This window comes from Bradyrhizobium sp. SZCCHNRI3052 (genome assembly GCF_032484895.1).
Taxonomy (GTDB): domain Bacteria; phylum Pseudomonadota; class Alphaproteobacteria; order Rhizobiales; family Xanthobacteraceae; genus Bradyrhizobium.
On sequence record NZ_JAUETW010000021.1, the window covers coordinates 1 to 90,201 of the forward strand.

The 90,201-nt window shown below is 65.5% G+C and carries 87 protein-coding genes, 2 tRNA genes and 3 pseudogenes; 35 read left to right on the forward strand and 57 right to left on the reverse strand.

Features of this window, described 5'->3' with window-relative positions:
- Positions 1-786 precede the first annotated feature (786 nt).
- On the reverse strand, positions 787-1,803 hold the full coding sequence (locus QW887_RS33510; protein WP_315751438.1) for a hypothetical protein: 1,017 nt from the start codon (positions 1,801-1,803) through the stop codon (positions 787-789).
- A 547-nt stretch (positions 1,804-2,350) separates the two neighbouring features.
- Positions 2,351-2,764: a DUF1801 domain-containing protein gene (locus QW887_RS33515; protein ID WP_315826565.1), complete on the reverse strand. Its 414-nt coding sequence runs from the start codon at positions 2,762-2,764 to the stop codon at positions 2,351-2,353.
- A 112-nt stretch (positions 2,765-2,876) separates the two neighbouring features.
- Between QW887_RS33515 and QW887_RS33520 the strand changes: the two are divergent.
- Positions 2,877-3,049: pseudogene (locus tag QW887_RS33520) on the forward strand (methyl-accepting chemotaxis protein); the annotation flags it as partial.
- A 334-nt stretch (positions 3,050-3,383) separates the two neighbouring features.
- On the opposite strand, the gene QW887_RS33525 reads toward QW887_RS33520, so the two are convergent.
- Genes QW887_RS33525 through minC form a run of 4 tightly spaced genes read right to left on the reverse strand, consistent with a single transcriptional unit; the run spans position 3,384 to position 5,982 of the window.
- The gene (locus QW887_RS33525) at positions 3,384-4,157 is read right to left on the reverse strand and encodes a thioesterase family protein (protein ID WP_315716281.1); all 774 of its coding nucleotides are present in this window, start codon (positions 4,155-4,157) and stop codon (positions 3,384-3,386) included.
- Between the two features lie 21 nt (positions 4,158-4,178).
- Positions 4,179-4,454, reverse strand: a complete 276-nt coding sequence (gene minE / locus QW887_RS33530; protein ID WP_316196098.1) for a cell division topological specificity factor MinE — start codon at positions 4,452-4,454, stop codon at positions 4,179-4,181.
- Positions 4,451-5,266, reverse strand: a complete 816-nt coding sequence (gene minD, locus QW887_RS33535) for a septum site-determining protein MinD (protein WP_315716283.1) — start codon at positions 5,264-5,266, stop codon at positions 4,451-4,453. Before minD ends, minE begins: the two co-directional genes overlap by 4 nt.
- A 20-nt stretch (positions 5,267-5,286) precedes the next feature.
- Positions 5,287-5,982 (reverse strand): septum site-determining protein MinC, encoded by a 696-nt coding sequence (gene minC / locus QW887_RS33540; RefSeq protein ID WP_315826563.1) that lies wholly within the window; start codon positions 5,980-5,982, stop codon positions 5,287-5,289.
- 519 nt (positions 5,983-6,501) lie between these two features.
- On the opposite strand from minC, the gene QW887_RS33545 reads away from it, so the two are divergent.
- The 4 genes from QW887_RS33545 to QW887_RS33560 all read left to right on the forward strand — a co-directional run bounded on the left by QW887_RS33545 (position 6,502) and on the right by QW887_RS33560 (position 12,240).
- A complete protein-coding gene (locus tag QW887_RS33545; protein ID WP_315716285.1) occupies positions 6,502-7,137 on the forward strand; it encodes a hypothetical protein in 636 nt (211 codons plus the stop codon).
- A 44-nt stretch (positions 7,138-7,181) separates the two neighbouring features.
- Positions 7,182-8,792: an ABC transporter substrate-binding protein gene (locus QW887_RS33550; RefSeq protein ID WP_316170787.1), complete on the forward strand. Its 1,611-nt coding sequence runs from the start codon at positions 7,182-7,184 to the stop codon at positions 8,790-8,792.
- 131 nt (positions 8,793-8,923) lie between these two features.
- Positions 8,924-10,456, forward strand: coding sequence for an ABC transporter substrate-binding protein (locus QW887_RS33555; protein WP_316196099.1), 1,533 nt, complete (start codon positions 8,924-8,926; stop codon positions 10,454-10,456).
- A 212-nt stretch (positions 10,457-10,668) separates the two neighbouring features.
- Positions 10,669-12,240, forward strand: coding sequence for an ABC transporter substrate-binding protein (locus tag QW887_RS33560; protein WP_316196101.1), 1,572 nt, complete (start codon positions 10,669-10,671; stop codon positions 12,238-12,240).
- Between the two features lie 81 nt (positions 12,241-12,321).
- Here QW887_RS33560 and QW887_RS33565 read toward each other — a convergent pair whose 3' ends face one another.
- The 5 genes from QW887_RS33565 to QW887_RS33585 form a co-directional block, all read right to left on the reverse strand.
- The gene (locus QW887_RS33565; protein WP_315716289.1) at positions 12,322-13,290 is read right to left on the reverse strand and encodes a nitronate monooxygenase family protein; all 969 of its coding nucleotides are present in this window, start codon (positions 13,288-13,290) and stop codon (positions 12,322-12,324) included.
- A gap of 143 nt (positions 13,291-13,433) precedes the next feature.
- Complete coding sequence (locus QW887_RS33570) at positions 13,434-14,063, reverse strand: hypothetical protein (RefSeq protein ID WP_316196102.1); 630 nt, start codon at positions 14,061-14,063, stop codon at positions 13,434-13,436.
- A complete protein-coding gene (locus tag QW887_RS33575) occupies positions 14,063-14,644 on the reverse strand; it encodes a YqaA family protein (RefSeq protein ID WP_315716459.1) in 582 nt (193 codons plus the stop codon). The genes QW887_RS33570 and QW887_RS33575 overlap by 1 nt, the downstream gene beginning before the upstream one ends.
- A gap of 69 nt (positions 14,645-14,713) precedes the next feature.
- Complete coding sequence (gene hisE / locus QW887_RS33580) at positions 14,714-15,115, reverse strand: phosphoribosyl-ATP diphosphatase (protein ID WP_315716291.1); 402 nt, start codon at positions 15,113-15,115, stop codon at positions 14,714-14,716.
- Positions 15,116-15,220: 105 nt separating this feature from the next.
- A complete protein-coding gene (locus QW887_RS33585; protein ID WP_316196103.1) occupies positions 15,221-15,622 on the reverse strand; it encodes a hypothetical protein in 402 nt (133 codons plus the stop codon).
- Positions 15,623-15,898: 276 nt separating this feature from the next.
- Between QW887_RS33585 and QW887_RS33590 the strand changes: the two genes are divergently transcribed.
- The 6 genes from QW887_RS33590 (at position 15,899) to QW887_RS33615 (ending at position 23,359) form a co-directional block, all read left to right on the forward strand.
- Complete coding sequence (locus QW887_RS33590; RefSeq protein ID WP_315751428.1) at positions 15,899-16,954, forward strand: ABC transporter substrate-binding protein; 1,056 nt, start codon at positions 15,899-15,901, stop codon at positions 16,952-16,954.
- An 85-nt stretch (positions 16,955-17,039) separates the two neighbouring features.
- On the forward strand, positions 17,040-18,830 hold the full coding sequence (locus QW887_RS33595; RefSeq protein ID WP_316196104.1) for a glucan ABC transporter ATP-binding protein/ permease: 1,791 nt from the start codon (positions 17,040-17,042) through the stop codon (positions 18,828-18,830).
- 173 nt (positions 18,831-19,003) lie between these two features.
- Positions 19,004-20,419, forward strand: coding sequence for a D-alanyl-D-alanine carboxypeptidase family protein (locus QW887_RS33600; RefSeq protein WP_316196105.1), 1,416 nt, complete (start codon positions 19,004-19,006; stop codon positions 20,417-20,419).
- A 191-nt stretch (positions 20,420-20,610) separates the two neighbouring features.
- Entirely contained in the window at positions 20,611-22,302 is a 1,692-nt protein-coding gene (locus tag QW887_RS33605; protein WP_316170782.1) for a long-chain fatty acid--CoA ligase, read from the forward strand.
- Positions 22,303-22,446: 144 nt separating this feature from the next.
- On the forward strand, positions 22,447-22,932 hold the full coding sequence (locus QW887_RS33610) for a peroxiredoxin (RefSeq protein ID WP_315716297.1): 486 nt from the start codon (positions 22,447-22,449) through the stop codon (positions 22,930-22,932).
- Between the two features lie 145 nt (positions 22,933-23,077).
- On the forward strand, positions 23,078-23,359 hold the full coding sequence (locus tag QW887_RS33615; RefSeq protein ID WP_316187837.1) for a hypothetical protein: 282 nt from the start codon (positions 23,078-23,080) through the stop codon (positions 23,357-23,359).
- Here QW887_RS33615 and rnhA read toward each other — a convergent pair.
- The 3 genes from rnhA to ispH form a co-directional block, all read right to left on the reverse strand.
- A complete protein-coding gene (gene rnhA / locus QW887_RS33620) occupies positions 23,356-23,820 on the reverse strand; it encodes a ribonuclease HI (protein WP_315716299.1) in 465 nt (154 codons plus the stop codon). The two genes, QW887_RS33615 and rnhA, sit on opposite strands and share 4 nt — an antisense overlap.
- The gene (locus QW887_RS33625; RefSeq protein WP_316187838.1) at positions 23,817-24,791 is read right to left on the reverse strand and encodes a homoserine kinase; all 975 of its coding nucleotides are present in this window, start codon (positions 24,789-24,791) and stop codon (positions 23,817-23,819) included. The genes rnhA and QW887_RS33625 overlap by 4 nt, the downstream gene beginning before the upstream one ends.
- Before the next feature lie 147 nt (positions 24,792-24,938).
- Positions 24,939-25,907, reverse strand: coding sequence for a 4-hydroxy-3-methylbut-2-enyl diphosphate reductase (gene ispH, locus QW887_RS33630; RefSeq protein ID WP_315716301.1), 969 nt, complete (start codon positions 25,905-25,907; stop codon positions 24,939-24,941).
- Positions 25,908-26,174: 267 nt separating this feature from the next.
- Here ispH and QW887_RS33635 point away from each other — a divergent pair, with 267 nt between their 5' ends.
- Positions 26,175-26,870, forward strand: coding sequence for a DUF1013 domain-containing protein (locus QW887_RS33635; protein WP_315716303.1), 696 nt, complete (start codon positions 26,175-26,177; stop codon positions 26,868-26,870).
- Positions 26,871-27,157: 287 nt separating this feature from the next.
- Here the strand turns inward: QW887_RS33635 and QW887_RS33640 are convergent, their stop codons facing one another.
- The 5 genes from QW887_RS33640 to QW887_RS33660 form a co-directional block, all read right to left on the reverse strand.
- Positions 27,158-27,889 carry an OmpW family protein gene (locus tag QW887_RS33640; protein WP_315751420.1) on the reverse strand — a complete coding sequence of 244 codons (732 nt, stop codon included), beginning with the start codon at positions 27,887-27,889 and terminating at the stop codon, positions 27,158-27,160.
- A gap of 183 nt (positions 27,890-28,072) precedes the next feature.
- Positions 28,073-28,345 (reverse strand): hypothetical protein, encoded by a 273-nt coding sequence (locus QW887_RS33645; RefSeq protein WP_315716305.1) that lies wholly within the window; start codon positions 28,343-28,345, stop codon positions 28,073-28,075.
- A gap of 98 nt (positions 28,346-28,443) precedes the next feature.
- Positions 28,444-30,348, reverse strand: a complete 1,905-nt coding sequence (locus QW887_RS33650) for a propionyl-CoA synthetase (protein ID WP_315716306.1) — start codon at positions 30,346-30,348, stop codon at positions 28,444-28,446.
- Between the two features lie 123 nt (positions 30,349-30,471).
- Complete coding sequence (locus QW887_RS33655) at positions 30,472-31,854, reverse strand: tetratricopeptide repeat protein (RefSeq protein WP_410052221.1); 1,383 nt, start codon at positions 31,852-31,854, stop codon at positions 30,472-30,474.
- Between the two features lie 101 nt (positions 31,855-31,955).
- Positions 31,956-32,705, reverse strand: coding sequence for a tetratricopeptide repeat protein (locus QW887_RS33660; RefSeq protein ID WP_315716460.1), 750 nt, complete (start codon positions 32,703-32,705; stop codon positions 31,956-31,958).
- Between the two features lie 324 nt (positions 32,706-33,029).
- Here QW887_RS33660 and QW887_RS33665 point away from each other — a divergent pair, with 324 nt between their 5' ends.
- Complete coding sequence (locus QW887_RS33665) at positions 33,030-33,800, forward strand: hypothetical protein (RefSeq protein ID WP_316175709.1); 771 nt, start codon at positions 33,030-33,032, stop codon at positions 33,798-33,800.
- A gap of 147 nt (positions 33,801-33,947) precedes the next feature.
- Here the strand turns inward: QW887_RS33665 and QW887_RS33670 are convergent, their stop codons facing one another.
- The 5 genes from QW887_RS33670 to QW887_RS33690 all read right to left on the reverse strand — a co-directional run bounded on the left by QW887_RS33670 (position 33,948) and on the right by QW887_RS33690 (position 39,040).
- Positions 33,948-34,748 carry an SDR family oxidoreductase gene (locus QW887_RS33670; protein WP_315716309.1) on the reverse strand — a complete coding sequence of 267 codons (801 nt, stop codon included), beginning with the start codon at positions 34,746-34,748 and terminating at the stop codon, positions 33,948-33,950.
- Between the two features lie 23 nt (positions 34,749-34,771).
- Positions 34,772-35,146 (reverse strand): DUF1850 domain-containing protein, encoded by a 375-nt coding sequence (locus tag QW887_RS33675; RefSeq protein WP_315716310.1) that lies wholly within the window; start codon positions 35,144-35,146, stop codon positions 34,772-34,774.
- A complete protein-coding gene (locus QW887_RS33680) occupies positions 35,143-37,236 on the reverse strand; it encodes a TRAP transporter permease (protein ID WP_316175754.1) in 2,094 nt (697 codons plus the stop codon). Before QW887_RS33680 ends, QW887_RS33675 begins: the two co-directional genes overlap by 4 nt.
- A gap of 156 nt (positions 37,237-37,392) precedes the next feature.
- Entirely contained in the window at positions 37,393-38,355 is a 963-nt protein-coding gene (locus tag QW887_RS33685; protein WP_316196106.1) for a TAXI family TRAP transporter solute-binding subunit, read from the reverse strand.
- A 208-nt stretch (positions 38,356-38,563) separates the two neighbouring features.
- Positions 38,564-39,040 carry a hypothetical protein gene (locus tag QW887_RS33690; protein WP_315716312.1) on the reverse strand — a complete coding sequence of 159 codons (477 nt, stop codon included), beginning with the start codon at positions 39,038-39,040 and terminating at the stop codon, positions 38,564-38,566.
- 173 nt (positions 39,041-39,213) lie between these two features.
- On the opposite strand from QW887_RS33690, the gene QW887_RS33695 reads away from it, so the two are divergent.
- Complete coding sequence (locus tag QW887_RS33695) at positions 39,214-39,516, forward strand: hypothetical protein (RefSeq protein WP_315716313.1); 303 nt, start codon at positions 39,214-39,216, stop codon at positions 39,514-39,516.
- An 18-nt stretch (positions 39,517-39,534) separates the two neighbouring features.
- On the opposite strand, the gene QW887_RS33700 is transcribed toward QW887_RS33695, so the two are convergent.
- Both QW887_RS33700 and QW887_RS33705 read right to left on the reverse strand, forming a co-directional pair.
- Positions 39,535-40,716, reverse strand: a complete 1,182-nt coding sequence (locus QW887_RS33700) for a hypothetical protein (protein WP_316175753.1) — start codon at positions 40,714-40,716, stop codon at positions 39,535-39,537.
- Positions 40,717-40,741: 25 nt separating this feature from the next.
- Positions 40,742-41,371, reverse strand: coding sequence for a CoA pyrophosphatase (locus QW887_RS33705; protein WP_315751410.1), 630 nt, complete (start codon positions 41,369-41,371; stop codon positions 40,742-40,744).
- A gap of 80 nt (positions 41,372-41,451) precedes the next feature.
- On the opposite strand from QW887_RS33705, the gene QW887_RS33710 reads away from it, so the two are divergent.
- The 4 genes from QW887_RS33710 to QW887_RS33725 all read left to right on the forward strand — a co-directional run bounded on the left by QW887_RS33710 (position 41,452) and on the right by QW887_RS33725 (position 45,873).
- Positions 41,452-41,874, forward strand: a complete 423-nt coding sequence (locus QW887_RS33710) for a PaaI family thioesterase (protein ID WP_315716316.1) — start codon at positions 41,452-41,454, stop codon at positions 41,872-41,874.
- Between the two features lie 158 nt (positions 41,875-42,032).
- Positions 42,033-43,043, forward strand: a complete 1,011-nt coding sequence (locus QW887_RS33715; RefSeq protein ID WP_315751408.1) for an aldo/keto reductase — start codon at positions 42,033-42,035, stop codon at positions 43,041-43,043.
- Between the two features lie 122 nt (positions 43,044-43,165).
- Positions 43,166-44,404: a restriction endonuclease gene (locus QW887_RS33720; RefSeq protein WP_315716318.1), complete on the forward strand. Its 1,239-nt coding sequence runs from the start codon at positions 43,166-43,168 to the stop codon at positions 44,402-44,404.
- Positions 44,405-44,559: 155 nt separating this feature from the next.
- On the forward strand, positions 44,560-45,873 hold the full coding sequence (locus QW887_RS33725) for a tetratricopeptide repeat protein (RefSeq protein ID WP_316185470.1): 1,314 nt from the start codon (positions 44,560-44,562) through the stop codon (positions 45,871-45,873).
- Positions 45,874-45,879: 6 nt separating this feature from the next.
- Here the strand turns inward: QW887_RS33725 and QW887_RS33730 are convergent, their stop codons facing one another.
- The gene (locus tag QW887_RS33730) at positions 45,880-46,845 is read right to left on the reverse strand and encodes an NAD(P)-dependent oxidoreductase (protein ID WP_316185472.1); all 966 of its coding nucleotides are present in this window, start codon (positions 46,843-46,845) and stop codon (positions 45,880-45,882) included.
- Between the two features lie 155 nt (positions 46,846-47,000).
- Positions 47,001-48,302: a Xaa-Pro peptidase family protein gene (locus QW887_RS33735; RefSeq protein ID WP_316170769.1), complete on the reverse strand. Its 1,302-nt coding sequence runs from the start codon at positions 48,300-48,302 to the stop codon at positions 47,001-47,003.
- Positions 48,303-48,424: 122 nt separating this feature from the next.
- On the opposite strand from QW887_RS33735, the gene QW887_RS33740 reads away from it, so the two are divergent.
- The 3 genes from QW887_RS33740 to QW887_RS33750 are packed head-to-tail and all read left to right on the forward strand — an operon-like array spanning position 48,425 to position 51,108.
- Complete coding sequence (locus QW887_RS33740; protein WP_316170768.1) at positions 48,425-49,486, forward strand: LacI family DNA-binding transcriptional regulator; 1,062 nt, start codon at positions 48,425-48,427, stop codon at positions 49,484-49,486.
- A 57-nt stretch (positions 49,487-49,543) separates the two neighbouring features.
- On the forward strand, positions 49,544-50,362 hold the full coding sequence (locus tag QW887_RS33745) for a CoA transferase subunit A (protein WP_316170767.1): 819 nt from the start codon (positions 49,544-49,546) through the stop codon (positions 50,360-50,362).
- Positions 50,359-51,108 (forward strand): CoA-transferase, encoded by a 750-nt coding sequence (locus tag QW887_RS33750; RefSeq protein WP_316175704.1) that lies wholly within the window; start codon positions 50,359-50,361, stop codon positions 51,106-51,108. Before QW887_RS33745 ends, QW887_RS33750 begins: the two co-directional genes overlap by 4 nt.
- A 358-nt stretch (positions 51,109-51,466) precedes the next feature.
- On the opposite strand, the gene QW887_RS33755 is transcribed toward QW887_RS33750, so the two are convergent.
- Together QW887_RS33755 and QW887_RS33760 are read right to left on the reverse strand one after the other, a co-directional pair.
- Positions 51,467-51,925: a hypothetical protein gene (locus QW887_RS33755; protein ID WP_315716325.1), complete on the reverse strand. Its 459-nt coding sequence runs from the start codon at positions 51,923-51,925 to the stop codon at positions 51,467-51,469.
- Between the two features lie 112 nt (positions 51,926-52,037).
- Complete coding sequence (locus QW887_RS33760; protein WP_316170765.1) at positions 52,038-53,510, reverse strand: radical SAM/SPASM domain-containing protein; 1,473 nt, start codon at positions 53,508-53,510, stop codon at positions 52,038-52,040.
- A gap of 79 nt (positions 53,511-53,589) precedes the next feature.
- On the opposite strand from QW887_RS33760, the gene QW887_RS33765 reads away from it, so the two are divergent.
- From QW887_RS33765 to QW887_RS33780, 4 genes are all read left to right on the forward strand, one after another.
- Complete coding sequence (locus QW887_RS33765) at positions 53,590-54,051, forward strand: DUF1843 domain-containing protein (RefSeq protein ID WP_315716327.1); 462 nt, start codon at positions 53,590-53,592, stop codon at positions 54,049-54,051.
- A 19-nt stretch (positions 54,052-54,070) separates the two neighbouring features.
- Positions 54,071-54,541 carry a hypothetical protein gene (locus QW887_RS33770; protein WP_316196107.1) on the forward strand — a complete coding sequence of 157 codons (471 nt, stop codon included), beginning with the start codon at positions 54,071-54,073 and terminating at the stop codon, positions 54,539-54,541.
- Positions 54,542-54,635: 94 nt separating this feature from the next.
- Positions 54,636-55,064: a hypothetical protein gene (locus QW887_RS33775; protein ID WP_315826541.1), complete on the forward strand. Its 429-nt coding sequence runs from the start codon at positions 54,636-54,638 to the stop codon at positions 55,062-55,064.
- Positions 54,953-55,975 (forward strand): caspase family protein, encoded by a 1,023-nt coding sequence (locus QW887_RS33780; protein WP_316185476.1) that lies wholly within the window; start codon positions 54,953-54,955, stop codon positions 55,973-55,975. Before QW887_RS33775 ends, QW887_RS33780 begins: the two co-directional genes overlap by 112 nt.
- 5 nt (positions 55,976-55,980) lie before the next feature.
- Here QW887_RS33780 and QW887_RS33785 read toward each other — a convergent pair whose 3' ends face one another.
- Complete coding sequence (locus QW887_RS33785) at positions 55,981-57,453, reverse strand: D-aminoacylase (protein WP_316187840.1); 1,473 nt, start codon at positions 57,451-57,453, stop codon at positions 55,981-55,983.
- Positions 57,454-57,708: 255 nt separating this feature from the next.
- On the opposite strand from QW887_RS33785, the gene QW887_RS33790 reads away from it, so the two are divergent.
- Positions 57,709-58,746, forward strand: coding sequence for a zinc-dependent alcohol dehydrogenase family protein (locus QW887_RS33790; protein ID WP_315826538.1), 1,038 nt, complete (start codon positions 57,709-57,711; stop codon positions 58,744-58,746).
- A 26-nt stretch (positions 58,747-58,772) separates the two neighbouring features.
- Here the strand turns inward: QW887_RS33790 and glgA are convergent, their stop codons facing one another.
- The 10 genes from glgA to QW887_RS33840 all read right to left on the reverse strand — a co-directional run bounded on the left by glgA (position 58,773) and on the right by QW887_RS33840 (position 70,673).
- Positions 58,773-60,239 (reverse strand): glycogen synthase GlgA, encoded by a 1,467-nt coding sequence (gene glgA, locus QW887_RS33795; RefSeq protein WP_316187841.1) that lies wholly within the window; start codon positions 60,237-60,239, stop codon positions 58,773-58,775.
- A complete protein-coding gene (gene glgC, locus QW887_RS33800) occupies positions 60,236-61,501 on the reverse strand; it encodes a glucose-1-phosphate adenylyltransferase (protein ID WP_316175700.1) in 1,266 nt (421 codons plus the stop codon). Before glgC ends, glgA begins: the two co-directional genes overlap by 4 nt.
- A 144-nt stretch (positions 61,502-61,645) precedes the next feature.
- A complete protein-coding gene (locus tag QW887_RS33805; protein WP_316175699.1) occupies positions 61,646-62,593 on the reverse strand; it encodes a carbohydrate kinase in 948 nt (315 codons plus the stop codon).
- Positions 62,593-64,242 (reverse strand): FGGY-family carbohydrate kinase, encoded by a 1,650-nt coding sequence (locus QW887_RS33810; RefSeq protein ID WP_316175698.1) that lies wholly within the window; start codon positions 64,240-64,242, stop codon positions 62,593-62,595. Before QW887_RS33810 ends, QW887_RS33805 begins: the two co-directional genes overlap by 1 nt.
- A gap of 29 nt (positions 64,243-64,271) precedes the next feature.
- Positions 64,272-65,045, reverse strand: coding sequence for an SDR family NAD(P)-dependent oxidoreductase (locus QW887_RS33815; protein WP_315716337.1), 774 nt, complete (start codon positions 65,043-65,045; stop codon positions 64,272-64,274).
- Between the two features lie 47 nt (positions 65,046-65,092).
- On the reverse strand, positions 65,093-66,100 hold the full coding sequence (locus QW887_RS33820) for an ABC transporter ATP-binding protein (RefSeq protein WP_316175697.1): 1,008 nt from the start codon (positions 66,098-66,100) through the stop codon (positions 65,093-65,095).
- A 14-nt stretch (positions 66,101-66,114) separates the two neighbouring features.
- Positions 66,115-66,945: a carbohydrate ABC transporter permease gene (locus QW887_RS33825; RefSeq protein WP_316170757.1), complete on the reverse strand. Its 831-nt coding sequence runs from the start codon at positions 66,943-66,945 to the stop codon at positions 66,115-66,117.
- Between the two features lie 2 nt (positions 66,946-66,947).
- Complete coding sequence (locus QW887_RS33830; protein WP_315826533.1) at positions 66,948-67,820, reverse strand: sugar ABC transporter permease; 873 nt, start codon at positions 67,818-67,820, stop codon at positions 66,948-66,950.
- Between the two features lie 410 nt (positions 67,821-68,230).
- Positions 68,231-69,562, reverse strand: coding sequence for a sugar ABC transporter substrate-binding protein (locus tag QW887_RS33835; protein WP_316196108.1), 1,332 nt, complete (start codon positions 69,560-69,562; stop codon positions 68,231-68,233).
- 163 nt (positions 69,563-69,725) lie between these two features.
- A complete protein-coding gene (locus QW887_RS33840; RefSeq protein ID WP_316196109.1) occupies positions 69,726-70,673 on the reverse strand; it encodes a sugar-binding transcriptional regulator in 948 nt (315 codons plus the stop codon).
- Between the two features lie 286 nt (positions 70,674-70,959).
- On the opposite strand from QW887_RS33840, the gene QW887_RS33845 reads away from it, so the two are divergent.
- Together QW887_RS33845 and QW887_RS33850 are read left to right on the forward strand one after the other, a co-directional pair.
- The gene (locus QW887_RS33845; RefSeq protein WP_316196110.1) at positions 70,960-71,295 is read left to right on the forward strand and encodes a hypothetical protein; all 336 of its coding nucleotides are present in this window, start codon (positions 70,960-70,962) and stop codon (positions 71,293-71,295) included.
- 116 nt (positions 71,296-71,411) lie between these two features.
- A complete protein-coding gene (locus QW887_RS33850) occupies positions 71,412-71,822 on the forward strand; it encodes a flagellar basal body rod protein FlgC (RefSeq protein ID WP_315716344.1) in 411 nt (136 codons plus the stop codon).
- Between the two features lie 30 nt (positions 71,823-71,852).
- Here QW887_RS33850 and QW887_RS33855 read toward each other — a convergent pair whose 3' ends face one another.
- The 16 genes from QW887_RS33855 to QW887_RS33930 form a co-directional block, all read right to left on the reverse strand.
- Positions 71,853-72,038 carry a hypothetical protein gene (locus QW887_RS33855; protein ID WP_315751364.1) on the reverse strand — a complete coding sequence of 62 codons (186 nt, stop codon included), beginning with the start codon at positions 72,036-72,038 and terminating at the stop codon, positions 71,853-71,855.
- 120 nt (positions 72,039-72,158) lie between these two features.
- Entirely contained in the window at positions 72,159-72,863 is a 705-nt protein-coding gene (locus QW887_RS33860; RefSeq protein WP_316196111.1) for a hypothetical protein, read from the reverse strand.
- A 134-nt stretch (positions 72,864-72,997) separates the two neighbouring features.
- Positions 72,998-73,750, reverse strand: a complete 753-nt coding sequence (gene aqpZ / locus QW887_RS33865; RefSeq protein ID WP_316196112.1) for an aquaporin Z — start codon at positions 73,748-73,750, stop codon at positions 72,998-73,000.
- A 384-nt stretch (positions 73,751-74,134) separates the two neighbouring features.
- Positions 74,135-74,821, reverse strand: coding sequence for a transposase (locus QW887_RS33870; protein ID WP_316196113.1), 687 nt, complete (start codon positions 74,819-74,821; stop codon positions 74,135-74,137).
- A 378-nt stretch (positions 74,822-75,199) separates the two neighbouring features.
- A complete protein-coding gene (locus QW887_RS33875; RefSeq protein WP_316196114.1) occupies positions 75,200-76,246 on the reverse strand; it encodes a hypothetical protein in 1,047 nt (348 codons plus the stop codon).
- A 527-nt stretch (positions 76,247-76,773) separates the two neighbouring features.
- Positions 76,774-76,968, reverse strand: a complete 195-nt coding sequence (locus tag QW887_RS33880) for a hypothetical protein (protein WP_316196115.1) — start codon at positions 76,966-76,968, stop codon at positions 76,774-76,776.
- Positions 76,969-77,870: 902 nt separating this feature from the next.
- Positions 77,871-77,946 (reverse strand) — tRNA-Phe (locus QW887_RS33885).
- Between the two features lie 174 nt (positions 77,947-78,120).
- Positions 78,121-78,327: a DNA gyrase inhibitor YacG gene (yacG, locus tag QW887_RS33890; RefSeq protein WP_316196116.1), complete on the reverse strand. Its 207-nt coding sequence runs from the start codon at positions 78,325-78,327 to the stop codon at positions 78,121-78,123.
- Positions 78,328-78,378: 51 nt separating this feature from the next.
- Positions 78,379-79,008 carry a Maf-like protein gene (locus QW887_RS33895; protein ID WP_006613056.1) on the reverse strand — a complete coding sequence of 210 codons (630 nt, stop codon included), beginning with the start codon at positions 79,006-79,008 and terminating at the stop codon, positions 78,379-78,381.
- Between the two features lie 181 nt (positions 79,009-79,189).
- Positions 79,190-79,660: an arsenate reductase ArsC gene (locus QW887_RS33900; RefSeq protein ID WP_316196117.1), complete on the reverse strand. Its 471-nt coding sequence runs from the start codon at positions 79,658-79,660 to the stop codon at positions 79,190-79,192.
- A gap of 54 nt (positions 79,661-79,714) precedes the next feature.
- The gene (locus QW887_RS33905) at positions 79,715-80,221 is read right to left on the reverse strand and encodes a UPF0262 family protein (protein ID WP_315717869.1); all 507 of its coding nucleotides are present in this window, start codon (positions 80,219-80,221) and stop codon (positions 79,715-79,717) included.
- On the reverse strand, positions 80,218-81,513 hold the full coding sequence (gene hisD / locus QW887_RS33910; RefSeq protein ID WP_315828011.1) for a histidinol dehydrogenase: 1,296 nt from the start codon (positions 81,511-81,513) through the stop codon (positions 80,218-80,220). Before hisD ends, QW887_RS33905 begins: the two co-directional genes overlap by 4 nt.
- Positions 81,514-81,600: 87 nt before the next feature.
- Entirely contained in the window at positions 81,601-82,050 is a 450-nt protein-coding gene (locus QW887_RS33915) for a DUF2948 family protein (RefSeq protein WP_316196118.1), read from the reverse strand.
- Positions 82,051-82,074: 24 nt separating this feature from the next.
- Positions 82,075-83,364: a UDP-N-acetylglucosamine 1-carboxyvinyltransferase gene (gene murA, locus QW887_RS33920; protein ID WP_315828010.1), complete on the reverse strand. Its 1,290-nt coding sequence runs from the start codon at positions 83,362-83,364 to the stop codon at positions 82,075-82,077.
- A gap of 149 nt (positions 83,365-83,513) precedes the next feature.
- Positions 83,514-85,214 carry an FAD-dependent oxidoreductase gene (locus QW887_RS33925; protein WP_410052261.1) on the reverse strand — a complete coding sequence of 567 codons (1,701 nt, stop codon included), beginning with the start codon at positions 85,212-85,214 and terminating at the stop codon, positions 83,514-83,516.
- 43 nt (positions 85,215-85,257) lie between these two features.
- Positions 85,258-85,440 (reverse strand): hypothetical protein, encoded by a 183-nt coding sequence (locus QW887_RS33930; RefSeq protein WP_316165560.1) that lies wholly within the window; start codon positions 85,438-85,440, stop codon positions 85,258-85,260.
- Between the two features lie 353 nt (positions 85,441-85,793).
- On the opposite strand from QW887_RS33930, the gene QW887_RS33935 reads away from it, so the two are divergent.
- The 7 genes and pseudogenes from QW887_RS33935 to QW887_RS33960 all read left to right on the forward strand — a co-directional run.
- Positions 85,794-85,868: transfer RNA gene (locus QW887_RS33935), tRNA-Thr, on the forward strand.
- 186 nt (positions 85,869-86,054) lie between these two features.
- On the forward strand, positions 86,055-86,321 hold the full coding sequence (locus QW887_RS33940; RefSeq protein ID WP_316187848.1) for a hypothetical protein: 267 nt from the start codon (positions 86,055-86,057) through the stop codon (positions 86,319-86,321).
- Positions 86,322-86,522: 201 nt separating this feature from the next.
- Positions 86,523-86,696, forward strand: a pseudogene (locus tag QW887_RS34990) (nuclear transport factor 2 family protein); the annotation flags it as partial.
- Positions 86,697-87,185: 489 nt separating this feature from the next.
- Positions 87,186-87,920, forward strand: a complete 735-nt coding sequence (locus QW887_RS33945) for a sensor histidine kinase (RefSeq protein WP_315751346.1) — start codon at positions 87,186-87,188, stop codon at positions 87,918-87,920.
- Complete coding sequence (locus QW887_RS33950) at positions 87,901-88,587, forward strand: response regulator transcription factor (RefSeq protein ID WP_315717876.1); 687 nt, start codon at positions 87,901-87,903, stop codon at positions 88,585-88,587. Before QW887_RS33945 ends, QW887_RS33950 begins: the two co-directional genes overlap by 20 nt.
- 196 nt (positions 88,588-88,783) lie before the next feature.
- Positions 88,784-89,137: a response regulator transcription factor gene (locus tag QW887_RS33955; protein WP_315717877.1), complete on the forward strand. Its 354-nt coding sequence runs from the start codon at positions 88,784-88,786 to the stop codon at positions 89,135-89,137.
- Positions 89,138-89,587: 450 nt separating this feature from the next.
- Positions 89,588-90,077: pseudogene (locus QW887_RS33960) on the forward strand (DDE-type integrase/transposase/recombinase); the annotation flags it as partial.
- Between the last annotated feature and the right edge of the window lie 124 nt (positions 90,078-90,201).

Genomic DNA, 90,201 nt, shown 5'->3' on the forward strand with positions numbered 1-90,201 from the left:
CCCGCGTTGACCGTTTCTTTCGAATGCCCATCGCAACCTCCTCATCGAGTGTTGCGACGACCAATTGAATCCGCCCCCGGCCTTCCCTGCGCGATGGCTTTACGATTTATACGCAGTCTCCTCGGTGACCGGCTTGTTTGCCACCGTGGCGACAACGCGTTTCACGCGTTGCGCGGACCTCAGCTTCGGGAGGCCAGGACCCTGCGACTTCACCGTCCGCGACGTGGCGTACGTCGGCATGCCCAAAGCATGCTGCGCCCCATCGCGGCCACCGCATCCCACCCCAACGCATCGTGACGTTCGCGAAGCGCCCCTCGTCAGTGAAGCGGGATGCGGAGAAGAGACCATGGATTTCTGAAAATGCAAATTCGAATATTTTTCGCTCCGCATCTGGACAGCCCAAATCAGCTTGATCGCGCGAGCGAATTTCGTCTTTGCGCGCGCCGCTGCGGACGCCCGACCTGCGCCGGAAAGTATCGATGGGGAAGCAAGCCTGCTCGTCGGCCAAATCAACCTCGCTGCGGCACAACGAATCCCAGGCGACGCGCGACAGAGGGCCCAACGAAAAGCCGGTCTGCACTCCGACCCGCTGTCGTGCCGAACAAGCGAAGCCGGACGATGTGCAGGCATCGTCGCGTTCGCGCGACCCAGGACCGAGACCACAGGACGTGGCGAGCCCGGATGCATCAATGCGCGTGCCTCGAATATGGCCCTGGGTTATGGGTCCCGGCGTTCGCCGGGACGACATTGATTTTGTCGGACGAGCGTCCAGACACGACAACCATCTCACAACGCCGCGAACGCAGCGCGCGACGGTGCGAGCGGCAACCAGTCCGGGATGCGGCGCTTGGCGAGCCAATACGGCCGCCACAGCATTCGCCATGTGGTGAGATCCACAGGGGCCTGGCGCCATTTCATTCGACCGGTCTCGATCTGCGACAGATCGTGCAGGTGCAGCCAGCGCCGCGCGATCCACCAGAGCTCGCGGGCGACGTCAGCATTCCCCCGTCCCTTGAGCTGGACGATGCCCAACAACGGATCAGGAAAACGGACGGCGACCTCCAGCGTCGCGACGCGTTCGCCCAGGTGCCGGACGCTCCACAGCCGAGAGCGATTGTGGGCGATGTCGGAGCCATAGGTGCGGACACAATTGCGCATAGTCATCGCTTCGTCGACCAGATCCGGGATGTCATCCAGCGGCCGAAACTCATAGTCCCCGACGCGACCGGGATGGAGCCACATGTCGCGGATTGGCCGTTGACCGAGATTGAGATGCAGCGAGACTTTCCCTCGCCAAGCGAGGGCAGCCGTCATTGCGGCATCGAGCTTCATGGCTGGCGTCCACGGCCTTTCGACGAGCTCGCGGCCGAAGCCGGCGGGCTGCCCCGAGAACCAGATCCACAGACCGAGCAGATGCATGCGGTCGCGCTTCAGCACCAGCGGCGCCCGCAGATACTCACGGGCGATCCACACCGCGGCCGGCTCATGCGCCAGCGCCGCCATCTCCGCCACGAGCTGCAGCCAGGTCGGCATCAGCTTCGGCGAGCGCGGCAAATGGTTGCCGATCTGCCGCCGGAACAGCTCGCCGTCTGGCAATGGTGGGATCGGACGGACGAACGCCTCCGGTGGCAGCTTGCGCAGCCAGAGCGGCAGACCGGCCGCGGCCGCCGCCTCGGCCAGCGGACGCCCCGCGATCACGCACGCGATCGCCCGCTCCGGATCGACATCCGGGCGCGGCACTGCCAGCGCGAACAGCAGCGCCGGAAAGCTCAACGCGAGGTCGGCGAGATGAGGATGTCGCATCGCGCATGCGCGCACGCGGGATTGCAGACGAGACGAATAGCGCCGCAGCCGGCGCTCGCGCAGGTCGGAACGCTCCGGCTCCCGGCTGGGAGTCAGCAAGAGATTTGATGTCATGACACGACGGTTCAAGCGCAGGCCACGAGGGCCGCGGGCTTTTCGATGAGATGCGAAAGGGTCAAATCATGGCCGGGACAATCATCCCGGTCGGCCGCGTCAATGATCGCGCAGCGAGCCCGGGAAGCGCGTGAGTCTGAACATCGTCGCCTCCTGCGTTGAAGTTGGGATGCGCTGAACTAGCGTGTTTCTCGGCAGAGCGCAACCTTGGCCGCCACCTCCTCCCACCTCGATGCACACGGGTCATCCTTGCGAAAGGTTGTCGGCGACCGGCACACCGCCGTCGCGAGCCCCCGAAACGACGAGGCGATCCAGGCCTTCCAGACAGATGATTCGACTTGGCCCTGGATTGCTTCGCTGCGCTCGCGACGACGTGGTGAGTGAGCAGCGACCTGGATCGTTGATACTGACTGCGCGGAGCGATGCACCAGCCCTACCGCTTCCCCTTCGTCATGTTCAGCGCCACCGCGGCTCGGATCAGCGCCATGAACGCAGTCTCATCGATCACGTCGCCTTCATGAAGGTCGATGGCGCGGCGGGTGTTGCCGTCGAGGCTGACGTTGAACAGGCCGGAAGGGTCCGGCAGCGAGGCTCCTTTGGCGAAGGTCAGCTTCACCGCGGCCTTGTAGGTCTCGCCGGTGCAGACGATGCCGGCATGCGACCATACGGGAACGCCGCGCCACTTCCACTCTTCGACGATATCGGGATCGGCCCGTTTGATGAGATCGCGGACGTAGCTGAGCGTGACGCCGCGCCAATCCCCGAGCTCCTTGATCCGGGCGTCGATCAGCTCCGACGGAGACTGGTTCCCCTCGCCGACGCTCGTAGCCTTCGTTGGTTTCGCCATGACGCTTGTTCCCATCCACCTGCTTGTCGTTCCACCTGCGTGTAGTCCGCGTCGTAGTTATACGACCATCTTGGCCTGCTCAAGTTTATAGCAATATTGATAACTCCACGGCCAAGCGGCACAGTGCACCAACGAGGTGTCGTCCAACATCACCGAGGTGCAGCACGACGCCAGCGAAACCGGCTCGGCCTCGTCCCAGGTGCTGTCGGCGGCGCAGTCGCTGTCACAGGACAGCAACGGCTGAAGCTGGACGTGGGACGATTCTTGAACACGGTGCGGGCGGCGCAAGAGCGAAATCGTTCGTCGTTGAACTCGTTCACTCGCGACAACGGCAGTTTGTTCCCTCTCCCGCTTGCGGGGGAGGGCTAGGGAGGGGGCCGCTCCAGCGGCGGTGTGCGTGGCGCCCCCTCTCCAACTCTCCCCCGCAAGCGGGGGAGAGGGCACAGCGGAGCTTGGCGCGGGGTTGATCGGTTCACCGGAAACGAAGCAGGCAACTGCCGATCACCGGCCCAACTTAATAACACCTCGCCGCAGCACGCCGTTGGAAACGAGGCAGCGCCGGTGCGGTGATCAGTTCGCCAACTCGCCGTGAACGCAATCCGGACGGCTGACCGCCCCCTCACCGCTTTTCGATCACCAGGCTCTGCACCACCCGGCCGAAATAGCCCCTGACATCGCCCAGCCGCGCCATCGCCAGACCCGCGCCGTCCGGGCCGATCCAGCTTTCGGCGTCGAGCAGGATCCAGTCGCCGACCGGCTCGCGGGCCATGTTCACGGTGAGGTCGGCATTGAGGAACGTATAGCTGTGGAAGTCGAGCGCGGCGGAGGTGCCGTTGCAGAAGTCGCTCGCGACCACGGCGCGCATCGCCTGCGACACGGCGTGGCCTTCGACCAGCGGCCAGTCGACGCGATACCAGATCGCGCCGGGACCCTTGACGCCGAACCGGCCGCGCGCAGCGCGCAGCGTCATGCCACGCACGAAGGGGCTGGTCGAGAAATCCGCAGGCTCCGGCAGGGCCTCGTCAGGGCCGACCAGATCGACCGGCAGCTCGCGGACATCGTCCGGCAGCGGCACCGCGTCCTGCCTGATCTTGAGCACCGTCGCCGTGACGACCACCGTGTCGCCGGCGCGCAAGCGCACGGCGCAGAGCTGGATCTTGCGCCCCTCGCGCAGCACCTCGGTCTCGATGAGGAGCTCTGCGAGCGGCACCGGGCGCATCAGGTCGATGGTGACGCGGGCGATGCGCATCGGCGACTTCGTCGGAATGCGCTCGGCCGCCCACACGGCCAGCGCCGATGGCGCAGACCCATGTTGCATGGTCGGATCCCAGGGTCCCGCAGCATCGGAGCCGACGGCGACCCGATTGTCCGCGATGCGGAAGATCGGCCGCATCAGCGCGCGCCTCGCCACGTCTCAGCCGACGCTGGCAAAGGCGCGGTCGGCGCCATTGGGCAGTTCGATGTCGACCTCGAGCGTCGAGACATGCTTTCCCCGGTCCATGCGAACGATGACCTTGTCCGGATCAAGTACCACATGGCGCGAAACCACGGCGAGGATTTCCTCGCGCAGCTGCATCAGGAGATCGGGCTGTCCACGCAGACTGCGCTCGTGCGCGAGCAGGATCTGCAGCCGTTCCCGCGCGACGGGCGCGGAGGCTGCACGCCCCGTAAAGAGCCGCAGCACACTCATGCAGCCCTCCGTCCCAAGAGCAGGTTCATCAGGCCCTTGCGCTCGGTCGGGATCTGCATCTCGACCTCCTCGCCGAGCAGCCGGCGCATCGCATCGTGATAGGCGCGTGCGGGGGCGCTCGCCGGGCTGTTGAGCGTCACCGGGCAGCCGACATTGGAGGCGCGCAACACGTCCTGGCTCTCTGGCACGATGCCGAGCAACGGCGTCGCCAGGATTTCCAGCACGTCATCGATCGACAGCATCTCGCCGCGCGCGGCGCGGCCGGCATCGTACCGGGTGATGAGAATGTGCTTCTCGACGCGCTCGCCGTTTTCGGCGCGCACGGTCTTGGAGTCGAGCATGCCGATGATGCGGTCGGAATCGCGCACCGACGACACTTCCGGATTGGTGACGATGAGAGCCTCGTCGGCATAGCGCATCGCCAGCATGGCGCCGCGCTCGATGCCGGCCGGGCTGTCGCAGATCACCCAGTCGAAGGTCTTGCGCAGCTCAGCGATGACGCGGCCGACGCCGTCCTCGGTCAGCGCGTCCTTGTCCTTGGTCTGCGACGCCGGCAGCAGCCAGAGATTCTCCAGCCGCTTGTCGCGGATCAGAGCCTGCGGCAGCTTGGCGACGCCATGGACCACGTTGATGAGATCGAACACCACGCGGCGTTCCGCGCCCATCACCAGATCGAGGTTGCGCAGGCCGACGTCGAAATCGACGACGACGACCTTCTCGCCGGCCTGCGCCAGCGCCGCGCCCATCGCCGCCGTCGTGGTGGTCTTGCCGACGCCACCCTTGCCCGACGTCACTACGAGTACTTTCGACATGTCACGGATCCTCCTGCTACTCAGTTCAATGCAACGATCTTCATGGAATGACCTTCGAGCCGCGCCTGCACGGCCCGGCCGCGCAACGCGGCGTCGATCTGCTCGGCGGTCTGGTAGTAGCCGTCGATCGCGACCAGCTCGGCCTCGATCTTCTGGCAATAGATGCGCGCCGCCGCGTTGCCGTTGATGCCGGCCATCGCGCGGCCGCGCAGCGTGCCGTAGACGTGGATCGAGCCGCCGGCGACGATCTCGGCGCCCGACGACACCGCGCCGAGCACGGTGACGTCGCCATCGGGAAACACGATCGACTGGCCCGAGCGTACGGGCTGGTCGAGCAGCAGCGAGGTCGGCTGCTGCAGCGACGGCTTCTCCGGCTCGATCTCCTGCACGGCGCAGTGACGGCCGCCCGACAACAAGGGAGGCATGCCGAGCGACAGCCGCCCCTGCTCGACGCCTTCGAGACCGAGCACGCGGATGTTGCGCGACTCGATGCTCTTGATGAGATGGGTGATGGCGAGCGGGCTCAGATCCAGCGCTGAGAGATCGAGCACGATCGGCTTGCCGACGAAGAAGCCGGGCGAGCCCGCGAGCGTTGCATCGAGCTCAGCCAGCCAATCGGCAATCGGCACAACCGGCGAAAACACGAAGGCGACGTAGGAGCGCCCGCGCAGACGAATAACAGGACGCACCGTTTCAGCGCTGGCACTCATGACCATCCGACCCAACCCTTCTTAGTGATTGGTTAACTGTCGGCGCCAGATGGTTAACGGATAGTTAAATCGACGCTAAGCCGCTCAAAAATCGACAGCGGCCCGCCCGACATAGTTCGATGATGATCGAATCAAGGCGCAATCTTGGCATCAATGAGACGCAATTCATGAGCATCTGCGTCAAGACCCGTCACGCCTCATTTTAATCACATCATGATGATAACTTTAACGTACATATAATTCGGAACCGACGACTTTAAGAGGTTCCGATCGATTGACACTCGTCAGGGGGCGGGGCATGGGATCGATAGAGGCGCCCAAGGCACGGCAAACGTGCCACGGCGCCTTGCAGGAAGGGACCGCTGGCGTGCGATCGTTGATCGACGCGAAACGTCTGATTCTGCGAGTGATTCCGTGTGGACTGAAGTGGCAGACCGGCTCCCGCTCTTCGTTTGAAACTAGCTCTCATACGAACCGTGGCAGAAGCGTATCAGTTTCCGGAATCGAGCGTCAGAGGAGTAGCGTATGAGTTCGTTGAGTGAACAGAATCCGATGAACCCGCAGGACCCGCTGCATTACGCACCGCGGTGGCTGCGCGAACGTCCGGAAGCCGCGCGTCTATCTCTCGTCGGTGACAATGCCAAGGCAGCGGAGGCGGCCGAGCGTCCCGCTTCGGGACAGCAAGGACCGCTCGATGCTCGCCTGGAGACCGCCGTGTTCGAATCCCTTCGCCAGTCGCTGAATCCGCAAGTCATGCGCGAGCCGCCGGATCTGGAGCGCGAGCGCGACCGCCGGTCGGTCGTGTTCAAGGTGGCCGGCCGCTTCGCCGCCGCAACCGGCGTCGCCGCCGTCGTCGCGCTGTTCTTCGTCAACATCGTGCCGGTGTGGCGCCAGCCCGACGCGAGCTCGTCCTTCGTCGCCGCCGTGCAGTCGATGAAGACGCTACCGCCGGTCGCCGCCGACGTCCAGGACGCCAAGGCGGACCAGACCAGCGCGCTGCCCGAGCGGGTGGAGCCGCAGGCTCCGGCGCTGTCGCAGTTCAAATCGCTGCTCGCGGACGCTCCGGCGCCGACGGCAGAGACCGACACTCCAGAAAAGCCCATGCTGCAGCAGTTCATGCAGTGGAACCAGAAGACGGGTCAGATGGAGCGGGTTCGCTAACCCTCTGCACGACTGATCCGACTTCCAACACATCACAGGCGACGATGATCGACGTCCTACCGCAGAAAGCGGCAGCACGCCGTCCGCTGGCTCACGCCCGTATGGCAGCCATCCTGCTCGCGTCCCTCGTGGCCGGCGAGGCCGCTGCTGCGCCCGGCGAGAGTGTGAGCGTGGCGCGCCAGCTCGGCAGCCGCGTCGGCCCGATCATTGGCGCCGCGCTCGCGTGCCGCGACATCGCCCGGCCGCGCATCCAGGCCATCATCGAGAAATTCCAGCTCGTCATCCGCGAGGCCGCCTCCAGCGAGGCCGACCGTGACGAACTGACGCGCCTGCTGGACCGCTATGTCGCCGAAGGTCGCAGCCTCGTCACGTCAGGCCGGCTGGATTGCGGCGGCGCCAATCGGCAGCTTGCCGATCTCGAACAATCCATCGCAGCGCCGCCTCCGGCGCGCGCGAACCTGTCTGCCGTGAGCATCGGACCTGCGACGGCGCAGGCCGCGACTGTACCGGCGCAACTGCTGCCGCCGGCCGGCAACGTGCGCGGGGTGACGCAGAGCGAGATCAAGCTCGGCATGGTCATTCCCTACAGCGGACCGGTGAAGGAGAGCGGGCGACTGCTCAAGATCGGCGTCGAGACGGCGTTCAATCGCGCCAACGAGGCCGGCGGCGTCAACGGCCGCATGCTGAAGCTCGTCACCGCCGATGACGGCTACGATCCCGCGCGCACGCTGGATGCGATGAAGCTGCTCTACGAGAAGGAGCAGGTGTTCGGCTATATCAGCAATTTCGGCTCGGCCACCGCCGCGGTCGCCATCCCCTACGCGCTCGAGCGCCGCACGCTGTTCTTCGCGCCCTATACCGGCGCCAACGTCGTGCGCCACGATCCGCCCGACCGCTACGTCTTCAACTACCGGCCGAGCTATGCCGAGGAGACCGACGCGCTGGTCCATTATCTCGTGAAGATGCGAAGGCTGCATCCGCGCCAGATCGTCGTGTTCGCGCAGAACGATGCCTTCGGCGACGCCGGCTTCGCCGGGGTGGCCAGGGCGTTCCGCACGCTCGGCGTCAGCGACAATTCGATCGTGCGGGTCAACTATCCGCGCAACACGGTCGAGGTCGACGACGCCATCAATCAGCTGAAGCTGCTGAAGACCCCGGTCAAGGCGGTGGTGATGCTGGCGACGACGCGCGCCGCAGCCAAGTTCATCGAGAAGGCCCAGGGCGTATTTCCGGGCGTCATCTTCGCCAACATCTCCGCGGTTGCTGGCTCGGCGCTCGCCAGCGAGCTGATGCTGCTCGGACCGCGCTACGCCGAGGGCGTGATCGTCAGCCAGACCGTGCCCGGCGTTTCCGGCTATTCGAGCCTGGTGCTCGAATACAAGACCGCACTTGCGAAATATGCCCCGGGCGAGCCGGCCGACTACACCTCGCTCGAGGGCTACATCGCCGCGAGCATCCTGATCGAGGGACTGAAGCGCGCCGGTCCGAACTTCGATACCGAGCAACTGGTCGAAACGCTCGAGAACATGCGCAACATCGATCTCGGCCTCGGCACGCAGCTCGGCTTCGGCCGCGCCGAACACCAGGCTTCGCACAAGATCTGGGGCACGGCACTGGACGACAGCGGCACCTACCAACCCGTCGAACTTGAATAGGATACCGCTAGAGGCGCGACGGCCTCAACTACCAGGACAAAAGAGCGACAGAGAAACCCGACATTAATTCGAAATGCCACGAATAGTAGAACGAAGAGGGTTTGAAACAAGCTGAGCAGGTGGAAGGTTCGATGGCCGTGCGTTGGTCCGCGTTGATCATCGGGAGTGTTTTCGTAGCTCCCTTCAGCCCCGCTTTGGCGGCGGCTCCCGACGTCGTCAGGGAGCTTGGCGGCCGGGTTGGACCGATCGTGGGACAGGCCTCCGCGTGCCCCGACATCGCGCAGGGCCGCGTCCAGAGCATGGTCGACAAATTCCGCGAAGCCATCCGCCAGGCGACGAGGAATGACGGCGAGCGCGATCAGCTGACCCGCAGCTTCAATGGCTACATCGCCGAGGGCCGTAGTCGTACGGGCGCCTCGCAGGCGACCTGCGCCGCCGCGGAGCGGCAACTGACGGAGCTCGAACGCTCGCTCGACCAGCCGGCTGCGGCGACGGCCCCGATCACACCGGTCAAGGCCGAAACGACGACTGGCGCCGTCACCGCGAGCCCCGTGCGCGGCATCACCGACCGCGAGATCCGCTTCGGCATGGTCCTGCCGTTCTCCGGCATCCGCAAGGAGACCGGGCGTCAGATGCGCCAGGGCATCGAGGCCGCGTTCGCCCGCACCAACGACGCCGGCGGCGTCAACGGGCGCATGCTCCGTCTCGTGGCGGCGGACGACGGCTACGATCCGGGCCGCACGCTGGCGGCGATGACGCAGCTCTACGACAGGGAGCAGGTGTTCGGCTTCATCGGCAACGTCGGCACCGCCAACTCGCAGGTGGCGATCCCCTATGCGCTGGAGCGGCGCACGCTGTTCTTTGCACCGAACACCGGCGCAGCAGTGGTGCGACGCGATCCGCCGGATCGCTACGTCTTCAACTATCGGGCGAGTTACGCCGAGGAGACGGCCGCGCTGGTGCGCTACCTGATCAACATGAAGCGCGTCTCGCCCAGGCAGATCGCCGTGTTCACCCAGCAGGACCCATTCGGCGACGACGGTTTCGCCGGTGTCGCGAAGGCCTACCGGCAGTTGAACATCGGCGATGCCGTAACGCGCATCAACTATCCGCGCGCGACGATGGACGTGGAAGAGGCGGTCAATCAGGTCAAGGCGCACAAGCCGGGACTCAAGGCGGTCATCATGGTAGCGACCGATCGCGCCGCCGCGAAGTTCATCGAGAAGACGCGCGACGCGGTGCCGGGCCTGATCTACGCCAACGTGTCCGCCGTCGGCTCGACCTCGCTCGCGGCCGAGCTCAAGCTACTCGGCCCGCGCTTCACCAACGGCGTCATCGTGACGCAGGGCGTGCCGGCGGTTTCTGGCTATTCGAGCCTCGTGCTCGACTACAAGAACGCCCTGGCCAAATACGCGCCCGGCGAGGCGCCGGACTATACGTCTCTCGAAGGCTATATCGCGGCGACGATTTTGATCCAGGCGCTGAAGCAGACCAATCCGCTCGACACCGAGCGACTGGTCGACACGCTCGAATCGATGCGCAGCCTCGATCTCGGCCTCGGCACGACGCTCGCATTTGGACGCGCGGAGCACCAGGCCTCACACAAGATCTGGGGCACCGCACTCGACGAAACCGGCACGTATCAGGCAATCGAACTTGAGTAGAATTAGCTTCTAAGGGGAAGAACTGGTGAAGACGTTTCGTTAGCAGGTCCTAAAGTATGATCGGAAAAAGGCGTGTCGGGTTACCGAAATGGTCATGCTCTTAGGAAAGGCTGGTCTGTGCATGGTGACGGTCTTATGTCTTCTCCGTCGCAGACACGGCGTCAATTCACCAGGCGGAAGACCTGGATGGGGTCCAAAGTGGGATAGTGGCAATGAACTTTCGTTGTAGCGTGTTCTTGGTTGCGGCATTGCTCGCAACGCCCGCCAGCGCGGCGGGCACCAATGCGGATGTGGTGCGTAATCTTGCGAGCCGGGTCGGGCCGATCGTGGGAGCAGCATCCGCCTGTCAGGCGATCGACCAGGGCCGCGTTCAGGCCATTGTCGACAAGTTTCGCGAGGTGATCCGGGAGGCCTCCACCGGCGGCTCGGATCGTGACGAGCTCACCCGCGTCTTCAACGGCTACGTCGCCGATGGACGCAACCGCGTCGGGGCGGCTCAGACCGACTGTAACTCCGCGGGCCGCCAGCTCGCCGAGCTCGAGCGCTCGCTCGGGCAAAGCGCGCCGAGCCAGACCGCCACCAGCCTCGCCGGGGTGATCGCCCCGTCCGCGGCCGTGGCTGCGACGGCACCGACCGCGACGCTGCCGCCAGCGTCCACCACCAACGTGCAGGGCGTCACCGCCAACGAGATCCGCTTCGGCATCGCCGCTCCGTTCTCGGGCGCTGCCAAGGAGCTCGGCCGGCAGATGAAGATGGGCATCGAGGCCGCCTTCAACCGCGCCAACGACGCCGGCGGCATCGCCGGGCGCTCGCTGCGGCTCTATTCGGCCGACGACGGCTACGAGCCGTCGCGGACGCTGGACGCGATGAAGCAGCTCTACGAGAAGGACAAGGTGTTCGGCTTCGTCGGCAATGTCGGTACCCCGACGTCTGCCGTGGCGATGCCCTACGCCCTGCAGCGCCGCGTGCTGTTCTACGGCGCGTTCACCGGCGCCAACCTCCTGCGCAACGATCCGCCGGATCGGTACGTGTTCAACTATCGCGCCAGCTACGCCGAAGAGACCGACACCGTCGTTCGCTATCTGGTCAAGCTGCGCCGCCTGCCGGCCAAGGACATCGCCGTGTTCGCGCAGCAGGACGCCTATGGTGATGCCGGCTTCTCCGGTGTGGCCAAGGCCTTCCGCTCGCTCGGCCTTGCCGACACGGCCATCTTGCGCCTCAACTACAAGCGCAACACGGTCGACGTGGACGACGCGGTCAACCAGCTGCGGGCGTTGAAGAACCCGCCCAAGGCGATCGTCATGGTCGCAACCTATCGCGCCGCCGCGAAGTTCATCGAGAAGACGCGCGATCTGTTCCCGCACATGATCTACACCAACGTCTCCTTCGTGGGCTCGACCGAGCTCTCGGACGAGCTGATGCTGCTCGGCCCGCGCTATGCCAGCGGCGTCATCGTCACCCAGGTGGTGCCGGCCGTCGGCGGCTATTCGAGCGCCGTGCTCGAATACAAGAGCGCGCTCGAGAAGTACTTCCCGGGCGAGGCACCGTCCTACGTGTCGTTCGAAGGCTACGTCTCGGCCAACGTGCTGGTCCAGGCGCTGCGCCGGGTCGGCCCGCAGCTCGACACCGAGGCGCTGATCGACACGCTGGAAAACATGCGTGACATCGATCTCGGTCTCGGCGCCAAGCTCGGCTTCGGCCGCGCCGAACACCAGGCCTCGCACAAGATCTGGGGCACCGCGCTGGACGAGCGCGGCAAGTTCCAGGCGATCGAGCTGGAATAGCCCGCCCGCTTGTTGCGACCTCAACAAAAAAGCGCGACAGCCCTGGCTGCCGCGCTTTTCTTTTGTCCGTCGCGGAGCCGCTTAGAGCGGCGGATCGATTGCTTCGTCATATTCCTTCTTGAAGCGCGCGATCAGCTCGGCGGCGGGCAGCACGTCCTTGATGGCGCCGATGCCCTGCCCCGAGCCCCAGATCTCCTTCCATGCCTTCGGCTTGGCGCGCTCGCCCGAGGCGTCGGTGCCGAAGCTCATCTTCGACGGATCGGAGGTCGGGAGATTGTCCGGATCGAGGCCGGCTGCGACGATCGACGGCTTCAAATAGTTGCCGTGCACGCCGGTGAACAGGTTCGAATAGACGATGTCGTCGGCGCCCGAGCTGGTGATCATCTGCTTGTAGCCTTCGACCGCATTCGCCTCCTTGGTGGCGATGAAGGCCGAGCCGATATAGGCGAAGTCGGCGCCGAGCACGCGCGCGGCACGGATGGCGCGGCCGTTCCCGATCGCGCCGGACAGCGCGATCGGGCCGTCGAACCAGCTCCGCGTCTCCGCCACGAAGGCGAACGGCGAGATCGTGCCGGCATGTCCACCGGCGCCCGCCGCGACCAGGATCAAGCCGTCGGCGCCCTTCTCGATAGCCTTGTGCGCGAAGGTCTGGTTGATGACGTCGTGGAAGACGATGCCGCCCCAGCCATGCGCCGCCCGGTTCAGCTCCTCGCGCGCGCCGAGCGAGGTGATCATCATCGGCACCTTGTACTTCTCGCACAGCGCGAGATCCTGCTCGAGCCGGTTGTTGGAACGGTGCACGATCTGGTTGACGGCGAACGGCGCCGACGGGCGTTCCGGATGCGCCCGGTCATAGGCGGCGAGCTCCTCCGTGATGCGCGCCAGCCATTCGTCGAGCAGCGCGGCCGGCCGCGCGTTGAGCGCCGGAAACGAACCGACCACGCCGGCCTTGCACTGCGCGATCACCAGGTCGGGCACGGAGATGATGAACAGCGGCGAGCCGATCACCGGGATCGTCAGGCGGCCCTTGAACAAGGCGGGCATGGACATGGATGGGAATTCCTCTTGCGTTGAAATGCGGAAACACTCGTGATCGCGAGCATGCCCGACATCATGCCGTGATGGCAATTCGCTCGCAGAGGGACCGGAAAAGCCGGACCAGGGTCTTGCGTTGAGACGCTGGCGTGCCGGCGTCATTGGCAGAGCGCCGAGGTCACGTAGGTGTCCGTCCGGCAATCGCCCGGCTTGCGCTCGCGACCGGGGATCAGCACCCGCGCCGAGCAGGTCTCCGCAGAATCGGTGTTGAGGCTCTTGCCTTCCTTGTAACCCTTGCCCTGGCACAACCGGTCGGCGCCGAGCTTGCAATCCGGCGTGCCGTTGGCGGCGATCGGGCAGACCGAGCGGCCGGAGATCATGCTCGAGGGCTGGGCGAGGCGCGACAAGGTCTCGCCGGTCTCCTTCAGCACGTCGGCGCCGCCCTTCGGCGCGACCGGGCCACCGGGCTGCACCGGTGTCGCAGCGGGCTGATCCGCGGCAGCGCCGGTGGGATCGCTGCCGGCCGCCGGCGGCTCGGCGCGGGCATCGCCCGAAGGCTTCAGCGGAATGATCGACATCTTCTCGAACAGCTTGCCGAGCTCCTCCACCAGACCCGGACTGGTGGGCGGCGCAGGCTGGACGGCAGGCGCCTGCTGCGGTGGCTGTTGCGTCGCTTCTCGCAGCCCCAAGGAAGGCGTCGTTTGCGCCCATGCCGCGGCGGCGGAGAGAACCGAGACGACGGCGAGCAGCGCCGCGCCTGCCCCCAGCCCCGGGCGCAGCGGCCGCATCAGATCAGCTTCACGGCGATGACGAATCCGGCCACCAGCACGGCCGCGCCGATCGCCACCCACAGGCCGAGATGCTTCTCGATGCGCACCCTGATCCATTCGCCATAGCGGTTGAGCAATATCGCGGCGATGAAGAAGCGGCCGCCGCGCGCGATGATCGAGCAGACGACGAACAGAAAGAGATTATAGCCGGCGAAGCCCGACGTGATCGTGACCAGCTTGTAGGGGATCGGCGTCAATCCCTTCACCAGGATGATGACGGCGCCCCACTCGGCGTAGGAGGCACGGAACGCCTCGACCTTGTCGCCGAGGCCGTAGAGCTGGATCAGCCAATGGCCGAGGGAGTCGTAGAGCAGCGCGCCGATGGCATAACCGACCAGGCCGCCCGCCACCGAGGCCGCGGTGCAGACGCCGGCGAACAGCCACGCCCGCTGCGGCTTCGCCAGCGACATCGGGATCAGCATCACATCCGGTGGCACCGGAAAGAACGAGCTTTCGGCGAAGGCAACCGCGGCCATGATCCACATGGCATGCGGCTTGTGGGCGGCGTCGATACACCAGTCGTAGATCCGTCTGAGCATGCTGGCGATGAAGCAAACCGGGCACGATTTGTCCATGGCCCATATGTCGGCCCGAATCGGACCGCCACACTAGTGCCGCTTGCGGATGGTCCGGCTTTCGGCCGCGACGATCGGTCGCCCCGCCACCCGTCCGGGCGCGGCCTTGGCGACCTTCACCGGCGATTTCGGCAGCTTCTCGGCGATGCCGAGCATCAGCTCGCGCCGTTCCATCTCGCGCCAGACGTCCTCGGGCTGGACATCGAGCTCGGCCCACAGCACGGCCAGATTGTAGATCAGGTCGGCGCTTTCGCGCACCACGGCCTGGGCGTCGCCGCCGACGGCATCGATCGCAACCTCGATCGCCTCCTCGGCGAGCTTCTTGGCCATCTTGGCCGTGCCCTGCTGCATCAGCTTGGCCGTGCGCGATCGCGCGGGGTCGAGATCCCTGGCCGCCAGGACAGCGCGATAGAGCCGATCGATCGAATCAGTCATCTCGCCACAATAGTTAAATTCGATGGTACGCATATTAACGTTCGCGGCAGGCAAGAAAAAATCCGCCGGCACGGCGGCCGGCGGATCGTTTCGTCCGATCTCACATCACCAATGCGGGTGATGGTAATAGCCGCCACCGTAATAGGGGCCGCCGCCGTAATACTGATAGCGCGGTCCGTAACCATAATAGGCCGGCCGGCCATAGTAATAGTTGTCCTCGTAGTAGGAGCGGCGGTTCTGCGTCGCCGCGATGGCAAGTCCGGTGCCGACGATCCCGGCGAACGCCGCCGCAGCCGCCGCGCCACCGTTGCCGCGATAGTGGCGCCGGCGCGCGCTGACATCGGTCAGGCCGCCATCATTGGCCGTCTTGGCGACGGCGCCCTTCTCGGCCGGCGCGGAGCCGGCAAAGGCGAGTGTCGGCTGCACGGCCGTCAAAGTCACCGCGGCCACCGTCGCCAGGACGGTAGCACGGCCAAAGCGTGAAAAACTTCCGCGCTGTGCGATCATGTGGATCCTCCGTACGATCTAATCTCGGGTACCAACTCGCGAACTGCGCCCACAGTTCCCCCCGCGAAACCCGGAGTCGAAGCCGCAAATCGCCGCAGGCCTTGCTCATGGACCGTTCACATTCGATCCGACATGATCAGGCACCGCCGGCCCCGAGCGGCAGCGACACCGCGACGTTGTCACGAAATTGACATCTCGATCCCGCGATGGCCGGCGAACTGATTAGAATACCGGCGTGACAAGACCGGTACGGCCTGCGAATACCGGCGTGACATGATGCGCATGCGACGACCCGTCACCCTGCTTGCCTTGGCGCTCCTCGCCGCCTTCGTCGTGCCCTCATGCCTGTCGAGAGAGGAAGCCGCAGCGGAGGAGCCGAAACGTCCGGTCGCCGTCATGTTCGCGCTGGATCGGCCGCTCGATGGCAGCATGGCGCCACTGGTCCTCGCCGCCAGCCGCGGGCTGTTCGCCACCGAGGGCGTGACCGTCACCATCACCACGGCCAAGGGCTCTCCCGATGCGATCGCGCGGGTGGCCTCCGGCGAGACCGACATGGCGCTCGCCGACATCAACGAGCTGATCCGCTATCGCGACGCGTCGAACAGCCAGCCGGTCAAGGCCGTGTTCGTGCTGTTCAACAGGGCGCCTTATGCGATCATCGCGCGCAGGAGTCGCGGCATCAACGGGCTCGGCGACATCGAAGGCAAGACGCTCGGCGTCGCCGAGGGCGATCTCTCGATCCGGCTGTGGCCGGCGGTCGTGAGGCACAACCATCTCAGGCCCGAGACCATCAAGCTGTCGCGCGTTGGCGCGGCCGTGCGCGAGCCGATCCTGTCCGCCGGCCAGGTCGATGCCGTCAGCGGCTTCTCGTATCTCTCGGCGATCAATCTGCGCGACCGCGGCGTGCCCGCCGCCGATCTCGCGGTGCTGCGCTTCGCTGATTATGGCTGCGAGGCCTATGGCCATGCGGTGATCGTCAATCCCGGCTTTGCGGCCAAGCAGCCGGCGGCGGTGAAGGGCTTCCTGCGCGCGCTGACATCGGGGCTCCAGCTTGCCATCAAGGACCCTGCCGGCGCGATCGCCGACGTGGTGAGCCGGATGGATGACGGCTCCCGCGAGCTCGAGCTGCAGCGACTGCAGAGCGTGCTCGTCGACAACGTGCTGACGCCGGACGTCCGCCGCGATGGCATCGGCAGCATCGAGCCCGCCCGGTTCGAGCGGGCCCTCGACCAGCTCGCGGAGGACGGCAAATTCCACCACAAGCGTCCGCAACCCGCCGACATCTTCGACGACAGCTTCCTGCCGCCCGCCGACAGCCGGCTCGTCAACTGAGCGCTCGCCGCGGCGGCCGTTCCCTTGCTAACATGGTGCCGCGCGCCCAGCGCTGATTCCAACTGCCGACACGAAGCGCCCCGCCATGTCCCTGCTCCGCATCTATGCCCGCGTGCTCCATCTGCTCGGAAAGGAGGCGCGGCTCGGCTGGTTTCTCGCGATCGCCAACCTGGCGCTGGCGGTGGCGCAGTTCGCCGACCCGGTGCTGTTCGGACGCATTGTCGACTCGCTCTCCGGCAAGGCCTCGGCCAGCACCGCCTGGCCGCTGCTCGCGGCCTGGGCCGGATTCGGCCTGTTCACGATTCTGGCCAGCGCCTGGGTCGCGCTGCAGGCCGACCGGCTGGCGCACCGGCAGCGCCATGCGGTGCTGACGAGCTATTTCGAGCACATTTTGCAGCTGCCGCTGACGTTCCATTCCGGCACCCATTCCGGCCGGCTGATGAAGGTGATGATCAACGGCACCGACGCGCTGTGGAAGCTGTGGCTGTCGTTCTTCCGCGAGCACTTCGCCGCGATCATGTCGGTGCTGGTGCTGCTGCCGCTGTCGCTCTATCTGAACTGGCGGCTCGCGATCCTCTTGTTCGTGCTGTGCGTCGTGTTCACCGTGCTGACGACCCTGGTCGTGCGCAAGACCTACGGCATGCAGAGCGAGGTCGAGGAGCATTACAGCGACCTGTCGGCGCGTGCCTCCGACGCGCTCGGCAACGTCGCGCTGGTACAGAGCTTCGTGCGCATCGATGCCGAGGTGCAGGGCCTGCGCACCGTCGCCGGACAATTGCTGTCGGTGCAGATGCCGGTGCTCGGCTGGTGGGCGCTGGTGACGGTCATCACGCGTGCCTCGACCACCATCACCGTGCTCGCGATCTTCACACTCGGCATCGCCCTGCATCAGGCCGGGCTGACGTCGGTGGGCGAGATCGTGATGTTCGTGTCGTTCGCGACCATGCTGATCCAGAAGCTGGAGCAGGTCGTGTCCTTCATCAACAACGTGTTCATGGAGGCGCCGCGGCTGGCCGAGTTCTTCACCGTGCTCGATGCCGTGCCGGCCGTGCGCGACCGCCCCGACGCGATCGAGGTCGGCCGACTCTCGGGCCTGGTCGAATTCAACGATGTGTCGTTCTCCTATGACGGCAAGCGGCCGGCGGTGGAGGACCTCACTTTCACCGCGCTGCCGGGCCAGACCATCGCGCTGGTCGGCCCGACCGGCGCCGGCAAGTCGACGGCGATCGCGCTCCTGCATCGCGCCTTCGATCCGCAGTCGGGCTTCATCAAGATCGACGGCATGGATGTGCGCGGATTGAAGCTCGCGGCGCTGCGCCGGAACATCGGCGTCGTGTTCCAGGAGGCGCTCCTGTTCAACCGCTCGATCCGCGAGAACCTTTTGGTCGGCAAGCCTGACGCGACCGACGAGGAGCTGCGCACCGCCGCCGCGCGCGCCCAGGCGCTCGACTTCATCGATCGTGCCGACCAGGGTTTCGATACCAACGCGGGCGAGCGCGGCCGCATGCTGTCCGGTGGCGAGCGCCAGCGGCTCTCGATCGCGCGTGCCCTCTTGAAGGATCCACCGATCCTGATTCTCGACGAGGCGACCTCCGCGCTCGATGCCGTCACCGAGGCCAAGCTCAACGCGGCGCTCGACGAGGTGATGAGGGGACGCACGACCTTCGTGATCGCACACCGGCTCTCGACCATCCGCAACGCGACGCGAATCCTGGTGTTCGAGAACGGACGCGTGATCGAAAGCGGAACGTTCGATGAACTCGTCGCCAAGGGCGGCCACTTCGCGGAACTCGCGAAGGCCCAGTTCATGGTGCAGGAGAGCGCGCGCGCGACTCTCGCAGAGCCCGACAGCGACGGCACCATCGTCAAGACCTGATCGCGGGACGCTTTCATCGTGGAATTGAATGGCTGGCCTCTGTTCGCCAGCGTCGAGCCGGTATAGGTTCGCGGCCTGCCGCAACCAAAGCGGCGCCGGACACGCTTGAAACCCGAAAGCCCGCTTGCCCACCTCGCCGCGCGAGGCGGGTCTCAAAGGACCGGACCAGACCAGTGCAGACGCTTCGCCTGTTGTTCCGCTACGCCCCGATCAAGATCATCGCTCTCGCTGCCGCTCTCGTGCTCGCGCCGCGCTGGGCCCATGCCGAGGCGCTGCTGCTCGTCGAAGCCGACACCGGCAAGGTGCTGGAGGCGCAGAACGCGACCTATCCGTGGTATCCTGCATCGGTCACCAAGCTGATGACGGCCTATGTCACCTTGAAGGCGGTCAAGGACGGCAGGATCACGCTCGACACGCTGTTCACGGTCTCACCGACCGCGGCATCACAGTCGCCGTCGAAGATGGGCTATCGGCCCGGCACGCAGGTCACCGTCGACAACGCACTGAAGATGATGCTGGTGAAGTCCGCCAATGACATGGCGGTGGTCTTGGCCGAGGGCGTCGGCGGCTCCATCGACGGCTTCTCGGCGATGATGAACGACACCGCCCGCAAGCTCGGCATGACGCAGACCAGCTACGTGAATCCGAACGGACTGCCTGCCGACGGCCAGATCACCTCGGCGCGTGATCTCGCGATCCTGGCGCGCGCCATCATCCGCGATCTTCCGGAGTACGAATATTTCGTCCACATCCCGTCGATCCGCTACGGCCGCCGCGTCGTGCAGAACTTCAACAAGCTGATCGGGCGCTATCCCGGCGCCGACGGTTTCAAGACCGGCTTCATCTGCGCCTCCGGCTACAATCTCGTGGCGTCGGCGACCCGCAACGGCAAGCGCCTGATCGCGGTGGTGCTCGGCGCCTCCTCGGGACAGATGCGCGCCGTGCGCGCGATCCAGATGCTGGACCGCGGCTTCAACGGCAACCAGCTGAGCTGGCTGAAGTCGCCGCTGGGCACGGTCGATCAGCTGGCCCCCGTCGACGCGACGCCGCCCAACCTGCGCGACGACATGTGCAACGGCCGCCGCCACCGACCAGCCAGCGACGACGACGAGGACACCGTTGCCGGTGCGGACGGCGAAGCGACCGGCGGCACCCTGCTCGCCGGCCTGCAGACGCCGACCATGAAGCCGTCCGAGCTGCTGGCGGCGGCGCCCGCCCCGTCCGAGCCGGTGCTGGTCTACACCGGCCCGACGCGCACCGGCGCGGCGCTGATCGCCGCCGTCGCCGCCGATGCCGACGCGCAGACCGCGACCAAGCACCGCGGCAAGAAGGCGCATGCCGCCGCCCGGAAGGACGCCAAGGCGGCGACCCGGACCGCCGCCCAGACCGATGCGGATGCGAAGGCCGCTGCGAAGCCGCAGGCCAAGCCGGCTGAGGCCAAGCCGGGCGCGGCCCGCCACGTCGCCGCCAAGCACGAAGCCGGCGGAAAAACGGCGGAAAAAACCGGCTCCGACGCGCCCAAGCCCGCCAAACCCAAGGCTGCCGCAAAGCCGAAGACGGACGGCAAGCCCGCGCCGAAGGACGGCTGATCCCGCGCGGCGCATACGGCGGCAGCCAGCAATTGGCACGGGCCCTCGGCCCGGACCGCCCGTCCCTCCCCTTTCGTCGCCGCGCCGACCGCTTGCCTTGAACGGCCGGAAATTCGATATTGGCGCCGCCGGCCCGAGCGAGGCCGGCGGCTGCCGATAGACGAACAAGAGACGATCAGAGAGGAAGGGTCATGGAGCGCATCTGGCTCAAGCACTATCCGGCCGGCGTTCCCGCCGATATCGATCCGGGCAAATACCCGTCGCTCGTCGACCTGCTGGAAGAGAGCTTCAGGAAATTCGCCGATCGCCGCGCCTTCATCTGCATGGACAAGGCGATCAGCTATCGCGAGCTCGACGATATGTCGGTCGCGATGGGCGCCTATCTGCAGGGCCTGGGGCTGGCAAAGGGCGCGCGCGTCGCGCTGATGATGCCGAACGTGCTGCAATATCCGATCGCGATCTCCGCGGTGCTGCGCGCGGGCTACGCGGTCGTCAACGTCAACCCGCTCTACACGCCGCGCGAGCTCGAGCACCAGCTCAAGGATTCCGGCGCCGAGGCGATCATCGTGCTGGAGAACTTTGCCCACACGGTGCAGCAGGTGGTCGGCCACACCCAGGTCAAGCACATCGTCGTCGCCAGCATGGGCGACCTGCTCGGCTTCAAGGGCGTGATCGTCAACCTCGTCGTCCGCCGCCTGAAGAAGATGGTGCCGGCGTTCTCGCTGCCGGGCGCGGTCCCCTTCAACGATGCGCTCGCCGCCGGACGCGGCAAGCGCTTCCAGAAGCCCACCATCGGTCCGGACGACGTCGCCTTCCTGCAATATACCGGCGGCACCACCGGCGTCTCCAAGGGCGCCACGCTGCTCCACCGCAACGTCGTCGCCAACGTGCTGCAGAACGATGCATGGCTGCAGCCGGTGATGGACAAGCCGCCGCATGTCGATCAGCTGCTGATCGTCTGCGCGCTGCCGCTCTACCACATCTTCGCGCTGACCTGCTGCTTCCTGCTCGCGGTGCGCGCGGGCGGCGCCAATCTCTTGATCCCCAATCCGCGCGACATCCCCGGCTTCATCAAGGAGCTCATGAAGTATCAGGTCACCACCTTCCCGGCCGTCAACACGCTCTACAACGGCCTGCTGCATCATCCTGACTTCCGCAAGATCGATTTCTCCAAGCTGAAGGTCTCCAACGGTGGCGGCATGGCCGTGCAGCGCCCGGTGGCCGAGCAGTGGAAGCAGGTGACGGGCTGCAGCATCGCCGAAGGCTACGGCCTGTCGGAGACCGCACCGGTGCTGACATGCAACGTGCCGACCTCGACGGAATTCACCGGCACCATCGGCCTGCCGCTGCCATCGACCTGGCTCTCGATCCGCGACGACGACGGCAACGAAGTGCCGCTGGGACAACCCGGCGAGATCTGCGCCAAGGGCCCGCAGGTGATGGCAGGCTACTGGAATCGTCCCGACGAGACCGCCAAGGTGATGACGGCGGACGGCTTCTTCCGCACCGGAGACGTCGGCGTCATGGCCGCGGACGGATCGGTCAAGATCGTGGACCGCAAGAAGGACATGATCCTGGTTTCCGGCTTCAACGTCTATCCGAACGAGGTCGAAGAGGTCATCGCGACCCATCCGGGCGTGCTGGAGACCGCCGTGATCGGGCTGCCGGACGAGAAGACCGGCGAGGTCGTCAAGGCGTTCGTGGTGAAGAAGGACCCCAACCTCACGTCCGAGGACATCATCAAGCACTGCCACGAGCAGCTCACGAACTACAAGGTGCCGAAGCAGATCGAGTTCAGGACCGAGCTGCCGAAGACCAATGTCGGCAAGATCCTGCGCCGCGAGCTGCGCGACGAGAAGAAGAAGCCGGCAGCAGCGGCCTGAGTCCATTGGCGCCGCAAGCCCCGGCGCGCGATGAGGGACGTGCGATGACGGATACGTGATCACGGCGGGCCGTTGCCGTTTCCGGCCCGCCGAATAGTGTAGCGCGCACCGCGCAAGACACATCCAGGGGAAGGAGTAACTCGAATGACCATCCAGGTTGGCGACAAGCTGCCGCAGGCCCAATTCCGCGTCATGACCGGCGAAGGCCCGCAGGTCAAAACCACCGACGACATCTTCAAGGGCAAGAAGGTCGCGCTGTTCGCGGTGCCCGGCGCCTACACCGGCACGTGCCACAAGATGCATCTGCCCAGCATCTTCCTCAATGCCTATGCGTTGAAGGACAAGGGCGTCGACACCATCGCGATCGTCTCGGTCAACGACGCCTTCGTCATGAACGCCTGGAAGCGCGACACCGACCAGCGCGACGAGGCCGTGTTCCTGGCCGACGGCAATGCCGAGTTCACCAAGGCGATCGGCATGGAGCTCGACGCGTCCGGCGCCGGCCTCGGCATCCGCTCCAAGCGCTATTCGATGCTGGTCGAGGACGGCGTGGTCAAGAAGCTGAACCTCGAAGCCGCGCCGGGCAAGGTCGAGGTCTCCGGCGGCGACACGCTGCTCGGGCAGCTTTAGGCCAGCATGGCTTGATCTGAATATGAAGGCCCGCGCTCACGTGCGGGCCTTTTGCTTATTTGGTCCTGCGTGCTGTTGCCGAACCGAGAAGAGTATCTGAAACGTTCTGTCGCTAGGGAGAGACAGGAGCAGGCTCGGAGGTCGTATGACAACAATCCTGATCACCTGCGCCTTGGCCGTATTTTGCCTATGGCGCATGCGCCGCGCTCACGAGGATGCGGCAGAGCATTGGGCGAGCGGCTTGGCCCGCGACCCGCTCTACTGGATCGGCAGCGTCATGGCGCTGATCGTACTCGGATTGGCGATGTACATGGCCCGTGAGCACATGGGCTTCACGGGCGCAGGACGCTGGTTCTGGGGCGCAGAACTCATACTGATCGTTGCGACTCTCTTGGTCCGCCGGACGCTCAAATGGCGGTATGGCTAACTCCGCACGTTCTTCTGCATCCTGGCCATCGCCACGCCGTCGCGGGCGAGCTGATCGGCGCGCTCGTTCTCGGCGTGCCCGGCATGGCCCTTGACCCAGTGCCAGTTGACCTTGTGCGGCTTCAGCGCCGCGTCGAGCCGCTGCCACAGCTCGGCGTTCTTGACCGGCTTCTTGTCGGCGGTCTTCCAGCCGTTGCGCTTCCAGCCGTGGATCCATCCGGTGATGCCCTGCCGGACATATTGGCTGTCAGTGTAGAGCTCGACCTGACACGACTTCTTCAGCGCCTCCAGCGCCGAGATCGCGGCCATCAGCTCCATGCGGTTGTTGGTCGTGTGCGGCTCGCCGCCCTTGAGCTCTTTTTCCTTGTCGCCGAAGCGCAGGATCGCGCCCCAGCCGCCCGGCCCCGGATTCCCCGAGCAGGCGCCATCGGTGTAGATGCTGACGACCGGATGCTCGCTCACGCCAATGCTCCGCCGATGCCGTAGTCGCGCACGCTGGTCACCGCCTGGTGGAAGCGCAGCTTGCGGACATATTCGAGCGGGTCCTTGGGCCTGACCAGCGCCCCCGCCGGCACGTTGAGCCAGTCCACCAGCCGCGTCAGCAGGAAGCGGATCGCGGCGCCGCGCGCCAGCAGCGGCAGCGCCTCCAGCTCGGCGTCCGACAGCGGCCGGACGCGGCCATAGGCGTTGAAGAAGGCGCGCGCCTTGGTGACGTTCAGCGAATGATCGGCCTCGAAGCACCAGGCGTTGAGGCAGATCGCGACGTCATACGCCAGAATGTCGTTGCAGGAGAACGGGAAGTCGATCAGCCCCGAGAGCTTGTCGCCGAGGAAGAACACGTTGTCCGGAAACAGGTCGGCATGGATGACGCCTTCCGGCAGATGCGTCGGCCAGGAGCGCCCGAGATGATCGAGCTCGGCGGAGAGCAGCGCGGAGAGGCCGGCCTGCACCGTGTCGGCGCGGTCGGCGGCCTGCGCGAACAACGACCGCCAGCCGGCGACCGAGAGCGGATTCTTGCGCACCAGCGGGAAGTCGCGTCCGGCCAGATGCATCTGCGCCAGCGCCGCGCCGACGCCGGCGCAGTGGGTGACGTTCGGCTTGCGCGGCCACATGCCTTCCAGGAAGTTGATGATCGCCGCGGGCCGGCCGGACAGGCTCGAATACACCGCCCCGTCGCGGTTGCGGGCGGGCTGCGGACAGCTCACGCCGCGCTCGGCGAGGTGGGCCATCAGCCCCAGAAAATACGGCAGGTCATCCACCGCCACGCGCTTCTCGTACAGCGTGAGGATGAAGGAGCCCTTGGTGGTGTGGAGCAGGAAGTTGGAGTTTTCGACCCCTTCGGCGATGCCCTTGTAAGAGAGCAGCTCGCCGATGTCGTAGGTCTTGAGGAAATCCGCAAGCTCGTCGGCGGCGACGTCGGTATAGACCGCCATGCGCTATCCCAGTTATCGAAGTTCGCCTGCCCCCGCCTCTCCGATGCGAACTTCGTCACCGAACAGGCCCGTAGCGCCCTTCATCGCGCATGCGGGCGCCACGTTCAAGGCCGAGAGGCCGCCGGGGGCGGAAAAGAAGCGGCCGACTTACTCGGCTGCCGCTTCCGGCCGGAGCGAGCGCGGCAGCGGGAAGAATTCGTTCTCTTCCGCCGCAGAGACCGTCTCGACATGGAGCACGTAGCGCTCGGCAAAAGCGCCCATGATCTCCTCGACGATCACCTCCGGCGCCGAGGCGCCGGCTGTGATGCCGAGGCTCTTGATGCCCTCGAAGCGCGCCCAGTCGATGTCCGAGGCGCGCTGCGCCAGCACGGCAATCGGGCAGCCCTCGCGCTCGGCGACCTCGCGCAGGCGCTGCGAGTTCGACGAGTTCGGCGCACCGACCACGATCAGCGCATCGACCACCGGGGCCACCTTCTTGACCGCCAGCTGGCGGTTGGTGGTGGCGTAACAGATGTCTTCCTTGTGCGGGCCCGAGATGTTCGGGAAACGGCCCTTGAGGATCGCGACGATATCCTTGGTGTCGTCGATCGACAGCGTGGTCTGGGTGACGAAAGCGAGGTTGTTGGGGTCTTTCGGAGTGAAGGTCGCCGCGTCCTCGGCGGTCTCGATCAGCGTCACGGCGCCGGCCGGAAGCTGGCCGACGGTGCCGACCACCTCCGGATGGTGCGAATGGCCGATCAGCAGGATCTCGCGGCCGCGCTTGAAGTGGATCGCCGCCTCGCGGTGGACCTTGGTCACCAGCGGGCAGGTCGCGTCCAGGGAGAAGAAGTTGCGTGCCTGGGCCTCGGCCGGAACCGATTTCGGCACGCCATGGGCCGAGAACACCACCGGTGCGTTGGTACTGTCGGGAATCTCCGCCAGTTCCTCGACGAAGATGGCGCCCTTGGTCTTCAGGCTGTCGACGACGTATTTGTTGTGCACGATCTCGTGGCGGACATAGACCGGGGCGCCATAGATGGCGAGCGCCCGTTCCACGGTGTCGATGGCGCGCACCACGCCGGCGCAGAAGCCGCGCGGCGAGCAAAGCACGATTTTGAGGTCTGGTTTGGCTGCCATGGGGCTGGTCTGAGCTGATCTATGCGGGCTGGTTTCGGCGACCACGGACCCCCGGGCCGGCAAGCGGGGGCGGTCGATACGCGAAGAACTTGGGTCTGACACTCGTTTGGGTAGGACTTGGGACTGCTTTCGAGCGCTGTCAAGGCCGTTTTCTCCAGGCCATTGCGCCCTGCCCCCGGGACGGCTTATATAGGGCCAATTCCCGTCATCGCCGATGACCGCAGGTTTCGCCTCCAGGGCCGGGGCGGAGCACAAAGGAGATTTGCCATGAGCAACGCCCCGCTGATGCCGAAGGCAACTGCCGTGTGGCTGGTCGACAATACCGCCTTGACCTTCGACCAGGTCGCCGATTTCACCAAGATGCACCCGCTGGAGGTGCGCGCCATTGCCGACGGGGACGCCGCCCAGGGCATCAAGGGCATGGATCCGATCTCGACCGGGCAGCTCACCCGCGAGGAGATCGAGAAGGCCGAGCGCGACCCGAATTACCGGCTCCGACTGCAGGAGAGCAAGGTGGTGCTGCCGCCGCAGCCCAAGCGCAAGGGCCCCCGCTACACCCCGGTGTCGCGCCGCCACGAGCGCCCGAGCGCCATTCTCTGGCTGGTGCGGAACCATCCCGAGCTCAAGGACGCCCAGATCATGCGCCTGGTCGGCACCACCAAGACCACGATCGCCAGCGTGCGCGACCGCACCCATTGGAACGCGCAGACACTGACGCCGATGGATCCGGTGACGCTCGGCCTGTGCTCGCAGATCGAGCTCGACTTCGAGGTCCAGCGTGCCGCCAAGGAAAAGCCGCTCGACGCCAATTACAGCGGCGCCACCCTGCTCCCGGCCTCCGAGACCACGCGCAAGGACGAGTACGAGCCGGCGGGCCGCGATGAGGACGATCTCAACGTCGACGCCGTGTTCGCCAAGCTCAAGACCATCGGCGGCAAGAAGCAGGACGACGAGGAGGAGTAGGACGGGCACCTCCTGTCCTCGGGTCAATTCACGCGCGACTGCCCCACCATCGGTGTCGTCCCTGCGAACGCAGGGACCCATAACCACAGGATTGCGTGACGGCCCAAGCTGGCTGTAGCTCAGCGCGTCTTTCCTCACTCCCGCTGCGGCGTATGGGTCCCGGCTCAGGACCGGGACGACACCTGTTTTACAGGCCCGAGCCCGAGCTTCGCGACCCGCAAACAGTCCAAAAAAAAATGGCGCCGGGAATGCCGGCGCCATGACAGTCTTGGGAGGAACTGAAAAAATCAGAACTTGTAGGTGACGCCGACGCCGACCAGCCACGGATCGATGTTGGCGCGGCCGGTGACCGGAATTGCGCCGTTGACGGTCGCCGAGTAGTTCGGCTGCAGCCACAGCTTCTTGACGTCGACGTTCAGGCCCCAGTGCCTGTCGAGCATGTAGTCGAAGCCGAACTGGACCGCGGCACCCCACTGGTTGGAGATGTGCAGGTTGGTGACGGCAAGACCGTTCCACACCTGGTTCGCGGCGCTCTGGTTGAAGAAGACCGTGTAGTTCACGCCCGCGCCGACATACGGCTTGAACGCGCCGAAATCGGTGAAATGATATTGCAGGGTCAGCGTCGGCGGCAGCAGCCATGCCTTGCCCATGTTCAGACCGTCGAGCGAGCCGGTGCCGCCGATGGAATGCCGGGTGACGCCGAGGATCAGCTCGGCCGCGATGTTCTTGGTGAAGAAGTAGCTGATGTCGAGCTCGGGCACGACCGAGTTGGAGATCGACAGGCCGGAGTTCGGCGACGACAGCGCCGGCACGCCGGTCACGTTCACGGTGGAGCCGCCAGCATCCGGCAGCACGCCGAGCGCGCGCACACGAAGCATCCACGGATTCCACGCCTCGACCACCGGCGCCTTGGTGTAGACCGGCGCCGCCTGCAGGTCGGCCGCTTGCGCCGAGCCCATGGCTCCGCAGATCGCCGCCAGCACCAGCAGCGACGACGAGAGTTTCAACATCCTGTTCATCGAGATCCCCATAGCCACCCTTGAGCAACATTTGCGCGGGCACGGCCGCGCCTTGCGGTCACAGATGTGGCAGGGACGCCATGGGCTTGGATTTGATCTCAATCAATCGGCATTGTTGCAGCGCCGATGTCACGCAACTGTTGCATCGAAGTCACGCGCCATGAGAGGCGCTTGCACTGGCGCTCAGGGCCGGTCGGGATGGTTCATCATGTATTCGCCGAGATCGCGCTGCCGGCGGTCGGCGCGTGCCTCGGCGCGCTGCCGCTGCACGTCGCGGTCCTTGCGGCAGGCGACATATTCGGCGGAGCCCGGCGCGACCTTGCCACCGGCCTGACAGACCGCATCATCATCGTCATTGCCGAGCGCCACCGCCGGACCCTGGTTGCGGGAGGCGCAGGCCGAGAGCGAAAATACGGCCATCAGCACCAGGGCCAGGCGGGCGGAGGTCTGTCGCATCGAACGTTCCATTCTCGTCAATCGGGCTGGTCTGACGCCGTTGCTTGACGAGAATGGGCGCCCGGGTCAAGCCCGAGTCACTTTTCAGCGGCGTCGTGTCAGACGCGGCTCTTCAGCGCCTCGCCGATTTCCTCGAGCACCTTGGGATCCTCGATCGTGGCCGGCATGCTCCATTGCTCGCCGTCGGCGATCTTCTTGATCGTGCCGCGCAGGATCTTGCCGGAGCGCGTCTTCGGCAACCGGCCGACGGTGATGGCGAGCTTGAACGCAGCGACCGGTCCGAGCTTGTCGCGTACCAGCGCCACGATCTCCTTTTCGATCTGCGACGGGCTGCGCGAGACACCGGCCTTGAGCACGATGAAGCCGCACGGCACCTCGCCCTTGATCGCATCCTTGATGCCGAGCACGGCGCATTCCGCGACGTCGGGATGCGAGGCCAATATCTCTTCCATGCCGCCGGTCGACAGCCTGTGGCCGGCGACATTGATGATGTCGTCGGTGCGGCCCATCACGAAGACATAGCCGTCCTCATCCTTGTAGCCGGCGTCTGAGGTCTTGTAGTAGCCGGGGAATTCGCTGAGATAGGATTCCTTGAAGCGGTCCTCCTGCTGCCACAGGGTCGGCAGGCAGCCGGGCGGCATTGGCAGCTTGATCACGATCGAGCCCATGGTGTTGGCGGGCACCGGCTTGGCGGCCTCGTCGACGATGTCGACCTGGTAGCCCGGCATCGGCACCGTCGGCGAGCCGTGCTTCACGGGCAACAGGCCAAGGCCGACCGGATTGCCGGCGATGCACCAGCCGGTCTCGGTCTGCCACCAATGATCGATCACCGGCACCTTCAATTGCTGCTCGGCCCATTCCACCGTCGGCGGATCGGCGCGCTCGCCGGCCAGGAACAGGGTGCGGAAATGCGATAGATCGTATTTGCGCAAGAAAGTACCTTCCGGATCCTCCTTGCGGATGGCGCGGAATGCCGTGGGCGCGGTAAACAGAGCGACCGCCTTATGATCGCTGATGACGCGCCAGAACGCGCCGGCATCGGGCGTTCCGACCGGCTTGCCCTCGTACATCACCGAGGTCGCGCCATGGATCAGCGGGCCGTAGATGATGTAGCTGTGGCCAACCACCCAGCCGATGTCGGAGGCGCACCACCAGACCTCACCCGGCTTGATGCCGTAGAGATTCTCCATCGACCATTTCAGCGCGACGAGGTGCCCGCCATTGTCCCGCACCACGCCCTTCGGCTTGCCGGTCGTGCCGGAGGTATAGAGGATGTAGAGCGGATCGGTCGCCAGCACCGGCACGCACGGCGCCAGCTTGCCATTGGCGAGCGCAGACTTGCGCAGCGCCGCCCAGTCGTAATCGCGGCCGGGCTTCAGCTCGCAGACATGCTCGGGACGCTGCAGGACGATGCAGGCCTTGGGCCTGTTGTCGGCGAGCTCGATCGCCTGATCGAGCAGAGGCTTGTATTGCACGATGCGGCCGGGCTCGATGCCGCAGCTCGCCGACAGCACGAGCTTGGGCGTGGCGTCGTCGATGCGGGTCGCGAGCTCCTTGGCCGCGAAGCCGCCGAACACCACCGAATGCACCGCGCCGATGCGCGCGCAGGCCAGCATCGCGACCATCGCCTCGGGCACCATGGGCATATACAGGATGACGCGGTCGCCCTTGCCGACGCCGAAATCCTGCATGATCGCGGCGAGCGTCTGCACCTCCTTCAGCATCTCGGCATAGGTGAGCTTCGTGACCGAGCTGGCGAGCGGCGAATCGTGGATCAGCGCCAGTTGATCGCCGCGGCCGGCGGCGACGTGGCGGTCGAGCGCGTTGTAGCAGGTATTGACGACGGCCCCCGCAAACCAGCGGCCGTAGGCGCCCATCGCGGGATCGAAGATGGTCTTGGCCGGCTCGATCCAGTCGATCGCGCGGGCGGCCTCGGCCCAGAACCCTTCCGGGTCCTGCAGCGACCGTGCATGGACCTCGTGATAGCGGCTCGCAGCGCTCATGACGTTTCCCCAAGATCTGTGTTTATTCCCGAGTATTGTCACGGGACAAAGCGACAGTTCAAGCCGTCATGAATTGATCCAGATCAGGCAGGCCCGGACGTCCGCGCCATTTTCCGGGCCGGATCAATGCGCTCCATCGCGGAGGGTATCCAGGCGACGCTGCAGGTCTAGACGAAGGTCGTAGCCGGGCTTGCCGAACCGGGCATTGCGCTCCGCGATGAAGTCACGCTGCGTTCCGCGCAGCTCGGCAGCGGCGCGGCCGCGGGAGGACTTCAAGCGCCGGGCATAGCTTTCGGAAATGCCGAGATCGAGCACCGAGAGCTGCGGGTCGGCGCAGATGACCTTCTCGACCTCGCGCGCGGCCGTGGCGCAATCGAACGACGGACCGCTTCGCTCTGACGGCGCGTTCAACGGACGCGGCGGCTCGGCGCCGAACTTCTTGATCTCGGCCAGCATGACGCGCCGGCCGGCGATGGCATTGTCGTTGCCGGGATCCAGCCGCAGCGCGGCCTCGTAGTCGGCCAGCGCCTTGGCGCGCTCGCCCATCTTCTTGTACAGCACCGCCCGGTTGTTGTAGGCGAGCGCGAAATTCGGATCGAGCCGCAGCGCGGCGTCGTAGTCGCTGAGCGCCGCGCCGAGCTCGCCCTTGAACTGATGGGAATCGCCGCGGTTGGTGAAGAAATTTGCCCGCTGCTCCATCCTGATCGCCTGATCATAATCGGCGATCGCCTTGTCGTACTCCTTCATGGCGGCGTAGGTGAGGCCACGATTGTCGTAATATTCCGACACCTTCGGATCGCGCCGGATCGCCTCATCGTCATCGGCCAGCGCCTTGTCCATCTGGCCGAGCTTCTTGTAGGCCGCGGCACGGTTGGTGAATGTGCGCGGCCGTTTCGGGTCGAGCCGGATCGCCTCGTCATAGTCGCGCACGGCCTTCTCGTTGTCGCCGCGCAGGTAGAAGGCGACGCCGCGGTCGGCAAAGGCCTGCGCGTAGTCGGGCTTCAGCCGGATCGCCTGGTCGTAGTCGGCCAGAGCGCGATCAAGACGGCGCTGCTCGGTATAGACAACGCCACGCAGCTCATAGGCTTCGGCGTCATTCGGATCGAGCGAGATCGCCATGCTCAGATCGGCCGCCGCCCTGCCGGCATCGCCACCGGCTTCGCGCATCAGGTCGCCACGCAGCCGATAGGCGCGCGCATTCTTGCCGTCGAGCGCGATGGCACGGTCGAGGTCCTTCAGGGCCTGGGTCAGGCCGCCCGAGATACGCGCACGGGCATCGGCGCGGGCAACCAAGGCGATGGATTGATCCTTCGGCGAACTCGATGCCTGCTCGATTGCGGTCGAGCAGGCGGTGATGAGCTCGGACGGGGGCGCCTTGCTGCCCAAAGCGCATTCCGGGTCCGCGGCGAATGCAGGCTGGGCCCCGAGGCCAAGGACAAGACCGGCTGCAAGACCCAGCGCGAGGTAGGATGAGCAGGATGAAATCGAACGAATGAAAGCGTGCATCGGCATGGACTCGGCTCGAATTTCGACTGTTGCGGGTGAGACGCTGATCTCCCCCGTTGTCGTCTCCGGCCGGAACCCGGTTCAAGCGGCCACGCCGATGGTTAATAGCCGTCGACGCCGTTCAGCCGCCGCAGGCGGTCCTCCATCGCCTTCTTGAGATCGTAGCCGGGCTTGCCAAAGCCGGCGTTGCGCCGCGCGATGAACGCGTCCTGCTCGCGCTGCAGGGCGCGGGCTGCGGCGGGGCCGGCCGCCTCGCGAACGACGCGGGCCTGCGCGCCGTCGATCTCGCGATCGAGATTGGCGAGCTCCGGATCGGCGCAGATCGCCTTCTCCACGGCGCGACGCGCCGTGGCGCAATTGAAGCTCGGCCGCCCCGCGACGGCCATCTGCGCGCCCAGGCGCTCGAGCTCCACAGCGAGTGCGTGGTAGTTGCTGCGGGCGCTGGCGTGATCCGGATTGAGCCGCAGCGCCGCGGCGAAATCGGCCAGCGCCTTCGGACGGTCGCCCTTCTTGCGATGCAGTTCGCCGCGCGCGTTGAAGATGCTGGCGAGGGTCGGGTCGAGCTGCAAGGTCACGCCGTAATCGGCGATGGCGCGATCGATCTCACCCCTGGTGATGAAGATCGAGGCGCGCGCGATCAGTGCGTTGATGCGATCGACCCTCGCGGCCTTGGGATTGTCGATCACGGCGCCGCATTCGGTGAGCACCTTGTCGCCATCGTGCGCCTCCGAGGCCGCGATGCAGGCACCGGCATCCACCGCCGGCTCCTTGCCGGGCTCGGCCGCGCCGACCGCATGGGCCTGGGTCGAGACCAGCCATCCGAGCGTGACCAGCGCGGCCAGGCGCAGCACCCCATCCCGGCGATCGGCAGCAGCCCACGAGGAGACGGAAGCGGTCAAGGCAGATGGCTCTCTCAGGTCGTGGGCGATCCGGCACGGCGCGCGGGGGCGCAATCGCCGCCGCGGCACTTCAACTATACAGCGGCAGCAGCGGTGCGACAGTCCCTTTCCCGGAGAAGGCGACCCTTGCGAACGGACGCTCGCGAGCGGATTGCGGCCCCGACTGAAATGCGCGTGATCGTGCCGCGCATTTCCCTCAAGATGTTGTGGATGCGCACCCCGGCGACGTCCTCGGTCGCCATTTGAACCTGTTGCGGTCCCCGCAGACACAACCGCATGACTATTCTGACCGACAATTCGCGCGCACGCGGCGTCGTTGCGTCCCCTGCGCGCTATTTCTATTTCAACATGGCTCTGGCCTGCATGGCCATTGCGATCATCGGCTTCGCACCGACCTACTGGCTGCCACTGGCCCGCCGCTCATTCTCCGGCGCGCCCGTGATTCATTTCCACGGCTTCCTGTTCTTCGCCTGGACTCTGTATTTCGCGCTGCAGAGCTGGCTTGCCGCATCCGGACGCACGGCGCGGCACCGCTCGCTCGGCATCTTCGGCGTATCGCTCGCCACGGCGATGACGATCTTTGGCTTCCTCGTTGCCATCGAGGCGATGAAGCGCTCCGCGGCGATGGGTCAGGCCAACGAGGGCATCGCCTTTGCCATCGTGCCCCTCAGCGGCATCGCCTTCTTCGCCGTGGTCTTTGCGCTCGCGGTTGTCCATCTGCGCCGGCCGGAAACGCACAAGCGGCTGATGCTGCTCGCCGGCATCTCGCTGCTCGACGCCGCCGTGGCGCGCTGGTTCCTGACATTCCTGGCGCCGCCCGGCCCGCTCGGCCCGCCGCCGGTGTTCGTGACGATCCCACCGGCCTTCGTCGCCTACCTGCTGCTCGTCGTCGCGATCGTCCACGACCGCCGCACATTCGGACGCGTCCACCCGGTCTACGTCTATGGCGGGCTGGCGCTGATCGCCGTGAAGCTCCTGAACTGGCCGATCAGCATGACCTCGACGTGGCATGCGATTGCAGGCGGCATGCTGGCGATGGCGCAATAGCCGCAGCGCTGATCTCCCCTGTAACACGCGTCATTGCGAGGAGCCGAAGGCGACGAAGCAATCCAGGGCTTCCTGGAGACTTCCGCCTTCGCTCTTCGAGCGACGGCGGACACATCGCGTTGCTCGCAATGACGCGCGCGGCGAGACCTAACTCCGGCAGGTCAGCCCGCCATCCACCACCAGCATGGTGCCGGTGACATAGCGCGACTCGTCGGAGGCGAGGAACAAGGCGGCATTGGCGACGTCGAAGGCGTCGCCCATGTGCCCCATCGGCACCTGCGCATCACGCTTGCGCCACATCTCCTCGACATCGCCCTTGGCGTAGCTCGCGGCCAGCCCCGCTGAGTGCTCGACCATCGGCGTCTTCATGAGCCCGGGCAGGATCGCATTGACGCGGACGTGCTTCGGCGCGAACTCGACCGCGGTCGTGCGCGTCATCTGGTTCATCGCCGCCTTGCTGGCGCCATAGCTGACATAGGAGATGCCGACCTGGCGGATCGAGGCGACAGAAGAGATGTTGATGATGGAGCCGCCGCCCTGCCCGATCATCACCGGAATGACGTGCTTCATGGCGAGATAGGCGCTCTTGAGGTTGACCGCGAACACGCGATCCCACTCGGCCTCCTCGACATCGACGACGCTGCCCATCTCGGCGATGCCGACATTGTTGTCGAGCACGTCGATACGGCCATAGGCGGCAACGCAAGCCTTCACCATCGCCTCGACCTCGACGGCCTTCGAGACGTCGGCGGTGAACGCCTCGGCCTGCCCGCCTTCGCCTGAAATGATCGAGGCGGTCTCCGCGGCGGCGTCCTTGTTGCGGTCGACGCAGAACACCTTGGCGCCCTGCCGCGCAAAGGTCACGGCCGTGGCCTTGCCGTTGCCCCAGCCCGGCCCGATCGAGCCCGCACCGACCACCAGCGCCACCTTGCCCCTGAGACGATCCATCGTGTTCTCCCGTCGCTTATTCGTTATTCGGTACAGGCGCTCATCGTGATGGTCGCTGCGCCGATGTCATGGCCGAAGATGTCCGACAGCGTCCGGCATTGCCCGTCCGCGCAGATGCGCCACTCGCCGGCCGCGCCGGAATTGGCGAGCACGATCCGCGACAGCGGCCCCCGCTGGGTCTGCCACTGGAACCAGCCGTCGACCAGCCGCGCCTCCGGCGGCGGCTCCATGCCCGCGCCGGAGCCCTTGACGCGCGCCTGCACCAGTTCGAGACCGTCAGACGTGACGCGCCAGTCCTCCTGCCACGCGGTCTTCTCGACCGAGTGGGTCCAGGCCAAGGTGAAGCCGGCGAGGGTCAGCGCCTTCACCACACCTGATGAGGCGAGGCAGAGGCTCAAGCGGACGCCGCCACGGCAGCCGGCGGCCGCTGCCGCCACTGCCACGCCACGATCACCACCGCCAGGGCAAATCCCAGCACGTCACTGTAGGGAAATTCGCCGAGTAGGCAGACGGACGCGACAAACGCCAGCAGGCGCTCGACCAGGGTCATGCGCACGTACAGGAAGCCGATCGCCACCATGCCGAACAGGCCGATCGAGATCAGCGCCTTGACGGAAGCATACGCCACCGCGCCGATGAAGCCGAGTTGCGTCTCCATCGGGTCACCCGGCTGCAGCATCAGCGCGGGCGAGTAGACGAACAGGAACGGAATGACGTAGCCGGCGAGCGCGATCCGCATCGCCTCCCAGCCGATCTTGTCGGGATTTTCCTTGGCGATCGGGGCGGCCGCCAGCGCGGCCAGCGCGACCGGCGGCGAAAGGTCGGCCATGATGCCGTAGTAGAACGCGAACATGTGGCTCGCGATCAGGGGCACGCCCAGCTTGGCGAGCGCGGGGGCCGCCAGTGCCGCGGTGATGATGTAGGTCGGGATGGTCGGGATGCCGGTGCCGAGCAGGATCGACAGCAGCATGGTCATGATCAGCGCCGCGAACAGGCTGGTCTTGCCGAGGCCGATCACCCAGCTTCCGAAGATCGAGCCGACGCCGGTCTGCGTCATCATGCCGATGATGACGCCGACGATCGCGCAGGCCATGCCGACGGTCAGCGCCGACTTCGCACTTTCAGCCAGAGAATCGCGGCAGGCGTGCAAGGTGCCCATTCCGCCGCGCACGAAGCCGGTGATGACGATGAGCGCAACGACGACGGAGGCGACGGGAATGATCTGCAGGCCGTTGCGCGACAGCGCGCCGACGACGAGCGCGAGCCCGATCCAGAAGACGTAGCGCAGCACCTGGTTGGAGAAGCCCATGGTGATCGAGGTGCCCAGGATCAGCGCCACCGTCAGCGCGAGTCCCATCGAGCCCGCATACAGCGGCGTGAAACCCTCGAACAGCATGTAGACCAGCGCGGCGAGCGGCAGCACGAGATACCAGCGCGCCACCAGCGCCTTCCAGGCGCTCGGGATCTCCGACGGCTTCATGCCGGTCAGGCCGTGCTTGCCGGCCTCCAGATGCACCATCCAGAACGCCGAGGCGAAATAGAGAATGGCTGGAATGACCGCCGCCTTGACGATCACCGAGTAGTCGACGCCCAGGGTTTCGGCCATGATGAAGGCGACCGCGCCCATCACGGGCGGCATGATCTGTCCGCCCATCGACGCGGTGGCTTCGACGCCGGCCGCAAAGGCGCGGCGGTAGCCGAACCGGATCATCAGCGGAATCGTGAACTGGCCGACAGTGACGACATTGGCGACGCCCGAGCCAGAGATCGTGCCCATCATGCCGGAGGCGAACACCGCGACCTTGGCAGGACCGCCGCGGGTGCGACCGAACAGGCCGAGCGAGACGTCGGTGAACAGCTGGATCATGCCGGCATGCTCGAGGAACGAGCCGAACAGGATGAACAGGAAGATGTAGGTCGCCGAGACGTAGATCGGCACGCCGAAGAAGCCCTCGGTGCCGAAGGAGAGGTGTGTAATCACCTGATCGAAATCATAGCCGCGATGGTTGAGCGGCGCCGGCAGATACTGGCCGAAGAACCAGTACAACAGGCAGGCGCCGCACATCAGCGGCAGCGCGAGCCCCATCAGCCGGCGCGTGCCCTCGAAGATCAGTACCGCCAGCAGGGTTCCGACCACGAGATCGGTGCGCGTCGGATCGCCGTCGCGCGCGATCAGGTCGGCATAGAAAATCCACTGATAGAGGCCGCACAGGAAGCCGATGGCGCCGATGGTCCAGCCCGCGATGCGCCCGGCGTCGGTCCTGGCGGTGAAGTTGCCGATCAGGCCGAAGGTCAGCAGCAGTAGGAAGCCGACATGGACGCCGCGCACGACCTGGCTCGGCAGATAGTTGAAGGCGGCGACGTAGAGCTGGAATATCGCAAAGGCGAGCCCGATGCCGTAGGCGAGATAGCCCCAGCGGCCGGGGCCGAAGCCTTCCGGAAAGCCGTGCTCGAAATTGTCGAACTCGACCTTGACCGGCGTTTCCATGTTCACGGCTTCGATCGTCATGATCCCCCCAACGCGCCCATCAGGCGCTGCTGACCATGGCCGCAATCACCTGAACGACAAGACTGCGCGGAATGTTTCCCACGCAGCCGGTTGCGAATGATCCGGCCTACAAGGCAGGCCGGGCGAGCAGCGTCCTTATTTCAGGATGCCCTTTTCCTTGTAGTAGCGGATCGCGCCGGGGTGCAGCGGCACCGGGCTGTCCTGCGCCGCCGTCTCCAGCTTGATCTCCTTGCCGGCGGCGTGCGCATTGGCGAGCTCCGGCAGCGACTCGAAGATCAGCTTGGTCATCTGATAGGCGAGATCGTCGGATACCGCCGAGCTGGTGACGAGATAGTTGATCACGGCCGCGGTCGGCACGTCCTTGTCCTGGCCGGTATAGGTGTTGGCCGGGATGGTCGCCGCGACGAACGGGGGCCCGATCTTGTCGACGACCTCCTTCGGCACCGACACCACGGTGATCGGCGACGAGGTCGACAGATCCTTCAACGATGCGACGCCAAGGCCAGCCGACTGCAAGGTGGCGCCGAGCTGCCGGTTCTTCATCAGGTCGACCGATTCGGCGAACGGCAGATACTCCACCTTGCCGAGATCCTTGTAGCTCATGCCGGCGGCGGCGAGGATCGCGCGCGAGTTGAGCTCGGTGCCGGACTTCGGCGCGCCGACCGACAGACTCTTGCCCTTGAGATCCGCCAGCGTCTTGATGCCGGACTCGGCCGTCGCGACGATCTGGATGTAGTTCGGATAGATCGCGCCGATCGTGCGCAGCTTGTCCAGCTTGGTCCTGAAACCGGCCTCCTCCTCGCCGTTCCAGGCGGCCTTCAAAGAGTCGCCGAGCGCGAAGGCGAGCTCGCCGCGGCCCTGCTGCAGCAGGATCAGGTTCTCGACGGAGGCCTTGGTCGCCTGCACCTGGGTTTTCACATTGGGGATCTTGTCGCCGTAGATCTTCCCGATCGCGACACCGAGCGGATAGTAGACGCCCGACGTGCCGCCGGTGAGCACGTTGATGAAGCTCTGGGCCTGCGCCGCTGGCGCCGCGAGCAGACAGGCGGCTGCCAGAATGAAACCGGTTGCAGTGCCAGAGATTTTCGAGAAGCGCATGGATCCTCCCATTGATTTTGCCGCAAATTGGACGGCTGCGGGCGCGGGGTCAACCCATCCGAAAGACTGGCGCACCAGCCTCTCCCGCTCCCACGGCGCGAGGCCGGGACCGATGCGCCCCGCGTTCAATCTTACATTGACAGCACCACCAGCTTGAACCGCAGGTGCAGCCCAGAGGAGCGGGCCGCCTCGCTCGCAAGGCCGCCGGTCACTGGAACGTCATGTCGAGGCACTTGGAGATGTCCGAGCCGAGCCCGGACGAGATCGTCATGCAGCCGCGCACCTTCTGCTGGGTCGTATCCGCCACCCAGATCGAATAGCCGCCATTGCCGAAGAAGGAATTGGTGTTCGCCGGCTCGGTCTCGGTGGCGTCGAACTCATATTTGGAATCGGTGTCGAACACGCGCGGCTTCCTGGTGCAGCCGCCGTCGGTCTGGACGTTGATGACTTCCTTGTTGTCCCGGGTCAGCGACAGTGAGACCTGGCAGCGGAAATATTCCGAGGTCTTCACGTTGAAGAGGTAGGCGTAGGACTTGCAGACGGCCGTATTGAGCTTGCCGGCGGAGAGACCGCGGCTGCAGGCGATGCGCTGGTTGTTGGACAGCTTGAAGTCGTCGGCCCGGGCGGATGCCAACGTCACCAGCGACAACGCCGCAACCCAACCGATCTTCGTGACAAGGCTCATCCGAATCATCCCCAAATTGTTTTCTTGGCCTATGTTTCTAAACCACGCTGCAGGATAATCGCGAGATCGGCGAATGGAAAATCCGCCCAACGATCACTGCATTGCGACGGGGCGACGTTGACGTCGCGTCAGCGTTCGTGATTTGTTCGAGACGACATCGATTGGAGGAGGACATGAAGAGCTTGGTTCTGAAAGCCCTGATCGCCCTCGGTGCGCTGGGTGCACTGACCAGCGCGGTGCGCGCGGCACCACCGGAGCCGTGGGAGCTGAAGCCCGACATGGGCTACGCCTATGGCAAGGATGGCCGGACGCTCGCCTACAAGATGGGCACCAAGAACGCCGACATGCTGCTCAAGGGCGCCAAGAAGGTACCGAAGGGCACGCTGTTCTTCGTCGGCCAGAACGGTCAGCTCTACATGCGGACGGCCCCCTATCTCGACGGCGACGGCAGCTTCTCGTTCGGCGCGGATGAGTAAAGGCGAGCGAGCGCAGCCTCAGAACGCGGCCGCCAGTTCCTTGGCGCCGGGCAGGCTGCTGAGCGAGTCCATCCTGGAATCCGTCACTGCAAGCAGCTTCGCCACGGTGTTGTGGCGAACGGCGACCGGATTGCGCTCGTAGCCGCCGCGCTGGAAGAAGTTGGCGGTCGGAACCTGATCGCGCATCTCGAGCGGCATCGTCACCATGTCGAAGCCCGTGCCGTCACCGGTGAGATTCATCATCTCGAGCTCGGCGGCCGAAAGCGGCCTCATGTAGCCCTTGGCGCGCGCGAACAGCACCGAGGTCAAGAGCTTGTGGGTCTGCAGCATCGGCCCGACGTCGATGTCGAGCACCATCGCATGCATGGCCCAGCCTTGCGGCGTGTTGCCGATCTTCTCATGCGCCGACCAGTCGTCCGGCACGGAGCGCGCAATCGCGACCATCTTCTTCAGGACCGCGAGTTTGTGCTCCATCGCGCCGCGTGCCGGGCCGGACGTCCGAGCCACGCGTTCGCCGAGCAGGCGGATGAACAGCGGCCCCTGCTCGGCCAGCAGCTCGACGCTGTTGGTGGTCAAGAGCTGATTGTAGCCGATCGCGGTCGAGATCGCGCGGTTGCCCTTGAAGCCCGATTGCGAGTCGTGCTTGCCGTTGCCGCCGGTCTCGAAGGCATAGACGCGCACCGCCTGCTCGCGCGTCAGTCCCGACGCCGCGGCGAAGCGCGCATAGGCGCGTTTGAAATCGATGTCGTTGGCAGGGCGCTGCGGCGACCATTGGAAATGCTCCTGTGCCGCCTTCACGAGGTCGGCGACCACGGGGATGTACTTGCGCTCGCGCGGCTCGCCCTCAGGTTCCGGCTCGGGGTTCACCGGCCGCTTCGGCCCCGTGTAGACCGGCGGCTGCTCCAGCACATAGTCGTCGAGCCCGATCGGCTGGCGGTCGCGACGCTTGGCGTTGCGGATGCGGCGCTTGTCCGAGATCGCCTTCCAATAGGCGCCCGCCTCCTGGTCGAACACCGCCCGCGCCTGCTGATATTCGGCGAGCCTGCGTTGGTACTCCGCGATCGCGGCGGGCGAGGCCATCTGGGCCAAGGCATCGCGCGGTGCAACCGGTGAGCCGGGTTCCGCGGCGAGCAAAGGCGGCGCGCCCGAAACGGCGCAGGCGAGAATCAGGACAAGCGTGCGAATCGGCTGATGAAGCATGCCGCCCTTGTAGCCGAAACGGCGGCTACTTCCAGGCAAACACCGGCTGTTCCAGCTCATGCACCCGGGTGTCGCGGCCGGACAGCACCTCGCGGAACTGATAGATCAGCGCTGCGGTGGGCGCGTGAATGAGGCCCTCGCGGGCGTGAAAGCGGATCACGCGCCGCGTGCTCTCTGGGATCACGGTGAAGTCGAACGCGTCGTCCGCCGTGATCGCATCCAGGCCGATCCGGTGCACCGAGGAGACCTCGTCCGGATTCGGTCGCAGCGTGCGGCCATCGCCCGCCCATACCACGACCGGGGTAATCAGATAGCCCGACCGTGTCGGGTAGTCGTCGAGCAGGCCCAGCACCGCGTCCGGCGCCAGGATCAGCCCGAGCTCCTCTGCGAGCTCGCGCAGGGCGGCCTCGACCGTCGTTTCGCCGGCGTCGCAGCGTCCGCCCGGCAGCGCCCATTGCCCGCCATGGCTGCGCAGCCCTGCGGCACGCAGAGTGAGCAGCAGCGCCGTGTTGCCGGTCTCGTGGTGGGGGGCCAGCGCGATCACCACCGCCGCGCGCTTCAGCGAGGCCGCCGCCGCAGTCGCCTCCAGCCGCACGAAGCCCGCGCAGCAGCTTGCGATTTTCCGCCTGGTGGCATCGTCGAACGGCATCGGCATGCAGCTTGACTACACCAGGCCGGCGACAGATGAAACGACCTCCAGGCCGGCTCGGGCCACAACGGGAAGGGTCTTCAGCGATGACGAAATCGGCCGCGGCCAGGATGACGTCCGACGGCTGGGAGATCGTCGACACCTCCGGTTTCCTGCATCTGATCGGCCCGCTGTGGCAGCGGGTCGTCGGCGGTGTCCACGAGTACGCCATCGTCACCGAGGACAAGCACCACAACCGCCGCGGCCTGGTCCAGGGCGGCGTGATCATGACGCTGGCCGACCGCAGTTGCGGCATGACGGCCCGCTACGCCGCAGGCAAGGAGCACATGGCGACGATCCAGTTCGACACGCATTTCGTCGAGTCCGGCAAGATCGGCGAGACCCTGGTGTCGCGGCCGCATGTGGTGCGGATCACCCGCAGCCTGGTGTTCATCACCACCGAGGTCACGGCCGGACCTCGCGTGATCGCGATGGCCTCGGGCGTGTTCAAGATCTTGAAGAGCGAATAGGGGTCACTCGCTCCGCCGTCATTGCGAGGAGCGCAGCGACGAAGCAATCCAGGGTGGCGGAAAGGACTCTGGATTGCTTCGCTGCGCTCGCAATGACGCGTTGATGGGTTTATCGTCCTATCAAACCCATGCGCGCGTGTGGCAAGAATGAGGCATCAATGGACTATCGCCAGCTCGGCCGTTCCGGCCTGAAAGTGTCGCCGATCTGCCTGGGCACGATGATGTTCGGCGGTCCCACCGACGAGCCGGCATCCGCCCGCATCATCGCCAAAGCGCGCGACGCCGGCATCAACTTCATCGACACCGCGGATGCCTACAATAAAGGCGTCTCGGAAGAGGTGGTCGGCCGCGCCATCGCGCGCGAGCGCGACCGCTGGATCGTCGCCACCAAGCTCGCCAATCCGATGGGCGACGATCCCAACCGCGCCGGCCTGTCGCGGCGCTGGGTGCTGCAGGCCGCGGACGAAAGCCTGCGGCGGCTCGGCACCGGGCACATCGACATCTACTACCTGCACAAGGAAGATCACGCGACGCCGCTCGAGGAAACCGTGCGCGCGATCGGCGATCTCATGCGTGCCGGCAAGATCCGCTATTTCGGCGTCTCCAACTACCGCGCCTGGCGGCTCGCCGAGATCTGCAATCTCTGCGACGCCATCGGCATCGACCGTCCTGTCGTCAGCCAGCCGTACTACAATGCGATGAACCGGATGCCCGAGGTCGAGCACCTGCCGGCCTGCGGCTATTACGGCCTCGGCGTCGTGCCCTACAGCCCGCTGGCGCGCGGCGTGCTCACCGGAAAGTACAGCCCCGATGCACCGCCGGACACGGACACCCGCGCCGGCCGCAACGATACGCGAATGATGCAGACCGAGTGGCGGCCCGAATCGTTGAAGCTGGCGCAGGAGATCAAGCGTCACGCCGAGACGAAGGGCTTCACGCCGGGACAGTTCGCCGTGTCCTGGGTGCTCAACTCCGCCTTCATCAGCTCCGTGATCGCGGGTCCGCGCACCGAGGCGCAATGGGACGACTACATCCGCGCGCTCGACTATCCCTTTGCCGCCGACGACGAGGCGCTGATCGACCGGCTGGTCGTGACCGGTCACGCCTCGACGCCCGGCTACAACGATCCGGCCTACCCGATCGAGGGCCGCAGGCCGCGGGTGGGCTAGCACTCTTACAGGAGCCCGTAGAACAACAGCTTCAACCGAAAGGAAAAAGATATACTCAATAGATATTGATGAGGCGACGTGGCATGCTCCGCATCCCAACTCAATCGATGCTATGATTGGTGATGTCGATGACCGAACCGTCGTTGCCCGAACCTATTGTCCAGGCCCCCCTCTATCCGCCCTTTTCCGAAATCGCTCATGCGATTCGGCTGCTCGAAGGTGAGCCTGTCCAACGGGTGCGCGATATGCTCAGCGCAATCGCGGCGCAAATGGGCAGCCCCCAGAACCCCGTTGATTGGTCAACTCCAGACTCCTGGATTGCCGAGCGCCTTACTGGCGACCTCGAAATTCTGGCCCGGAAGATATGGGAAGGTAGCAATAAGGAATTGAATCCCCGCTACCTGAATGGTTGCTACCTGTTCATAAATCGCATGAATTTACTGGATCAGATTCATGGGATCTACAAATTGGGCGAGCGAGGAAGAAAGTTCCTAGCCCAGAACGAAGGGCTTTTCCAGGAATTGGACGCTGCGGAAGGCATCCCAAAATTACTATCGCTTGTCGCCGAGCGTTCACCCTGCAAACGCGGAGACATTTTGCCGGCATGGTCAGATTATCTCAAAGCTGTATCCCAATTTTCAACTCCAAACACCTTCGCAGACACTCTCAGACGCCGACTGATAGCAGCTGTGGAGCGCGGTCTAATCTCCCGAGAAGGCAACTTCTATGCAATCACCGATCTTGGCCTTCGCTGGCTGAAAGGGTTTTCTGCGCCGGTTGACAGCGCTCCAATCGCGGCTCCTTCACCCAAGCGAACCACAGTAGCCGAAGCTGCCCACGCACACAACGAGGAGCAATTGTCTGCATTTCGAACTCGTTTAATGCAGCTCGAGCCGGTTCAATTTGAACATTTCGTCAAGGAGCTCCTTGATGCCATGGACTACGAGGATGTCCGCGTCACGAAATTTAGTGGCGACAAGGGAGTTGACGTTGTTGCACGCGTACAATTTGGCATCACCGAGATTACTGAAGTTGTGCAGGTAAAGCGAACGGAAGGGACGATAGTCCGGCCAAAGATTGATGAGCTCCGAGGAGCGCTACCTTATCATAAAGCCATCCGAGGAACCATTATCAGTCTTGGCAGCTTTGCAAAGGGCGCACAGGAAGGAGCCTTGTTTCCCGGCGCGGCACCGATAACACTGATCGATGGAAAGCGACTGCTAGACCTCTGTATCAAGCATCAGGTAGGAATTCGTCGTCGCCCCGTGGAAATCTATGAAATAGACGATTCCTTCTTTTTGAGAAAATTCAATCGGGAAGATGTTGAGGAGGCTACGCCTATTCTCGACGAGACTGACTAGCTGCTGTGGATTAGGACGCCTTCGATGAAGATGGATATCGATACGCCTGTAGCCAGACGTATGACTACGTCATTTCATCTAGACGCGCATCAAGTGCTCCGGCTGCGCCCTCGCTCATACCTGATATCTGATCGCAGGCATCGGGTGGGCTAAAGATGGAGGAGGATCGCTACGGCCTGCCACTGTCGACGGCCTCCACTGACGCGGCCGCAGCCTATCGCGAGGGCATGGATCTGCTGCTCGCATTCTGGCCCGGGGCCATTGACGCGTTCGAGCGGGCGATCATGCTCGATCCGGAGTTCGCGCTGGCGCACGCGGCGCGTGCTCGCATCCACGCGATCTACATGCAGCGCGAGGCGGCGCTGCAGACCATCGCGCGCGCCCGCGACCTCGCTGCCAAGCGCGGCACCCCGCGCGAGCAGAGCCATGTCGCGACCCTGGTGCTCGCCATCGAAGGACGCGGCACTGACGCTCTGACATCGACCCTGGCGCATCTGGCGAACTGGCCGCGGGACGCCATGATCATGGCGCTCCCGCTCGGCGCTTTCGGCCTGCTCGCCTTCTCCGGCCGCGCCGATCACGATGCCGCCCGCCGCGACCTCTGCGACCGCTTCGCCGCTGATTATGGCGAGGACTGGTGGTTCATGTCCAACCATGGCTGGGCCCTGACCGAGGCCGGCGAGTTGGCGAAGGGCCGCGCCGTCACCGAGCGCAGCTTCGCGCTGCGCCGGCACAACGCCTATGCCGTGCATGCGCTGCTGCATGCGATGTTCGAGGAAGGCGCGGTGGACGAGGCCGATGCGCTCGTCGAGGGGTGGATCGGCGACTATGATCGCACGGGAATGCTGCATGGCCATATCTGCTGGCACCAGGCGCTCGGCGCGCTGGACCGGGGCGATGCCGACAAGGCGCGGGCGGTCTATACCGACGTGCTGGTGCCGACGATGGACTCGGCGCCCCCGCTCAACACCCTGTCCGACTGCGCCTCGCTGCTGTGGCGGCTGATGGCTGACGAGCAACCGGTGCCGCCCAACGCATGGGCCGACACGGCGGCCTATGCGAGCACGCGCTTCACGGGTTCGACCCTCGCCTTCGCCGAGATGCATCTGGTGATGATCGCGGCAGCAACGCATGACAGCGCCGCGCTCAAGGGACGCCTTGCCGCGATCGAGCGGCGGCAGGCCGAGGGCAGGCTGCCGGCCGGGCGCATCGTGCCGCACATGTTGCGGGCACTGCGTGCGTTCGCCGATGACAATTGGCGCGGATGCGCGCGCGAGCTTGCGCCCGTCATCGGCGATCTCCCCCGCATCGGCGGCAGCCACGCCCAGCGCGAGGTGATCGAGGACACCTACATCCTGGCGCTGATCCGCAGCGGCGCGCTGGCCCAGGCGCGAGACCTGCTCGATGCCCGCCTGCACCGCCGCCCCTCCGCGCGCGACACCCGCTGGCGGGCGCTCACCGCGAGCTGAGCCGGATTATCCCTCGGTCTCCAGCCCGGTCGGCATCGGCACATTCTCGGGCTGCAGCTTGAGGCCGGCGGCGAGCGCCACGGTCTCCAGCAGTGCCGCAAAATCCTTCTCCAGATAGGCGGCGGGATCCGATTGCAGCGAGGCCGCGCCGACATGGGCCTGCAATGCCTCGCGCGTCGCGGCCGTCACCGGCATCGCGACGTCGAGCTGGCGCGCCGCCGACAGGCCGAGATCGAGATCCTTGCGCAGCAGCGGCGGCGTGAAGGTCGTGGTCCAGTCGAGATTGACCAGCGCGTTGCTCTTGTACTTCGTGAAAGTCGAGCCCATGACGCTGGCGTTCATGAAATTCAGGAAGGCATGGCGCGGCACGCCGGCCTTCTGCGCCAGGATGGTGATCTCGGCGAGGTTCTGGATCACGACGCCGAGGAAGACATTGTGCGCGATCTTGCAGATGCGCGCGAGCTCGCCCTCGCCGACATAGGACACGCCGGAGACAGCGATCTTCGCCAGATAGGGTGCGATGACCTCGAATGCGGCCTTGGGGCCGGAGACGACCGACGACAGCTTGCCGGCCTTGACGCATTTGCCGTTGCCGGACACCGGCGCGCGCACGAACTCACAGCCCAGTCGAACGAGCTTGGCGGCGATCGCCTCCGACTGCTCGATGCCGATCGAGGAGCAGTCCACCAGGATCCGGGGACGCGATCCGGAACTGGCAGCCACCAGGCCGTTGTCGCCGAAATAGACCTGCTCGAGATCCTTGCCCGTCGACACCATCGTGAACACGATGTCGCACGCGGCGAGATCACGGGGATGATCGACGATCACGCCGCCTTTCGCCGCCAGCGGCTCGGCCTTGGCACGGGTGCGATTGTAGATCGACACCTTGTGGTCGGCCTTGAGCAGGCGCTCGGCCATCGGATAGCCCATGCGCCCCATGCCGATCCAGCCGAGCGAATGCGTCGTGGTCATTGTCGTCTCCTCGTCCTACTTATCACGGATGCCGTCATTGCGAGGAGCGAAGCGACGAAGCAATCCAGAGTCACGGATGCCGCCCTGGATTGCTTCGCTTCGCTCGCAATGACGAAAACACGAAGACCACTCTCCTGGTCGCACCGTCCGTTCGCTCAATAGCGGTTGGCGATCGGCAATTCCTCGGCCGGGAACAGCGTGATCACCTGACAGCCCTTGTCGGTGACCACCACCTCCTCCTCGATCCGCGCGGCCGAGAAGCCGTCGGTCGCCGGACAGTAGGTCTCGAGCGCGAACACCATCCCGGTCTTGATCTCCATCGGATTGTCCAGCGAGACCAGCCGCGAGATGATCGGGCGCTCATGCAGCGCGAGCCCGAGGCCGTGGCCGAACTGCAGGCCGAAGGCGGCCATCTCCGAGGGAAAGCCGAACTCCTCGGCCTTAGGCCAGACCTTGGCGACGGTGTCGGTCGAGACGCCCGGCTTGATCAGCGCGATCGCATGATCGAGCCATTCGCGGCACTGCTTGTAGGCGTCGTGCTGCGCCGGCGTGGCGCGGCCGACGTTGAAAGTGCGGTAGTAGCAGGTCCGGTAGCCCTGATAGGACTGCAGGATGTCGAAGAACGCCTGGTCGCCCGGACGCAGGATGCGGTCGGTGAAATTATGCGGATGCGGATTGCAGCGCTCACCGGAGATGGCATTGATCGCCTCGACGTCGTCGGAGCCCATCTCGTAGAGCATCTTGTTGGCAAGCGCGACGATGTCGTTCTCACGCACGCCCGGCTTCAGGTGCTCGTAGATCGAATGATAGACGCCGTCGACCATGGCCGCGGCCTGGTTGAGCAGCATGATCTCGTCGATGTTCTTGATCTCGCGCGCGTCCAGCATGACCTGCTGGCCATCGACCACCTTCATGCCGGCCTTCTGCAGCTCGAAGAACATCGCAGTTTCCGCAAGGTCGACACCGACCGGCATGTCGGCAACACCTGCAGCGCGCAAAAGGCTCATGACCTCCTCGGCATGCGCCTTCATCAGCCCGACCGCGGGCGGCACGGTGCCGCGCATCCCGAGCATGCCGGCGCGGCAGTTCTCCGGCGCCAGCCAGTCGCAGAACAGACGATGGTGGACGGCTGCCGAACCGAAATCCCACACGATCGGCTCGCCGTCGCCGGCCAGCAGCGCGAAACGGCACAGCTTGTCGCGCTCCCATTCGCCGATCTTGGTGCCGGACACGTAGCGAATATTGTTGACGTCGAACAGCAGCAGCGCACCATAGCCCGACGCCTTCAGCGCCGCGCGCGCCCGCGCCAGTCGGTAGCGCCGCAACCTGTCGAAATCGACGCGGCGCTCGAAATCCACCGAGACATGGCCATGCGACGGAATCGCCCGCCCCCAGCGCCAATGCGGATCGAGATGCTCCGGACTGACCAGATGCGGCTTCAACGCGCTGGCTGTCATGTGGACGTTTCCCATTGTGCTGTTGCAATCGATTGCAGAGCCGGATTTATTGCACGCACACAAAATGTGTCAAGGTACCGCGCGATCAAAACGTCGTTGCGCTGCGGCATCGGGGAGCGGGGATGAAACGGACGTCGCCATCGACAAGGAGCCCGCGCGCAACGGCGTCCTCACGCCCGACGATCAAGGACGTCGCCGCGCGCTGCGACGTGCATCCCTCCACGGTGTCGCGCGCGCTCAGCCCGGCCATGAAGCATCTGGTGGCGGGCGATGTCGTGGAGCGGATCCAGGCCGCCGCCAACGCGCTCGGCTATCGGCTGAACATGGCCGCCAAGGGCCTGCGCACCGGGCGCAGCGGCCTGATCGGTGTGCTCGCGCCCGATATCGCCGATCCCGGCTTCCCGCCCGTGCTGTCCGGCATCGCCGATCATCTCAACGCCGAGGGCTATGCGACGATCGTCGTCGACGTCGGCAGCAAGGGCTCGGAGCAGGATCTGGTCGACCGGCTGATTGCCCGCGGCGTCGACGGTCTGGTGCTGGCGACGGTGAGCTTGCGCGACGATGTCGTGAAGCACTGCCTGGACGCGGCGCTACCGGTGGTGCTGGTCAATCGCGTCGATGCCGCCGGACTCCTGCCCTCGGCAGCCAGCGACGATGCCGCCGGCATGCGTCTCGCCGTCCAGCATCTCGTCGCGCTCGGCCACCGCTGCATCGGTCACGTCGCGGGCCCGCAGCACATCTCGACCGGTGCACGGCGCCGCGCCGGCTTCGAGGCCAGCATCAGGGTCGCGGGACTGTCCGCCCGCCATGCGCCGGTCGAAGCCGTCGAAGCCTATACGCGGGCGGCGGGTCGCGAGGCTGCGCTGCGCCTGCTCGCGCGGCGGACGCGTCCGACCGCGATCGTCGCCGCCAATGATCTGCTGGCGCTCGGCGTCTATGACGCGCTCGCCGCGCGCGGCCTGACCTGCCCCGGTGATATCTCCGTGGTCGGCCACAACGACATGCCGTTCGTCGACATGGTCGCGCCGCCGCTGACCACGGTGCGGATCGCCCAGCGCGACATGGGGGAAGCCGCGGCGCGGCTGCTGCTCGACCGCCTTGCCGGGCGCGAGGCAGCGACCGACCACATCGTCCTGGCGCCGGAGCTCATCATCCGCGGCTCGACGATCGCATACCAGCACTGACAGGTCCGCGGGGCATCGCTAAACTGCGCGGCAAAGCAACAACGGGAGGATACGCCGATGACGGAGATGGTCGGTCTGGAGGCGCTCGTCGCATCCATCGCACCGGGGCAATCGATCGCGATCCCGGTCGACCGTGCCGGCGTCTCGATGGCGGCGACGGCGGCCATGATCGAGGCCGGCCTCACCGGACTGCATCTCGTCTGCGTGCCGATATCAGGCCTCCAGGCCGATCTGCTGATCGGCGCCGGCGTGGCCGCGGTGGTGGAAACCAGTGCCGTCTCGCTCGGCGAGGCCGGCGGCGCACCGCGCTTCGTCTCGGCCGTGCGCGACGGCAGCATCCGCCTGCGCGATGCCACCTGCCCTGCGATCCATGCCGGCCTGCTGGCCGGGCAGAAGGGCGTGCCGTTCATGCCGATCGCAGGCATCATCGGCAGCGATCTGCTGCAGGTCCGCCCCGATTGGAAGGTGATCGACAGTCCGGTCGGCGAGCCCGGCAAGGTGGTCGTGGTGCCGGCGATCACGCCCGACGTGGCGCTGTTTCATGCTCCCGAGGCCGACCGCTTCGGCAATGTCCGCATCGGTCGCTACCGCGAGCTGGCGACGATGGCCTATGCGGCGAAGCGCACGCTGGTCACCGTCGAGCGCATCGTCGATCGCGATTTGATGGCAACCGAAGACTCGGCGGCCGGCGTGCTGCCGGCGCTGTATGTCGATGCCATCGCGGTGGCCGCGAACGGGGCCTGGCCGCTGCCGCTGTGGGATGAATACGAGACCGATGGCGCAGAGCTGGCGCGCTACGCCGCGATGGCGCGCACCGACGAGGGCTTTCGCAGCTATCTCTCCGCCTTCCTGACCCGCTGCAAGGAGGTGGCATGACCATGCACGATGAACGCGCGCGCAAGGAGCTGCTGATCACCACCATCGCCGACCTGCTCGATGGCATCCGCCATGTCGCTGTCGGCGCCTCGTCGCCGATCCCGGCGGCCGGCGCGATGCTGCTGCGCGCACGGAACGCGCAAGCGGGCAAGCCGCCGGTCCGCATCTCGATCCTCGGCTCGAGCCGGCACAATTTCTTCACCAATGGTGGCGTCGAGCTGTTCGACTGCGCCGCGCAGGGCCGCGTCGACGCGTTCTTTCTCGGCGGCGGTCAGATCGACGGCAGCGGCAACATCAACCTGGTCGGCACCGGCGACTATCCGCGGATGGATGTGCGCTGGCCGGGCTCGTTCGGCTCGGCCTATCTCTACCATCTCATTCCGCGGGTGATCCTGTTTCGCGAAGAGCATTCGCCGCGCGTGTTGGTGCCGAAGGTGGATTTCGTCAGCGCCGCCGCGACCACGCCGGAGGTGAAGCGGCGCGGCGGCCCGCAGGCGCTGCTGACCAATCTGGCGCTGTTCGATTTCGACCGCGAGCGCGGCAGCTTCCGGCTGCGCTCGGTGCACCCGGGCTACTCCGCCGACGACGTGCGCGATCGCACCGGATTCGATTATACGGTGCCGGAGATCGTGCCGCCCACGCCCGCGCCGGACCGGGCGACGGTCGAGCTGATCCGCGGCCGGATCCTCGACGAGCTCGCCGAATGCTATCCGGAATTCGCGCGCGCGATGGCTGCAGCGGCTTAGCTAGCGATCCAGGCTACGCCTGTTCATGCTGGTGCCGACGCCAAAATTGGATCGCCAATTGGATGGATAGGCCACCGCGCGCCGCGGGGCGGGCATTTTGAACTCGGCAAATCCGCCAAGGCTCAAATGGACGAACGAGTAAGAAAACTCAGGCCCATCGCCATTCCGCTGAGCTATGCTGCGACCGGAACGGTTTGCCGCCACTGGTAGCGGCGGGTCTGGCGCACGCGCCGTCCACGATGCCCGGGGGGCCAAAGCCGCCCGTCGACTCGGTCGGCATCATGCGATGCCGCGCCGGTGAAACCGGCGCACGGGCAAGCCGCGCGCCGCCTTCAGCGTTGATCAGTTTCACTGTTGATCAGTGACGTGCCGCCGCAGCACCGGCATAGACACCGGCAATGAAGGCCGCCGCCGCTCCGGCAACGGGCGCCAGCGCCGGAACGAACTTCGCGCCTGCCGCAGTATCGATGATCTGCTGCAGCGCATTGCCGTCCTTGGCCTGGGCGGACTCCTGGTAGATGCGCGTTGCGGCTGCTTCGATCTCGGCGAAGGTCGCCGTGCAGATCACCTTGTCGATGCCCTGATACGATACAGGTCCGGCTTTGCTGTCGTGAAGGTATTGATGCGTGAGTTGCAGGCCACCGCCGATGATCGCTCCTGCGGCTGCAGCGCCGAGCGCCAGCACGGCGGGCGCGATCTTCGGCCCGAATTCCTTCGCGCCCGCTGCTCCTGCTTCAGCGAACGCCAGAGCCGGCATGTGCAGCCAGGACACGGGAATGTTCGCCAGCGCGGCTCTGACGTCTTCATTTGCATTCATGGGATACTCTCCTCGGTTGGGTTTGATTGGACCAGACGACTTTCGCCAGCGCCTTCCCGCGGCCGCAGGTACCGACGAACGACTCCGCTCAACCTGCGGAGGCGCCCTTCGGTCAGGCGGGCGCCGCGATACGGCGCAGGATTTGTTCGATCTCGTTGTGGTGGTGCATGACGCGTTGCACGACCCGCACGTGATCATCGGCACTGTTCGTTGCGTCCGCGCCTGCGTGGCAATGCGGGCATTCCGGCTCTCCCTGATAGAAGAAGTGCTTGCAGGACTCGCAGAGCAGCAGCTGGTCCAGCCTCGCCGCCGCGTCAGGCGCGAGATCCTGGAACTCGTCGCTCGCGTACACTTCCTGGCCGTATCGGCGGCCGTGGGCGTCCTCGATCATGATGTCGAAGCAGCCATGGTCGAACGGCTGTCGTCCCGATGGCCTCGTCCGCTGCACGATCACCTCGCGCCAGCCGCGTTCGGCCAGCCGCAATACCCGGTAGTGGCAGAACGGATTGTTGCCAGGCCGTCCCGACAGCACGTGCGTGGTCCAACTGCACCCGGCGCGGCACATCGGACCGTAGTAGCATTTGGCGCAGAACCCCCAGCGGCGCCCGCGGCTCTCGTCGAGATCGCGCATGAAACGCAGTTCGGCGCTGTCGTTCCAGATGTCGGTAAATGATCGATCGCGGATATTGCCGCCGACATAGGCGGCCGTGGGGAGCGACGGGCAGCCCTTGATGGCGCCGTCAGCCTCGATTCCCAGGCCAGCCCGTCCGGCCTGGCAGCCGCCGTAGTATTCGAATCGTCCGGAGGTACTGCGCCAAGCCGCTTCGTATGGGCCAAAATACCCGATGTTGTTACCGGGCATAAGCTGCAGGCCGCGATCGAGGCCCTCTTCGAACAGTGCAAACAGCTCCGGCATCAGCGCAGCGAGATCGAAGGGCTGCAGCAGCAAGGATGGAGCATCGGCCGCATTGCCCATGGGCACGGTGAGCTGAATCTGCCAGGCGGAGGCCCCGGCGTCGATGATCGTATCGAAAATGTCGCGCAGGCCGCCCAGGGTAAGACGATTGACCTGCGAGTTGGCGGTCGCCATCAGCCCATGCTTTCGCGCGTTCCGGATCGCGGCCACCGCTTGGCCGTGGCTGCCCTTGATACCGCGGAGCCGATCATGTGTAGCGGCCGGGCCGTCGATGGAAACGCCGACGGTCTTGAGTCCGGCGCGCGCGGCTGCTTCGATCTTCGCTTCCGTGAGTGCCCGGGCGCCGGTCTGCAGGCCGCAGACAATGCCGTTGCGAGTGATCTCCTCGACGAGGACCAGCCAATCGGGGCGGAGGTAAGCTTCGCCGCCGATCAGAACGATCTCCTTGGTGCCAGCGCGCGCAAGTTCGCCAATCAGAGCGATGCATTCCGCGGTGGTCAGCTCGTCATTGCGAGGTGCGCCGGCCCGGGACCCGCAATGGCTGCACTTCAGGTTGCAGAGGAGCGTGATCTCCCAGACCACATAGCGCGGTTGAGCGGTAGGCAAGCCGCCGGAAGGGATTGATCGGACCGGCATCTCGGTATCGGCGTGGGGTACACGAGAGAACATGAAATTTGCCGCGACATCGTTGACGATTGGTATCGTAAAATACTAACCTTAGATTGTATAGAGGACGAGGGAGGCGAATTTGGCGAAGGAAGGCGTTCCAGGCGGAGTGGTGCCTCTGTACGGCCTTGCGATCGGCAATGCGCTCGCAAGTGGCGGTATCACTCTGGACGAGTTGGTCACATTGCGCTCGCACGCGAAGGCGATCGTCGACGCTCAAGGCGATCTGGTTTCTGCGGTGAACGCGCTCGACGAGGAAATCGTCAAGCGCGGCGGACAGGCGGCCGCCAAGGGCGCGGCGCCTGCCGAGGTCGTGCCATCCGAACGCTTCACCGTGCAGATCACCGGCCTTCCGATCGAGCCACAGGCGAGACAGAGCATCGAGCAGGCCGTCAATAATGCGGTGAAGGCTGCCATTGCCGCTCACGATAGCGGCGGCGACCTGAAGATCACGGCGTTGTCTCAAATCCAATCGTTCGGGGGAACGCACGGCGGCGCCACTGCGGGTCTGATCGCCACGATCGATCTTCAGTCAGCGCCTTGAAGGTCTGGAGGAGGACATCATGACCGAGAAGAGTACAGCTGGCGGAATCGCATCCTTCGCCGGTGGAGCAATCATGGTCTATGGCGTTGCCATTGGCAACGCGTTGGCGGCGGCCATCAAAGGGCCCGCATCCATCGACGATCTGGTGTCGTTGCGCGACCATGCGCGCCAGATCGTCGGCGTCCAGGGTGATCTTGTCGCTGCGCTGGCCGCTTTGGACGCTGAGATTGCGAAGCGTGGAGGCGCCAAGGCGGCGCCGGCGCCGGAGATGGAGCGCTTCGTCGCTCAGATCGATGGCGGTCCGCTCTCCGGCCAGTTGAAGTCTGAGATCGAGCAAGCCATTCAGAAGGCGGTGACGGCTGAAATCGCAAAGCTCGATACGCGCGGCGACATGGTTGCGACGCCGCTGTCGCAGATCAAGGCGTTCGGAGCGGGACCTGGCTCCCACATTTACGGAGCTGTCTATCGACCGAAGCTGGATAATCCCTGAGTGCGGTCGAATGCCCGGCACACGTTCGGATCACGGCGATGTCCAGACCAAGCAAGCCGGGCGAGGCGAGAGCTAATCGAGAGGCGTTCAGGCGATGTCCGATGCAGCATCCGTGAAGCCGAAGTCGGTGCCGATGTGCCCGAGTTCGCGCTGCGCCGACGGCAACACGCTGCTCGGCATCGTCAATGCCGAGGGCCGGATCGATTTCATTCCCGAGCGCTTCGAGGTCGACGCCGCCTTCGTCGCGATCGCCCGGCAGGGACGTCCGCCGGAACAGCGCTTCCGCTTCTCGTCGCCGTGCCTCGCGCGCGGCTGCGGAAAGTGGGACGGTAAGCGCTGTGGCGTCGCCAAGATCCTGAACGAGCACGGGCTGGAGCTCTTGCCGAATGAGCGGACCGTGGCGCTGCCGCGGTGTTCGATCCGCGCGAACTGCCGTTGGCACGGCGACTACGGCGATGCGATCTGCGCGGTCTGCGCCTGGGTGGTCACGGAAAGCGGCAATCGGCTCGAACCGCCGGCTTGATGTTTGCGAGCCGAGACATCAGGGGGACGGAAATGGCCAAGGGCATTTCGCTGCATATCGGTCTCAATCGGCTGGATCCGAAGCACTATGCTGGGTGGGACGGCAAGCTGAACGCCTGTGAGAATGATGCGCGCGCAATGGAGGCGATTGCGAAGACGGCGGGCTATCGGACCGGCATTCTGCTCAGCGAGCAGGCCACGCGCGGCGCCGTGACCGACATGCTGACGATGGCCGCCCGCGACTTGAACAGCGGAGACATTCTGCTGCTGACCTATTCGGGCCACGGCAGCCAGGTTCCGGACCTCGATGGTGACGAGATCGACGCACTCGATGAGACCTGGTGCCTCTATGACGGACAGATGATCGATGATGAACTCTATCGCGTGTACGGCGCGATCTCCGATGGTGTTCGTGTTCTGATTCTCTCCGATTCCTGCCATAGCGGCACTGTGGCCAAGGTGAGCTACTACGAGATGGCGCAGGCCGCCGGCTTCGCCGGGAATTTGGATATCGCCGTGGCCGGCAGGGCCGCGACGAAAGGGATCAGCTATGCGCCCAAGTTCTTGCCGCAGGATATCGCCCTTCGTACTTATGAGCAGAACCGCGCATTTTATGAAGCCATCGGCCGGGCCGCAAAGGGCGCGCCGGGTGCGAAGTCGAGCGATGTCGCCAAGGCCAGCATCCGTCTGATCTCGGGCTGCCAGGACAATCAGGTGTCATTCGATGGCGCCATCAACAGCGTCTTCACCGCGGCGCTGCTGCTGGTCTGGGCGAACGGTCAATTCAAGGGCAACTACAACGATTTCCACCTTCAGATTCAGCGCAAGATGCTGCCGACGCAATCGCCGAACCATTACAGGACCGGCAAGGAAGATCGTGAGTACGACAGCCAGCGCCCGTTCACGATCTAGCTAGATCACCGCCGTGATCCGCGCGTGATCACCTGCCCCGCACGCGCCTTCTGGTGCGTGCCCTGCCACCAGGTCAGCGCGCCATTGACGATGACGGCCTCGATGCCGGCGGCCGGCACGCAGGGGGCATCATAGGTCGCGCTGTCCCGGACGCTGGCGGCATCGAAGATCGTGATGTCGGCATGGTTGCCGACCGCGATCGTGCCGCGTCCCTCGACGCCGAAATTCCGCGCGGTCAGCCCGCTCATCTTCCACACCGCGGTCTCCAGCGAGAACAGCTCGAGCTCGCGGCAGTAGTAGCCGAGCACGCGCGGGAACGTGCCCCAGAGCCGCGGATGCGGACGCTCGCCGAACGGCAGCCCGTCGGAGCCGATCATGGTCGGCTCGAAGGCGAGGATGGTCTGCACGTCGGCCTCGTCCATCGCGAAGTAGATCGCCGACGCCGGCTGCAGCCGCTTGGCGGCTTCGAGCCGGTCGACGCCCCAGCCCGCGGCGATGTCGGCGAGATCCCGACCCGCCATTTCCGGATGGGGTCCGGAGGCCGCGACGACGACCTTGACCTGCAGCTTGGCCGGGTCGGTGTGCAGCATGGTCGACGAGGCGTTGTAGGGATAGCAGTCGAGTGCGACGCATTGGCAGCTCATCGCCTTCGTGATCAGCGGCAGCGTCTCCCTGGTGCGGCCGAAATTCGCTGGCCCCACCACCTTGTGATGCGAGATCACGACCTGGACGTCGAGCGCCTTGCCGATGGCAAAGCTCTCCTCCAGCGACTGGATCACCTCGTTCGCCTCGTTGCGCATATGCGTGGCATAGACGCCGCCGCTGCCTGTGAGCGGACGGCACACCTCGATGATCTCCTCGGTCGGCGCCGCCTCCGCCGGCGGATAGAACGTCCCGGTCGAGACGCCGATGGCGCCGGCGTCGAGCGCCTCCTGCACATGCGCGCGCATCTCGGCGATCTCCACGTCCGTCGCGGCCCGGCCGAGGTCGCTCACGACCGACGCACGCAGCGCGGTGTGGCCGACCATGGGCGCCACGTTGACCGCCGCGGGCGCCGTGCGCAGCGCGGCGACGTAGTCGGCGAACGCGGCATACTCGACCACCTGTCCCTCGCTCGGCGATAGCAAGCCGAGCGGCATCGGCCGCGGCGAGCCCGGCTTCAGCGGCGCGATGCTGACGCCGCAATTGCCGGTCACGACGGAGGTCACGCCCTGCGAGACCTTGCAGGTCATGTCGGGATCGACCAGCACGGCGCTGTCGTCATGGGTGTGGGAGTCGATGAAGCCCGGAGCAACGATGAGGCCGGTGGCGTCGATCTCCCGCCTGGCTCGCCGGCCGTCAAGCCCGCCGATGGCGACGATGCGGCCGTCCTTGATGCCGACATCCGCCTCGAAGCGTGGCGCACGCGTGCCGTCGATGACGGTGCCGCCGCGGATGATCAGGTCGAAGGACTCGGACGAAGGCTGGTTGTCGGTCATGAAATCTCACGCGGAATTGTAGGAAGCCGGGAGACTATCCGCGAGCCGCACCGATGCGTCCAGAGCGATGCGCATGTGATCCGAGCCGGGCTGGACTGCATTGGAGGCGCGACGCGCGTCCGCCGTCGCCTTTCGTCCTGGCCACCCGGGACACACGATAGTGATAGGGACTCTGGCCAGGATTGATACGCCTCAACGGCGCGCGACCTCTCTGGCGCCATCCATCCTCCGGGAAGCAACCTGCGGAGGTACGTCATGAAAGCCCTGGTCTATCATGGTCCCGGCCAGAAATCTCTCGACGAGCGCCCGAAGCCGACCATCATCGAGCCTGGCGATGCGGTGGTCAAAATCCTGAAGACGACGATCTGCGGCACCGACCTTCACATTCTCAAGGGTGACGTGCCGACATGTACACCGGGCCGCATTCTCGGCCACGAGGGCGTCGGCGTGGTCGACGCGGTTGGCAGCGCCGTGCGCGCGTTCAAGCCGGGCGACCACGTCATCATCTCCTGCATCTCGGCCTGCGGAACCTGCGACTATTGCCGGCGCGGCATGTATTCGCATTGCCGCCATGGCGGCTGGATCCTCGGCAACAAGATCGACGGCACGCAGGCCGAGTATGTTCGCACGCCTCACGCCGACACCAGCCTCTACCACGTGCCTCCTGGGACTGAGGAGGATGCGCTGGTGATGTTGAGCGACATCCTGCCGACCGGTTTCGAATGCGGCGTGCTCAACGGCAAGGTCGAGCCGGGATCGGCGGTGGCGATCGTCGGCGCCGGCCCGATCGGATTGGCGGCGCTGCTGACGGCACAGTTCTATTCGCCGGCCGAGATCATCATGATCGACCTCGACGACAACCGGCTCGAGGTCGCCACCCGCTTCGGCGCCACCAGCGTCGTCAACAACGCCGACGGCAAGGCCGTCGAGAAGGTCCTGGCGCTGACGAATGGCCGCGGCGTCGACACCGCGATCGAGGCAGTCGGCATGCCCGCCACGTTCGTGACCTGCGAGGACATCATCGCCCCCGGCGGCACCATTGCCAATGTCGGCGTGCATGGGGTCAAGGCCGACCTGCATCTGGAGAAGCTGTGGGACCGCAACATCGCGATCACGACGCGGCTGGTCGATACGGTGACGACGCCGATGCTGCTGAAGACGGTGCAGTCGCGCAAGCTCGAACCGAAGCGGCTGATCACCCATCGCTTCAGGCTTGATCAGATCCTCGATGCCTACGAGACGTTCGGCGCCGCGGCCAAGACCCATGCGTTGAAGGTTCTCATCGAGGCATAGGCCTCCCGACCCGTACGCCGCGGCGCTCAGCCTGCCGGACGCCGCTGCGCGACGATCTGCCGGTAGAGTTCGGCGTAACGGCCGGCGCGGTGGCGCCAGGAGACGTCGGTCAGCATCGCATTGAGCTGCATGCGGGTCCAGTTCGAGGCGTTGCTGCGCGCGGCGTAGAAGGCCGCCGCGGCGCGGCGCAGGGTCTGATCGAGCGCCTCCGCTGTCACGGACGCGCACTTGAACCCGGTTGCGGCGACGCCTGCCTCGGTCTCGTCAATGACGGTGTCGGCGAGACCGCCCACCGCAGTGACGATCGGCAGCGCGCCGTAGCGCAGGGCGCAGAGCTGCGTCAGCCCGCACGGCTCGAACCGCGACGGCACGACCAGCGCATCGCAGCCGGCCTGGATGAGATGCGCCAAGCCCTCGTCGTAGCCGATGACGACGCCGATCTTTCCGGGATCGTTCGCGGCCGCGGCACGGAACGCGTCGCGCAGCTCGGCCTCGCCGTCGCCGAGCAGCGCCAGCTGGATGCCGCTACTGGTCAAGGTCGGCAGGCAGGACAGCAGCAGGTCGAGCCCCTTCTGCGAGGTCAACCGGCTGACGACGCCGAGCAGGAACGTCTCCGGCGCCACCTGCAGGCCCATGCGCGTCTGCAGCGCGGCCTTGTTGGGCGCCCGCGCCTCGATCCGGTCGATGCCGAAATGCGAGGCGATCGCCGGATCGCTGCCGGGATCCCACACCGCCGTGTCGATGCCGTTGAGGATGCCGACGAGGTCCGACGCACGCTGACGCAGCAGGCCGCCGAGGCCCATGCCCTGCTCGTCGCTCTGGATTTCCCGCGCATAGGTCGGCGACACCGTCGTGATCTTGTCGGCGAACTGCAGACCCGCCTTGAGGAAGCTGATGTCGCCGTAATATTCGAGGCCGTAGATCGAGAAGGATTCCGGCGGCAGGCCGAGCGGCGGCAGGAAGTGGCGCGGAAAGCGGCCCTGGAACGCCAGATTGTGCACGGTCACGACCGTGCCGGGATGCGGCCGGTGGCTGTACAGCAGATAGGCCGGCACCAGCCCAGCCTGCCAGTCGTGGCCGTGGACGACATCGGGCACGAAGGCCGGCACCGCGCCGAGCCCGATATAGGACGCCGCGCGGGCCAGTGCCGCGAAGCGGAACGCATTGTCCGGCCAGTCCTTGCCGTCGGGCCCCAGATACGGGTTGCCCTCGCGGTCGTAGAGATGCGGCGCGTCGAGCACGAACAGGTCGAGCGCGCCATGGCTGCCGCCGAGCAGCCTGGCGTTGCCGCCAAAGAAGTTCGGCAGCGAGCTGATCTCGCTGGCCTGCTCCAGCGCCTTCATGACCGCGGGATAGCCGGGAATCAGCGTGCGGACCTCGACGTCCTCCGCCAGCAGCGCCCACGGCAGGGCGCCGACGACATCGGCGAGGCCGCCCGTCTTGACGATGGGATAGACCTCGGAGGCAACCGACAGAACGCGCAGTGGCGTCATGAATTGAGCCCGTCGATCATCGGCTGGGTAATCAAGGTCACGCCGTTCTCCGTGGTCCTGAACCGCTTGGCGTCGAACTCCGGATCCTCGCCGACCACGAGCCCCTCCGGAATCTGCACGCCGCGATCGACGACCACGTTGGTCAGGCGCGCATGGCGCGCGACGTTGACGTAGGGCAGCAGCACCGCGTTCTGCAGCTTGGCGTAGGAATGCAGATGCGCTCCCGTGAACAGCAGCGAGCGCTGCACCTGGGCGCCGGAGACGATGCAGCCCCCGGACACCAGCGAGCAGGTCGCCTCGCCGCGGCGGCCGTCCGTGTCGTGAACGAACTTGGCCGGCGGCGTGATCTCAGAATAGGTCCAGAGCGGCCAGGAGCGATCGTAGAGATCGAGCTCGGGCACGACGTCCGTCAGATCCAGATTGGCCGCCCAATAGGCGTCCACCGTTCCGACGTCGCGCCAGTAGCTGCCCTGATCGTGGGCGGCGCGGACACAGGAGCGCGAGAACTGGTGCGCCACGGCGCGGCCGTTTCTGACGATGTAGGGAATGATGTCGCGACCGAAATCATGGTTGGAATTCGGGTCCGCTGCGTCGCGCTTCAGCTCCTCGAACAGGAATTTGGCGTCGAACACGTAGATGCCCATGCTCGCGAGCGACTTGTCGGGCTTGCCCGGCATCGGCGGCGGATCGGCCGGCTTCTCGATGAAGTCGCGGATCGTGTCGTCCTCATTGATGTGCATGACGCCGAAGCCTGAGGATTCCTCGCGCGGCATCTCCAGGCAGCCGACGGTGACGTCGGCGCGCTGGTCGACATGCTGCTGCAGCATCAGCTCGTAGTCCATCTTGTAGATGTGGTCGCCGGCCAGCACGACGATGTATTTCGTGTTGTAGGTCTCGAGAATGTCGATGTTCTGGTACACGGCGTCGGCCGTGCCGACGTACCACATCGTCTCGGAGACGCGCTGGCTCGCCGGCAGGATGTCGAAGCTCTCGTTGCGCTCGGGGCGGAAGAAGTTCCAGCCCATCTGCAGATGCCGGATCAGGCTGTGCGCCTTGTACTGTGTCGCCACGGCGATGCGCCGGATGCCGGAATTGACGGCGTTCGACAGCGCGAAATCGATGATGCGCGACTTGCCGCCGAAATAGACGGCGGGCTTGGCGCGCCGGTCGGTCAGCTCCAGCAGCCGGCTGCCGCGTCCGCCAGCCAACACGAAGGCCAGCGCGTGACGGGACAGCGGCTCGGTCCGTGCGGCGGGTGCCATGGTTCTCCTCCCTGCAACTCTTTGTCGCGTCAAGATTTCCGCGGCCCGGGCAGAGGAGTCTCGCGATCGCGCTTCCTCGTCCGGTACTCACATATGACGGGGGAACAGCCAACCAGTTCCCAATGACGAGTGCAATGGGGAGCTTCAGCCCAGGCGATCCCAGGTTGCAGCCACGTCGTCCCAGCGCGGCGGGTCGGCGCCCTCGCGGGTGCAGGTGACGGCCGCACAGGCTGCGGCAAAGGCGAGCGCCTTGCGCATTTCGGTCTGGCTCAATCCTCTCAGGGCCTCCCGGTCGATGCGGCCGAGCTTGCGCAGCGCGAACAACAGCCCCGCCTGGAAGGAGTCGCCGGCGCCGATCGTATCGACCACCTCGATCGCGGGGACCGCAACCTCGACCGCGCCGGCCTGCGCATGCCAGCCGAGCGCCCCCTTGGGACCCCGCGTGACGACGACCAGGCTGGTGCCGCGCGCCAGCAGCGCGCCCGCCCACGCAGCGTAGTCGTCGTGGCCATGCAGATAGTCGAAATCGACATCCGACATCTTGATCAGGTCGGCGCTCGCGGCGAACCCATCCATGTCAGCGCGATAGCCGGCCTTATCAGTCACCAGATTCGGACGGCAGTTCGGGTCGAAGGAGATCGTCACCGCGCCCTGCGTGGCGGCGATCAGTGCACGGGTCTCCGCGGCACCGAGATCGTGGATCAGCGTGGTCGATCCGACATGGATGGCGTCGATGTCTGCAAAGGCAATACTGCCCGGCCGGAACGTCCACTTCCGCGCGGCGGTCTCGGCGTCGTAGAAGGCATACTGCGCCTCGCTGCCGACATGGCGCACGAAAGCGAGCGTGGTCTGGTCCGGGCTGCGCGTGGCGTAGCCGAGGTCGACGTTCGAGCCTTGGGCATGCGCCGCGATCATGGTGCCGAACAGATCGGTCGAGATGCCACCGACGAAGCCCGTGGGCGCGCCGAGCCGCGCCACGCCGACGGCGACGTTCAGGCAGGAGCCGCCGACCACTGGCCGCAAGGCATCGCGCCCGTCGGCCAATCTGGCCGGGACGAAATCGATCAGCGCGTCGCCGCAGCTCAGGATCATCAGCGTGCCTCCTCATCGACACCATGCATCACGGAACGGCTCTCGCGATCAAGCGTCCGCAGCATGCCGTGGATGCGCCGCTTGCGGCGATGGAAGGCCGCGATGTTCGGATCGGTCGGGTCGCTGAGACGCCCGAGCGAGGACATCGAGGCCATCGTATCGCCGATCGAGCGGAAAGCGCCGCTGGCGACCGCGCCGAGCATGGCCGCACCGAGCAGCACCGGCTCCTGGGTGCCCGGCAGCGCCACCGCCATCCCGGTCGTATCTGCCATGATCTGGCGTACCAGCGGGCTGCGTGAGGCGCCACCCGCCATGACCAGCGTCCGGCTGGTAACACCGTTGACGGCGAAGGCATCGATGACGTCGGCAAGGCCGTAGGCGAGCCCGCACAACCCGGCCATGAACAGCCGCTCCATCGCGGAGACGTCGGCATCGAGATCGAGGCCGGCAATGACGGCGCGCGAGTCCGGATCGGCATAGGGCGAGCGGTTGCCGAGAAATTCCGGGAGAATGTGAAGATCACGCGCCAGCAGCGCCGCGCTGCCGGCATTCGGCACCCGCGCCATGATCCGTTTTTCGAGCAGGGTGATCAGGTCGAGCCCTTCCGCGCGCGCCGCAGCGGTCGCCTCGGCCGCGGCCGGGTGCGAGCGCAGCAGATGATCGATCGCCGCCCCCGCGGCAGACTGGCCACCCTCGTTGAGCCAGAACCCAGGCACCATGCCCTGATAATACGGTCCCCACACGCCGGACACGAAGGACGGCACCCGCGTCGTCGCCATGATGCAGGCCGAAGTCCCCATGATGTAGGCGAGCCGGTCGCAGACATCGACCTCCCCGCCGTCAGCCGCGCGGCCACCGATGGCGCCGATGCCGCCGGCATGGGCATCGATCAGCGCGGCTCCGACCGGCGTACCCGCGACGAGCCCGAGTTGTTCGGCCGCGTCCTGCGACAGCCCACGGCCGAGCGGCGTACCGGGCGCGACGATCTCGGTGCCGATCCGCGCGTAATCCTCGCGGACGAAATCCTCCAGCCCGATACGGCGAAAGAAGGCCGCGCTCCAGCGCGTCTCGTGCGCCAGATAATTCCATTTGCAGGTGACGGTGCACATCGAGCGCGCCAGAGAGCCTGACGCACGCCAGGTGAGGAAGTCGGCGAGATCGAAGAAATGGCCGGCCGCATCGAAACTCTTGCGCAGATGCCGCTTCAGCCACAGCAGCTTCGGCATCTCCATCTCCGGCGAGATCGAGCCGCCGACATAGCGCAGCACCTCGTCTTGGGTCGCATTGATGTCGCGGGCCTCGGCCAGAGCGCGATGATCCATCCACACGATGACATTGCGGCCGGCGTCGCCGGAGCCGCTGACGGTGACCGGCGCGCCCTGGCGGTCCAGCACCACCAGCGAGCAGGTGGCATCGAAGCCGATCCCCTTGATCAGCTCCGGCGCGATCGCGGCTTCCGCTAGCGCGGCTTTGACCGACGCGCAGCACGCACGCCAGATGTCGTCGGACGACTGCTCGACGACATCGCCGGCCTCGTGCCAAGTCTGGATCGGATGCCGCGCCGCGGCAAGCAGCCGGCCGTTGCCGTCAAAAATCCCGGCGCGCGTGCTGGTTGTGCCGACATCGACACCGATGAACGCCTGCCGCATGTTTCGCTCCCGTCAATTTTGACGCGAGCTTACCAGCAAGTGTAGCCGCCATCGACAACGACGACGCTGCCGGTCATCAAACTTGCGGCTTCCGAGGCCAGGAACAGCACCACCGAGGCGATCTCCTCGACCTGCCCCATCCGTGCCATCGGGGTTCCACCGATCCAGGCGTCGTACATCCGCGGATTGCTCTTCACGAAGGCGTTCAGCGGAGTCTCGATATAGGTCGGCGCGACCGCGTTGACGCGGATGCCCCGCGCGCCCCATTCGGCCGCCAGCGACTTGGTCAGATGGTGCACCGCAGCCTTGGACGCGTTGTAGAAGCACTGCTCCTGCGGCTTGTTGACGATGAAGCCGGACATCGAGCCGATGTTGACGATGGCGCCACTGTTGGCCGCCAGCATGTGCTTGCCGAAGGCGCGGCAGCACCAGAAGGTGCCGTTGAGATTGACGTCCAGCACGTTCAGCCAGTGCTCGTCGGTGACGGTCTCGGCCGGCGTCTCGCTGCGCGCGATGCCGGCATTGTTGACGAGGATGTCGATGCCGCCGTAGCGCGCGACCAGATCGTCGGCCACCTCGTTGACCTGAGCCGAGTTGGTGACGTCCATCAGCGCGGTCTCGGTGTCATAGCCCTTGGCCTTCATCGCCGCCTGCCCGTCCGCCGCCGCCTTGGCGTCGCGATCGGCGATCACGACATGCGCGCCCGCCTCCGCCAGCGCCTCGACGCAAGCCAGGCCAATGCCCTGCCCGCCGCCGGTGACCAACGCGGTCTTGCCGTTCAGTTTGAATTTTTCGAGGTACATCGTCGTGGTCCGTTGTTGTCGTTGACGCCCGAAGGGGACGTCACCTCTCATGCGAAGATCGAATTGCCGCTCTCGTCGAAGCGGTAGATGCGGCTGGGCTCGGGCCGCAGCGTCACAGTGTCGCCGGCACTGAGTCGTTTCTCGCCGACGACGCGCACGGTGAGCGTCCCGAGCGCGCCGGCATCGACGTAGAGAAAGGTGTCGCTGCCGAGATGCTCGGCGATCACCACCTTGCCGGGCCAGCCCTCGCCGCCGTCGTCGACGACCGCGACATGCTCGGGCCGCACGCCGATCGTGGTCGCATGGTGTTTGTCCGCTTCCGCGCCGGTGATGAGGTTCATCTTCGGCGAGCCGATGAAGCTGGCGACGAACAGATTGGCGGGGCGCTGATAGAGCTCGATCGGCGAGCCATATTGCTCGATGCGGCCGGCGTTCAGCACCACGATCTTGTCGGCCATGGTCATGGCCTCGACCTGGTCGTGCGTCACGTAGATCGCGGTGGTGCCGAGCTGCTTCTGCAGCCGCGTCACCTCGAGCCGCATCTGCACGCGCAGCGCGGCATCGAGATTGGACAGCGGTTCGTCGAACAGGAACGCTTTGGGCTCGCGCACGATGGCGCGGCCGATCGCGACGCGCTGGCGCTGGCCGCCGGACAGCTCGCGCGGCTTTCGATCGAGATAGGGCGTGAGGTTCAAGGTGGCCGCGGCCGCCTCGACCTTCTGGTTGATCTCGGCCTTGGGCAGCCCGGCCATCTTCAGGCCGAAGGCGATGTTGCCGCGCACGCTCATATGCGGATACAGCGCGTAGGACTGGAACACCATCGACAGGCCGCGCTTGGCCGGCGGCACATTGACGACATTGTTGCCGTCGATCAGGATCCGTCCGCCGGAGACGTCCTCGAGCCCCGCGATCAGCCGCAGCAGCGTGGTCTTGCCGCAACCGGAGGGGCCGACGAACACCACGAAGGCGCCGTCGGGAATGTCGAGATCGGCGCCCTTGATGATGTGGACCGGCCCGAACGATTTCTGCACACCTTCCAGCGTGATCCGTCCCATGGTCAGCCCTTTCGTTACTTCACTGCGCCGAAGGTCAGCCCGCGCACGAGCTGCTTCTGGCTGAACCAGCCGATGATCAGGATCGGCGCGATCGCGAGCGTGGACGCCGCCGACAGCCGCGCCCAGAACAGGCCTTCCGGGCTCGAATAGGACGCGATGAAGGTCGTCAGCGGCGCCGCATTCAAGGTCGACAGGTTCAAGGTCCAGAACGCCTCGTTCCAGGCCAGGATCAGGTTCAGGAGAAGGGTCGAGGCCAGCCCCGGGATCGCCATCGGCGTCAGGACGTAGATCAGCTCGCGCCCGATCGTGGCGCCGTCCATCCGCGCTGCCTCGAGGATGTCCTTCGGGATCTCCTTGAAGTAGGTGAACAGCATCCAGATCACGATCGGCAAATTGCCGAGGCACAGGATGAAGACCAGCCCGGTGCGGGTGTCGAGCAGACCGAAATTCTTGTAGATGAGATAGATCGGCACGAGCACGCCGACCGGAGGCATCATCTTGGTCGAGAGCATCCAGAGCAGGATGTCCTTGGTGCGCTTGGTCGGCGCAAACGCCATCGACCACGCCGCAGGGATCGCGATCAGCATCGCGATCAGGGTCGAACCGCCGGCGATGATCAGCGAGTTCAGCGCGTGGTGCAGATAGTCGCTGCGCTCCTGCACGGTGACGTAGTTCTCGGTGGTCCAGTGGAAGAACAGGAACGACGGCGGCGTCGCGAACGCCTCCAGCTCGGTCTTGAAGCTCGCCAGCACCATCCACAGGATCGGGAAGAAGATCACGAAGCCGGCCAGCCACGCGGCCACGGTCGAGATCGCGACATGACGTCCGGTGACCTTGCGCGCCATGGTCAGGCCTCCAGATTGCGGCCGACGATGCGGACCAGGAAGAAGGCGACGATGTTGGCGATGACCACCGCGACGAGGCCGCCGGCCGAGGCGGTGCCGACGTCGAACTGGATCAGCGCCTGGGAATAGACCAGGAAGGCGATGTTGGTGGTCTGCAACCCCGGCCCGCCGCCGGTGGTGACGAAGATCTCGGCGAACACCGTGAGCAGGAAGATGGTCTCGATCAGGATCACCACCGTGATCGGGCGCGCCAGATGCGGCACGGTCAGATAGATGAAGCGCGACACCGCGCCGGCGCCATCCATTTCGGCGGCCTCCTTCTGCTCCTCGTCGAGCGACTGCAGCGCGGTCAGCAGGATCAGGGTCGCGAACGGCAGCCACTGCCAGGCGACGATGAAGATGACCGCGAGCAGCGGCGCGTCGGTGAACCAGTCGATCGGCGTCAGCCCCAGCGAGGTCGCGATCCAGGCGAACAGGCCGGACACCGGGTGCATCAGCAGGTTCTTCCAGACCAGCGCGCTGACCGTCGGCATCACGAAGAACGGCGCGATCACCATCAGACGGATGATGTTGCGGCCGATCACGGGCTGGTCGAGCAGGATCGCGAGGGGAATGCCGAGACCGATGGTCAGCAGCAGCACCGAACCGACCAGCACCAGCGTATTCTGCAGCGAGGCGAGGAAGGCGGGATCGGTGAGGAAGTAGGTGAAGTTCTCGAAGCCGACGAAGCTCTCCGAGCCGGGATCGAGCAGGCTGTAATGCAGGGTCGAGAAATAGATCGTCAGCGCCAGCGGCACGATCATCCAGATGAACAGCAGGATGACCGCTGGCGACATCAGCGCGCGGGCGAGGAGTTGCGTCTGTCTGGTGGCCATTGCCGCTGTCCATTTGCTCGATGAACACTGCCGTCATTGCGAGCGAAGCGAAGCAATCCACAATCACGGGGGGACTCTGGATTGCTTCGTCGCCTTCGGCTCCTCGCAATGACCACGCCGCCGTGAGAATAAAGCCTCGGGCTCGGTGCACCTCGCCCCGCCCGCGGGGAGAGGTCGGATTGCATCGGCAGATGCAATCCGGGTGAGGGGGACTCTCCGCGAGCGCGGTATTCGTGGAGAGTCCCCCTCACCCCAACCCTCTCCCCGCAAGCGGGGAGAGGGAGCGCACCGTCGTCCGGGCGAGAGCTCGAACAACGTTGGAGAGAAAATGCGGCCATCCCTGTGGGGAGGGATGGCCGCCAGTGATCAGCTCGGGAGGAGTTTCGTGTCGAGCTGATAACTTTGCGCGCCTATTTGATGTAGCCGGCGCGCTTCATCTCGCGTTCGGTGGAGGACTGTGCCGCCGCGAGCGCCGCATCGACGGTCATCGAGCCGGCCAGCGCGGCGGAGAACTGCTGCCCCACCGCGGTGCCGATGCCCTGGAATTCAGGAATCGCGGCGTATTGCACGCCGACGTAAGGCACCGGCTTGACCGTCGGCTTGTTCGGATCGGCGGCATCGATCGAGGCCAGGGTCAGCTTGGCGAACGGCGCGACCTTCAGGTACTCCTCGTTCTTGTAGAGCGAGGTGCGCGTGCCCGGCGGCACGTTGGCCCAGCCGTCCTTCGACGCGACGAGCTTCAGATAGTCCTTGCTGGTCGCCCAGGCGATGAACTTCTCCGCCGCCTCGACCTTCTGCGAGCCGGCGGGCACCGCGAGGCTCCACGCCCACAGCCAGTTGGCGTTCTTGCCGAGGCCGGTGTTCGGCGCCAGCGCGAAGCCGACCTTGTCGGCGACCTTCGACTCCTTCGGGTTGGTCACGAACGAGGCCGCCACGGTCGCGTCGATCCACATCGCGCATTTGCCGGAGTTGAACAGCGCGAGGTTCTCGTTGAAGCCGTTCGAACTGGCGCCGGGAGGGCCTGCCTCCTTCATCAGCTCGACATACGTCGTCAGCGTCTTCTTCCATTCCGGCGTGTTGAACTGCGGCTGCCATTTCTCGTCGAACCAGCGCGCGCCGAACGAATTCGACATCGCGGTCAGGAACGCCATGTTCTCGCCCCAGCCGGCCTTGCCGCGCAGGCAGATGCCGTACACGCCGGCCTGCTTGTCGGTGAGCTTCTTGGCGGCATCGACGACGAAGTCCCAGGTCGGGCTCTCCGGCATCTTCAGCCCGGCCTTGTCGAACAGGTCGGCGCGGTACATCACGAACGAGCTCTCGCCGTAGAACGGCGCGGCATAGAGCTTGCCGTCGACCGATACGGCGTCCTTGATCTTGGGCAGGATGTCGCCCGCGTCATAGTCGGCGCCGAGCTTGTCGAGCGGCACCAGCCAGTTCTTCTTGGCCCAGATCGGCACCTCGTAGGTGCCGATGGTGAGGATGTCGAACTGGCCGCCCTTGGTGGCGATGTCCGTCGTCACGCGCTGGCGCAGCACGTTCTCTTCCAGCGTCACCCATTTCACGGAGATGTCGGGGTTGGCCTTGGTGAACTCGCTGGTAAGGCCCTGCATCCGGATCATGTCACCGTTGTTGACGGTGGCGATCGTCAGACTCGTCTCCGCCAGTGCGGGCGCATGTGTCAGCAGCGTGGCGGCGCCCAGCAGGGCGGCAAGCGTGCTCGTCCGAGTGAAGATGGTCTTCACGGTCTCCTCCCATTCCCGCGGTTATTGAATATATGCTCACGGGCTGAGCTGATGTTCACAACACTGATCGGGCTTTGTCAAGCATGCGCCGGCGCCCACAGGTTGTGCGGCGCGACGGGGATCCGACCTTTGATAGAACAATGCGCAGCAGCGCCGCGGGCATTCACGCCAGGATGGCGCGCGCCGTGGCCTCGTCGGTGATCAGGCCGTTGATGAGCCGCCCGGTCAGCGCGGCGCGGATGGCCGGGATCTTCGCCGGTCCCAGCGCCGCCGCGATCGTCATCGCGCGGGCCGGCACCTCGGGCGGAATGCTGGTGAGCCTGCGGTTGGTGCCGCCGGCGATCACCCTGCCGTTGGCGTCATAGGCCCACCCGGTGATCTCGCCGATGGCCCCGAGCCGCATCATCTCGGTGAGCTCGTCGCGGGTGACGAAGCCGTCGACATGCATCTGCGCCTTCTGGTCCATCTGGCCGATGCCGACCAGCTTGAGGTCGGCCTTGTCGGCGACCGCCTTGACCTTGGCGATGGCATCGAGCCGGACCATGCGGTCGCGCTCGTCCTCGGTGCCCATCAGGAACGGCAGCGGCATCGGATAATGCCGCGCGCCGGTGCGGTCGGCGAGCCGGCCGACGGTGTCGAAGAAGCTGGCGGAGCCGTCGGCCAGGATGTTGCCGACCAGCGAGACGATCTGGTGCTCGGGCCGGTCGACCGGCGAGACGCGCTCAACGGCGGCGCGCACCGCCCGGCCCGTGCCGAGCGCGATGATGACCGGCGTCTCGGCGCGCAGCGACGTCTCCAGCAGGTTGGCGCAGCGTTCGGCGATCCCCGCCGCGCCGGCCGGCGCGGCCGGATCGGTCGGGACCACCTCGCAGTGCACCAGCGCGAAGCGCTCCTTGAGCTGCGCGGCCAGCGCCATGCACGAGGCGATCGGATGCTCGAGCCGGAACGTGATCAGCCGCTCGGCAAGGCACAGCGACACCAGCCGCTGCGCCGAGGCGCGCGACACCTGCAGCATCCGGGCGATCTCGTCCTGGGTATGGCCCGCGATGAAGTACAGCCAGCCGGCGCGAGCGGCATCGTCGAGCCGTGATTTGTCGCTGTCGCCCGCCATGACGCCGAGCCGGCCTCCCTTTCAGAACACGTCTTCCCGGCCGAGCGCGGCCCGACGCTGATCGGCCTGCACTATGCCATGGCGCTCACGGCGCCGGGAACCGAGGCGCGCCACCATCCCCAGGAGGAACGCGGCAGGGTCATCCAGACCAGATCATATGCTCTGATCGTGGGCAATAGCCCAATCTCGGCAGGTTGCGCCCAGCGTCGCGGATCCTCGCTCGGCGCACGACGGCTGCGCATCCCCGAGGGATGCGGCGGCTCGGCCGGCCGCTTAGCTCGGGGGCATGGCCCTCCCCTCTCTCGTCCGCCCCCGCCGCGCCGCTCCGGTGTTCGTCTGCCGCAAATGCCTGAAGCGCAGCGATGACCCCAAAGCATTGAACAAGGCCTTGAAGAAGGCCATCAGGCACGCGCTGGAATCCCACGACAGCCCCGGCAACCGCGCAGGCGAGAAGCCGGCCCGCGTCATCGCGACGAGCTGCTTCGGCCTCTGCCCGAAGCGGGCGGTCGTGGTCACCGGCGGCGTCCACGCGGCACGCGGCGAATATGTGCTCGTCTCCGCAGCCGGGGATGTGCCCACCGCCTTGGCGCTGCTGCGCGACGATCCAGACCGGCCGCGTTGAGTTCGTGATGGTGAACAAAACCTTGAGCCGGACGCTCGAGTCTCATCGGCGGTCTTGACACTTGCTTGGTGCGCCGCGGGCTTAGCTGGCGCGTCACGTCATCAGCAAGCGCCGCCATGAGTCCCACCGCCACCATCGCAGTCTCCGGCATGCAAGCCGCCTCGCGCCGGCTCGAGGTGTCCGCCTCGAACGTCGCCAATGCCAGGAGCACGGGCGCGCTGCCCAATGCCGACGGCACGCTGCCGGCCGGCGCGCCGAAGGCCTACGACCCGCTCGAGCTGGTGCAGAGCGACGTCGCCGGCGGCGGCACGCAGACGACCATCACGCGTTCGAGCTCGGGTACGTCCGCGAGCTACGATCCCACCGCGCCGTTCGCCAACAAGGATGGCCTCGTCGCCGCGCCCAATGTCGATCTCGCGCAGGAGATGATCAGCCAGCTCGTCGCCAAATACAGCTTCGCCGCGAACGCGAAAGTGCTGAAGGCGAGCGACGAGATGAGCCGCACCGTGATCGACATGAAGGTGTAGGCCGGCCTCGATAGCCCGGCGACTCCCGCGTCAGCGCGAGAATACGGCGACCAGCCAGTGGATCAGCGTGGCACCGCCAATAGGCGCGACCATAAGCAGCATCATGTTGAAGCCGATCAGCACGAGCAGCAGCTTTTCACGCCGCGGCGACAGCCGTCGCTTCGGCGGCTCCGGCTTCGGATCATGCGGCCAGTGGCCGGGCAAGTCGACGAACATTGCGGCCCTCAGCTGTCGCTGCAGAACGCCGGAGCGGGCGGACCGGATGCCCCTGCGGACGACGAGCATCGTAGCACGGCGAGATCATGGAGACGGCCGACAGCGCGTCCTGCGCCGTGCTCACGCGGTGTCCTGACCCAGCTCGGCCAGCACCCCTGGCTCCACCAGCAGCCCCTGCCGCTCATAGCGCCCGCGCGTCCGGCTGAAGCGCACCACGACCGCATGGCGTTTGCTCTTCGCCTTGGCCCGCCGCGACAGCAGCGCGTTGCCGGCGGGCAGAAACACGAGATCGCCGAGACCGACGCATGAGAGACACGCCGGACCGCCATCCTCCATCATGAGGACATCGCCGGTCCCGCCGCAGCGATGACAGCTCCAGCCGTCCCGCGCCGGCACGATCGCCACCAGCTCCGGCGCCCGGCTCGCCTTCGCTGCCACACGCTCGCGCTTCTTCTCGGAGAGCGCCGGCGAGACCCAATGCGTCCGGAACAGCTCTTCAAGTTGCGGATCATTGCTGCGGCTGAACCGCAGCGGCTGCCGGCGTGGCGTCTGTGCGACATAGGCGGTCTCGCTCGGGCTCAGCCCCTTGGCGAGCGCCCAGGCACGAACATGCGTCATCGCCTCCCTGATGCGCAGGAGACCGGAGCGTGTGACCTCCTCCAGCGACCCAACCTGCCCACGCCGCCACTGCTCCAGCAGCGACGCATCGAGCCAGCCGAGGCCACAGAACAGGTCGGCGACGCTGACGTAATGCTGGTCGGCCAGCAGCGCCTCGGCCACCCTGGCGACCCGATCGGACAGCGGCTCGTTGTTCCTCCGGCTCATCACGACACCTGCAAGATCGTGCACGCTGACAAGGCGCGCATTATCCAGCAGAGCCGGCGGCGATCAAGAGCGGCGCGACCACGGCATCGGCCACGCCGTGACGCGGCCCGATCCAACCGCGTGAGGAGATCTTCCTAGGCGCTTTTCGCGACCGCGCCCTGCCCCGTCCGCTCGCCGGTCACCTCGCCGGCCGGCTCCGGGCTCAGCCAGCGATAGATGAAGCCGCCGGCCGCGCCACCGAGCAGCGGCGCCACCCAGAACAGCCAGAGCTGCGCCAGCGCCCAGCCGCCGACGAACAGCGCCGGCCCGGTGCTGCGCGCCGGGTTCACCGAGGTGTTGGTGACGTGGATGCTGATGAGGTGAATGAGCGTCAGCGCCAGCCCGATCGCCAGCGGCGCAAATCCCACCGGCGCCTTGCCATGGGTCGCGCCCATGATCACGAACAGGAACATCATCGTCAGCACGAACTCGCTGAGCAGGCAGGCCCCGAGCCCATATCTGCCGGGCGAATGCTCCGCATAGCCATTGGCGGCAAAGCCGCTCGCCGTGCTGAAGTCCGGCGCCCCGCTGGCGATCGCATACAGCACGGCCGCACCGACGATGGCGCCGACCACCTGCGCGATGATGTAGGGCACGATCAGCCCGGTCGGGAACCGCCCGCCGCACGCCAGCCCCACCGTGACAGCCGGATTGAGATGGCAGCCCGAGATGTGCCCGATCGCATAGGCCATGGTCACCACGGTGAGCCCGAACGCCAGCGCCACGCCGAGCATGCCGATCCCGACATCCGGCACGCCGGCCGCGATCACCGCACTGCCGCAACCGCCGAACGTCAGCCAGAAGGTCCCGATCGCCTCCGCCACGAGCTTGTTGTTGTTGCCGTTCATCATCGCCTCCCTGGGTGCGTGTGATTGGCTGGAGCCCGCCTCTCCCGTCAATGGAGAAGATGATCACTTTGGCAACCTGGAGTCAAAGGAGGATTCGCGGTCGGCCGTGGGATGCCTGTGACTTTGAGTCAGAAAGAGTCCGACCGTTCGTAGTTCGTAGGGCGGATGAGCGAAGCGTCATCCGCCAGCTTACGCTGCTTGCCAACGGTCGTCGGCGCTCAGTCCTGGCGGAAGCTCGTTCCTGCCGTGAACCAGCTTGATCGGCGAGGGGTTGCTCATCGAGCTTGCGGCCGACGGTCCAGGCCGACATCGATGATCCCGCATGGCGGATGACGCTCCGCCGGGCAGTTACGGTGACAGTGCACTTAACTCCGCAAGCTACCTTCAAGTCCGCTCCCGCTCATCCTCTTCGGCCGGCTTCGGCCCGCGCTTGGCCGGCTTGAGCACGCGACCGGTCATCTTCTCGATGCGGCTGAGGAAGCGGTCGCTGCCGATCGGCCGGCCGATGCTCTCGGCGGCGCGAAGGCGGGCCAACAGAGCCTCCTCGTCGTCCAGGCCGCCGCCCAGGAGCCCGGCGATGTCCGGGAAAATCGCCTTCACCGGCTCGCGCGCGGTCACGCCATCGTCGCGGCCGCGCAGATGCGCGCGCGTGCTCGACCAAGCCCAGTCCTGAGCGCGGGTGACCAGCCGCGCACGCACCGGGTTGAGGCTGACGTAGCGCAACGCCGCAGCGAGATGCGCCTCGTCCATCGCCACGGCGCCGAACCGCCCCTGCCAGAAATGGCCGCTGCGCTTGCGGCGTGCCTGGACGATGCCAGCGTACGTACGATGCACGCGCGACAGTGCCCGGCGCAGGCCATCGGCATCCGACGGCACGAGGATCAGATGCACGTGGTTCGGCATCAGGCACCACGCCCACACGGCGACGTCCGCCGCCCGGCAATGGGTCGCGAGCAGGTCGCGGTAAAGCGCATAATCGTCATCACCGAAGAACGTCCGCGCACGGCCGTTGCCACGCTGGGTCACGTGGTGCGGCAGGCCGGAGATGACGACACGGGCAAGGCGAGCCATGCGCCATCCTGCGCGCGGCGACGAAAGATGTCAATTAAGTGCACTGTCACCGTAATTCCAGTAATTCCAGGCTTGAGCGCATCACCCGCTCCAACGACGGCACCTGCCCGCCGCGACTGCTGCAGCAACGAGGCATTGAGCCCGCAGACTGCGTCGAGCAGAAGACGTTGAGCCGCCGTCAATCCGCATAGTTTTATGCACTCTCACTGTAATCTTGTCACTGTAACCCCTGCAGCTCAACCAGAGGTCCCATGCGTGGAAGGACAAACACGTTCGCACCCTTTTAAAAGTGGGGCCTGACGAGAACGGCAAGCTGCGTTCGCAAACGATGCACTAAAAATCTGGAGCGCTTAAGCGTGAGGCTCGATCAATCGATCATCAACCCGCTGAGCAAGAAAAGGGCCGAGTCCAAGGATCACCCGGGCCTATCTCAATCCAGACAATTGAGGGTACCTTATAGTATTCAGCTAGGCCTTCTGGAACTTTTGAAGTGTGCCGTACAACAAAGTAGTTGATCCAACCCGTCCTAAAAGTCTCCTGCGGATCGCCACCGTGAATGATGACACCGTTCTTATCTGAAGCAGCAAGGCGAGGCGCATCAATATCAACAGCGTTGTTTGGACCGTCCAAGAACATTCGGCTCTTGTTATTGTCAAACCGCTTGGGATCGGACTGCACGTGCTTCGACCATGCGATCGAAAAAGTACCAAGCAGATTCCGCTTAAGCTCGTCATTCCCTGGAGCAGCAGTAATCAAAACACCCGCGCCTTCTGGAGCGCGGTCCCAAAATGCTGAGGCAATGCTCGTGAGGTTGAGAGCGCACGTAGTACCAAATGCTTGGGGAAAAGGGAAAATCTGCGCATGGCTCTGAGTTAGTTGAGCCAGCTGACGATTTGCGTTCTGCTCTGCCGTGACAGCGGCGTTCCTTTGCTTGATCTCCGCATCAAGGGTCTTTTGAACGGGGTCTAGGGCTTTCGTAACTGCCCCATCAAGTTGAGCTTGCGTATAACCCTGAGTTGGCGAGTGGAAAACTATCCAAGTTTGCCATCCGATAAGCAGCCAAGTTGCGGCCGCAATCCCGACTGCTATCGGTCCAGTATTATCGATGAACGGAATACGCTTCTCTAAGGCATCGAGCGTGGCGAGGACCGTCAGCAGAAGGCCGACGGCAATGCCGCAGATAGCCCAAGTCCAATCTATCTGCTTGCTCGCTCCTGCAATGAAACACGACACCACCAAGCCAGCCGCAACCGTGGCAAATGCCACAGCGAGATAATAGCGCCGAACACGCGGAGGCAACGGATCGGGGGAGTTGCTTCCGATTCCGGAAAACACCCCCTCCGCAAGTTTTTTCGACAGTAAGGAAGGCTCCTCCGCTAACTTCCCTAGCTTGGCCACATCAGCGGCACCAAGCCGTTCCGCCATGCCCTTCACGGTTGTCTTTGGGCTAGCGCGCTCGGGCTTTGCGCCGCGCGTCCCATCTAAGCTTGAGGGCTGCGCACCCAGTGATCTGTTTTGCCCATGCGTCTGAGAGGGGCCGTTTTGCGGATCTTGCACAACATTATGCTGGCCGCTTCCGATTTGGGACTTCGCGCCGCTAAGGGCTTGGTCCGCCGATATGGCCACGTGGCTCGCCCGACCGCGAAATGGACCCCACATTTGCCTTTTGAGTACGGCGTTAGGATCGCTGCGCCCCAGCACATCTGAAGCGGAAACTCTGATAGCATGCGGCTGATCATCGCTACGCGGCGCCTCCGGAGCAGGGGCTTCCGTAGCTGGCTGTTTTTCTTGGTCGTTAGGCACGGCTGCCCTCCGAAGAGACTCGCTCTCCGGTAGCTCGCCCAGAAATCGGAACGTCGTCAAGCTAAAATAGCGCCCCGGAGATCCAACATCCAGAGACCACCAAGCTTGTTTCAAGAAGAGCCATCAAGCCATAGCGACCTTGAATTCGATCAGCGTAAGAACAGGGTATAAGCCCCTATCAGAGCCGTCATCGCTGTAACGATTGCGGTCGCCTTCCCGGCGACGCTACCAGTAATTTCCTCGCCGTTCACAAAGTAGCGCGCGCCATCGCCGATGTTTGATAGTTTTTCCTGCGCATTCTCGATTTGGCGCTGACACCAATCGATGCTCTCACGTGCGCTCATGTCCGCCTCCGCAAAAACGATGAATCGCCAGTTGCTCGAATGAACGTGATTAACCTAATCGAGACGCGATTGAGTCGCTACCCCAGGGTTACGGATGTTGCGGCTATATCGAAATTTCAAAACTCACGAATACTGCAAGAGAAAGAATAGAGTTATGGTGACGCTGCATTTTTCTCTTTCCTTGCAAGCTCAAAGCGATTGTTCGTCGTGCTCGGGAAGCAGGCTGACATCAACGCGCAGCCACTCATTCTGAATACCAGAAATTTTGTTGACACACCCCCCAAATCAGTGGTCTTATCCCGCCATCCCGCCCGCACTGAGCGGGGCGTATCGCGATCGTCACGGGACGTTGCGGCGGGGAGCGGTGGCCGCGGGGCGACGCAGCATCTCATTGGGGGTGCGGACGAACGTCGTTTTGCGGACGGTCAAGCCGTGTGGTCCCGACACCCCGACGCTGGTGTCTTGATTGGCGACGATTGCCGATGACGGGGGCAAGCAAGCCCGGTCCCCTGGGAGAGCGCGGAGCAGCCGTTCAAACCATCGCGCAGGGAAGGCCGGGTTGTTTCCGGCTGAGCCTGTGGTTCCTGCCCCGTGCACTTCTTTCGCACGGGGGCCATGGGTGCCAGTCGGCACTCGGCCTTCCCTGCGCCCTCTCAATTGATGAGGACGCTCACATGCAGCAGAGCTCGGGCCAATCCAGCCGCGAGGTTGCGAGCGCATGGGCGCGAGCTACGGCGACGAGCGGCAGGCTGTTTGACAGGGTTGATTGGGATCAGAGGGCGCGGCTCAGGCGCGAGCAGAGGGGGCTCAAACGCCCGGCTTCGCCAAGAGGCTTCGCCGGGCACGCTTCGCCCGTTGGGCTACAGCGCGGCTGCGCCACGCGTAGCCCAACGGGCGAAGCGTGGTGCCCAGGGGCGGAATCGAACCACCGACACTGCGATTTTCAGTCGCATGCTCTACCAACTGAGCTACCTGGGCAGGTCTCGTGAAGGGCAAAAAAGCCCGGCGAGCCGGCGGGTTATAGTCAGAGCAGGCGGCGCTGTCTACCGCCCTGAGGCGAAGTTTTCACATTCCTTTCGCAGTTGCGCGGAAGGCCCCGGGGCCGCCGCCGGACGGCCGGCTCCGCTGGGGCAAAGCCATGAAAACACGGCCCTATTCGACGTCGTCCTCGTCGCCCTCGGTGGCCGGGATGACATAGGAGCCGCTGAGCCAGCGATGCAGGTCGACGTCGCGGCAGCGCGGCGAGCAGAATGGGCGGACGGCCGCGGCTGCGGGCCGGCGGCAGATCGGACAGCGGCCGGCGGGCTTGGCGGAGGCGGCGGATGGGGAGCGGGTCGAACGGGTCGATTCTTGGGACATGGCCGCTATCTAGGCGCCCGCGACGCGCGATGCACCTCCTCAAGGATGGCGTCAGACGCCGACGGTGTTGAGCCAGCCGAAGCGGATCGGAAAACCCTCGCCGGCGAGCAGGGTCGTGGTCTCGTAGAGCGGCAGGCCGACGACGTTGGTGTAGGAGCCGACCATCTTGACCACGAACGAGCCGGCGATGCCCTGCACGGCATAGCCGCCGGCCTTCCCCCGCCATTCGCCGGAGCCGATATAGGCCTGGATGTCGTCCTCGCTGAGCCGCTTGAAGCGGACGCGGGTCTCGACCAGGCGCTGGCGGAACGCCTCCTTCGGCGTCACCAGCGTGATCGCGGTGTAGACGCGGTGGTTGCGGCCGGACAGGAGGCGCAGGCACTGCGAGGCCTCGTCGACCAGATTGGCCTTCGGCAGGATGCGGCGACCGACCGCGACCACGGTGTCGGCGGAGATGATGAAGGCGCCGCGCAGCTCGTCGTCGAGCTGGACGGATTTGAGCGCGGCATCGGCCTTGGCGCGGGCCAGCCGATTGGCGCAGGCGCGCGGCAGCTCGCCACGCTTCGGCGTCTCGTCGACGTCGGCCGGGCGCAGCGCATCGGGCTCGATGCCGGCCTGGTTGAGCAGCGCCAGACGCCGCGGCGAGCCGGATGCAAGAACGATTTTGGGACGGCCGAGCATGCTGATTTCGCTGGGGGATTCGGAAGCGGCGGGGCGTGCGCGCGGAACCTATCGGAAGGGCTGCCATTCCACAACCCGAAGGCTGCGACAAGGCTGCGACGAGCCTGCTCTACGGCGCGAATTTGAGCGGGGGACGACGTTGGTATTTCGGTTCGATGACACCTGCGGTGGAACCGGGAACCTACAAGCCCGCCGGACCGGGCTTGCCGAAACGCTTGCGGATCCGCGTGAACAGCCCGTCGCAGACCTCGCGATAGGCGGACAGCTTCTGCTCGCGATTGCCGTCGGTGCCGGTCGGGTCGGGCGTCGGCCAGTATTCGACGTCGGCGGCGATGGTGCGGGTCAGCTCCAGGGCCTTGTGATGGGCCTCGGGCGAGAGGGTGATGATGAGGTCGAAATTCAGCCCCTCCCAGTCCTCGAGCTCCTCGAAGGTGGTCGGCTTGTGCTGCGAGATGTCCTGGCCGAGCTCGGCCATGACAGACACCGCGAACGGATCGAGCTCACCCTTCTTGACGCCGGCGGAGCGGACATAGAGCGCCTGCGGATACATCTGGCGCAGCAGGCTCTCGGCCATCGGCGAGCGGACGCTGTTCTGGCCGCAGGCGAACAGCACCGCCTGCGGCTGGCGCGCGCGCGGCGGCCCCTCGGCCATGCGCCTAGGCGCCCTTGGCCGAAAGCTGGGACGCGCGCGTGGCGGCCCGCGGCATCACTGGCCCTCGCCCTTCCAGTGCAGCACCGTGATCAAAGTGAACAGCCGGCGCGAGGTCTCGAAATCGACCCGCACCTTGCCCTTCAGCCGCTCCTGCAAGGTGCGCGAGCCCTCGTCGTGGATGCCGCGCCGGCCCATGTCGATCGCCTCGATCTTGTCGGGGGTCGCGGTGCGGATCGCCTGGTAGTAGCTGTCGCAGATCATGAAGTAGTCCTTCACGATCCGCCGGAACGGCGACAGCGACAACAGATGCGTCACCACCGGCGTGCCGTCCTCCTTGCGGATGTCGAACATCAGCCGGTTGGCGGTGATACCGAGATGCAGGGTGAAGGGACCGGCGCCGTCGGCGCCCTCGGGCGCGAACAGGTTCTCCTCGACGAGGTCGTAGATCGCGATCGCCCGCTCATGCTCGATGTCCGGACCGGAGCGGCCGATCGACTCCTCGTCGAGCGTCACCGCCACGATGCGATTGGTCCGGTCGTCGCCTGGCGGGTGCTGGGTCATGGCAGATTGAGGCGTATTCCCACGGAGCGTGAATGGGCGTCGAGACCCTCGGCCTTGCCCAGAGTCATCGCCGCTGGCCCCAGCGCGCGCAACTGCTCGGGGCCGCATTTCAACAGCGACGTGCGCTTCATGAAGTCGAGCACACCGAGACCGGAGGAGAACCGCGCCGAGCGCGCGGTCGGCAGCACGTGATTGGAGCCGCCGACATAGTCGCCGATCGCCTCGGGCGTGTGCGCACCAAGGAAGATGGCGCCGGCATTGCGGACACGGGCCGCGAACGCGTCGGGATCGGCGGTCATGATCTCCAGATGCTCGGCGGCGATGGCGTCCGCCAGCGGCACGGCCTGGTCGAGATGCTCGACCTCGATGATGGCGCCGAAATCGGCCCACGACGCGCCGGCGATCGCGGCACGCGGCAGGGTCTTGAGCTGGCCCTCGACGGCGCGGGCGACATCATCGGCCAGGCGGCGGCTATCGGTGATCAGGATCGATTGCGCGCTGGCGTCATGCTCGGCCTGGGCGAGCAGATCGGCGGCGATCCAGTCGGCATTGCCGCTGTCGTCGGCGATGACAAGCACCTCGGAGGGGCCGGCGATCATGTCGATGCCGACCTTGCCGAACACCAGCCGCTTGGCGGCGGCGACATAGGCGTTGCCCGGGCCGACGATCTTGGCGACCGGGGCGATCGTCGCGGTGCCATGTGCCAGCGCCGCCACGGCCTGGGCGCCGCCGACGCGGTAGATCTCGGAGACGCCGCCGAGATGGGCGGCGGCCAGCACCAGCGGATTGAGCTTGCCGTCCGGCGCCGGCACCACCATCACGAGCCGGCCGACGCCGGCGACCTTGGCGGGAATGGCATTCATCAGCACCGAGGACGGATAGGCCGCGGTGCCGCCGGGGACGTAGAGACCGGCGGATTCGATCGCGCTCCAGCGCCAGCCGAGCTCGACGCCGGCTTCGTCGGTGAAACGCTGGTCGGCCGGCAGCTGCTTGAGATGAAACGCCTCGATGCGGTCGCGGGCGAATTTCAGCGCATCCAAGGTCGCGGCGTCACAGGCCTTGAAGGCGGCCTCGATCTCGGCGGCCGTCACGCGCAGCGAGGAGGCATCGAGCTCCAGCCGGTCGAACTTGCGGGTCGCCTCGAGCAGCGCCGCATCGCCGCGTTTGGCGACGTCGTCGACGATGGCGCGGGCGGCGGCTTCGACGTCGGCGGAGGTCTCGCGCTTGGCGGCGAGAAACTGCCGAAACTGAGTGTCGAAATCGGTGCTGGCGCGGGACAGGCGAATGGGCATCTCTGGCACTTTCCGAAGGGGTGGCTGCCCCCGACCCCCTGCTCAATGGCGCGGCAGCGCGGGGCCGTCAACCCTTTGAACCGGCGCCTACCCGGTCAGCGGCGGGACGCCATCGATATCGCTGGTGCCGAGATCGTCCTCGCCAAGATCGGTCAGCTCGCATTCGAGACATTCGACATCGAGCCGCAATGCGCCGCCGTGGGAGAACAGCAGCAGCGCGCTGCCGGCGGGCGGCTCGGCGCCGGCATGGAATTCGATGCCGATCAGCTCCAGCACGGCCGCGGGCGCGGCGAGGTCGATGCGGCGCGACTTGCAGGCCAGCACCCGGTCGAACCGCAACGCCGCGAGCAGCCGGCGCGGCTCGCTCTCACCATGCAGCGCCTGATCCCAGTCGAGCCGGTTCATGCCGATCACCAGCCGCTTCTCGGCCTGGCGCCAGATGATGTCGGCCGCCTGCACCCGCGCGTCCTGTACATGGGCCGAGATGACGGCGAGATCGTCGGCATCGAGCGCGATCAGTTTGAGCCGGTCGGTCACGGTCTCATCCTCTTGGCAGCGCCTTCACTCGCGGATGCGCTCGATCGTGGCGCCGCAGGCCTTCAGCTTGTCCTCCAGCCGCTCGAAGCCGCGATCGAGATGGTAGACGCGATTGATCATGGTTTCGCCTTCCGCAGCAAGCCCGGCAATGACCAGCGACACCGAGGCGCGCAGATCGGTCGCCATCACGGGCGCGCCGCGCAAATGAGAGGTGCCCTCGATCCGCGCGGTCTCGCCGTCGAGACTGATACGCGCGCCGAACCGTGCGAGTTCCTGCACATGCATGAAACGGTTCTCGAAGATGGTCTCGGTGATCGCCGAGGCGCCCTGCGCGCAGACCATCAGCGCCATCAGCTGGGCCTGCAGGTCGGTCGGAAAGCCGGGGAACGGCGCGGTCGTCACCTGCACCGGGCGGATGCCGTGGCCGTTCCTGACGACACGGATGCCCTCGGCGTCGCTCGAGATCTCGGCGCCGGCCTCGGTCAGCACGTCGAGCGCGGACTGCAACAGCTCCGGGCGCGCGCCGGCGAGCCGGACATCGCCGCCGGTCATCGCCGCGGCGATCGCATAGGTGCCGGCCTCGATGCGGTCGGGCAACACGGTGTGACGCGCGCCGTGCAGCGACACCACGCCCTCGATCTCGATGCGTGGCGTGCCGGCGCCAGAGATGCGCGCGCCCATCTTGTTGAGACATTCGGCGAGATCGGTGATCTCCGGCTCGCAGGCGGCGTTGGTGATGACGGTCGCGCCCTTGGCGAGGCTCGCGGCCATGACCGCGACATGGGTGCCGCCGACGGTGACCTTGGGGAAATCGATCGTGCCGCCGCGCAGGCCGCCCGGCGCCTTGGCGACGACATAGCCGGCATCGATCTCGATGCTGGCGCCGAGCTTTTCCAGCGCCATGATCAGGAGATCGACCGGCCGCGTGCCGATGGCGCAGCCGCCGGGCAGGGACACCCGCGCCTCGTGCATCCGCGCGAGCAGCGGCGCGATCACCCAGAAGCTGGCGCGCATCCGCGACACCAGCTCATAGGGCGCCGTGGTGTCGATGATGTTGGCCGCCGAGATCTGCAAGGTCTGCCCCTGGTATTGGCCATCGCCGGGACGCTTGCCGACCGACATGATGTCCACGCCGTGATTGCCGAGGATGCGCTGCAGCTGCGCGACGTCGGCGAGGCGGGGGACGTTGTCCAGGATCAGCGTCTCCGGCGTCAAAAGACCCGCGATCATCAGCGGCAGGGCGGCGTTCTTCGCGCCCGAAATCGGGATGGTGCCGCGAAGTGGGTTGCCGCCGACGATGCGAATGCGATCCATGCTGGTCCTGTGGGGCTGGCCGGGAAATTGGGCTAAGGTCGGCGCAACAGGACCGACATTACGGCGATTTGATGAGTTCGCAACGGCAGGTCGCAGCCGCCGGGAATTCATCCCCTGACGGTACGGCCCCCGCGGCGGAAAGGCGCGAATCAGACCGGCGGGACCAGCGCATCGGCCAGAAACCCGTGCAGCGCGGCGACGACCTGGGCCCCCTCGCCGATCGCACCGCCGACGCGCTTGACCGAGCCGGAGCGGACGTCGCCGACCGCATAGACGCCGGGCACCGAGGTCTCGAGCGGCGACACCATCCGCCCGGCATTCTGCTCCGACTGCGCCCCGGTGACGACGAAGCCGGCGCGATCGAGCGTGATGCCGCAGCCGTCGAGCCAGCCGGTGGCGGGATCGGCGCCGACGAACAGAAACAGATTGCTGATGTCGGCCGGCGTCTCTTCGCCGGACAGCCGGCTCTTCAAGGTGATGCGTTCGAGGCCGGTGTCGGCCCCGCCATCGAGCGCGACGACCTCGGTGTTGAACAACAGCTCGATGTTCGGCGTCGCCTCGATGCGCTCGATGAGATAGCGCGACATCGACGCGGCAAGCCCGCCGCCACGGATGATCATCCGCACCTTCTTGACGTGCCCCGACAGAAACACCGCGGCCTGCCCCGCGGAATTGCCGCCGCCGACGAGGGCGACCTCCTGCCCCGCGCACAGCCGCGCCTCGATCGGCGAGGCCCAGTACCACACGCCGCGCCCCTCGAACTCCTTGAGCCGGGCAAGATCAGGCCGGCGATAGCGCGCGCCGCTGGCGACCACCACCGAGCGCGCCCGCACCTCGTCGCCGCCCTCGAGCGCCAGCACGAAGGCGCCGGCCTTGCGCTCGCAGTCGAGCGCATTGACCGACACCGGGATCATGATCTCGGCGCCGAACTTCTGCGCCTGGTTGAAGGCGCGCGCGGTCAGCGCGAGGCCGGTGATGCCGGTCGGGAAGCCGAAATAGTTCTCGATGCGCGCGCTGGCGCCGGCCTGGCCGCCGAACGCACGCGAGTCCAGCACCGCGACGGAAAGACCTTCGGAGGCGCCATACACCGCCGTGGCAAGGCCCGCCGGCCCGCAGCCGACGACCGCGACATCGTAGATCTTCTCGCCGCGCGGCCCGCCGATCATCCCGACGGCACGCGCCAGCTCGGTCTCGCTGGGATTGCGCAGCACGCTGCCGTCGGACACCACCACCAGCGGCAGCTCGGCCGGGGTCGGCGAATAGCGCGCGATCAGGTCGGCGGCGTCGTGATCGACGGCGGGATCGAGCAGATGGTGCGGAAAGCCGTTGCGGGTGAGGAAGCTCTGCAGCCGCGCGATCGCCGCCGATTGCGGCGGCCCGATCATGACCGGGCCGCCGGCGCCGCCCTGAATGAGATTCACACGGCGCAGGATCAGCGCCCGCATGATGCGCTCACCGAGCTCGGCCTCGGCGATCAACAGCGCGCGCAACCGTTCGGGGCGAATCAGGATGACCTCGACGTCGCCCTCGGCATGGCCATCGACCAGCGCGACGCGGCCGGAGAGCTGGGCGATCTCGGCCAGAAACTGCCCTGGCCCCTGGTCGATCACCGGGGTGACGTGACCGAGGCCGTCACGCTGGGTGATCGCGACATGGCCTTTGAGGATGACGAACATGCCGGGGCCGGGCTTGCCGGTCTCGAACAGCAGCTCGCCGTCACGATAGGTCTGGATCTCGCCGAAGCCGCGCAGGCGCGCGATCTCCTGGGGCGTCAGCTCCGGAAAAGTCTGGTCGAAGCGCGGCAGCGTCTTCGCGAGCTCCGCCCGTTGTGCCGCCGCATCCGCCGTCATCCCTTCATCCGCTGCCATCACGCCCACCCCGCCTGCCATCTGCTCAATGCTTCGAATCGTCCCGGCCGTCGGCAGCGGCCTCGTCCAAGCCGTCCTTCTCGACCGTCACCGCCTGGCTGCGCTCGCGGCTCTGCGCCTTGCGCCGCTTCAGGTTCTCGCGCAGCGCCTGCTTCAGCCGCTCCTCGCGCGCGCCCTTCGGCGCCGCCTTCCCGGTCTTATCGGTCATCCCCTTCCTCCGGTCACCCCATACCAGAGGCACAATTGGGGCCGCAGGTGCGAAAGCCAAGAGGCGTTGGCGATGCAGACGGTAGGGTTCCGCCCGGCCGGCCGTCGCCTGCCCGGATGGGGAGTTGCCGCTGCGCCCCGGGCATTGGGGACGCCAAGGGCGACCAACCGCGAAAATCCGCCGCGAAAGGGCGATTTCGTTCCGATTCGGAGGTCTTTCGCTCCGTTTCGATACATCACGCTGACGTCTTTCCCGGAAAACCGGGCGAGCCGCGCTTGCGCAGGCGGGGACCTTGTGGCAAGAACCGCCCGCGTTCGGTCGCGGCTTTCGGGCCGGTCCCCGCCAGTCCCTTTGCTGCCGTAGCTCAGTGGTAGAGCACTCCCTTGGTAAGGGAGAGGTCGACAGTTCAATCCTGTCCGGCAGCACCAGGGCGTTCTTCCCCAAACATGATCTTCGGCGACGCCTCGGGACCACAGGCCACGCGCAGATGCACGTCGTCGGCCTCGCGGCGCAATTTGCGTCCGAGCTCTGCTGCAGCACCGCCCTCTCCGGAAATCGAGGGCGCAGGGAAGGCCGGGCGCTGGCCGCGCCCGTGGCCCGCCTGCAGAAAAAGAATGCAGGCGGCAGTCACCACAGGTCTGGCCGAACACACCCGGCCCTCCCTGCGCAATGGCTTTACGACTTATACGCGCTCTCCCTGGGGACCGGGCTTTGTTGCCCCCATCACCCGCGATGCACTGACGCACATCAGCGAGCTTGACCTCAGCATCGGGAGGCCAGGACCACGCGACTTCACCGTCCGTATCGAAGTTGTTCGTCCGCTCGCGAATGCGCGCTGCAACTCCGACCCGGCCATCGCATCCCACACCCAACGCTCGTGACGACTCGCGAACGCCCCTCTTCGATGAGCACGGGACGGCCGGAAATGTGCAGGTGATTTGCCCGACGGCACAAGGGGAATGGGTGCGGCAGAGTGGCACGACGGGCAGTTTCAGCAGAGCTGGGATACGGGCGGCGGAGGGGGCTTTGTTTGGTGCAGCGTCACCGTAATCCCAGCGTCACCGTAATCCCCGGACGGGACCGTCCTCGACCGCGCCGGCTTCCTGCGGCAAGTCGCCCGGAAGTCGCCGGTCACCGAGATTTCCGGCAGCGACATCCAGATCAGGGTCCTTGGAGACATCGGTGTCGTGAATGCACGCACGCACTTCACCAAACCCGACGGAAGCCGGGGGACTGGCTGCTACACGGACGTCTAATGGAAGCGTGGCGACCGCTGGCGTTGCATTTCCGTTTCGCGCAACTGACGTGGAAGCACGGCGGTCGTACCTTGCGGTCGGGCGCCCGCGAGACAGATCGAGATTGGTTTGATCTTGCCTGTCATGAGATTGCCTCAACAGAGTTGCCGAGGCGATCAATCATGAATGAGGATAAACCCGCTGCCCGCTATTCAACGCCTGTGAGACCTTCACCTCACGTCCACATTTCATGCGTATGGAAGCTGCAAGGCTCAGCGTCCACTGACTCATGCTAGCGTCGGGAAAGACGGCGAATGGCGGCGCGGTGTTCTCCGTCGACGCGATGAGCTTCATCGACGCCCTGCCGATCGACAATTACAACGGTGCGGCGCGTAGCTTTAATGTACATAAAGTTATGCGGTTTAAATCGATCTTTGAAGTTGACTCGATCATACTGCTGATACATCCTAAGGGTGTATCTTAGTCACGAGAAAACCTGGCTGGTCTTCGATGCAACGGGAGCAGATCGAAGCCATAACTCGCGATATTGGGCAACAAGAAATTCTTGAACGTGAAATTCTTGCGATTGCCTCTCGCGAGAGACAGCGCATTGGGCGTGAACTCCACGACGGGCTCTGCCAATCGCTCGCCGGCTTAGCGGCGCTAGCTGCGGCGCTGTGGCGAAGTTTGGCGGCGAGCGGCCAACCGGGTCCCGCCGCGGCCGCGGCCGAACTCGTACGATTGCTGAACGAGACCATCGGCGAGGCGCGTGACCTCGCTCGTGGGCTCAGCTCGATCGGTCTGAATAGCGCGGATCTTGTCGGCTCCCTTGAGAGCCTCGCCCGCAACGTCAGCGCCGCTCATGGCGCCTTTTGTGCGTTTGTGGAAGATACCCCTTGTCCCGATCTTGGCCGCGAAACCACGAGCCACCTCGTGCGTATCGCCCAAGAAGCCGTCCGCAATGCGGTCAGCCACGGCCGAGCCGACGAAATCGAGATCCGTCTGGCGTGCACTGCAGGCTCGGGACTATTGAGCATCCGGGACAACGGTGTCGGGCTTCCCGAAAAATGGCGCGATCATGACGGCATCGGGCTTTATACCATGGACTACCGCGCGCGGGCGATCGGCGGTTCTCTTACTGTGGAGCCGCAGGCCCGTCGCGGCGTCATGGTTGCGTGCGCGTTTCCGCTGTTATCGAATTACGAACGGCAGGAAAGTATCGGCGATGCCCACTTGCCTGGCTGAAGCCGCGGACGCGGTGCGGAAGAGGCTGCTTGTCGTCGACGATCATCCCGTGCTGTGCCGCGGGTTGATCGCCCTCATCGAGGCGGAAAACGGCCTCGCCGTTCACGGCGCGGTCGGTACGCGCGTGGCCGCGCTCAAGACCATCGCGATCAGTCGCCCTGATCTGGTGATCGTAGACCTTGCTCTCGGCGACGAGGACGGCCTAGATCTCGTCAAGGAAATCAAAGCGCGTCATCCCGGCGTTCGCTCGCTGGTGCTTTCGATGTACGACGAAGAGGTGTTCGCCGAGCGCGCGCTTTGCGCCGGCGCCCTCGGCTATGTCACCAAACAACAGCTCGAATCGACCGTGATCGCTGCCATTCGTCGGGTGCTTGCAGGCGAGACCTACATGAGCGAGGCTCTGCAGCGGCGGCTGGCTGAACGATGCGTCGGCGCGCGACCGCTCGAGACCGCCTCGCCGGTGCGCACGCTGAGCGATCGGGAATTGCAGGTATTTCGGCTCGTTGGTCAGGGCCGAACCACGCGGCAGATCGCTGGTCTACTGAACCGCAGCGTCAAAACGGTAGAATCCCATCTTGAGCACATCAAGAATAAGCTGGCGATCGAATCGGCTGCTGAACTCGCCCAACGCGCGGCTCAATGGGTTACAATCGGCCGATTGGGTTGAGTCATAAAGTTCGCCCAAGTGCGCGGCTAGTGTCATACACGTCTGCCATGCCGCCGATGACTTCTCGACCAAGCAGGCACAGCCCCTCTCCGGCAAGCGCGACGGCCGAACACGCGGTCTGGGCCATGGTGCTAAAGCGGACTGCGCAATCAGCACGGCGCACGCGGCGTCTGCTCATTGTGGACAGTCACCCCTGATGCGGCGCAGGCTGACCGCGCTGATCAATGCTGAGCCCGGTCTTGTCGTATGTGCCTTGGCGGCCACCCAACGGGATGCGCTCGTGGCCATCGCGGCCACGAAACCCGATCTAGGGATCGTCGATCTGTTCCTTGGCGATAGCAATGGTTTGGATCTGGTGAGAGACGTTCGCGCGCGCTTTGTTCGTCTGCCGCTACCTGGATTGAGCAGGCATGATTCGCCGCAATACGTCCGCCGCGCTTTCGAATCCGGCACCGACGACTACGTCGCCAAGCAGGAGATGACAGAAGACCTTCTGGTGGCGATCCGCAGCGTGCTGCTCGGCGACCCTTACGGCGCACCGGCGCCTTGATCCATGCCCGTCTGCGTCCGGCAAGTTGACGCGTGCGAAGCTGGGCGGCCCATGGGGGATTCTCCCAATGCGAAAACGGGGTGCGACCCCGATGTCAGTTTAAGTCTCCAGCGTTAGCATTGGTAGCTACCAATGCCGTGCCCGCTTTGACGACTGAAATGCTGGTCGAGCCCTTCGCTTATCGGCTCGATCGAGACCATCACCGCTTCAAATGGGAAAAACGATGAGAAATATCTGCACCGCCGCCGCAATAGTCGCGATTGTTTTCATTCCTTGGACCGTCCATGCGGGCACTTGCTACAAAAACTTAGGTTGCAAGGGCGCTACGTCGACCACTTCTTGCAAGACATGTCTTGGAAACCCCTCAAAGGGAGAGGGTTGGAAGCAAAACTCAAAGAGCACCTGTATCGGAAACTTCAACCATTGTCCGGCGGTCCGTTAACGGTACTGGCGCTGGTCCCGCGCCCCGGCACCAGCAAGGCCGCCTCCGGCCACAAGATCCATCCCTATCTGCTGCGCGGCGTCAGCATCACCGATGCCCAATCACGTCTGGGCGGCCGACATCACCTACATTCCGATGGCGCAGGGGTTCCTGTATCTGGTGGCGATCATCGACTGGGCCACCCGGGCGGTGCTGGCGTGGCGCTTGTCGAACACGATGAATACGGGCTTTTGCATCGCTGCGCTCGACGAGGCGATGGCGCGTCACGGCCGGCCTAAGATCTTCAACACCGATCAGGGCGCGCAGTTCACCAGCTCAGCCTTCACCGGCAGGCTGGAGGCTGCAGGCATTGCGATTTCGATGGACGGACGCGGCCGTTTCATGGACAACATCTTCATCGAACGATTGTGGCGCTCGATCAAGTATGAGGAAGTGCATCTGAAAGCCTATGCTGACGGGCGCGAAGCGCGAGACGGCATCGGCTCATGGATGACCTTTTAAAATCATCGCCGCCCGCACCAGGCGATGAACAATCAGTTTCCCATGGGGTCGTGTCCCCGGAGGTGGTGTAGCTCGGTGGAGCAAAGCCGCCCGGACGCGCGCTCCCAAATAGCGCCGTAGC

What these genes read in the sequence shown, in the direction of transcription:
- QW887_RS33820 (WP_316175697.1), bottom strand. Translation starts at nt 66,100, where the DNA reads ATGGGACGGATCACGCTGGAAGGTGTGCAGAAATCGTTCGGGCCGGTC.
- QW887_RS33870 (WP_316196113.1), bottom strand. Translation starts at nt 74,821, where the DNA reads ATGGCTCGCCTTGCCCGTGTCGTCATCTCCGGCCTGCCGCACCACGTG.
- QW887_RS33840 (WP_316196109.1), bottom strand. Translation starts at nt 70,673, where the DNA reads ATGGCGGGCGACAGCGACAAATCACGGCTCGACGATGCCGCTCGCGCC.
- QW887_RS33855 (WP_315751364.1), bottom strand. Translation starts at nt 72,038, where the DNA reads ATGTTCGTCGACTTGCCCGGCCACTGGCCGCATGATCCGAAGCCGGAG.
- QW887_RS33515 (WP_315826565.1), bottom strand. Translation starts at nt 2,764, where the DNA reads ATGGCGAAACCAACGAAGGCTACGAGCGTCGGCGAGGGGAACCAGTCT.
- glgA (WP_316187841.1), bottom strand. Translation starts at nt 60,239, where the DNA reads ATGACGCCACTGCGCGTTCTGTCGGTTGCCTCCGAGGTCTATCCCATC.
- QW887_RS33735 (WP_316170769.1), bottom strand. Translation starts at nt 48,302, where the DNA reads ATGACAGCCAGCGCGTTGAAGCCGCATCTGGTCAGTCCGGAGCATCTC.
- QW887_RS33845 (WP_316196110.1), top strand. Translation starts at nt 70,960, where the DNA reads ATGGCCCTCCCCTCTCTCGTCCGCCCCCGCCGCGCCGCTCCGGTGTTC.
- QW887_RS33590 (WP_315751428.1), top strand. Translation starts at nt 15,899, where the DNA reads ATGCGCATGCGACGACCCGTCACCCTGCTTGCCTTGGCGCTCCTCGCC.
- QW887_RS33555 (WP_316196099.1), top strand. Translation starts at nt 8,924, where the DNA reads ATGGCCGTGCGTTGGTCCGCGTTGATCATCGGGAGTGTTTTCGTAGCT.
- QW887_RS33760 (WP_316170765.1), bottom strand. Translation starts at nt 53,510, where the DNA reads ATGTTCTCTCGTGTACCCCACGCCGATACCGAGATGCCGGTCCGATCA.
- QW887_RS33805 (WP_316175699.1), bottom strand. Translation starts at nt 62,593, where the DNA reads ATGATCCTGAGCTGCGGCGACGCGCTGATCGATTTCGTCCCGGCCAGA.
- glgC (WP_316175700.1), bottom strand. Translation starts at nt 61,501, where the DNA reads ATGGCACCCGCCGCACGGACCGAGCCGCTGTCCCGTCACGCGCTGGCC.
- minD (WP_315716283.1), bottom strand. Translation starts at nt 5,266, where the DNA reads ATGTCGAAAGTACTCGTAGTGACGTCGGGCAAGGGTGGCGTCGGCAAG.
- QW887_RS33560 (WP_316196101.1), top strand. Translation starts at nt 10,669, where the DNA reads ATGAACTTTCGTTGTAGCGTGTTCTTGGTTGCGGCATTGCTCGCAACG.
- QW887_RS33770 (WP_316196107.1), top strand. Translation starts at nt 54,071, where the DNA reads ATGACCGAGAAGAGTACAGCTGGCGGAATCGCATCCTTCGCCGGTGGA.
- QW887_RS33575 (WP_315716459.1), bottom strand. Translation starts at nt 14,644, where the DNA reads ATGCTCAGACGGATCTACGACTGGTGTATCGACGCCGCCCACAAGCCG.
- QW887_RS33785 (WP_316187840.1), bottom strand. Translation starts at nt 57,453, where the DNA reads ATGACCGACAACCAGCCTTCGTCCGAGTCCTTCGACCTGATCATCCGC.
- QW887_RS33850 (WP_315716344.1), top strand. Translation starts at nt 71,412, where the DNA reads ATGAGTCCCACCGCCACCATCGCAGTCTCCGGCATGCAAGCCGCCTCG.
- hisE (WP_315716291.1), bottom strand. Translation starts at nt 15,115, where the DNA reads ATGACTGATTCGATCGATCGGCTCTATCGCGCTGTCCTGGCGGCCAGG.
- QW887_RS33740 (WP_316170768.1), top strand. Translation starts at nt 48,425, where the DNA reads ATGAAACGGACGTCGCCATCGACAAGGAGCCCGCGCGCAACGGCGTCC.
- QW887_RS33750 (WP_316175704.1), top strand. Translation starts at nt 50,359, where the DNA reads ATGACCATGCACGATGAACGCGCGCGCAAGGAGCTGCTGATCACCACC.
- QW887_RS33895 (WP_006613056.1), bottom strand. Translation starts at nt 79,008, where the DNA reads ATGCTCGGCCGTCCCAAAATCGTTCTTGCATCCGGCTCGCCGCGGCGT.
- QW887_RS33940 (WP_316187848.1), top strand. Translation starts at nt 86,055, where the DNA reads ATGCAGGCGGCAGTCACCACAGGTCTGGCCGAACACACCCGGCCCTCC.
- QW887_RS33625 (WP_316187838.1), bottom strand. Translation starts at nt 24,791, where the DNA reads ATGGCGGTCTATACCGACGTCGCCGCCGACGAGCTTGCGGATTTCCTC.
- QW887_RS33525 (WP_315716281.1), bottom strand. Translation starts at nt 4,157, where the DNA reads ATGCGGCCGATCTTCCGCATCGCGGACAATCGGGTCGCCGTCGGCTCC.
- QW887_RS33815 (WP_315716337.1), bottom strand. Translation starts at nt 65,045, where the DNA reads ATGTACCTCGAAAAATTCAAACTGAACGGCAAGACCGCGTTGGTCACC.
- QW887_RS33745 (WP_316170767.1), top strand. Translation starts at nt 49,544, where the DNA reads ATGACGGAGATGGTCGGTCTGGAGGCGCTCGTCGCATCCATCGCACCG.
- QW887_RS33710 (WP_315716316.1), top strand. Translation starts at nt 41,452, where the DNA reads ATGACGAAATCGGCCGCGGCCAGGATGACGTCCGACGGCTGGGAGATC.
- murA (WP_315828010.1), bottom strand. Translation starts at nt 83,364, where the DNA reads ATGGATCGCATTCGCATCGTCGGCGGCAACCCACTTCGCGGCACCATC.
- QW887_RS33655 (WP_410052221.1), bottom strand. Translation starts at nt 31,854, where the DNA reads ATGCACGCTTTCATTCGTTCGATTTCATCCTGCTCATCCTACCTCGCG.
- QW887_RS33955 (WP_315717877.1), top strand. Translation starts at nt 88,784, where the DNA reads ATGCGGCGCAGGCTGACCGCGCTGATCAATGCTGAGCCCGGTCTTGTC.
- QW887_RS33930 (WP_316165560.1), bottom strand. Translation starts at nt 85,440, where the DNA reads ATGACCGATAAGACCGGGAAGGCGGCGCCGAAGGGCGCGCGCGAGGAG.
- QW887_RS33570 (WP_316196102.1), bottom strand. Translation starts at nt 14,063, where the DNA reads ATGCGGCCGCTGCGCCCGGGGCTGGGGGCAGGCGCGGCGCTGCTCGCC.
- QW887_RS33880 (WP_316196115.1), bottom strand. Translation starts at nt 76,968, where the DNA reads ATGAGCGCACGTGAGAGCATCGATTGGTGTCAGCGCCAAATCGAGAAT.
- hisD (WP_315828011.1), bottom strand. Translation starts at nt 81,513, where the DNA reads ATGCCCATTCGCCTGTCCCGCGCCAGCACCGATTTCGACACTCAGTTT.
- QW887_RS33720 (WP_315716318.1), top strand. Translation starts at nt 43,166, where the DNA reads ATGTCGATGACCGAACCGTCGTTGCCCGAACCTATTGTCCAGGCCCCC.
- QW887_RS33905 (WP_315717869.1), bottom strand. Translation starts at nt 80,221, where the DNA reads ATGACCCAGCACCCGCCAGGCGACGACCGGACCAATCGCATCGTGGCG.
- QW887_RS33610 (WP_315716297.1), top strand. Translation starts at nt 22,447, where the DNA reads ATGACCATCCAGGTTGGCGACAAGCTGCCGCAGGCCCAATTCCGCGTC.
- QW887_RS33665 (WP_316175709.1), top strand. Translation starts at nt 33,030, where the DNA reads ATGACTATTCTGACCGACAATTCGCGCGCACGCGGCGTCGTTGCGTCC.
- QW887_RS33615 (WP_316187837.1), top strand. Translation starts at nt 23,078, where the DNA reads ATGACAACAATCCTGATCACCTGCGCCTTGGCCGTATTTTGCCTATGG.
- QW887_RS33635 (WP_315716303.1), top strand. Translation starts at nt 26,175, where the DNA reads ATGAGCAACGCCCCGCTGATGCCGAAGGCAACTGCCGTGTGGCTGGTC.
- QW887_RS33715 (WP_315751408.1), top strand. Translation starts at nt 42,033, where the DNA reads ATGGACTATCGCCAGCTCGGCCGTTCCGGCCTGAAAGTGTCGCCGATC.
- ispH (WP_315716301.1), bottom strand. Translation starts at nt 25,907, where the DNA reads ATGGCAGCCAAACCAGACCTCAAAATCGTGCTTTGCTCGCCGCGCGGC.
- QW887_RS33825 (WP_316170757.1), bottom strand. Translation starts at nt 66,945, where the DNA reads ATGGCGCGCAAGGTCACCGGACGTCATGTCGCGATCTCGACCGTGGCC.
- QW887_RS33705 (WP_315751410.1), bottom strand. Translation starts at nt 41,371, where the DNA reads ATGCCGATGCCGTTCGACGATGCCACCAGGCGGAAAATCGCAAGCTGC.
- QW887_RS33510 (WP_315751438.1), bottom strand. Translation starts at nt 1,803, where the DNA reads ATGCGACATCCTCATCTCGCCGACCTCGCGTTGAGCTTTCCGGCGCTG.
- QW887_RS33565 (WP_315716289.1), bottom strand. Translation starts at nt 13,290, where the DNA reads ATGTCCATGCCCGCCTTGTTCAAGGGCCGCCTGACGATCCCGGTGATC.
- QW887_RS33775 (WP_315826541.1), top strand. Translation starts at nt 54,636, where the DNA reads ATGTCCGATGCAGCATCCGTGAAGCCGAAGTCGGTGCCGATGTGCCCG.
- QW887_RS33670 (WP_315716309.1), bottom strand. Translation starts at nt 34,748, where the DNA reads ATGGATCGTCTCAGGGGCAAGGTGGCGCTGGTGGTCGGTGCGGGCTCG.
- QW887_RS33725 (WP_316185470.1), top strand. Translation starts at nt 44,560, where the DNA reads ATGGAGGAGGATCGCTACGGCCTGCCACTGTCGACGGCCTCCACTGAC.
- QW887_RS33925 (WP_410052261.1), bottom strand. Translation starts at nt 85,214, where the DNA reads ATGACGGCGGATGCGGCGGCACAACGGGCGGAGCTCGCGAAGACGCTG.
- QW887_RS33680 (WP_316175754.1), bottom strand. Translation starts at nt 37,236, where the DNA reads ATGGAAACGCCGGTCAAGGTCGAGTTCGACAATTTCGAGCACGGCTTT.
- QW887_RS33545 (WP_315716285.1), top strand. Translation starts at nt 6,502, where the DNA reads ATGAGTTCGTTGAGTGAACAGAATCCGATGAACCCGCAGGACCCGCTG.
- QW887_RS33650 (WP_315716306.1), bottom strand. Translation starts at nt 30,348, where the DNA reads ATGAGCGCTGCGAGCCGCTATCACGAGGTCCATGCACGGTCGCTGCAG.
- QW887_RS33645 (WP_315716305.1), bottom strand. Translation starts at nt 28,345, where the DNA reads ATGCGACAGACCTCCGCCCGCCTGGCCCTGGTGCTGATGGCCGTATTT.
- yacG (WP_316196116.1), bottom strand. Translation starts at nt 78,327, where the DNA reads ATGTCCCAAGAATCGACCCGTTCGACCCGCTCCCCATCCGCCGCCTCC.
- QW887_RS33640 (WP_315751420.1), bottom strand. Translation starts at nt 27,889, where the DNA reads ATGAACAGGATGTTGAAACTCTCGTCGTCGCTGCTGGTGCTGGCGGCG.
- QW887_RS33690 (WP_315716312.1), bottom strand. Translation starts at nt 39,040, where the DNA reads ATGAGCCTTGTCACGAAGATCGGTTGGGTTGCGGCGTTGTCGCTGGTG.
- minC (WP_315826563.1), bottom strand. Translation starts at nt 5,982, where the DNA reads ATGGTCATGAGTGCCAGCGCTGAAACGGTGCGTCCTGTTATTCGTCTG.
- QW887_RS33755 (WP_315716325.1), bottom strand. Translation starts at nt 51,925, where the DNA reads ATGAATGCAAATGAAGACGTCAGAGCCGCGCTGGCGAACATTCCCGTG.
- QW887_RS33700 (WP_316175753.1), bottom strand. Translation starts at nt 40,716, where the DNA reads ATGCTTCATCAGCCGATTCGCACGCTTGTCCTGATTCTCGCCTGCGCC.
- QW887_RS33875 (WP_316196114.1), bottom strand. Translation starts at nt 76,246, where the DNA reads ATGGCGGAACGGCTTGGTGCCGCTGATGTGGCCAAGCTAGGGAAGTTA.
- aqpZ (WP_316196112.1), bottom strand. Translation starts at nt 73,750, where the DNA reads ATGAACGGCAACAACAACAAGCTCGTGGCGGAGGCGATCGGGACCTTC.
- QW887_RS33830 (WP_315826533.1), bottom strand. Translation starts at nt 67,820, where the DNA reads ATGGCCACCAGACAGACGCAACTCCTCGCCCGCGCGCTGATGTCGCCA.
- QW887_RS33585 (WP_316196103.1), bottom strand. Translation starts at nt 15,622, where the DNA reads ATGATCGCACAGCGCGGAAGTTTTTCACGCTTTGGCCGTGCTACCGTC.
- QW887_RS33790 (WP_315826538.1), top strand. Translation starts at nt 57,709, where the DNA reads ATGAAAGCCCTGGTCTATCATGGTCCCGGCCAGAAATCTCTCGACGAG.
- QW887_RS33695 (WP_315716313.1), top strand. Translation starts at nt 39,214, where the DNA reads ATGAAGAGCTTGGTTCTGAAAGCCCTGATCGCCCTCGGTGCGCTGGGT.
- QW887_RS33550 (WP_316170787.1), top strand. Translation starts at nt 7,182, where the DNA reads ATGATCGACGTCCTACCGCAGAAAGCGGCAGCACGCCGTCCGCTGGCT.
- QW887_RS33810 (WP_316175698.1), bottom strand. Translation starts at nt 64,242, where the DNA reads ATGCGGCAGGCGTTCATCGGTGTCGATGTCGGCACAACCAGCACGCGC.
- QW887_RS33595 (WP_316196104.1), top strand. Translation starts at nt 17,040, where the DNA reads ATGTCCCTGCTCCGCATCTATGCCCGCGTGCTCCATCTGCTCGGAAAG.
- QW887_RS33860 (WP_316196111.1), bottom strand. Translation starts at nt 72,863, where the DNA reads ATGAGCCGGAGGAACAACGAGCCGCTGTCCGATCGGGTCGCCAGGGTG.
- QW887_RS33900 (WP_316196117.1), bottom strand. Translation starts at nt 79,660, where the DNA reads ATGGCCGAGGGGCCGCCGCGCGCGCGCCAGCCGCAGGCGGTGCTGTTC.
- QW887_RS33945 (WP_315751346.1), top strand. Translation starts at nt 87,186, where the DNA reads ATGCAACGGGAGCAGATCGAAGCCATAACTCGCGATATTGGGCAACAA.
- QW887_RS33605 (WP_316170782.1), top strand. Translation starts at nt 20,611, where the DNA reads ATGGAGCGCATCTGGCTCAAGCACTATCCGGCCGGCGTTCCCGCCGAT.
- QW887_RS33950 (WP_315717876.1), top strand. Translation starts at nt 87,901, where the DNA reads ATGCCCACTTGCCTGGCTGAAGCCGCGGACGCGGTGCGGAAGAGGCTG.
- minE (WP_316196098.1), bottom strand. Translation starts at nt 4,454, where the DNA reads ATGAGTGTGCTGCGGCTCTTTACGGGGCGTGCAGCCTCCGCGCCCGTC.
- QW887_RS33730 (WP_316185472.1), bottom strand. Translation starts at nt 46,845, where the DNA reads ATGACCACGACGCATTCGCTCGGCTGGATCGGCATGGGGCGCATGGGC.
- QW887_RS33685 (WP_316196106.1), bottom strand. Translation starts at nt 38,355, where the DNA reads ATGCGCTTCTCGAAAATCTCTGGCACTGCAACCGGTTTCATTCTGGCA.